General features: G+C 70.1%; 114 protein-coding genes and 2 pseudogenes (2 of these 116 only partly in view). 75 read left to right on the plus strand and 41 right to left on the minus strand.

Features of this window, described 5'->3' with window-relative positions; all coding sequences use genetic code 11:
• The 14 genes from carA to UG56_RS00360 form a co-directional block, all read left to right on the plus strand.
• Positions 1-1,125, plus strand: partial view of a glutamine-hydrolyzing carbamoyl-phosphate synthase small subunit gene (gene carA / locus UG56_RS00295; protein WP_045549732.1) — the 3' portion only. The gene continues 12 nt to the left of window position 1, outside the view; only the last 1,125 of its 1,137 coding nucleotides appear in the window; its start codon lies beyond the left edge, outside the window; its stop codon occupies positions 1,123-1,125.
• A 3-nt stretch (positions 1,126-1,128) separates the two neighbouring features.
• The gene (gene carB / locus UG56_RS00300; RefSeq protein WP_045549733.1) at positions 1,129-4,464 is read left to right on the plus strand and encodes a carbamoyl-phosphate synthase large subunit; all 3,336 of its coding nucleotides are present in this window, start codon (positions 1,129-1,131) and stop codon (positions 4,462-4,464) included.
• A 26-nt stretch (positions 4,465-4,490) separates the two neighbouring features.
• The gene (locus UG56_RS00305) at positions 4,491-5,501 is read left to right on the plus strand and encodes a quinone-dependent dihydroorotate dehydrogenase (RefSeq protein WP_256206359.1); all 1,011 of its coding nucleotides are present in this window, start codon (positions 4,491-4,493) and stop codon (positions 5,499-5,501) included.
• Positions 5,498-6,325: an orotidine-5'-phosphate decarboxylase gene (gene pyrF, locus UG56_RS00310; RefSeq protein ID WP_045549735.1), complete on the plus strand. Its 828-nt coding sequence runs from the start codon at positions 5,498-5,500 to the stop codon at positions 6,323-6,325. The genes UG56_RS00305 and pyrF overlap by 4 nt, the downstream gene beginning before the upstream one ends.
• A gap of 130 nt (positions 6,326-6,455) precedes the next feature.
• A complete protein-coding gene (locus tag UG56_RS00315) occupies positions 6,456-6,905 on the plus strand; it encodes a hypothetical protein (protein WP_143054846.1) in 450 nt (149 codons plus the stop codon).
• A 176-nt stretch (positions 6,906-7,081) separates the two neighbouring features.
• Positions 7,082-7,402, plus strand: coding sequence for an integration host factor, actinobacterial type (mihF, locus tag UG56_RS27740; RefSeq protein ID WP_008356752.1), 321 nt, complete (start codon positions 7,082-7,084; stop codon positions 7,400-7,402).
• Positions 7,399-8,034, plus strand: coding sequence for a guanylate kinase (gmk, locus tag UG56_RS00325; protein WP_045549737.1), 636 nt, complete (start codon positions 7,399-7,401; stop codon positions 8,032-8,034). The genes mihF and gmk overlap by 4 nt, the downstream gene beginning before the upstream one ends.
• A gap of 7 nt (positions 8,035-8,041) precedes the next feature.
• Positions 8,042-8,371 carry a DNA-directed RNA polymerase subunit omega gene (rpoZ, locus tag UG56_RS00330; RefSeq protein WP_045549738.1) on the plus strand — a complete coding sequence of 110 codons (330 nt, stop codon included), beginning with the start codon at positions 8,042-8,044 and terminating at the stop codon, positions 8,369-8,371.
• A 67-nt stretch (positions 8,372-8,438) separates the two neighbouring features.
• Positions 8,439-9,650 carry a bifunctional phosphopantothenoylcysteine decarboxylase/phosphopantothenate--cysteine ligase CoaBC gene (gene coaBC, locus UG56_RS00335; RefSeq protein ID WP_177191389.1) on the plus strand — a complete coding sequence of 404 codons (1,212 nt, stop codon included), beginning with the start codon at positions 8,439-8,441 and terminating at the stop codon, positions 9,648-9,650.
• Between the two features lie 129 nt (positions 9,651-9,779).
• Positions 9,780-10,979, plus strand: coding sequence for a methionine adenosyltransferase (metK, locus tag UG56_RS00340; protein WP_045549740.1), 1,200 nt, complete (start codon positions 9,780-9,782; stop codon positions 10,977-10,979).
• Positions 10,980-11,154: 175 nt separating this feature from the next.
• On the plus strand, positions 11,155-13,224 hold the full coding sequence (locus UG56_RS00345) for a primosomal protein N' (protein ID WP_256206362.1): 2,070 nt from the start codon (positions 11,155-11,157) through the stop codon (positions 13,222-13,224).
• A gap of 55 nt (positions 13,225-13,279) precedes the next feature.
• The gene (def, locus tag UG56_RS00350; RefSeq protein WP_045551231.1) at positions 13,280-13,825 is read left to right on the plus strand and encodes a peptide deformylase; all 546 of its coding nucleotides are present in this window, start codon (positions 13,280-13,282) and stop codon (positions 13,823-13,825) included.
• Positions 13,825-14,745 (plus strand): methionyl-tRNA formyltransferase, encoded by a 921-nt coding sequence (gene fmt / locus UG56_RS00355; protein ID WP_045551230.1) that lies wholly within the window; start codon positions 13,825-13,827, stop codon positions 14,743-14,745. The genes def and fmt overlap by 1 nt, the downstream gene beginning before the upstream one ends.
• Positions 14,729-16,195 (plus strand): RsmB/NOP family class I SAM-dependent RNA methyltransferase, encoded by a 1,467-nt coding sequence (locus UG56_RS00360; RefSeq protein ID WP_045551229.1) that lies wholly within the window; start codon positions 14,729-14,731, stop codon positions 16,193-16,195. The genes fmt and UG56_RS00360 overlap by 17 nt, the downstream gene beginning before the upstream one ends.
• Here the strand turns inward: UG56_RS00360 and UG56_RS00365 are convergent.
• Positions 16,188-16,994: a hypothetical protein gene (locus UG56_RS00365; RefSeq protein ID WP_045551228.1), complete on the minus strand. Its 807-nt coding sequence runs from the start codon at positions 16,992-16,994 to the stop codon at positions 16,188-16,190. The two genes, UG56_RS00360 and UG56_RS00365, sit on opposite strands and share 8 nt — an antisense overlap.
• Positions 16,991-17,506, minus strand: a complete 516-nt coding sequence (locus tag UG56_RS00370) for a SigE family RNA polymerase sigma factor (RefSeq protein WP_045551227.1) — start codon at positions 17,504-17,506, stop codon at positions 16,991-16,993. Before UG56_RS00370 ends, UG56_RS00365 begins: the two co-directional genes overlap by 4 nt.
• A 103-nt stretch (positions 17,507-17,609) precedes the next feature.
• Between UG56_RS00370 and ligD the strand changes: the two genes are divergently transcribed.
• Positions 17,610-18,569 (plus strand): non-homologous end-joining DNA ligase, encoded by a 960-nt coding sequence (ligD, locus tag UG56_RS00375; protein WP_045551226.1) that lies wholly within the window; start codon positions 17,610-17,612, stop codon positions 18,567-18,569.
• A 3-nt stretch (positions 18,570-18,572) separates the two neighbouring features.
• On the opposite strand, the gene UG56_RS00380 is transcribed toward ligD, so the two are convergent.
• Positions 18,573-20,777 (minus strand): acyltransferase family protein, encoded by a 2,205-nt coding sequence (locus tag UG56_RS00380; RefSeq protein WP_045551225.1) that lies wholly within the window; start codon positions 20,775-20,777, stop codon positions 18,573-18,575.
• A gap of 94 nt (positions 20,778-20,871) precedes the next feature.
• Positions 20,872-21,753 (minus strand): RecB family exonuclease, encoded by an 882-nt coding sequence (locus UG56_RS00385; protein ID WP_045551224.1) that lies wholly within the window; start codon positions 21,751-21,753, stop codon positions 20,872-20,874.
• A gap of 156 nt (positions 21,754-21,909) precedes the next feature.
• Here UG56_RS00385 and UG56_RS00390 point away from each other — a divergent pair, with 156 nt between their 5' ends.
• The 3 genes from UG56_RS00390 to arc all read left to right on the plus strand — a co-directional run bounded on the left by UG56_RS00390 (position 21,910) and on the right by arc (position 26,049).
• The gene (locus UG56_RS00390; protein WP_071326803.1) at positions 21,910-23,079 is read left to right on the plus strand and encodes a site-2 protease family protein; all 1,170 of its coding nucleotides are present in this window, start codon (positions 21,910-21,912) and stop codon (positions 23,077-23,079) included.
• Between the two features lie 55 nt (positions 23,080-23,134).
• Complete coding sequence (locus tag UG56_RS00395; protein WP_045550820.1) at positions 23,135-24,136, plus strand: tRNA (adenine-N1)-methyltransferase; 1,002 nt, start codon at positions 23,135-23,137, stop codon at positions 24,134-24,136.
• A gap of 149 nt (positions 24,137-24,285) precedes the next feature.
• Entirely contained in the window at positions 24,286-26,049 is a 1,764-nt protein-coding gene (gene arc / locus UG56_RS00400) for a proteasome ATPase (protein WP_045550819.1), read from the plus strand.
• Between the two features lie 156 nt (positions 26,050-26,205).
• Here arc and UG56_RS00405 read toward each other — a convergent pair whose 3' ends face one another.
• Together UG56_RS00405 and UG56_RS00410 are read right to left on the minus strand one after the other, a co-directional pair.
• Complete coding sequence (locus tag UG56_RS00405; RefSeq protein WP_045550818.1) at positions 26,206-26,667, minus strand: GDYXXLXY domain-containing protein; 462 nt, start codon at positions 26,665-26,667, stop codon at positions 26,206-26,208.
• Positions 26,664-27,833, minus strand: coding sequence for a DUF2157 domain-containing protein (locus tag UG56_RS00410; RefSeq protein WP_045550817.1), 1,170 nt, complete (start codon positions 27,831-27,833; stop codon positions 26,664-26,666). Before UG56_RS00410 ends, UG56_RS00405 begins: the two co-directional genes overlap by 4 nt.
• Positions 27,834-28,035: 202 nt before the next feature.
• Between UG56_RS00410 and UG56_RS28155 the strand changes: the two genes are divergently transcribed.
• Positions 28,036-28,209 carry a hypothetical protein gene (locus tag UG56_RS28155; protein ID WP_177191390.1) on the plus strand — a complete coding sequence of 58 codons (174 nt, stop codon included), beginning with the start codon at positions 28,036-28,038 and terminating at the stop codon, positions 28,207-28,209.
• 19 nt (positions 28,210-28,228) lie between these two features.
• Complete coding sequence (locus UG56_RS00420) at positions 28,229-28,570, plus strand: hypothetical protein (RefSeq protein ID WP_143054847.1); 342 nt, start codon at positions 28,229-28,231, stop codon at positions 28,568-28,570.
• Positions 28,571-28,609: 39 nt separating this feature from the next.
• Here UG56_RS00420 and UG56_RS00425 read toward each other — a convergent pair whose 3' ends face one another.
• From UG56_RS00425 to UG56_RS00440, 4 genes are all read right to left on the minus strand, one after another.
• Positions 28,610-28,861 carry a hypothetical protein gene (locus UG56_RS00425; RefSeq protein ID WP_052693995.1) on the minus strand — a complete coding sequence of 84 codons (252 nt, stop codon included), beginning with the start codon at positions 28,859-28,861 and terminating at the stop codon, positions 28,610-28,612.
• A gap of 136 nt (positions 28,862-28,997) precedes the next feature.
• A complete protein-coding gene (locus tag UG56_RS00430; RefSeq protein ID WP_045550814.1) occupies positions 28,998-29,618 on the minus strand; it encodes a class I SAM-dependent methyltransferase in 621 nt (206 codons plus the stop codon).
• A 6-nt stretch (positions 29,619-29,624) separates the two neighbouring features.
• Positions 29,625-30,251 carry a GNAT family N-acetyltransferase gene (locus tag UG56_RS00435; protein WP_045550813.1) on the minus strand — a complete coding sequence of 209 codons (627 nt, stop codon included), beginning with the start codon at positions 30,249-30,251 and terminating at the stop codon, positions 29,625-29,627.
• Between the two features lie 9 nt (positions 30,252-30,260).
• A complete protein-coding gene (locus UG56_RS00440) occupies positions 30,261-32,093 on the minus strand; it encodes a DUF2207 domain-containing protein (protein ID WP_177191391.1) in 1,833 nt (610 codons plus the stop codon).
• Between the two features lie 103 nt (positions 32,094-32,196).
• Here UG56_RS00440 and dop point away from each other — a divergent pair, with 103 nt between their 5' ends.
• From dop to prcA, 4 genes are all read left to right on the plus strand, one after another.
• Entirely contained in the window at positions 32,197-33,711 is a 1,515-nt protein-coding gene (gene dop, locus UG56_RS00445; protein ID WP_052693992.1) for a depupylase/deamidase Dop, read from the plus strand.
• Positions 33,712-33,831: 120 nt separating this feature from the next.
• Positions 33,832-34,029 carry a ubiquitin-like protein Pup gene (locus UG56_RS00450; protein ID WP_045550810.1) on the plus strand — a complete coding sequence of 66 codons (198 nt, stop codon included), beginning with the start codon at positions 33,832-33,834 and terminating at the stop codon, positions 34,027-34,029.
• Between the two features lie 3 nt (positions 34,030-34,032).
• Entirely contained in the window at positions 34,033-34,863 is an 831-nt protein-coding gene (gene prcB, locus UG56_RS00455; protein WP_045550809.1) for a proteasome subunit beta, read from the plus strand.
• Between the two features lie 3 nt (positions 34,864-34,866).
• Positions 34,867-35,730, plus strand: coding sequence for a proteasome subunit alpha (gene prcA, locus UG56_RS00460; RefSeq protein WP_071326804.1), 864 nt, complete (start codon positions 34,867-34,869; stop codon positions 35,728-35,730).
• Positions 35,731-35,799: 69 nt separating this feature from the next.
• Here prcA and UG56_RS00465 read toward each other — a convergent pair whose 3' ends face one another.
• Complete coding sequence (locus tag UG56_RS00465; RefSeq protein ID WP_071326805.1) at positions 35,800-36,669, minus strand: DMT family transporter; 870 nt, start codon at positions 36,667-36,669, stop codon at positions 35,800-35,802.
• Between the two features lie 212 nt (positions 36,670-36,881).
• A complete protein-coding gene (locus tag UG56_RS00470) occupies positions 36,882-37,322 on the minus strand; it encodes a VOC family protein (protein WP_045547239.1) in 441 nt (146 codons plus the stop codon).
• Between the two features lie 71 nt (positions 37,323-37,393).
• On the opposite strand from UG56_RS00470, the gene UG56_RS00475 reads away from it, so the two are divergent.
• The 12 genes and pseudogenes from UG56_RS00475 to UG56_RS00530 all read left to right on the plus strand — a co-directional run bounded on the left by UG56_RS00475 (position 37,394) and on the right by UG56_RS00530 (position 50,477).
• Positions 37,394-38,368, plus strand: a complete 975-nt coding sequence (locus UG56_RS00475; protein WP_071326816.1) for an endonuclease/exonuclease/phosphatase family protein — start codon at positions 37,394-37,396, stop codon at positions 38,366-38,368.
• 97 nt (positions 38,369-38,465) lie between these two features.
• Positions 38,466-39,827 carry a Pup--protein ligase gene (gene pafA / locus UG56_RS00480; protein ID WP_045547238.1) on the plus strand — a complete coding sequence of 454 codons (1,362 nt, stop codon included), beginning with the start codon at positions 38,466-38,468 and terminating at the stop codon, positions 39,825-39,827.
• 107 nt (positions 39,828-39,934) lie between these two features.
• On the plus strand, positions 39,935-40,915 hold the full coding sequence (locus UG56_RS00485) for an FKBP-type peptidyl-prolyl cis-trans isomerase (RefSeq protein ID WP_052693183.1): 981 nt from the start codon (positions 39,935-39,937) through the stop codon (positions 40,913-40,915).
• A gap of 52 nt (positions 40,916-40,967) precedes the next feature.
• Positions 40,968-41,921 (plus strand): helix-turn-helix transcriptional regulator, encoded by a 954-nt coding sequence (locus tag UG56_RS00490; RefSeq protein WP_256206364.1) that lies wholly within the window; start codon positions 40,968-40,970, stop codon positions 41,919-41,921.
• Positions 41,921-42,955: a helix-turn-helix transcriptional regulator gene (locus tag UG56_RS00495; RefSeq protein ID WP_045547236.1), complete on the plus strand. Its 1,035-nt coding sequence runs from the start codon at positions 41,921-41,923 to the stop codon at positions 42,953-42,955. Before UG56_RS00490 ends, UG56_RS00495 begins: the two co-directional genes overlap by 1 nt.
• Before the next feature lie 38 nt (positions 42,956-42,993).
• Complete coding sequence (gene tatA, locus UG56_RS00500; RefSeq protein WP_045547235.1) at positions 42,994-43,287, plus strand: twin-arginine translocase TatA/TatE family subunit; 294 nt, start codon at positions 42,994-42,996, stop codon at positions 43,285-43,287.
• Between the two features lie 8 nt (positions 43,288-43,295).
• A complete protein-coding gene (gene tatC, locus UG56_RS00505) occupies positions 43,296-44,141 on the plus strand; it encodes a twin-arginine translocase subunit TatC (RefSeq protein WP_052693181.1) in 846 nt (281 codons plus the stop codon).
• Positions 44,142-44,158: 17 nt separating this feature from the next.
• Entirely contained in the window at positions 44,159-45,073 is a 915-nt protein-coding gene (locus tag UG56_RS00510) for a diacylglycerol/lipid kinase family protein (RefSeq protein WP_045547248.1), read from the plus strand.
• A 30-nt stretch (positions 45,074-45,103) separates the two neighbouring features.
• Positions 45,104-47,882, plus strand: a pseudogene (locus tag UG56_RS00515) (DEAD/DEAH box helicase).
• 74 nt (positions 47,883-47,956) lie between these two features.
• Positions 47,957-49,036 (plus strand): annotated as a pseudogene (locus tag UG56_RS28600) (ferrochelatase); the annotation flags it as partial.
• Between the two features lie 25 nt (positions 49,037-49,061).
• A complete protein-coding gene (locus UG56_RS00525; protein ID WP_045547232.1) occupies positions 49,062-49,922 on the plus strand; it encodes an inositol monophosphatase family protein in 861 nt (286 codons plus the stop codon).
• A gap of 264 nt (positions 49,923-50,186) precedes the next feature.
• Positions 50,187-50,477, plus strand: coding sequence for a DUF4193 domain-containing protein (locus tag UG56_RS00530; RefSeq protein WP_040755057.1), 291 nt, complete (start codon positions 50,187-50,189; stop codon positions 50,475-50,477).
• 155 nt (positions 50,478-50,632) lie between these two features.
• Here UG56_RS00530 and UG56_RS00535 read toward each other — a convergent pair whose 3' ends face one another.
• Positions 50,633-50,953 (minus strand): DUF4235 domain-containing protein, encoded by a 321-nt coding sequence (locus UG56_RS00535; RefSeq protein WP_045547231.1) that lies wholly within the window; start codon positions 50,951-50,953, stop codon positions 50,633-50,635.
• 35 nt (positions 50,954-50,988) lie between these two features.
• A complete protein-coding gene (locus UG56_RS00540) occupies positions 50,989-51,447 on the minus strand; it encodes a DUF3093 domain-containing protein (protein WP_045547230.1) in 459 nt (152 codons plus the stop codon).
• A gap of 73 nt (positions 51,448-51,520) precedes the next feature.
• On the opposite strand from UG56_RS00540, the gene dut reads away from it, so the two are divergent.
• The 6 genes from dut to UG56_RS00570 all read left to right on the plus strand — a co-directional run bounded on the left by dut (position 51,521) and on the right by UG56_RS00570 (position 55,927).
• The gene (gene dut, locus UG56_RS00545; RefSeq protein ID WP_045547229.1) at positions 51,521-51,973 is read left to right on the plus strand and encodes a dUTP diphosphatase; all 453 of its coding nucleotides are present in this window, start codon (positions 51,521-51,523) and stop codon (positions 51,971-51,973) included.
• A gap of 53 nt (positions 51,974-52,026) precedes the next feature.
• Complete coding sequence (locus UG56_RS00550; protein WP_045547228.1) at positions 52,027-52,689, plus strand: DUF3710 domain-containing protein; 663 nt, start codon at positions 52,027-52,029, stop codon at positions 52,687-52,689.
• Positions 52,690-52,699: 10 nt separating this feature from the next.
• Positions 52,700-53,071 (plus strand): OB-fold nucleic acid binding domain-containing protein, encoded by a 372-nt coding sequence (locus UG56_RS00555; RefSeq protein WP_045547227.1) that lies wholly within the window; start codon positions 52,700-52,702, stop codon positions 53,069-53,071.
• A gap of 11 nt (positions 53,072-53,082) precedes the next feature.
• Positions 53,083-53,826: a DUF3159 domain-containing protein gene (locus UG56_RS00560; RefSeq protein ID WP_045547226.1), complete on the plus strand. Its 744-nt coding sequence runs from the start codon at positions 53,083-53,085 to the stop codon at positions 53,824-53,826.
• 43 nt (positions 53,827-53,869) lie between these two features.
• Positions 53,870-54,409 (plus strand): cell division protein FtsQ, encoded by a 540-nt coding sequence (locus UG56_RS00565; RefSeq protein WP_084100249.1) that lies wholly within the window; start codon positions 53,870-53,872, stop codon positions 54,407-54,409.
• 78 nt (positions 54,410-54,487) lie between these two features.
• Positions 54,488-55,927 carry a PepSY-associated TM helix domain-containing protein gene (locus tag UG56_RS00570; RefSeq protein WP_084100252.1) on the plus strand — a complete coding sequence of 480 codons (1,440 nt, stop codon included), beginning with the start codon at positions 54,488-54,490 and terminating at the stop codon, positions 55,925-55,927.
• 11 nt (positions 55,928-55,938) lie between these two features.
• On the opposite strand, the gene UG56_RS00575 is transcribed toward UG56_RS00570, so the two are convergent.
• On the minus strand, positions 55,939-56,349 hold the full coding sequence (locus tag UG56_RS00575; RefSeq protein ID WP_045547246.1) for a Fur family transcriptional regulator: 411 nt from the start codon (positions 56,347-56,349) through the stop codon (positions 55,939-55,941).
• A 103-nt stretch (positions 56,350-56,452) separates the two neighbouring features.
• Between UG56_RS00575 and rpmB the strand changes: the two genes are divergently transcribed.
• From rpmB to UG56_RS00600, 5 genes are all read left to right on the plus strand, one after another.
• A complete protein-coding gene (gene rpmB, locus UG56_RS00580; protein ID WP_045547224.1) occupies positions 56,453-56,689 on the plus strand; it encodes a 50S ribosomal protein L28 in 237 nt (78 codons plus the stop codon).
• A complete protein-coding gene (gene rpsN, locus UG56_RS00585; RefSeq protein ID WP_045547223.1) occupies positions 56,689-56,994 on the plus strand; it encodes a 30S ribosomal protein S14 in 306 nt (101 codons plus the stop codon). Before rpmB ends, rpsN begins: the two co-directional genes overlap by 1 nt.
• 74 nt (positions 56,995-57,068) lie before the next feature.
• A complete protein-coding gene (locus UG56_RS00590; protein WP_045547222.1) occupies positions 57,069-58,061 on the plus strand; it encodes a permease in 993 nt (330 codons plus the stop codon).
• Positions 58,062-58,140: 79 nt separating this feature from the next.
• Positions 58,141-58,842 (plus strand): TIGR03943 family putative permease subunit, encoded by a 702-nt coding sequence (locus UG56_RS00595; protein ID WP_052693179.1) that lies wholly within the window; start codon positions 58,141-58,143, stop codon positions 58,840-58,842.
• Positions 58,843-58,848: 6 nt separating this feature from the next.
• Positions 58,849-59,376 carry a hypothetical protein gene (locus UG56_RS00600; protein WP_045547221.1) on the plus strand — a complete coding sequence of 176 codons (528 nt, stop codon included), beginning with the start codon at positions 58,849-58,851 and terminating at the stop codon, positions 59,374-59,376.
• A 111-nt stretch (positions 59,377-59,487) separates the two neighbouring features.
• Here the strand turns inward: UG56_RS00600 and UG56_RS00605 are convergent, their stop codons facing one another.
• On the minus strand, positions 59,488-61,047 hold the full coding sequence (locus UG56_RS00605; RefSeq protein ID WP_045547220.1) for an SAM-dependent methyltransferase: 1,560 nt from the start codon (positions 61,045-61,047) through the stop codon (positions 59,488-59,490).
• A gap of 73 nt (positions 61,048-61,120) precedes the next feature.
• Between UG56_RS00605 and UG56_RS00610 the strand changes: the two genes are divergently transcribed.
• The 6 genes from UG56_RS00610 (at position 61,121) to ykgO (ending at position 63,709) form a co-directional block, all read left to right on the plus strand.
• A complete protein-coding gene (locus UG56_RS00610) occupies positions 61,121-61,678 on the plus strand; it encodes a helix-turn-helix domain-containing protein (protein WP_045547219.1) in 558 nt (185 codons plus the stop codon).
• Between the two features lie 78 nt (positions 61,679-61,756).
• Positions 61,757-62,017, plus strand: coding sequence for a type B 50S ribosomal protein L31 (locus UG56_RS00615; protein ID WP_045547218.1), 261 nt, complete (start codon positions 61,757-61,759; stop codon positions 62,015-62,017).
• On the plus strand, positions 62,017-63,120 hold the full coding sequence (locus UG56_RS00620; protein ID WP_045547217.1) for a CobW family GTP-binding protein: 1,104 nt from the start codon (positions 62,017-62,019) through the stop codon (positions 63,118-63,120). The genes UG56_RS00615 and UG56_RS00620 overlap by 1 nt, the downstream gene beginning before the upstream one ends.
• 34 nt (positions 63,121-63,154) lie before the next feature.
• Positions 63,155-63,331: a 50S ribosomal protein L32 gene (rpmF, locus tag UG56_RS00625; RefSeq protein ID WP_045547216.1), complete on the plus strand. Its 177-nt coding sequence runs from the start codon at positions 63,155-63,157 to the stop codon at positions 63,329-63,331.
• Between the two features lie 13 nt (positions 63,332-63,344).
• Positions 63,345-63,581: a 30S ribosomal protein S18 gene (rpsR, locus tag UG56_RS00630; protein WP_045547215.1), complete on the plus strand. Its 237-nt coding sequence runs from the start codon at positions 63,345-63,347 to the stop codon at positions 63,579-63,581.
• Positions 63,582-63,586: 5 nt separating this feature from the next.
• Complete coding sequence (ykgO, locus tag UG56_RS00635; protein WP_045547214.1) at positions 63,587-63,709, plus strand: type B 50S ribosomal protein L36; 123 nt, start codon at positions 63,587-63,589, stop codon at positions 63,707-63,709.
• Positions 63,710-63,797: 88 nt separating this feature from the next.
• Here ykgO and rpmG read toward each other — a convergent pair whose 3' ends face one another.
• From rpmG to UG56_RS00665, 6 genes are all read right to left on the minus strand, one after another.
• Positions 63,798-63,968: a 50S ribosomal protein L33 gene (gene rpmG / locus UG56_RS00640; protein WP_045547213.1), complete on the minus strand. Its 171-nt coding sequence runs from the start codon at positions 63,966-63,968 to the stop codon at positions 63,798-63,800.
• Positions 63,969-64,089: 121 nt separating this feature from the next.
• On the minus strand, positions 64,090-64,455 hold the full coding sequence (locus tag UG56_RS00645) for an HU family DNA-binding protein (RefSeq protein WP_371264369.1): 366 nt from the start codon (positions 64,453-64,455) through the stop codon (positions 64,090-64,092).
• Between the two features lie 27 nt (positions 64,456-64,482).
• Entirely contained in the window at positions 64,483-66,243 is a 1,761-nt protein-coding gene (locus UG56_RS00650; protein ID WP_045547211.1) for an ABC transporter ATP-binding protein, read from the minus strand.
• Positions 66,244-66,319: 76 nt separating this feature from the next.
• Entirely contained in the window at positions 66,320-68,089 is a 1,770-nt protein-coding gene (locus UG56_RS00655) for an ABC transporter ATP-binding protein (protein WP_143054848.1), read from the minus strand.
• 42 nt (positions 68,090-68,131) lie between these two features.
• Positions 68,132-68,803, minus strand: a complete 672-nt coding sequence (locus UG56_RS00660; protein WP_008360320.1) for a potassium channel family protein — start codon at positions 68,801-68,803, stop codon at positions 68,132-68,134.
• A gap of 2 nt (positions 68,804-68,805) precedes the next feature.
• Complete coding sequence (locus UG56_RS00665; RefSeq protein ID WP_045547209.1) at positions 68,806-69,468, minus strand: potassium channel family protein; 663 nt, start codon at positions 69,466-69,468, stop codon at positions 68,806-68,808.
• A 121-nt stretch (positions 69,469-69,589) separates the two neighbouring features.
• Between UG56_RS00665 and UG56_RS00670 the strand changes: the two genes are divergently transcribed.
• From UG56_RS00670 to UG56_RS00695, 6 genes are all read left to right on the plus strand, one after another.
• Entirely contained in the window at positions 69,590-71,602 is a 2,013-nt protein-coding gene (locus UG56_RS00670) for an APC family permease (RefSeq protein ID WP_045547208.1), read from the plus strand.
• Positions 71,599-72,801, plus strand: coding sequence for a class I SAM-dependent RNA methyltransferase (locus UG56_RS00675; RefSeq protein ID WP_071326807.1), 1,203 nt, complete (start codon positions 71,599-71,601; stop codon positions 72,799-72,801). Before UG56_RS00670 ends, UG56_RS00675 begins: the two co-directional genes overlap by 4 nt.
• Before the next feature lie 85 nt (positions 72,802-72,886).
• Complete coding sequence (locus tag UG56_RS00680; RefSeq protein ID WP_143054849.1) at positions 72,887-73,351, plus strand: hypothetical protein; 465 nt, start codon at positions 72,887-72,889, stop codon at positions 73,349-73,351.
• Positions 73,348-74,577 (plus strand): NRAMP family divalent metal transporter, encoded by a 1,230-nt coding sequence (locus UG56_RS00685; protein ID WP_045547205.1) that lies wholly within the window; start codon positions 73,348-73,350, stop codon positions 74,575-74,577. The genes UG56_RS00680 and UG56_RS00685 overlap by 4 nt, the downstream gene beginning before the upstream one ends.
• Positions 74,577-75,278: a hypothetical protein gene (locus UG56_RS00690; protein WP_052693175.1), complete on the plus strand. Its 702-nt coding sequence runs from the start codon at positions 74,577-74,579 to the stop codon at positions 75,276-75,278. Before UG56_RS00685 ends, UG56_RS00690 begins: the two co-directional genes overlap by 1 nt.
• 103 nt (positions 75,279-75,381) lie before the next feature.
• Positions 75,382-76,200, plus strand: a complete 819-nt coding sequence (locus tag UG56_RS00695) for an arylamine N-acetyltransferase family protein (protein ID WP_045547204.1) — start codon at positions 75,382-75,384, stop codon at positions 76,198-76,200.
• On the opposite strand, the gene UG56_RS00700 is transcribed toward UG56_RS00695, so the two are convergent.
• Positions 76,197-76,622: a hypothetical protein gene (locus tag UG56_RS00700; RefSeq protein ID WP_045547203.1), complete on the minus strand. Its 426-nt coding sequence runs from the start codon at positions 76,620-76,622 to the stop codon at positions 76,197-76,199. The genes UG56_RS00695 and UG56_RS00700 overlap by 4 nt on opposite strands.
• The gene (locus UG56_RS00705; protein WP_045547202.1) at positions 76,609-76,980 is read right to left on the minus strand and encodes a hypothetical protein; all 372 of its coding nucleotides are present in this window, start codon (positions 76,978-76,980) and stop codon (positions 76,609-76,611) included. The genes UG56_RS00700 and UG56_RS00705 overlap by 14 nt, the downstream gene beginning before the upstream one ends.
• Positions 76,981-77,260: 280 nt before the next feature.
• Here UG56_RS00705 and acnA point away from each other — a divergent pair, with 280 nt between their 5' ends.
• Positions 77,261-79,948 carry an aconitate hydratase AcnA gene (gene acnA / locus UG56_RS00710; protein WP_045547243.1) on the plus strand — a complete coding sequence of 896 codons (2,688 nt, stop codon included), beginning with the start codon at positions 77,261-77,263 and terminating at the stop codon, positions 79,946-79,948.
• 236 nt (positions 79,949-80,184) lie between these two features.
• On the opposite strand, the gene UG56_RS00715 is transcribed toward acnA, so the two are convergent.
• Positions 80,185-80,871 (minus strand): hypothetical protein, encoded by a 687-nt coding sequence (locus UG56_RS00715; protein WP_045547201.1) that lies wholly within the window; start codon positions 80,869-80,871, stop codon positions 80,185-80,187.
• A complete protein-coding gene (locus UG56_RS00720; RefSeq protein WP_045547200.1) occupies positions 80,868-81,095 on the minus strand; it encodes a hypothetical protein in 228 nt (75 codons plus the stop codon). The genes UG56_RS00715 and UG56_RS00720 overlap by 4 nt, the downstream gene beginning before the upstream one ends.
• 176 nt (positions 81,096-81,271) lie before the next feature.
• Between UG56_RS00720 and UG56_RS00725 the strand changes: the two genes are divergently transcribed.
• Positions 81,272-81,574 (plus strand): thiamine-binding protein, encoded by a 303-nt coding sequence (locus UG56_RS00725; RefSeq protein ID WP_045547199.1) that lies wholly within the window; start codon positions 81,272-81,274, stop codon positions 81,572-81,574.
• 54 nt (positions 81,575-81,628) lie between these two features.
• The gene (locus tag UG56_RS00730; protein WP_045547198.1) at positions 81,629-81,922 is read left to right on the plus strand and encodes a hypothetical protein; all 294 of its coding nucleotides are present in this window, start codon (positions 81,629-81,631) and stop codon (positions 81,920-81,922) included.
• 77 nt (positions 81,923-81,999) lie between these two features.
• Here the strand turns inward: UG56_RS00730 and UG56_RS00735 are convergent, their stop codons facing one another.
• Together UG56_RS00735 and UG56_RS00740 are read right to left on the minus strand one after the other, a co-directional pair.
• Positions 82,000-82,491 carry a (2Fe-2S)-binding protein gene (locus UG56_RS00735; RefSeq protein WP_045547197.1) on the minus strand — a complete coding sequence of 164 codons (492 nt, stop codon included), beginning with the start codon at positions 82,489-82,491 and terminating at the stop codon, positions 82,000-82,002.
• 9 nt (positions 82,492-82,500) lie between these two features.
• Entirely contained in the window at positions 82,501-84,822 is a 2,322-nt protein-coding gene (locus tag UG56_RS00740; protein WP_045547196.1) for a molybdopterin cofactor-binding domain-containing protein, read from the minus strand.
• A gap of 224 nt (positions 84,823-85,046) precedes the next feature.
• On the opposite strand from UG56_RS00740, the gene UG56_RS00745 reads away from it, so the two are divergent.
• On the plus strand, positions 85,047-86,282 hold the full coding sequence (locus tag UG56_RS00745; RefSeq protein ID WP_256206367.1) for a PucR family transcriptional regulator: 1,236 nt from the start codon (positions 85,047-85,049) through the stop codon (positions 86,280-86,282).
• Here UG56_RS00745 and UG56_RS00750 read toward each other — a convergent pair.
• Positions 86,279-86,491, minus strand: a complete 213-nt coding sequence (locus tag UG56_RS00750; RefSeq protein WP_045547195.1) for a hypothetical protein — start codon at positions 86,489-86,491, stop codon at positions 86,279-86,281. The genes UG56_RS00745 and UG56_RS00750 overlap by 4 nt on opposite strands.
• Positions 86,492-86,618: 127 nt before the next feature.
• Here UG56_RS00750 and UG56_RS00755 point away from each other — a divergent pair, with 127 nt between their 5' ends.
• The 3 genes from UG56_RS00755 (at position 86,619) to UG56_RS00765 (ending at position 89,347) form a co-directional block, all read left to right on the plus strand.
• On the plus strand, positions 86,619-87,071 hold the full coding sequence (locus tag UG56_RS00755; protein WP_045547194.1) for an NUDIX hydrolase: 453 nt from the start codon (positions 86,619-86,621) through the stop codon (positions 87,069-87,071).
• An 11-nt stretch (positions 87,072-87,082) separates the two neighbouring features.
• Positions 87,083-88,981 carry a 1-deoxy-D-xylulose-5-phosphate synthase gene (dxs, locus tag UG56_RS00760; protein WP_045547193.1) on the plus strand — a complete coding sequence of 633 codons (1,899 nt, stop codon included), beginning with the start codon at positions 87,083-87,085 and terminating at the stop codon, positions 88,979-88,981.
• Positions 88,982-89,125: 144 nt separating this feature from the next.
• Positions 89,126-89,347, plus strand: coding sequence for a hypothetical protein (locus tag UG56_RS00765; RefSeq protein ID WP_143054850.1), 222 nt, complete (start codon positions 89,126-89,128; stop codon positions 89,345-89,347).
• Between the two features lie 96 nt (positions 89,348-89,443).
• Here UG56_RS00765 and UG56_RS00770 read toward each other — a convergent pair whose 3' ends face one another.
• Both UG56_RS00770 and UG56_RS00775 read right to left on the minus strand, forming a co-directional pair.
• A complete protein-coding gene (locus tag UG56_RS00770) occupies positions 89,444-91,537 on the minus strand; it encodes a 3-hydroxyacyl-CoA dehydrogenase NAD-binding domain-containing protein (RefSeq protein WP_045547191.1) in 2,094 nt (697 codons plus the stop codon).
• A 1-nt stretch (position 91,538) separates the two neighbouring features.
• Positions 91,539-92,738: a thiolase family protein gene (locus UG56_RS00775; RefSeq protein WP_045547190.1), complete on the minus strand. Its 1,200-nt coding sequence runs from the start codon at positions 92,736-92,738 to the stop codon at positions 91,539-91,541.
• Between the two features lie 279 nt (positions 92,739-93,017).
• Here UG56_RS00775 and UG56_RS00780 point away from each other — a divergent pair, with 279 nt between their 5' ends.
• The 3 genes from UG56_RS00780 (at position 93,018) to UG56_RS00790 (ending at position 95,422) form a co-directional block, all read left to right on the plus strand.
• The gene (locus UG56_RS00780) at positions 93,018-93,977 is read left to right on the plus strand and encodes a proteasome assembly chaperone family protein (protein WP_045547189.1); all 960 of its coding nucleotides are present in this window, start codon (positions 93,018-93,020) and stop codon (positions 93,975-93,977) included.
• Positions 93,978-93,992: 15 nt separating this feature from the next.
• Positions 93,993-94,871 (plus strand): acyl-CoA thioesterase, encoded by an 879-nt coding sequence (locus UG56_RS00785; RefSeq protein ID WP_045547188.1) that lies wholly within the window; start codon positions 93,993-93,995, stop codon positions 94,869-94,871.
• A 200-nt stretch (positions 94,872-95,071) separates the two neighbouring features.
• A complete protein-coding gene (locus UG56_RS00790) occupies positions 95,072-95,422 on the plus strand; it encodes an ArsC/Spx/MgsR family protein (protein ID WP_045547187.1) in 351 nt (116 codons plus the stop codon).
• A 6-nt stretch (positions 95,423-95,428) separates the two neighbouring features.
• On the opposite strand, the gene UG56_RS00795 is transcribed toward UG56_RS00790, so the two are convergent.
• Genes UG56_RS00795 through UG56_RS00815 form a run of 5 tightly spaced genes read right to left on the minus strand, consistent with a single transcriptional unit; the run spans position 95,429 to position 99,265 of the window.
• Positions 95,429-95,842 carry a PIN domain-containing protein gene (locus UG56_RS00795; RefSeq protein WP_045547186.1) on the minus strand — a complete coding sequence of 138 codons (414 nt, stop codon included), beginning with the start codon at positions 95,840-95,842 and terminating at the stop codon, positions 95,429-95,431.
• Positions 95,833-96,051 (minus strand): type II toxin-antitoxin system VapB family antitoxin, encoded by a 219-nt coding sequence (gene vapB, locus UG56_RS29020; protein ID WP_045547185.1) that lies wholly within the window; start codon positions 96,049-96,051, stop codon positions 95,833-95,835. Before vapB ends, UG56_RS00795 begins: the two co-directional genes overlap by 10 nt.
• Before the next feature lie 56 nt (positions 96,052-96,107).
• The gene (locus UG56_RS00805) at positions 96,108-97,022 is read right to left on the minus strand and encodes a GNAT family N-acetyltransferase (RefSeq protein ID WP_045547184.1); all 915 of its coding nucleotides are present in this window, start codon (positions 97,020-97,022) and stop codon (positions 96,108-96,110) included.
• A 54-nt stretch (positions 97,023-97,076) separates the two neighbouring features.
• Positions 97,077-97,943: a MaoC/PaaZ C-terminal domain-containing protein gene (locus UG56_RS00810; RefSeq protein ID WP_045547183.1), complete on the minus strand. Its 867-nt coding sequence runs from the start codon at positions 97,941-97,943 to the stop codon at positions 97,077-97,079.
• A complete protein-coding gene (locus UG56_RS00815) occupies positions 97,943-99,265 on the minus strand; it encodes a 3-oxoacyl-ACP reductase (protein WP_045547182.1) in 1,323 nt (440 codons plus the stop codon). The genes UG56_RS00810 and UG56_RS00815 overlap by 1 nt, the downstream gene beginning before the upstream one ends.
• A gap of 152 nt (positions 99,266-99,417) precedes the next feature.
• Here UG56_RS00815 and UG56_RS00820 point away from each other — a divergent pair, with 152 nt between their 5' ends.
• Positions 99,418-100,707, plus strand: coding sequence for an acetyl-CoA C-acetyltransferase (locus UG56_RS00820; protein WP_045547181.1), 1,290 nt, complete (start codon positions 99,418-99,420; stop codon positions 100,705-100,707).
• Positions 100,708-101,049: 342 nt separating this feature from the next.
• On the opposite strand, the gene UG56_RS00825 is transcribed toward UG56_RS00820, so the two are convergent.
• The 4 genes from UG56_RS00825 to UG56_RS00840 form a co-directional block, all read right to left on the minus strand.
• Entirely contained in the window at positions 101,050-101,745 is a 696-nt protein-coding gene (locus tag UG56_RS00825) for a TetR/AcrR family transcriptional regulator (protein ID WP_256206368.1), read from the minus strand.
• 61 nt (positions 101,746-101,806) lie between these two features.
• Positions 101,807-103,267, minus strand: a complete 1,461-nt coding sequence (locus UG56_RS00830) for a glycerophosphodiester phosphodiesterase (protein WP_052693642.1) — start codon at positions 103,265-103,267, stop codon at positions 101,807-101,809.
• A 56-nt stretch (positions 103,268-103,323) separates the two neighbouring features.
• Positions 103,324-104,829 (minus strand): ATP-dependent DNA ligase, encoded by a 1,506-nt coding sequence (locus tag UG56_RS00835; protein ID WP_045549362.1) that lies wholly within the window; start codon positions 104,827-104,829, stop codon positions 103,324-103,326.
• A gap of 43 nt (positions 104,830-104,872) precedes the next feature.
• Complete coding sequence (locus UG56_RS00840) at positions 104,873-105,463, minus strand: TIGR03086 family metal-binding protein (RefSeq protein WP_045549363.1); 591 nt, start codon at positions 105,461-105,463, stop codon at positions 104,873-104,875.
• Positions 105,464-105,515: 52 nt separating this feature from the next.
• Here UG56_RS00840 and UG56_RS00845 point away from each other — a divergent pair, with 52 nt between their 5' ends.
• From UG56_RS00845 to UG56_RS00855, 3 genes are all read left to right on the plus strand, one after another.
• Positions 105,516-105,932 (plus strand): MarR family winged helix-turn-helix transcriptional regulator, encoded by a 417-nt coding sequence (locus UG56_RS00845; protein ID WP_045549364.1) that lies wholly within the window; start codon positions 105,516-105,518, stop codon positions 105,930-105,932.
• A gap of 23 nt (positions 105,933-105,955) precedes the next feature.
• Positions 105,956-107,344 (plus strand): serine hydrolase domain-containing protein, encoded by a 1,389-nt coding sequence (locus tag UG56_RS00850; protein WP_045549365.1) that lies wholly within the window; start codon positions 105,956-105,958, stop codon positions 107,342-107,344.
• A gap of 76 nt (positions 107,345-107,420) precedes the next feature.
• Positions 107,421-108,326: a DNA-3-methyladenine glycosylase family protein gene (locus tag UG56_RS00855; protein WP_045549366.1), complete on the plus strand. Its 906-nt coding sequence runs from the start codon at positions 107,421-107,423 to the stop codon at positions 108,324-108,326.
• A 105-nt stretch (positions 108,327-108,431) separates the two neighbouring features.
• Here the strand turns inward: UG56_RS00855 and UG56_RS00860 are convergent, their stop codons facing one another.
• The gene (locus tag UG56_RS00860; RefSeq protein WP_045549367.1) at positions 108,432-109,673 is read right to left on the minus strand and encodes a phospholipase D-like domain-containing protein; all 1,242 of its coding nucleotides are present in this window, start codon (positions 109,671-109,673) and stop codon (positions 108,432-108,434) included.
• A gap of 345 nt (positions 109,674-110,018) precedes the next feature.
• Here UG56_RS00860 and UG56_RS00865 point away from each other — a divergent pair, with 345 nt between their 5' ends.
• Together UG56_RS00865 and UG56_RS00870 are read left to right on the plus strand one after the other, a co-directional pair.
• A complete protein-coding gene (locus UG56_RS00865) occupies positions 110,019-110,792 on the plus strand; it encodes an MlaE family ABC transporter permease (RefSeq protein WP_045549368.1) in 774 nt (257 codons plus the stop codon).
• Between the two features lie 7 nt (positions 110,793-110,799).
• Positions 110,800-111,634: the 5' portion of an MlaE family ABC transporter permease gene (locus UG56_RS00870; protein ID WP_045549369.1), read on the plus strand. The gene runs 8 nt beyond the window's last position; only the first 835 of its 843 coding nucleotides appear in the window; the start codon lies at positions 110,800-110,802; its stop codon lies off the right edge, out of view.

Raw genomic sequence — 111,634 nt, forward strand, 5'->3', positions numbered from 1 at the left:
GCCCACAAAGAAGCACTCCTCGTACTCGAGGATGGTCGATCGTTCCGGGGGGAGTCGTTCGGCGCCGAGGGTGAGACCTTCGGCGAGGCGGTCTTCTCCACCGGCATGACGGGCTACCAGGAGACGCTGACCGACCCGAGCTACCACCAGCAGGTGGTCGTGATGACCGCGCCCCACGTCGGCAACACCGGCGTGAACGACGAGGACCCCGAGTCCCGTCGGATCTGGGTCGCCGGCTACGTCGTCCGCGACCCTGCCCGGGTCTCCTCGAACTGGCGCGCCCAGCGCACCCTCGACGACGACCTCCGCGACCAGTCCGTGGTCGGCATCAGCGGGATCGACACCCGCGCCCTGACCCGCCACCTGCGTGAGCGCGGCGCGATGCGCGTCGGGATCTCCACGATCGAGACCGACCCCGAGGCCCTGCTGAAGAAGGTGCTCGCCTCCGCCGAGATGAGCGGTGCGAACCTCTCCGACGCGGTCAGCACCGAGGAGGCGTACGTCGTCCCCGCCAAGGGCGAGAAGCGGTTCACCGTCGCGGCCCTCGACCTGGGCATCAAGGAGATGACCCCGGAGCGGATGGCCGAGCGCGGCATCGAGGTGCACGTGCTCCCGGCGACCGCGACCCTCGAGGACGTCCTCGCGACCAACCCCGACGGGCTCTTCTACTCCAACGGCCCCGGCGACCCGGCCGCGACCACCGGCCAGGTGGAGCTGCTCAAGGCGGCGCTGGCCGAGAACATCCCCTACTTCGGCATCTGCTTCGGCAACCAGCTCTTCGGCCGCGCGCTCGGCTTCGGGACGTACAAGCTCAAGTACGGGCACCGCGGGATCAACCAGCCGGTCATGGACCTCACCACCCGCAAGGTCGAGGTGACCGCCCACAACCACGGCTTCGCGGTGGACGCCCCGATCGGGGAGGAGACGAAGACGGACTACGGCATCGCGACCGTCTCCCACGTCAACCTCAACGACGACTGCGTCGAGGGTCTCGAGCTCAAGGACGCCGAGACGGGGAAGCTCAAGGGCTTCTCGGTCCAGTACCACCCGGAGGCAGCGGCCGGCCCGCACGATGCCGCCTACCTCTTCGACCGGTTCATCTCTCTCATGGCGAAGGAGGTCTGAGCGATGCCCAAGCGCGAAGACATCAAGTCCGTGCTCGTGATCGGCTCCGGCCCGATCGTCATCGGCCAGGCCTGCGAGTTCGACTACTCCGGCACCCAGGCCTGTCGCGTGCTGCGCGAGGAGGGGATCCGGGTCGTCCTGGTCAACTCCAACCCGGCCACGATCATGACCGACCCGGAGTTCGCCGACGCGACCTACGTCGAGCCGATCACCCCGGAGTTCGTCGAGAAGGTCATCGCCAAGGAGCGCCCCGACGCGCTCCTGGCCACCCTCGGCGGCCAGACCGCGCTGAACTGCGCGGTGGCGCTCGACGAGCGCGGGATCCTGGAGAAGTACGACGTCGAGCTGATCGGCGCGTCCATCGAGGCGATCCAGCGCGGTGAGAACCGCGAGGAGTTCAAGAAGATCGTCGCCGAGCTCGGCGGCGAGAGCGCCAAGTCGGTCATCTGCCACAGCATCGACGACCTGATCGCCGGCGCCGAGGTGCTCGGCTACCCGCTGGTCATCCGGCCCAGCTTCACCATGGGCGGTTCTGGCTCCGGCTTCGCCTTCAACGAGGCCGAGTTGCGCCGTCTGGGCGGCGCCGGCCTCGCTGCCAGCCCGACCACCGAGGTGCTCCTGGAGGAGTCGATCCTCGGCTGGAAGGAGTACGAGCTCGAGGTCATGCGGGACCGCAAGGACAACTCGGTCATCGTCTGCTCCATCGAGAACCTCGACCCGATGGGCGTCCACACCGGCGACTCGATCACCGTCGCCCCGGCGATGACGCTGACCGACCGCGAGTACCAGAAGCTCCGCGACCTGGCGATCGGCATCATCCGCGCCGTCGGCGTGGACACCGGCGGCTGCAACATCCAGTACGCCGTCAACCCGGTCGACGGCCGGATCATCGTCATCGAGATGAACCCGCGCGTCTCCCGCTCGAGCGCCCTGGCCTCCAAGGCGACCGGCTACCCGATCGCCAAGATCGCCGCCAAGGTCGCGATCGGCTACACCCTCGACGAGATCGAGAACGACATCACCGCCGGGCCGAACGGTTCCACCGCGGCGAGCTTCGAGCCGGCTCTCGACTATGTCGTGGTCAAGGTCCCGCGCTTCGCCTTCGAGAAGTTCCCGGGCGCCGACACCACCCTGACCACCCACATGAAGAGCGTGGGTGAGGCGATGGCGATCGGCCGCAACTTCACCGAGGCGCTCCAGAAGGCCCTGCGGTCCCTGGAGAAGCCCGAGGCGGTCTTCGACTGGACCCAGGAGGTCGTCGAGCTCGACAAGCCCGCGCTGCTCGAGGAGATCAAGACCCCGACCGACGGCCGGCTCAAGCGCGTCATGGACGCGATCCGTGCCGGTGCGACGCCGGAGGAGATCTTCGAGTCGACCAAGATCGACCCCTGGTTCATCGACCAGCTCTTCCTGATCAACGAGATCGCCCAGGAGATCATCGCGGCGCCGGAGCTGACCGCCGACGTGCTGCGCTACGCCAAGCGCCACGGCTTCTCCGACTTCCAGCTCGGCAAGATGCGCGGCATGACGGCCGACGTCGTCCGCGGCGTACGCCACGCGCTGAACATCCGCCCGGTCTACAAGACGGTCGACACCTGCGCGGCCGAGTTCGCGGCACGTACGCCCTACCACTACTCCTCCTACGACGAGGAGACCGAGGTCGCGCCGCGGGAGAAGGAGGCCGTGATCATCCTGGGCTCCGGTCCCAACCGGATCGGCCAGGGGATCGAGTTCGACTACTCCTGCGTGCACGCCTCCCTCGCGCTGAGCGAGGCCGGCTACGAGACCGTCATGGTCAACTGCAACCCGGAGACCGTGTCGACCGACTACGACACCTCCGACCGGCTCTACTTCGAGCCGCTCACCCTGGAGGACGTGCTCGAGATCGTCCACGCCGAGCAGCAGGCCGGACCGGTCGTCGGCGTGATCTGCCAGCTCGGTGGCCAGACCCCGCTCGGTCTCGCGCAGGCGCTCAAGGACAACGGCGTGCCGATCGTGGGGACCAGCCCCGAGGCGATCCACCTGGCCGAGGAGCGCGGCGCCTTCGGCCGGGTGCTCCACAAGGCCGGCCTGGTCGCGCCGAAGCACGGCATGGCCACCACGTTCAACGAGGCCCGTGAGATCGCCGCCGAGATCGGCTACCCGGTCCTGGTGCGTCCCTCCTACGTCCTCGGTGGCCGTGGCATGCAGATCGTCTACGACGACGAGGCACTGCGCTCCTACATCGAGGCCGCGACCGAGGTCACCCCGGACAAGCCGGTGATGGTCGACAAGTTCGTCGACGACGCGGTCGAGATCGACGTCGACGCCCTCTACGACGGCACCGACCTGTTCCTGGGCGGCGTCATGGAGCACATCGAGGAGGCCGGGATCCACTCCGGCGACTCCTCCTGCGCGCTGCCGCCGATCACCCTCGGTGCCGCCGAGGTCGAGCGGATCCGCACGGCCACCCGGGCGATCGCCGAAGGCGTGGGCGTACGCGGCCTGCTCAACATCCAGTACGCCCTCGGCTCCGACGTGCTCTACGTCATCGAGGCCAACCCGCGTGCCTCCCGCACCGTCCCGTTCGTCTCCAAGGCGACCGCGACCCCGCTGGCCAAGGCCGCCGCGCGGGTGATGCTCGGCGAGTCGATCGCGGAGCTGCGTACGGCCGGGGTGCTGCCGACGACCGGCGACGGGGGAGCGCTGCCGCCCAACCAGCCGATCGCGGTCAAGGAAGCGGTCATGCCGTTCAACCGGTTCCGCACGCCGGAGGGCCAGCAGGTCGACACCGTCCTCGGCCCGGAGATGAAGTCGACCGGCGAGGTCATGGGGCTCGACTCCGACTTCGGCCGCGCCTTCGCCAAGAGCCAGGCCGGCGCCTTCGGCCCGCTGCCGACCTCCGGACGGATCTTCGTCTCCATGGCCAACCGCGACAAGCGCACCATGATCTTCCCGATCAAGGTGCTCGCCGACCACGGCTTCGAGATCTTCGCGACCGAGGGCACCGCCGAGGTGCTGCGCCGCAACGGCGTCGCCACCCGGCAGATGCGCAAGCACTCCGAGGGTGTCGGTCCCGACGGCGAGAAGACCACCGTGCAGCGGATCCTCGGCGGCGAGGTCGACCTGGTCATCAACACGCCCAACGGCACCTCCAACGCCAAGTCGGCCCGGATGGACGGCTACGAGATCCGCACCGCCGCGGTGATGGCTAACATCGCCTGCATCACCACGGTCCAGGGCCTCGGCGCCGCCGTGCAGGGCATCGAGGCGCTGCGGCGCGGTGAGATCGACGTACGCAGCCTGCAGGAGTGGCGCGACGTCGTCGGCCACCACGACGGCGGGGTGTCGGCCAAGTGAGGGCCTATCGCGCCTTGTTCGACAAGGTGCTGACGAAGACGGATCCGGAGCGGGCCCACCAGCAGGCCTTCGCCGCGATCCGGGCCGCCGGCCCGGCGCTGTCGAGGACCCGTACGCCGGGTTCCCCCGTGCACGCGATGGGGCTCACCTTCCCGAACGTGATCGGGCTGGCCGCGGGCTTCGACAAGAACGCGGTCGGCATCGACGCGCTGGGCGGGCTCGGCTTCGGCCACGTCGAGATCGGCACGGTCACCGGTGAGGGCCAGCCGGGCAACCCGGCGCCGCGGCTCTTCCGGCTGCCCGCCGACCGCGCGGTGATCAACCGGATGGGCTTCAACAACGACGGCGCCGAGGCGGTCGCCGCCCGGCTGGCCAGCCGCCTGGAGCGGCGTGGCACGGCCGGCGGCGGGCCGATCCTGGGCATCAACATCGGCAAGACGAAGCTCGTGCCCGAGGACGACCAGGCGGCCGTCGAGGCCGACTACGCCAAGTCGGCGCGCCTGCTGGCGCCCTACGCCGACTACCTGGTCGTCAACGTCTCCTCGCCCAACACGCCGGGGCTGCGCAGCCTGCAGTCGGTCGAGAAGCTGCAGCCGCTGCTGGAGCACGTCCGCTCCATCGCCGACCAGGTCACCAAGCACCGGGTCCCGCTGCTGGTCAAGATCGCTCCCGACCTCGCCGACTCCGACGTGGTCGAGGTCGCCGACCTGGCCACCGCGATCGGTCTGGACGGGATCATCGCGACCAACACCACCATCGGTCGCGAGCACCTCGTCTCCTCGCCCGCCGAGATCAGCGCGGCGGGTGCCGGTGGCCTCTCGGGCGCCCCGCTCAAGTCGCGTGCGCTCGACGTCCTGCGGCTGCTCCGCAGCCGGGTCAGCCCCGAGATGACCCTCGTCGGCGTCGGCGGCATCACCACCGTCGAGGACGCCCGCGAGCGCCTCGCGGCCGGTGCCGACCTGCTCCAGGGCTACACCGGGTTCATCTACGAGGGTCCCCTCTACGCCCGCCGGATCGCGAACGGGGTGGCTCGATGACGTTCGGTGCTCGCTACACCGCCGCCCTCGCCGAGCGGGGGAGGCTCTGTGCCGGAATCGACCCGCACGCCTCGCTGCTCCTCGACTGGGGGCTCGACGACGACCTCGCCGGCCTGGAGAGGTTCGCGCTGACAGCGGTCGAGGGCCTGGCGCCCCACGTCTCGGTCATCAAGCCGCAGAGCGCGTTCTACGAGCGCTTCGGCTCGCGCGGCGTCGCCGTCCTGGAGCGGGTCATCGCCGAGTCGAAGGCCGCCGGTGCGCTGGTGCTGCTCGACATCAAGCGTGGTGACATCGGCTCGACCAGCCAGGCGTACGCCGACGCCTACCTCGATCCCGCCAGCCCGCTCGGCTCCGACGCGGTGACGGTGAGCCCCTACCTGGGGTTCGGGTCGCTGACGCCGTTCGTGGAGACGGCGACGAAGTTCGACGCCGGGCTGTTCGTGCTCGCCCTGACCTCCAACAAGGAGGGCCCCGAGGTGCAGCACGCGACCGTGGAGGACGGCCGCAGCGTCGGCCGGGTCATGCTCGACCACCTCCGCCGGCTCAACGACGGCGAGACGCCGCTGGGCTCCTTCGGTGCGGTCGTCGGTGCGACGATCGACGGCGCGGACGGTGCCGGGGTGGCGTACGACTTCGGGTTCAACGGCCCCATCCTGGCGCCGGGCTTCGGTGAGCAGGGCGGCACCCCGGGCGACCTCGCCCGGATCTTCGGTCCCGCCAACGCCAACGTGGTCGCCAGCACCAGCCGTGGTCTGCTGCGCAAGGGTCCCGACGTGGCCGCGCTGCGCGACGAGGCGCTGCGGCTGCGCGACGAGCTCGGCTGAGGTTGTGGGTTACCCGGTCGACCGGGAAAACCTGGACTGGACGGGCACTGAAACACCCGTCCAGTCCAGGCCTGAGAAATAGGTGCGGGCCGGCCGACCGGGTATCCCACATCGCTGGCACACTGGCCCGATGACCAGTCTCCGGATGGCCGCCCAGCTCCTCGTCCTGCCGGTCCTCGCCACGGGCCTGACCTCGTGCGGTGACCCGATCGACGACTACTGCCAGTCCCTGAAGGGGCACCAGGCGGAGCTGACGAAGACGCTGGGGGAGGGCGACACCGGTGGGCTGATCGCGGCCCTGCCGGTTTTCGAGGATCTCGAGCGCAACGCGCCCGACGACATCGCCAAGGACTGGAAGACGCTCACGACCGCGATCTCGGGGCTCGACACGGCTCTGCAGGACGCCGGTGTCTCGCCCGACGACTTCGAGAACGGAAAGCCGCCCGAGGGGGTCGGCGCCGCCGAGGCGAAGAAGATCGCCGACGCGGCGACGAAGGTGAGCAGCACGAAGACCCAGGAGGCGTCCGTACGCGTCCAGCAGCAGGCCCGGGACGTCTGTCACACGTCGCTGACCCTGTGAGCCTGGAAGCGAACCTGATGGACACCAGATAGGCGACCCCGATTGCCGCCCCGGCAACGTAATGGCTAGATTGGCGCGAGCGCTTACTTTCAGCGCTCAGCCGGGGGGCACGATCCCTGTACCGCGCGACCCGGTTGCCCTGTTGACTACACATTTGATCGTGAAAGGGAGTCTTCGTGGCTCTGCCTCCGGACATCACCCCTGAACAGCGCGCTGCCGCGCTGGCGAAAGCCGCGGCCTCGCGCCAGGAGCGGGCTGCTGTCAAGAACAAGGTCCGCACTGGCGGCATGTCCGTCATCGAGGTCATCGAGGAGGGGAAGAAGAACGAGGTCGTCGGCAAGATGAAGGTCATCGACCTGCTCACCTCCCACCCCGGCCTCGGCGAGGTGCGGGCAACCCAGATGATGGAGCGTCTCGGCATCGCGATGAGCCGCCGTGTGCAGGGCCTCGGCCCCAAGCAGGTGGCCGCGCTGGTCGAGGAGTTCGCTCGCCGATGAGTCTGATGGCGGACGAGAAGACCACGACCGGCGCCGGCGATGGCCACGAGAAGCGACTGGTCGTCCTGGCCGGTCCGACCGCGGTCGGCAAGGGCACCGTCTCCGCGGCGGTCCGCGACGACCACCCCGAGGTCTTCTTGTCCGTCTCGGCGACGACCCGGAAGCCTCGCGAGGGCGAGGTCCACGGGGTGCACTACCTCTTCGTCTCCGACGAGGAGTTCGACGCGATGATCGCCGGTGGCGAGCTGCTGGAGTGGGCCACCGTCCACAACATGGCCCGCTACGGCACCCCGCGTGGTCCCGTGGAGAGGGCGCTGGCCGAGGGCCGCCCGGCGATGCTCGAGATCGACCTCCAGGGCGCCCGGCTCGTGCGCGAGACCATGCCCGAGGCGATCTTCGTGTTCCTGGCCCCGCCGAGCTGGGAAGAGCTCGTACGCCGCCTGGTCGGTCGAGGCACCGAGACCGAGGCCGAGCGCGAGCGACGCCTGGAGACCGCACGGGTCGAGCTGGCGGCGGAGAAGGAGTTCGACGTCACCATCGTCAACCATGAAGTTCATCAGGCAGCCGATGAGTTGGTAACCTTGATGACGCTCGGGCTTCCGAGCAAGAAATCCGACCAAGCCGACAAGTGAGGCTCACGTGGCTGCCCCTCAGATCGACGCCCAGGGCGTGACCAACCCCTCGATCGACGACCTGCTGACGAAGACCGACAGCAAGTACAAGCTGGTTCTCTACAGCGCCCAGCGGGCTCGCCAGATCAACGCCTACTACTCGCAGCTCGGCGAGGGCCTTCTGGAGTACGTCGGCCCCCTCGTCGACACCCACGTCCAGGAGAAGCCCCTCTCGATCGCGCTGCGCGAGATCAACGAGGACCTGCTGACCTGCGAGGACATCGACCCGGCCGAGCTGGCCGCCCAGGCTGCCGCCGCTCAGGCCGCTGCTGCCGACGCGCCTGCTGCCGACGTCTGATCCAGGTCTTCCGCTGTCCACCAACAGCACCACCCCGGCCGCCGCTCTCGACGAGCGGCGGCCGAAAGTGGTCTTAGGGGTCGCCGGCGGCATCGCCGCCTACAAGGCGGCCGAGCTGCTGCGCCGGTTCACCGAGTCCGGCCATGACGTGACCGTGGTCCCCACGGCCGCCGCCCTCGAGTTCGTCGGTGCGCCCACCTGGGCCGCGCTGTCGGGCAAGGAGATCGCCACCGGCGTCTTCGAGAACATCACCGAGGTCCCGCACGTACGCATCGGGCAGCAGGCCGACCTCGTCGTGGTCGCGCCCGCGACCGCCAACACGCTCGCCCGCGCGGCCCACGGCCTCGCGGAAGACCTGCTGAGCAACGTACTGCTCACCGCGCGCTGCCCGGTCGTGTTCGCCCCGGCGATGCACACCGAGATGTGGGAGCACCCGGCCACCCAGGCCAACGTGGCGACCCTGCGCGAGCGCGGCAACATCGTCATCGAGCCCGCCGAGGGCCGGCTGACCGGCAAGGACACCGGCAAGGGCCGGCTGCCCGAGCCGGCCGAGATCTTCGAGCTCGCCCGCGCCGTGCTCGCCCACGGCGGACGCGCCGACCTCGTCGGTCGTCGCGTCGTCGTCTCCGCCGGCGGCACCCGGGAGTACCTGGACCCGGTCCGCTACCTCGGCAACCGCTCCTCGGGTCTCCAGGGCTATGCCATCGCCCGGGCCGCCGCCGCCCGCGGCGCCGAGGTGACCCTGGTCGCGGCCAACGTGACCCTGCCCGACCCGGCCGGCCTGAAGGTCGTACGTGTCGGCACCACCGCCGAGCTGCGCGACGCCGTCGTCTCCGCGGCCGAGGGTGCCGACGCGGTGGTCATGGCCGCGGCTCCCGCGGACTTCCGTCCGACCGGGGTGAGCGAGGCCAAGATCAAGAAGGCCGCCGACGGCTCGGCGCCGACGATCGAGCTGATGCAGAACCCCGACATCCTGGCCGAGATCTCCCACCACCGGACCAAGCCCGGTCAGGTGGTGGTGGGCTTCGCGGCCGAGACCGGCGACGAGACCGGGTCGGTGATCGAGCTCGCCACGGCCAAGCTGAAGCGGAAGGGCTGCGACCTGCTCGTCGTCAACGACGTCAGCGGGGGAGCGGTCTTCGGCAGCGAGGTCAACAAGGCGGTCATCCTGGGTGCCGACGGAGGCCACGTCGACGTGGCCGAAGGGGCGAAATCCGCCCTCGCAGAGGTCATCTGGGACCAGATCTCCTTACGCCTGGATGAACAACCCGCAAACTGACGACACGCCACGCGCCACGATGAGGACCGGGCCTGCGGTCTTGGGGTTCGGGGTCTATGTTTGTCGACCAGAACGATTGACGTTTATCCACCTGATCAACCCACACGAACCTGTGAAACGGAGCTACACGTGACCGGACGTCTCTTCACGTCGGAGTCGGTGACCGAGGGGCACCCGGACAAGATCGCCGACCAGATCAGCGACACCGTGCTCGACTACCTGCTCGAGCACGACCCCAAGAGCCGGGTGGCCGTCGAGACCCTGCTCACCACCGGCCTGGTCGTCGTCGCCGGCGAGGTGACCACCGACGCCTACGCGCCGGTCGCCCAGCTCGTGCGCCAGAAGATCCTCGACATCGGCTACGACTCCTCCCTCAAGGGCTTCGACGGCCACTCCTGCGGTGTCCAGGTCGCCATCGGCGCCCAGAGCCAGGACATCGCCCAGGGCGTCGACACCGCCGAGGAGCACCGCCTGGCCAGCTCGGTCGACGAGCTCGACCTGCAGGGTGCCGGTGACCAGGGCCTGATGTTCGGCTACGCCTGCGACGACACCCCCGAGCTGTTCCCGCTGCCCATCAAGATGGCGCAGACGCTCGCCGAGAAGCTGACCGCCGTCCGCAAGGAGGGCACGCTGGACTACCTGCGTCCCGACGGCAAGACCCAGGTCACCATCGAGTACGACGACGAGAACAAGGCCGTCCGGGTCGACACCGTCGTCCTCTCGACCCAGCACTCCGAGGACACCACCCAGGAGCAGCTGCACGCCGACATCAAGAAGTACGTCATCGAGCCGGTGCTCGAGCAGTTCAAGTCGTCGGTTCCCTTCGACGGCTACAAGCTCCACATCAACCCGACCGGCCGCTTCGTCGTCGGTGGCCCGATGGGTGACGCCGGCCTGACCGGCCGCAAGATCATCGTCGACACCTACGGCGGCATGGCCCGCCACGGCGGCGGCGCCTTCTCGGGCAAGGACCCCTCGAAGGTCGACCGGTCGGCTGCGTACGCCATGCGCTGGGTGGCCAAGAACATCGTCGCCGCGGGCCTGGCCCGTCGCGCCGAGGTCCAGGTCGCCTACGCCATCGGCAAGGCCCAGCCCGTCGGTGTCTTCGTGGAGACCTTCGGCACCCACACCGTGCCCGAGGCCAACATCCAGAAGGCTGTCCTGGAGGTCTTCGACCTCCGCCCGGCCGCGATCGTGCGCGACCTCGACCTGCTCCGCCCGATCTACGCCAAGACCGCTGCCTACGGTCACTTCGGCCGCGAGCTCCCCGAGTTCACCTGGGAGCGCACCGACCGTGCCGACGCGCTCAAGGCTGCTGCCGGCGCCTGAGGTCGGAATACCCGGTTAACCGGGTATTCCTGCACTTCTCGGGCATTGCAACACCCGAGAAGTGCAGGAATTGCCTGAGAAGTCTGGCGCCTGTCCCGTGGGACGGGCGCCAGACTACGTTTTCGCGAGGCCGCTGCCACTTGCCTGTCGGCGGCTGCTGGTAGAAATGACCTCTGTGAGCCGGGGACCGCAGGAGGCAGCCGGGGCAGCCGAGCTGGAGCTGCCCGGGCTGGTTCGCGACCGGGTCAAGGAGGGGCGGGCGAAGGCCGCGGCCACGCGTGCCCGCAAGGCAGCGGAGGCCGAGACCGCCGAGGTCGATCCGGTCGCCAAGGTGCTGGTCGACCTGCCGATGGCCCATCTGGACCGGCCCTTCGACTACGCGGTCCCGGCCTCGATGGCGCAGGAGGCGCGGCCCGGGGTGCGGGTGAAGGTGCGGTTCGGGCCCAAGGACGTCGACGGGTTCGTCGTCGCCCGGGCGGAGGCCTCCGAGCACACCAAGCTGCAGCCGCTCAAGCGGGTCGTCAGCCCCGAGGTGGTGCTGACGCCGCAGGTGGCGGCGTTGAGCGAGTCGGTCGCCCGGCGCTACGCCGGTCCCCGGGCCGACGTGCTCCGGCTCGCGATCCCTCCCCGGCACGCCTCGACCGAGAAGGAGCCCTCGCCGGCCTCCCCGGCCGCCCCGGCGTTCGATCCGGCTGCCGCTGCCGCTGCGTGGGCCGGTCACGAGCCGGCGACCGCGTTCCTGCGCCATCTGGCCTCCGGCGGTGCGCCGCGCGCGGTCTGGCACGCCGCGGCCGGCACCGACCACGCCGACCTGATCGCCCACGCCACCGCCGCGACGCTGGCCTCCGGACGCGGCGCGCTGGTCGTGGTGCCCGACTGGAAGGACCTCGCCCGGCTCGACACCGCGATGACGAAGGTGCTGGGGGAGGGGCAGCATGCCGTGCTGGCCGCCGACGCTGGGCCGGCGCCGCGCTACCGGGAGTTCCTGCGCGTCGCCCGGGGCGCGGTGAAGGTGGCGATCGGAACCCGCGCGGCCGCCTTCGCGCCGGTGCGCGATCTCGGGCTCGTGGTCGTCTGGGACGACGGCGACGACCTGCTCGCCGAGCAGCGCTCGCCCTACCCGCACGCGCGCGACGTACTGCTGCTGCGCGCCGAGCAGGAGCAGGCGGCCGCGCTCATGGGCGGCTTCGCGCGGACCGTGGAGGCCGGGTTCCTGGCCGAGACCGGCTGGGCGCAGGAGATCCGCCCGACCCGGGCGCTGGCCCGCGAGCGGGTGAGCATCGAGATCACCGGCGACACCGACTTCGACCTCGAGAAGGACCCGCTCACCCGCGCCTCCCGGGTGCCCCGTGAGGCCCACGAGATCGTCCGGGCCGCGCTCACCGCCGGCCCCGTCCTGCTGCAGACCCCGCGGCGCGGCTACGCGGCCTCGCTGGCCTGCGACCGGTGCCGTACGCCGGCCAGGTGCTCGGCCTGCCAAGGACCCCTGCAGCTCGGCGGACCGGCCGCGCCACCGACGTGCGGCTGGTGCGGCCACGTCGAGACCGCCTGGGCGTGCACAGCATGCGGAGGCTTCGGGCTGCGTGCGCCGATCATCGGCGAGGCGCGTACGGCCGAGGAGATGGGACGCTCCTTCGCCGGCGTGCGGGTGGTGACCTCGTCGGCGGGGGCGGTCAAGCAGACCGTGCCGGGGAGCCCTGCCATCGTCGTCGCGACGATCGGCGCCGAGCCGGTCGCCGACGGAGGCTACGCCGCGGTGCTGCTGCTCGACACCTGGCTGCTGCTGGGGCGGCCGGATCTGCGTACGGACGAGGAGGCGCTGCGACGCTGGAGCAACGCCTCCGGGCTGGTGCGGCCCGGTGGGCGGGTGCTGGTCGTCGGCGATCCGGCGTTGCCGGTGCTGCAGGCGCTGGTGCGCTGGGACCAGCCGGGTTTCGCCCGGCGGGAGGCGGCCGCGCGGCAGGAGGCCCATCTCCCGCCGGCGTCGCGGTTGGCCACCATCACCGGCACACCCGGGGCACTCGACGACGCGCTCACCCTGCTGGCGCTCCCGCCGGGCGCCGAGGTGCTGGGGCCGGTCCCCGCCGATCCGACCTCCACCGGAGAGCCCCGGCTGCGCGCCGTGGTGCGGGTGCCGCGATCCCTCGGGACACAGCTCACCGAGGCGCTCGGGGAGCTGCAGCGCGTACGGTCGGCGCGCAAGCTCGACCCGGTGCGGGTCCAGGTCGATCCGCCGACGCTCTGAGCCGGCGCCGCGCCGCGTAAAGTGGTCCTGACACGCTCGACCACCTAGGAGAACAGTGGCAGTCCAGCCCATCCGACTCTTCGGCGACCCCGTGCTGCGCAAGCCAGCGATCGAGGTCGTCGACTTCGACAAGGAGCTGCACAAGCTCGTTGCCGACCTGACCGACACCATGCTCGACGCGCCCGGCGCCGGACTGGCCGCTCCCCAGATCGGGGTGAGCCTGCGGGTCTTCACCTGGTACGTCGACGGCCAGGTGGGTCACCTGATCAACCCCGACCTGACCCTGTCGGAGGAGACGCAGGACGGGGGCGAGGGCTGTCTGTCGCTGCCCGACATCACCTTCGACTGCCGCCGTGCGCTGTCGGTGGTCGCGAAGGGCTTCAACATGCACGGTGAACCGGTGACCATCGAGGGCTCCGAGCTGCTGGCCCGGGCGATCCAGCACGAGACCGATCACCTCGACGGCATCCTGTTCATCGACCGGCTCGACGAGGCCGCCCGCAAGGCGGCGATGAAGGAGATCCGGGAGTCGGAGTGGTTCGGCCTGGAGAAGCCGACCGTGAAGATCTCGCCGCACGCGACGAACGGGTTCGGGTTCTGATGCGGGTCGTCTTCGCGGGCACGCCCGAGGTCGCCGTCCCCTCCCTGGACGCGATCGCCGCCTCCCGCCACGAGCTGGTCGGTGTCGTCACCCGTCCGGATGCCGCCCAGGGGCGCAGCAAGCGGCTGGTGCCCTCGCCGGTGGCGCAGCGGGCCGAGGAGCTCGGGGTTCCGGTCCTCAAGCCTGAGCACCCCCGCGAGCCTGAGTTCCAGGCCGCGCTGAAGGAGCTGGAGCCCGACTGCTGCCCGGTGGTCGCCTACGGCGCGATGCTGCCGCAGTCGGCGCTGGACATCCCGCCGCACGGCTGGGTGAACCTCCACTTCTCGCTCCTGCCCGCCTACCGTGGCGCCGCCCCGGTGCAGCGTGCGGTCTGGGCCGGTGAGGAGATCTCCGGTGCCACCACCTTCCGGATCGTGAAGGCGATGGACGCCGGGCCCGTCTTCGGCACCATGACCCAGGCGCTGGCGCCCGACGAGACCTCCGGGTCGCTCTTCGAGAAGCTCACCGCCGGTGGCGCGACGCTGCTGGTCTCCACCCTCGACGGGATCGAGGACGGCTCCCTGGAGGCGCGTGAGCAGCCGGCCGACGGCGTCTCCTACGCCGACAAGATCACCGTCGAGGACGCCCAGGTCGACTGGACCCAGAACGCGGTGGCGATCGACCGGCAGGTCCGCGCCTGCACCCCGGCGCCGGGTGCCTGGACGCTGCTCGACGGCGAGCGGTTCAAGCTCGGCCCGATCACGATGACCGAGGACGAGGCAGCTCCCGGCGAGCTGGTCGTCCGCAAGAACGAGGTGCTCGTCGGCACCGGCACCACCGCCGTGCGCCTGGGCCGGGTGAAGGCCTTCGGCAAGAAGGAGATGTCGGCGGCCGACTGGGCCCGCGGCGTACGTCTGGAGTCCGGTGTCGCCTTCGAATAGGGCGCAGCCGGGTAGGCGTCCGGGCCGCAGGCCTCAGGGACCACGCCGACCGGGCGAGCGGGGCGGCACCAGACCCGCCGATCCGGCTCGGCTGGCGGCGTTCGAGGTGCTCAAGGCGGTGCGGGTCGATGAGGCGTACGCCAACCTGGTGCTGCCCCACGTCCTCGGCCGCCTCGGGCTGGAGGGCCGCGACGCGGCCTTCGCCACCGAGCTGGCTTCGGGGACGCTGCGGCAGCAGGGCACCTACGACGCGGTGCTGGCCGCCTGCATCGACCGGCCGCTGGCCAAGGTCGAGGCGAAGGTGCTCGACGTGCTGCGCCTGGGTGCCCACCAGGTGCTGTCCATGCGGGTGCCCGACCATGCCGCGATCTCGACCAGCGTCGATCTGACCCGGTCGAAGGTCGGGCAGGGGCCGGCGGGCTTCGTCAACGCCGTGCTGCGCAAGGTCACCCGCAAGCCTCTCGAGGAGTGGGTCGCCGAGGTGGCGCCCGCCCGCGAGAAGGATCACGACGGCTGGGCCACGGTCGCCTTCAGCCACCCGCGCTGGGTGGTCGAGCGGCTCGCCGAGGCGGTCGGACGCGACCAGGTCGACGCGCTGCTCGAGGCCGACAACGTACCGCCGTCGGTCACGCTGGTCGCCCGCCCCGGGCGGGCCACGGTCGCCGAGCTCGGCGGCACGCCGACGCCGTACTCGCCCTTCGGGGTCACGATGGACTCCGGCTCACCGGCCGGGATCGCCGCCGTCGCCGAGGGCCGCGCGGGAGTGCAGGACGAGGGGTCGCAGCTCGTGGCCATCGCCCTTGCCGAGGCAGCCCTCGACCAGCCCCAGGACCGGCCGGAGACCTGGCTGGACCTGTGCGCCGGACCGGGCGGCAAGTCGGCCCTGCTGGCCGCCCTCGCCGCCCAGCAGGGGGCGCTGCTGGTCGCCAACGAACGTCAGCCGCACCGCGCCGGACTCGTCCTCGCCAACCTGACCGACCGGTCGGCCGGATCGCAGGTCGAGGGTGTTGCCGGGGTCGTGGCGGGCGATGGGACCAGGCCACCGTTCAAGGACGCGACCTTCGACCGGATCCTCGTGGATGCTCCCTGCACCGGACTGGGAGCGCTGCGCCGCCGTCCGGAGGCGCGGTGGCGGCGGGCGAAAGCCGACCTCGACGTACTCGTCGGCCTCCAGCGCTCCCTCCTCGACCGGGCCATCGACCTGACCCGGCCGGGAGGAGTGGTGCTCTACGCCACCTGCTCGCCGGTGCTCGCCGAGACCAAGGGCGTGGTGGAAGGTGTGCTCGAGGGCCGGTCCGACGTCACCCTCGAGCCCATCTTAGGAACGGTCGGCGAGGTGCCCGACAGCGCCGGGCCGCTCGACGGCACCGTTCAGCTGTGGCCCCACCGCCACGGCACGGATGCGATGTTCCTGGCGCTGCTGCGCCGCGTCCCGGAGGGGATCAGCTGATCCAGGTCAGCGATTTGGCGAGTGCCTCGAGCTCGGCGTCGGTGGTGCCCTCCCCGCTCTGGACACTGATGAAGATGTCGCCGTGGACCGGGGTGATGTAGGAACCCGTGCCGGGGCCGGCCTTGTCCGGGCTCGTGCTCCAGTCCGGGTAGTCCTCCGCCGGGCGGATCGCCAAACCGGCGACGCCACCGTCCTCAGCGGTGCAGGAGGCCTTGTTGTCGATCAGGAACCACTCGCAAGTCCAGCCCTCCGGCTGTTCGACGGGAGCCGTCTCGGCGAGCCCCTGCTGCAGGCCATCGGTGGCGAGCGTGACCCCGGGGTAGTCGTCAAGCAGCGTGCCGTTGCTCCACACCTGCTCGACCGCGCCGACCTGCCCGGTCAGGACGATGGTGAGGCCGGTCCCGGCGCCCGAGCGAGCGCTGGCCGCCCGGATCGTGATGTCCATCGTCTTCGCCTCGTCGTTGGTGACCACCTGGCCGGTGACGCCGTCGCCGAGATCGAGGCTCTGCCCGGCGGCCAGCGTGGCCGCCGACGGAGAGGCCGACGCGCTCGGAGCAGACGCGGCGCCCAGAGGGGCGTCATCGACCGCAGTCGTCCCCAGGAGCTGGGAGAGCCCGACCCCGCCCGCTGCGAAGGTGCCGACGGCCGCCGCGACCCCGACGGTCACGGCCACCCGCCGGCGCCGCCGGATACGTGATCCCGCGCTGATGGCGCCTGCCGAGAGCCGGGCGTAGTCCGGGTGCTGGTCGGCGACACGGTCGTGCAGTGCCGTACGGAAGCTGGTCTCTGAGTCGTTCATCGGATGGTCCTCTCCGGGAAGATGTCCGCCACCAGCGGGCGCAGCCGTTCCAGGGCACGCTTCGAGCGGGTGCGGACCGCCGTCTCGGTCAGTCCGAGGTCGGCAGCTGTCTGGGACACGGATCGGTCCTCCCAATAGCGTGCGACGAGCACGGCCCGGTCGGTCGGCGACAGCCGCTGCAGGGCGGCAAGCAGGTCGATCCGGGCACTGGGGTCGGCATCGCTGCCCGGATCGTCCGGCAGCGTCGAGGTCGGCGTCTCGGCGTTGCGCCGGAGCCGTCGGTGGGAGATGAATCCGTTGAGGAGCACACGTCGCGCGTAGGCCGCCGGGCTGTCCGCCCTGCTGACCCGGCGCCAGGACGCGAAGACCCGGGCGTACGTCGTCTGGGTCAGGTCCTCGGCCAGATGATGGTCACCGGTCAGCAGCAGTGCGGTGCGGTAGAGCGCGCCGCCCGTCGCATGGACGAAGTCGGCGAACTCCTCGGCGGAGGTCCTCGCGGTCGATGTGCTCACATCCCTTCGACGCCTCGGCCTGAGGTCCACGTGACACTCCTTGTGGGATCCGGATGAGCGAGTTTCGGTTCACCGCATCATCGCAGCGCCTACGCTGGCGAGCATGGCCAAGGCATCGCCGTCGGTGGAGATCGAGGTGGACAACCGCGTCGTCAGGATCTCCAACCCCGATCGGGTCTACTTCCCGGAGACCGGTGCGACCAAGCTGGACGTGGCGCAGTACTACCTCGCCGTCGGCCCGGGGATCGTCAACGCGCTCTGGGAGCGCCCGTGCATGCTGCACCGGTTCCCCAAGGGCCTGGCGGGGCCGAAGGTGCATCAGAAGCGGCTGCCGCAGGGAGCTCCCGACTGGATCGAGACCGTACGTCTCTACTTCCCGCGCTGGGGACGGACCGCGGACGAGCTCTGCGTGACCGAGCTCGGCGCGGTGATCTGGGCGGTCCAGATGTCGACGGTCGAGTTCCACCCCTGGAACAGCCGCCGCGAGGACACCGAGAAGCCCGACGAGTGGCGCATCGACCTCGATCCGGGCCCGGACTGCCCGTTCTCGACCGTGCAGACCGTCGCCGGCGTCGTCCGGGAGATCCTCGACGAGCTCGGTGCCGTCGGCTACCCGAAGACGAGCGGTGGCTCCGGGATGCACGTCTACGTGCGGATCCCGGCGGAGCACGGATTCGCCGACGTACGCCGCGCCGCGCACGCCTTCGCCCGCGAGGTCGAGCGGCGGGCACCGAAGCTGGTCACCACCGCGTGGTGGCGCAAGGACCGCGACCCGGCGCAGCTGTTCGTGGACTTCAACCAGAACACCCGGGACCACACCATCGCGTGTGCCTACTCGATCCGCGGCGTCGCGGACGGGCGGGTCTCCACCCCGATCACCTGGGAGGAGACCAAGGATGTCGACCCGCGCGACTTCACGATGCGTACGGTGCCGGCACGGTTCGCGGAGATCGGCGACCTGCACGCCGACATCGACGACCATCCGTTCTCGATCGAGCCGCTGCTCGAGTGGGCCGCCCGTGACGAGCGCGACGGGGCGGAGACGCCTCCCGACGAGGAGTGACGGTCACCAGACCTTGAGCCGCTCCCCGAGGGTGCGGGCGAGCTCCTTGGAGTAGGTCGCGGTGAGGTGGTGGCTGTCGCGGTGGGTGATCGTGTCGCCGACGACGGTGGTGCAGATGCCGACGGAGTCGCAGAACATGTCGTCGAGGTCGACGGTCTCGACCCGCGCCGCCTTGGCCGCCTGCATCTGCAGGTCGGCGCCGTCCTGCTGGCTCTCGAGCGGCTTGTAGGTGCAGGGCGAGAGCGTCTTGTTGCTGCTCAGGCAGGTGGCCGGGTCGAACTCGAGCGCGGGTACGTCGCGCAGCCACACTGTGCGCTTGGCGACGGGCTTCACCTGGGCCAGCAGCCGCTGATAGCCGCGGTAGACGGCCCGGCGTACGACCTCGCGGTCGGTGTGGCGGCCCGAGGAGTCGTGGTAGGCGGCGCCGATCGGCCGTGAGGAGATCAGCAGCAGGTCGGGGCGGAGCTTCTTGACCGAGGAGAGCATGAAGTCGTGGAAGTCGTCGCACGAGGTCATCGGGTCGGTGCTGTCGATCTTGTCGGGCGTGACCAGGGAGACCGTGCACTGCGGCATCGCCAGCACGTAGGCGCGGTAGCCGGACCGCTCGGCGATCTCCTCGAGTGCCGGCGTCCAGTGGCGGGCGTGGGAGTCGCCGATGATCACGATCGTCTTATCGGCGTCGGCGTCACCGCGCGGGCACAGCGTGCGGACGTTGGTCGAGTAGTAGTTGCACTCGCCGACCTCCTCCACGTCGTCGGAGAGGTTGGTCAGGCCCGGCTTCAGGTTGGTCGGGATCGCCTGGTTCTTGCGCGCGGCCAGCACCGAGGCCTTCACCAGCGCCGGGAGCGGGTCGGGCTCCTGCACCTCGGCGGACGGCGAGGCGCTCGGCGCGGGCCGTTCGGGCTGCTTGGACTTCTCGGGCGTCCCGGAGGCATCGGACTCGGCCAGAGTGATGGCCGGCTGGTAGCCGTCGCGGGCCGAGCCGGTGGCGTAGGCGTTGGCTCCGAAGCAGGTCACCGCGACCAGGGTGAGGCTCAGCGGGTAGAGCGCCACCGGGCCGAGCGTGGCCGCTCGACCGAACGCAGGACGGTGCCACAGGGCGCCGCGCCGGAACGGCTCCTCGACGTAGTGGTAGGAGAGACCGGCCAGGACGAACGCCAGCGCCACCAGGAGGGCCTGCTCCCACCAGTGCAGCTCGCGGCCGAGCTGCAGCTCGGCCAGGACCAGCACGGGGAAGTGCCACAGGTAGAGCGAGTAGGACCAGTTGCCGATCACCTGCAGCGGCGGCACCGACAGCAGCCGGCCGACCACCGTCGGGCCGTGCCACAGGGTGCCGGCGACGATGATGAAGACGCTGCCGAGCACCGGCACGAGCGCCGGGGTGCCCGGGAACGGGGTCGCGTCGTTGAACTGCAGGCAGGCGCAGACGATGAAGAACATCCCGAACGCCGAGAGCACCTGCGCGCGCCAACGCGCAGTCGCGTCCTGGGGCCCGTCGTCACGGAACGCGATCGCCGCGATCGCACCCAGGCCGAGCTCCCAGGCGCGGGTGAACGGCGAGAAGTACGCCGCTTCCGGGCTGGTCCGGGTCAGCACCGCCGAGACCAGCAGGGAGGCCACGATGCCGACGCCGAGCGCGACGACCAGCACTCGTCGGCGCCCGCGATGGTCGGGCTCGGCGTTCGCGCTGCGCCGCCGCATCGCCCACAGGCACCCCAGGATCACCAGCGGCCAGACCAGGTAGAACTGCTCCTCCACCGCGAGCGACCAGAAGTGCTGCAGCGGCGAGGGCGGCAGAGCAGCCGAGAAGTAGTCGGTCTCCAGCGCCGCGAACCGGAAGTTGGCGGCGAACGCCGCCGACCACAGCGCGTCGACGGCGATGACGCGGGTGCGTACGAAGCCGAGGAAGAGCGATGCGTAGACCACCGTCGCGAGCAGCACCAGCGTCGCCGCGGGCAGGATCCGGCGGGCCCGGCGCGCGTAGAAGCCGAGCAGGCTCACCCGGCCCTCGGTGCGTACTTGCCGCATCAGCTGCTGGGTGATCAGGAAGCCCGAGATCGCGAAGAAGACGTCGACGCCGACGAATCCACCGGTCAACGAGCCGAACCCGACGTGCAGAGCGACGACCGCGAGCACCGCGATCGCGCGAAGCCCCTGGATGTCGAGACGTTGCCGAGACGAGGTCGCGCTCCCGGTGGTCGAGCTCACGGGCGCCGCACCTCCCTCAGCCAAGCGCATCCGTCACATTCGTCGCGACGATAACTCTCGTAACCTGCCGATCCTGGTAGACGCGCCTAGGGTCCTAGTCGAGATCGAGGTCGTCGCCCGCCGTGACGGGGCCCGGAGTGGGCGGGAGCGGGGGAGGAGTGCCCCCGAAGGCGGGGCACAGCGGCTTGTGGGCGCACCAGCCGCACAGCTTCCCCGGGTTCGGCAGCCACTCGCCGGTCTCCTGGGCGGTGCGGATGGCCCGCCAGATCGCCTCGGCCTTGCGCTCGGTCGCCAGCAGGTCGGCCTCGTCGGGTACGTAGCGCAGGATGTCGCCCGAGCCGAGGTAGATCAGCTGCAGCATCGCCGGCACGACGCCCCGGGTGCGCCAGATGACCAGGGCGTAGAACCTGAGCTGGAAGAGGGCCTTCGCCTCGTAGGCCTCGCTCGGGATCCTCGAGGTCTTGTAGTCGACCACGCGGATCCGGCCGTCGGCGGCGACGTCGACCCGGTCGATGAACCCTCGCAGCAGCAGCTTGGAGTCCAGCAGAGCCTCGACGTAGTGCTCGCGCTCGGCGGGCTCCAGACGCCGCGGGTCCTCCAGGTCGAAGTAGCGCCGCAGCACCTGCCGGCACGACTCCAGCCAGGCGACCTCCGCCTCGTCGGCCGCCGAGGTGAACAGCGTCGCCAGGGCCGGGTCGAGGCTGCGTACGTCCTCCCACGCCTGCTCCACCATCGACCTCGCCTGCCGGGGCGTGCGCTCGGGTGCGGGCAGGTCGAAGAGGTCCTCGAGCACCTTGTGGACCACGGTCCCGCGCGCGGCCGCCTCCGAGGGCGGCTCCGGGAGCTGGTCGATGGTGCGGAAGCGGTAGAGCAGCGGGCACGCGGTGAAGTCGCTCGCGCGGCTCGGCGAGAGCGATCCGAGCACGTTGACGCCGTCGACCGGTGTCGACCGCGCTTCCGCTGGTGAGGTGCTCATGCCGCCGGCTCCGTCGAGGAGGGGCGAGGATACGGAACCGGCGGCCTGAGGCCCATTGCCGCTCGCTGGCGCTCGCTCATGCCGCCGACACTATGCGCAAGCACCGACAGTCGGGTCGAACCGGCCAGGCAACCGTCTTTACAGTACGCTCGGGATGTGGCTGACCCTGACCCACGCCCCGGCGGCGACAAGCCGGTCGAAGAGGCGCCCAGCTCCCGAGTCCCGGGCACGATCAAGGTCGGCTCCATCGCGGGCAGCGACGTCCTGGTGACGCCGTCCTGGTTCCTCATCGCGGCGCTGATCGCCTGGCTGATGGCCCCCCAGATCGAAGCCGTGGAGCCGGGTCTGGGCTGGTTGACCTACGTCGCCGGCTTCGCGTTCGCGATCGTCCTCTACGGTGCCGTGCTGCTCCACGAGGCGGCGCACGCGATCGTCGCCAAGCGACTGGGCTACCCCGTCGGGGTGATCATGCTGCACTTCCTCGGCGGCGCGACCGCCGTCGAGAAGGAGGCGAGGCGCCCGCGTGACGAGTTCTGGATCGCAGTGGTGGGACCGCTGGTCTCGCTGGCCGTCGCGGCGGCCGGCTTCGGCGTCTCCTTCCTCACCCCCGACGGCCTGATCGGGCTGATCGTCGCCGGCCTCTGGGTCACCAACCTCTTCGTCGGCGTGCTCAACCTCGTCCCCGGCCTCCCGCTCGACGGCGGCCGGGTGCTCAAGGCGGGCGTGTGGGGCGTGAGCGGCAACATCAACCGCGGCAGCATCGTCGCCGGCTGGGCCGGCCGGGTGGTTGCGATCATCGTGCTGCTGTGGCCCTTCATCCAGGGCCAGATCATCGGCGTCCAGCCCGATCTCACCCGCTACGTCGTCGCCGTCATCATCGGGATCTTCCTCTGGAGCGGTGCCTCCGCGGCGATCAACTCCGCGAAGGTACGCCTCCGCCTCCCGCTCCTCGTCGCCCGCGACCTCGCCCGCCGCACCCTGGCGGTGCCCGCCGACCTCCCCCTCGCCGAGGCCGTACGCCGCGCCCAGGAGGCCGAGGCCGGCAGCATCGTCACCGTGACCAGCGGCGGCGAGCCGATCGGCCTCGTCCACGAGGGCGCGCTGCTGGCGACTCCGGAGGACCGCCGCCCGTGGATGGCCACCTCGACGGTCACCCGCCGGCTCGAGGACGGCCTCACCCTGCCGGCCGACATCGACGGCGAGGCGCTGATCCAGGCCATCTCGAAGACCCCGGCCCCCGAATACCTCCTGGTCGAGCCCGACGGCTCGATCTACGGGGTCCTGGTCACCTCCGACGTCGACGCCGCCTTCCGCGCGGGAGCCTGAGCCAGGCGGAGCCGCGGTTTGCCGGGTTGACCGGGAGAACGGGTAGCCTCAGCGGGTGTCAAGCGCTGAGATCCCAGACATTCCGGCCGAGGCCCGAGCAGGCGTACACCGCGGGCCGCTTCGTGAGGGCGAGTGGGTGCGGCTGACCGACACCAAGGGTCGCCGCCACAACTTCGAGCTCGTCGCGGGCAAGCGCTTCTTCTCCAACAAGGGCCACATCGACCACGACGAGCTGATCGGCCGCGAGGAGGGCTTCACGGTCACCGCCTCCACCGGCGGTGAATACCTGGTCTTCCGCCCGCTGCTGTCGGAGTTCGTCGTCTCCATGCCCCGCGGCGCCGCCGTCGTCTACCCCAAGGACGCCGCCCAGATCGTCGCCATGGCCGACATCTTCCCGGGTGCCTCCGTGGTGGAGGCCGGGGTCGGCTCCGGCGCCCTGACCTGCTCGCTGCTGCGCGCGGTCGGCCCGTTCGGCAAGGTCACCTCCTTCGAGCGCCGCGAGGAGTTCGCCGAGGTCGCCCGCAAGAACGTCGACCAGTTCTTCGGCACCCCGGCCGGGGAGTCCCACCCCAACTGGTCGCTCAACCTCGGCGACCTCCAGGAGGAGCTCCCGCGCCAGCAGATCCGCTGCGACCGGCTGATCCTCGACATGCTCGCCCCGTGGGAGTGCGTCGACGCGGCCGCCGAGTCGCTCTACCCCGGCGGCATGGTCTGCGCCTACGTCGCCACCACCACCCAACTGTCCCGCTTCGTCGAGACGGTCCGTGCCCACGGCGGGTTCACCGAGCCGCAGGCGTGGGAGTCGCTGGTGCGCGACTGGCACGTCGAGGGGCTCGCGGTCCGGCCGGGTCACAAGATGATCGGCCACACCGCCTTCCTCGTCACGGCCAGGAAGCTGGCACCGGGCGAGCGCGCGCCTCGCAAGACGCGGCGACCTGCACCCGGGGCGTACGGGGTCGACTACACGGGTCCGCGGCCGGCCGACATGCCTGCTCCCGAGCCCGTCGCGGAGGTCGTTGTGGACGCCACGCCGGAGGATGTCGCCGAGCTGGACTGAGTCTGCTCCGGGGTCGTCCGTGTTTCCGACGTTCCGCGGGTCGACACGAAGTCGGTCGAAGTCGACCGAATAGTGTCCAACACCGGTAAATCCTTCTCCTCTCCTACCCCTCCGCCTTGTAGGGTCGAAGAAGTAGAGGAGGTGTGCTGATGTCGACATCCGATGGATTCCATTCCGAGGGGCGCAGCCCCGAGGAGCTCGAGAGTCATGTCCGTTTCCTCGAAGCTGAGGTGACCGACCTGCGGCACAGACTGACCGAGATGCCCGGATCTTCGCGTGGCCTGGAGGCGCGGCTCGCAGACGCGCAGCGCTCCCTGGCCGCCGTGACGTCGCAGAACGAGCGACTCACCGTGACGCTTCGGGATGCCCGAGACCAGATCATCAAGCTCAAGGAGGAGGTCGACCGGCTGGCACAGCCGCCAGCAGGCTTCGGCACCTTCATCGAGCGCAACGAGGACGACTCGATCGACGTGTTCACCGGCGGGCGCAAGCTCCGGGTGACCGCGTCGCCCAACGTCGACCTCGACGAGCTGCGCTATGGCCAGGAGGTCATGCTCAACGAGGCGCTGAACGTCGTGGCCGCGATGGAGTTCGAGAAGGTCGGCGAGGTGGTGATGTTCAAGGAGCTGCTCGCCGACGGTGAGCGCGCGCTGGTCATCGCCAACGCCGACGAGGAACGCGTCGTGCGGCTCGCCGAGCCGCTCCTGAACGACGCCATCCGCGCCGGTGACTCCCTGCTCCTCGAACCTCGCTCGGGGTATGTCTACGAGAAGGTGCCCAAGTCCGAGGTCGAGGAGCTCGTCCTGGAGGAGGTGCCCGACATCTCCTACGAGTCGATCGGTGGCCTCAGCGGCCAGATCGAGCAGATCCAGGACGCCGTCGAGCTGCCCTACCTCTACCCGGAGCTCTTCATCGAGCACCAGCTCAAGCCGCCCAAGGGCGTGCTGCTCTACGGCCCTCCGGGATGTGGCAAGACCCTGATCGCGAAGGCCGTCGCCAACTCGTTGGCGAAGAAGGTCGCCGCGAAGACGGGGGCGGACGGCAAGTCCTACTTCCTCAACATCAAGGGCCCCGAGCTCCTCAACAAGTACGTCGGCGAGACCGAGCGTCACATCCGTCTGGTCTTCCAGCGGGCTCGCGAGAAGGCCGCGGCCGGCACCCCGGTCATTGTCTTCTTCGACGAGATGGACTCGCTGTTCCGTACGCGTGGCACCGGTGTCTCCTCCGACGTGGAGAACACCATCGTCCCGCAGCTGCTCTCCGAGATCGACGGTGTCGAGGCGCTGGAGAACGTGCTGGTCATCGGTGCCTCCAACCGTGAGGACATGATCGACCCGGCGATCCTGCGTCCGGGCCGTCTGGACGTGAAGATCAAGATCGAGCGTCCCGACGCGGAGGGTGCTCGAGACATCTTCTCGAAGTACCTGGTCCCCGACCTGCCGCTGCACCCGACCGACGTGGGCGAGTTCAACGGCGACAAGCAGGCCACCGTCGACGAACTGATCCGCACGGTCGTCGAGCGGATGTACACCGAGTCCGAGGAGAACCGCTTCCTGGAGGTCACCTACGCCAACGGTGACAAGGAGATCCTCTACTTCAAGGACTTCAACTCCGGCGCGATGATCCAGAACATCGTCGACCGAGCCAAGAAGATGGCCATCAAGTCCTTCCTGGACTCTGGTGAGGACGCCGCCCAGAAGGGCCTGCGGGTGCAGCACCTGCTCCAGGCCTGCGTGGACGAGTTCAAGGAGAACGAGGACCTCCCCAACACCACCAACCCCGACGACTGGGCCCGCATCTCCGGCAAGAAGGGCGAGCGGATCGTCTTCATCCGCACGCTCATCACCGGCAAGCAGGGCACCGAGCCCGGCCGTTCGATCGAGCAGGTCTCCAACACGGGTCAGTACCTGTAGTCCTCGATATCAACCCAACCGGCCTGTCACCTGCGAGAGCAGGTGACAGGCCGGTTCGGTGTACGTGGCAGTGCAGCAGCTCGTCGTGGCGTACGAGGCATGCCGGGAGCGCATCTGTTCACACAAGCGATTCTGTAGACGAGCCCGTGGCGTCTCTCAGCGCCCCTGGACCGAGACGAGCGCCGCGTTGCCACGCGAGTCGACCTTCACCACCGCGACGGCGTGGCCGCCGTCGACCTCGGTCTCGATCTCCCGGGCCCGGTCCTGGGGGACGAAGAGGCTCTCGATGCCGCAGCTGAGTCGCCAGCCGTCGTCGTGGCACTTCAGGAACGGCCCGGCGGCGGGCCGCTCGGTGGTGACACCGGTGGCCTCCCAGACCGGGCCGCGTCGCGCCAGCGAGACGTACGCATCGCCGGTCTGCTCGGTCGTACGCCTGCTGATGTCGGTGTAGGAGAGGTCCACGTAGGTGCCGCGGAACGGGTCGATGGGATCGACCGGCTCGACGCGGAGGCGGATCTCCTCGCCGGTGACGCGGGCCGAGAGCTGGCCGGCGACGGCGATGCCGACGAGGCCGAGGTTGAGGATGCAGACGAGTGCTACCCGGATGCGAGTGTTCATGAGAGGGCCTCACCGAGGTTGGCGGCCACGCCCCGCCGGGCGCGGTCGAAGACGAAGCCGGTGGCGAGCAGCAGCACGCCCAGCAGCAGGAACAGGGTCGCGCCGGACATGATCGGCGCGAAGACGGCGAAGCTCTGCATGGTCGTGAACACGACCAGCGCGCCGGTGGCGAGCACGACGAGCAGCGTCTGGTCGCGGACGGAGCCGTCGACGGCGACCGCACCGGCGACGACGACGTACACCGCGATGCTGACGAAGGCCGACAGCCATGCCTCACCAGAGACGGAGCCGAGATCGTCGACGTGCGGGTCCCAGGCGACCAGGGCGAGCCCGATCGGCACGATGAGCGCCGAGGCCAGCACCTCCCACCGAGACAGCCCGTCCGTACGGACCATGGCCAGCGCGGCGAGGAGCACGGCGATCACCAGGGCGCCGAGGAGGACCGGGCTCCACCCGAGGTCGCGGTCGCCGATCTGCGGGATGGCGGCGACGAAGAGACCACCGAGGACGAGTACGCCGCCCGCCAGCCGCCACACCTGCGCGAATGCCTCCTGGCGCCGATCGTGCAGCGCGGCCATCGCGGTGGCGACCACGCCGCCGACCAGCACCGCGAAGACGCCGGCGAACGTGCTCTCGCTGCTCGCCACCACCTGCCAGTCGAACCAGATCATCGTGGTCACGATGCCGACGACCAGCGGCGCCAGGCCGGCGCTCGCGTAGGCGTAGAGGAGCGCCCCGAGCCCCCAGAGCCCGACCAGGGAAGGCTCGTACGCCGGCACCTGGAGGCTCTGCGCGGCCTGGAAGACGACACCGCCGAAGCTCATCGCCGCGATGCCGCGGAAGGCGCCGCGCAAGGGCCGGGCGAGCGGGAGCGTCTCCGCGGCGGCGGTGAACGCGAGCCAGACGACGACGATCCCCACGAACCGCATCAGTGGGGAGAGCGCGTCGAGGTTCGTCGCCACCAGCCACAGCAGCCCGACGCCCAGGAACGCGCCACCGAGGTAGGAGATGACCCGCGTCAGCGAGCCGGTGTGGGAGGCGACGTACTGTCCCTTGATCCTCTCCGCGGTCTCCTCGGTGAGGATGCCCTCGCTCACCCAGCGGGCGGTCTCACCGTTCAGCCAGTCGAGCCGCCTCGACGCGACCGGTCGTACTTGTGTGTCCATAGGACCATTGCAGCGGCACGCGCGGGAGCGGCGCGTGAGCCTGCATACTCAACTCGTCGGCCCGAACGGCTCACAGCGGGCCGGCTGGGATGTATTCGGCTGCGCGTGGGCATCCGGCCGGGCTAGGTTTGAGGCATTCGCGGGACGGGCCCGCGGTAGAACGGGGACTCTGATGGCGGCGTGGTTGTTGATCCTGGTCGGCTTGGCGGTCGTTGTGGTCGTGGTCGCCGTCGTCGCGTTGGCGTGGGTGCTGTCCGGTCGCGCCAAGCCGGGCGGGGCGATCAACCCGCCCAACGACGCCGCTGTGCAGCGTGCGCACGGCCAGTCGTCCCACAGCCAGACCATGAACCACGGGAACCCCGGCCCGGGCATCTGATTCTCTAAGGTTGGTCGACGTGGCAGAGGACATGGGGCGCAAGGACATCGAGGCAGGTCTGGAGACCCGCCATGAGCTGGGGGACGCGTTCGACGCGGAGCTGGTCGCCGGCTTCGCCGACCGCATCGAGAGGACCGTCCAGGAGCGGGTCGGCGCCACGGCCGCCGCCCGCACCCTCGCCGAGCGCAACGAGTCGCGGACCTCGGTCTTCCAGTTCGTGCTCGGCGCCGGCTCGGCCGTCGCGGGCATCCCGATCAGCATCACCCTCGGCGTCACCGACAACCTCGGCGCGCTGGTGATCTCCTGGGTCGGGCTCGTCGGCGTCAACGTCGCCCACGCGCTGCGTACGCGCAAGCGCTGAGGCGGGGTCGACGAACAGAGAGCCCGACCGAGCGACCCCTCAGGGCGCCGTGGTGGGGACCGGGGCGCGCTGAGGTCGCTGCTGCTGCCACTCACGTGCACTGGTCACGTAGATGGCGGAGTTGAGGACCACGCCGAGCAGGAATCCGAACTGCCCTGTGACGAGGGCGAAGACGGTCCAGGGGATCTGGGTGATGAGCAGGAAGTGCTGCGCCCACCAGACCTTCCTGCCGACGAGCGCCGTTCCGGCGACTCCGAGAAGGGTCAGGGCATAGGACCAGAGATCGGTCACGAGGGTGCGAAGGCTTTCTCAAACGTGCATGCGGTGGCCCGGGTTCGCTGGTCCCGAGTTGCGGCGAAGATTCGCTTGGTAGAAATCTTGACGGCTGCGGCTGGGTATCGTCAAAGTGACGCGAATGTGCGCCGTATCACGCCGAAGCGCGACCCACGGACACGTATCCCCAGGGCTTGGAGGCGGCCGGTCCAGGCAGGTAGTCCTGCTGGAGGAGCTCGACCTGAAGTCCCTGGTCGGCTAGGAGTTTCGGGATGTCCCGAGTGAGGTGGCAGCCGCCGAAGAGACGCTGCTGGAGGCCGTCGAGGCGGTGCTGCCAGCGAGCGACACCGGCGTCGGGGGACAGGCCGTGCTCGGCGAAGCCGATCGTGCCGCCGGGGCGCAGGACGCGGCGCAGCTCGCCGAGGGCGCCGGCGACATCGGGGATGGTGCACAGCGAGAAGGTGACCAGGGCGGTGTCGACGGAGGCGTCGGCGAGCGGGAGGTGGGCGCCGTCGAGCCCGACGCGGCTCACCGGAACAGGCGACCTCGAGCGGCGCGCGGCCGAGAGCTGCCAGGCCACGTCGGAGGGCTCGACGGCGATGATCTCGGTGACCTCGGGCGGGTAGAGACCGATGTTGCTGCCGCTGCCGAAGCCGATCTCGACGACCTGGCCGCGGAGGCCGTCACAGGCCTTCGCGCGCAGCGGCTCGAGCTGCGGGAGACCGCAGGTGCGGTCCACGATGTGTGGCACCACCCGCGCTTCCCACAGCCCCATGGCAGCTCACTCTTCCATCTCACCGGTCCACTGGACACCGAGGAGCAGCGTGTCATCGGTTTCGGCGATCGTCGTGAATCCCAGTCGCCGGTAGAAGCCGACCGCGCGGGTGTTGGCGGTGCTGACGCCGAGGTGCGCGCCGCGTACGCCGGCGACGTGGAAGGCGCCGAGCATCATGCCGATCAGCTCCTTGCCGACGCCCTGGCCCTGGGCGCGGGGGAGCAGGTTGATGTGCAGGTGCGCCGGGTAGTCGCTCAGCAGCTCGCCGGGCGTACGCACCGGACGATGGATCAGGGAGCGCAGCCGGGCGTTCCAGTCGGTGCGGTCGTGGTCCGGCCCCGGATCGGGGTTGACCACCCGCAGCGCGGGCCACCAGTCCTCCTCGCACTCCTTCTCGAAGGCGCGGGTGAACGGGGTGCCGACGACGTAGCCCACCACGCCCTCGGAGTCGACCGCCACGAACCCCAGCCCCAGGCGGAGCACGATGTAGGGGGCGGCGTAGATGTTCCCCGGCAGCCGCGGGTCGTCGTAGAACTCGGTGGCGTCCTCGCCCGATGCCCCGGTCAGCAGACAGATCGAGAAGAGATCGTCGAGGTCGTCGGCGGTGGCCCGCCGGATCTCAGGAGTGCCCATGCCCCAACCTCACCATGACTCGCCTCCGCCGTCGCCGCCGCCTCCACCACCACCGAATCCTCCGCCCCCGCCGCCCCCGCCGGAGAACGTGGTTGCGTTACCGCCGGACCCCGACAGCCCGTCGCTGCTGAAGGTCGAGGAGATCTCGTAGGAACGGATCGCGGAGCCGAGTGCCTGCTCGAAGTCGTCGGCGAGCGCGGAGACGAGCCCGCCCCCGTCGGCCGCGGCCACTTGGGCGCTCCCGCCCGCCTGGGTATGGCTCAGGTAGGCGGGGACGGCGAGTGCCGCGGCGCCGGTCACGCTGACCCGCCGCGCCCACTCGTCGGTGATCCCGAAGCCGACCGCCCAGGGCAGCTCGGAGTCATAGAGCGCCTGGTCGCCGATGAACCCGTCCGACCGGGCGCGGAGCGTCTGGCTGAAGCCGAGCGCTTCGGCGGCCAGCCGACGGCCGGCCTCGGTGCGCACCAGTCCCGCGCCCTCCGGGAGCACCGGGATGATCAGCACCGCGAACACGCCGGGCACGAGCGTCCACAACGCGGTGCCACCGGGACGTGCGAACGCGAGGAGGACCGTGGCGACCGCGGCCGGCCAGAACAGCAGGTGCCAGATGCCCCGGTCCGTACGCCGCTCGAGGAGCTTTCTCCGGATCGCCCACGACTCCAGGTCCTTGCGCATCGTGACCCGGGCATCGCTCAGCTTCCAGCCGGCGGCCTTCGCCGCCCTCGACTTCCTGCTCGCCCCGATCGCCACGCCGTCGAGGGTCCTGACCTTCCGCGTCACCGTGTCGATCCGGTCCCAGGCCGCCTCCTCGTCGATGCGGACCCGCCACCCGTTCTGCGTCGAGCGGATCGTGGCCAGTCCCCGGGAGGCGGCGTAGAGAACGCCAGCGGCGAGGAGGGTCGGTCTGGCCCGCTTCGAGATGATGTACGCAGCCTGTGCCGGCCCCACTCCGTCAGGAGGCATCGCCCGCGGCTGAGCCGGCGGCAGCGGATCCCGGGTCCTGACCAGCACATACACCGCCGGGATGGCGAAGCCCACCGTCAGCGCCAGCAGAACGGCGGCCATCGAGAGGTCGCTGCCCATGACCGGGTCCCAGGCCTGCGGCCAGGGGAGCACCTCGTCGGAGACCGGTGGCGCGGCCATGTCCAGCCCGGTGCGTACGGTGACCGGGGTGCCGGGCTCGAGCGGCCCGGTGGTGATCTCGAGATCGGTGCCGTCCCGCCCGGGCGTGGTCGAGCATCCCTCGACTGCGCCCTCCCCGACGGCGCAGCGTACGTCCCCGGCCAGCGCGGGCAGAGTGAGGGAGAGGGTCGAGTGCTCGATCGGCAGGCGCCAGCCTGAGGGGATCAGGTTCCAGTAGAAGGTGGACCGGTCGCCGTCGGGCAGCAGGACCGAGGACATCCGATAGCTGATCTCGTAGACGTGCTCTCCGGCGGGTATCTTCTCGCCCGGGCTGCCGATGCGGAGGTCGGTGTAGCGCCCGGCCCACCCCTCGCGGGTGACCTCGGTCTCGGCGGAGGGCCGCTCGGGTGCCCGGCCTCCGTCGACCAGCACGTCGATCCTCTCGGGCACCCGACGCAGGCCGGGTGCGTTGGGGTCGCGCGAGTCGAAGAACCGGAAGATGCCATGGCGGGTGGAGTCCGGGAACTCCACGGTGAGCGTCTCGGTGACGGACATGGTGCCCTCGTCGTCGACGACGAAGGACGCGCGGTAGTCGCTGATCGTCGGGCCCTCGGTGACCTCGTCGCCGGCGGGCGCGTGCCGGGCCGCGGCCAGGGGCCACAGCACCAGGGCGGCGAGGACGAGCCCGCCGATCACGTACCCCCGGACACGGCCTCTCACTGGTCTCCTCCCGGTGCCGCCCAGCCGAACAACCGCGGGCAACCTGAGCGTGGCGTATGGATGCTCACGTGCCTTCGCGCACATGGCCGGTAGCCTTGCAGGCATGAGCGTACGACGGGTGATGGGCACGGAGGTCGAATACGGAATTTCCGTGGCCGGACAGCCCCAGGCCAACCCGATGGTGGCCTCGAGCCAGGTCGTCAATGCGTACGCATCCTCGACCCTGAAGGCGAGGAGAGCGCGCTGGGACTTCGAGGAGGAGTCACCGCTGCGTGACGCGCGCGGCTTCGACATGTCGCGGCAGGTGGCCGACCCCAGCCAGCTCACCGACGAGGATCTCGGGCTGGCCAACGTCATCCTCACCAACGGCGCCCGGCTCTACGTCGACCACGCCCACCCGGAGTTCTCCTGCCCCGAGGTGACCAACCCGCTCGACGCGGTGCGCTGGGACAAGGCCGGGGAGCAGGTGATGCTCGACGCCTCCCGCGCGGCGGCGCGGCTGCCGGGCAACCCGCAGATCCACCTCTACAAGAACAACACCGACAACAAGGGCGTCTCCTACGGCGCGCACGAGAACTACCTCATGCGCCGGAGCACCGCGTTCGCCGACATCGTCAAGCACCTGACCCCGTTCTTCGTCTCCCGGCAGGTCTTCGCCGGCGCCGGGCGGGTCGGGATCGGCCAGGAGCGCCCCAAGCACGGCTTCCAGATCTCCCAGCGCGCCGACTTCTTCGAGGTCGAGGTGGGCCTGGAGACCACGCTCAAGCGGCCGATCATCAACACCCGCGACGAGCCCCACGCCGACCCGGAGAAGTACCGCCGCCTCCACGTGATCCTCGGCGACGCCAACCTGGCCGAGGTCTCGACCTACCTCAAGGTCGGGAGTACGTCGCTGGTGCTCGCCATGATCGAGGACGGCTACATCACCCGCGATCTCAGCGTCGACGGTCCGGTCTCCTCGCTGCGCGCGGTCTCCCACGACCCGACGCTGAAGACCCTGATCACGCTCAAGGACGGACGCAAGCTGACCGCCGTCCAGCTGCAGATGGAGTATCTGGACCTGGCCAAGAAGTTCGTCGAGGAGCGCTACGGCTCCGACGCGGACTACCAGACCAAGGACGTCCTGGAGCGCTGGGAGTCGGTGCTCGACCGGCTCGAGCGCGACCCGATGGAGTGCGCCAAGGAGCTCGACTGGGTCGCGAAGTACAAGCTCCTGCTCGGCTACCGTGACCGCGACGGCCTGGAGTGGGACGACCCCAAGCTCCACCTGATCGACCTGCAGTACGCCGACATCCGCCCCGAGAAGGGCCTCTACCACCGTCTGGTCCGCGCCGGACGGATCGAGCGGCTGCTGACCGACGACCTGGTGGAGAAGGCGATGCACGAGCCGCCGACCGACACCCGGGCCTACTTCCGTGGCCGCTGCCTGGAGAAGTACTCCGAGAACGTCGCCGCGGCCAGCTGGGACTCGGTCATCTTCGACCTGCCCGGACGGGAGTCGCTGCAGCGGGTGCCGACGATCGATCCGCTGCGCGGGACGAAGAAGCATGTCGGTGGGCTGCTCGATGCCTCCGACACCGCGCAGGATCTTTTCGAGCGTCTGACCGGCGGCAGCTGAGCCCCTCGGCGGGGCTCGTCATGCCACAGAGCGGCCCAACGTACGACTTCGCCTTCCTCCCTCAGCGAAATCGTGCAATCTTGCCTCAGGTTTGTCGGTCCTAGTGGATAGGTTGGTGCCATGGCACAGGAGCAGAAGCAGCCGAAGAAGTCCTCCGAGACCGAGGAGGCCGTCGAGACCGCGCCCGAGACCGACGTCAACGAGCGCAAGGAAGCGCTGGACTCCGACGTCGACGACATCCTGGACGAGATCGACGACGTCCTGGAGACCAACGCCGAGGACTTCGTGAAGTCCTTCATCCAGAAGGGCGGTCAGTAGCAGATGTCGGAGTCCCGCATCCCGGCGGCTTACATGACGCCGGGCACCTCGTCCTTTGCCGATTTCCTGACCGCCCAGTCCCCAGAGCTGCTCCCGGGGCACAACCCCGTCCCGGGCAACCTGGGCGACCTCGCCCCGCACGGCACCACGATCGTCGCGGCCACCTTCCCCGGTGGCGTGATCATCGCCGGTGACCGGCGGGCGACCCAGGGCAACCTGATCGCCGAGCGCGACATGCGCAAGGTCTTCCCGGCCGACGAATACTCCGCGGTCGGCATCGCCGGCTCGGCGGGCCTCGCGGTCGAGCTGGTCAAGCTCTTCCAGACCGAGCTGGAGCACTACGAGAAGATCGAGGGCACCACCCTGTCCATCGAGGGCAAGGCCAGCCGGCTCTCCGCCCTCGTCCGCGGCAACCTCGCGATGGCCATGCAGGGCCTGGTCGTGGTGCCGCTCTTCGTCGGGTTCGACCCCGACGCGGGCGTGGGGAAGATCTATGGGTACGACCCGACCGGCGGCCGCTACGAGCAGACCGGATACGCCGGCGTCGGCTCGGGCTCGCTGTTCGCCAAGGGCGCGCTCAAGAAGCTCTACCGGGCCGACCTCGACGAGGACACCCTGGTCGCGGTCCTGGTCCAGGCGCTCTACGACGCGGCCGACGACGACTCGGCCACCGGTGGTCCCGACCTGTCTCGCAAGTTGTTCCCGCTGGTCCACGTGATCACCGCCGACGGCGGGCACACCCTGCCCGACGCCGAGGTCGCCGCGGTCGCGGAGGCTGTCATCGCCGGGAGGCTCCAGCGGCCCGACGGTCCCATCGCCGAGCTGGAGGCCTGAGCCATGAGCACTCCCTTCTACGTCTCCCCAGAGCAGCTGATGCGCGACCGCGCGGACTTCGCGCGCAAGGGCATCTCCCGGGGCCGGGCCCTGGTCTCGCTGCAGTACGCCGACGGCATCGTGTTCGCCTCCGAGAACCCCTCGGCGGCGCTGCACAAGGTCAGCGAGATCTACGACCGGATCGCCTTCGCCGCGGTCGGGCGCTACAACGAGTTCGAGAACCTGCGCATCGCCGGGGTCAGGCTGGCCGACATGCGCGGCTACGCCTACGACCGGCGCGACGTCACCGGCCGCGGCCTGGCCAACGCCTACGCCCAGACGCTCGGCACGATCTTCTCCTCCGGCGGGGAGAAGCCCTACGAGGTCGAGCTGTTCGTCGGCGAGATCGGTGACGCCGCGGAGAGCGACCAGCTCTACCGGCTCACCTACGACGGTCAGGTCGTCGACGAGCACGGGTTCGCCGCCATCGGCGGTGCGGCCGAGGCGGTCGGTGGCTACCTCAAGGAGCGCTACACCGAGGGCGCCACGCTCGAGGACGCGATCAAGCTGGCCGTCGCCGCGCTCGGTCACACCGAGACCGAGGACCGGGAGATCGAGGCGAAGAACCTCGAGGTCGCGGTCCTCGACCGCACCCGGACGCAGCCGCGCAAGTTCCGCCGGATCCGGCCGGCGACGCTGCTCGAGATCCTCGGCTCGGCCGCGGCGCCAACCGCTCCGGCCGAGGTCGAGGCCGCCGCGCCGGCGGCCGTGGAGCCGCCCGCGGAGAAGCCGGCCGACAAGCCCGCGGAGAAGCCCGTCGACGAGGCCCCGCTGGCCCCGCCGGCCGACGACGACGGCGAGCCGCCGATCGCCCCGCCGCTGGACTGAGCTCAGAAGCCGGGGAGTCTCGGGCGCACAGGTGCGCCCGAGACTCCCCGGTTTCGCTCGGTCTGCGGTCTATCCGAGACCGGCGATGGCGACCAGGATCAGCGCGACCCCGGCGATCGCCGGCCCGGCGAGGCGCTCGCCGAGGACCGCCGCGGCGGCGACCGCGGCGGTGACCGGCTCCATCAGGCTGGCCACCGTCGCCGCGCTGCTGCGCGTGGTGCGCAGCCCGGCATAGAGCAGCCCATAGGCCAGTGCCATCGTCGCCAGGCCCAGATAGACCAGCCAGACCCACACCGTCGCCGAGGACGAGACGAGCGGCCCGCCGCCGAGCAGCGCCAACGGAGCGAGGACGAGAGCCCCGACGCCGGTCGCACCGGCCGTCACGAGCAGCGGGCTGCGCTGCTGCGCGAGCGGGCGCCCGACCGCAGTGGTAAGGGCGTAGGCGGATCCGGACGCGATCGCGAGCAGCACCCCGGTCACCGGCCGGCCACCACCCGCGCCGGTTCCGGCGTACGCCGAGGCCAGGACCAGGCCGGTGAGCGCGGTCGCCAGCACCACGAGCTGGCGGCCGGTCGGCCGCCGGCGTGAGGCGACGGCCTCGCCGGCCAGCAGGATCGCCGGAGCGATCCCGAGGCTGACGACGGTGGACACGGTCACTCCGACAGCGACCACGGAGCCGAAGTAGAGCGCTTGGTAGAGGCCGGTCGCGACACCGACGACCACCGTGCGGAGATCGAGACGGAGCTCGCGCAGCCGGCCGATGACGGCAAGGACGGCGAGCAGGGCGACCGAGGCGATCAGCATGCGGTAGGCGCTCACCGTGAGCACCGACATCGGCGTGATCGCGCGGACGATCTGAAGAACGAGGCCGCCGGTGCCCCACAGGACCCCGGCGAGGCAGATCTGAACGAGCCCGAGACGGGCGAGGAGAGAAGACATCGAAGTGGTGCTCCAGGTTCGACGAGACGAGAAGGGCAGCGTCTGGAGCACGCCACAGAGAGCCGATCCGCGCGGTCAGCGAGAGATCGGCGGGGCCGCTCCGGTCAGGCGACCGGCGGCGGAAGCAGGCCGAGGTGCTTCGAAGTCATGGCCCGAAGTGTGCCACACCTCCTGGGCCCGGGTCCGGCGGTTTCAGGGTGCATCGCCAGGCGTCAGCCGATCCGGTCGCAGAGCGAGACGACGATGCCCTCCGGGCCGCGGACGTACGCCATCCGCACGATGTTCTCGTGCACGCCGACGCCTCCGACGAGCCCGTAGCCGTCCTCGGCCAGTCGCGCCAGCTCCGCGTCCAGGTCGTCGACCTCGAAGCAGACGTTGCGAAGGCCCAGCACGTTGGCCATCGCATCGGGCGCGCCGTCGACGTGGTCGGGGCGTACGAAGCGGGCCAGCTCGAGCGCCGTGCCGCCGGCCGGCGGGCGCAGCATGACGACCTCGCAGCGGGCTCCGGGGATCCCGCAGACGGTGTCGAGGAACTCGCCCTCCACGAAGGTACGGCCCTCGATCTCCAGGCCGAGGCCGACGAAGAACTCGGTGGCGGTGTCGATGTCGGCGACGGTGACGCCGATGTGGTCGAAGCGCAGCTGCTGTGTCATGACTCTCATCCTCGTGTCTGTCGGGTGTCTTCGTCAGGGAACGGAGCCGGCACGCCGTTCTCTACATGGTCATGACCGGTTGGCTAGGGTCGCTGAACGTGGACGGGGACAGGTCGCCATGGCGGCGAGGGAGGCTGCTCGCGCTCACCGCAGCGCTGCTCGCGGTGGTGATCGCGCTCCACGACCTGGTGCCGAACCGCTGGGGCAACCTGGGTTCGCTGGTCGCCACGGCCCTGCCGTGGCTCGGTCTCGCCGTGCCGCTGCTCGTCCTGGGGGCGATCGTGCGGCGTTCCGCACTCGCCGCGCTGCTCGCGCTGGCTCCGCTGGCGGCCTGGGTCGGTGTCTTCGGGCCGCAGCTGCTGCCTGCCGGGTCCGCGGCGTACGACCTCACGGTGGTGCAGCACAACGTCGCCGACGACAACCACGACGTCGAGGGCACGGTCGACCTGCTGCTGGCCGAGGATCCTGACATCGTGGCGCTCGAGGAGGTCACCCCCGAGCACCTCCGGCACTACGAGGCGGCGCTGGAGCCGCGGTTCGACCATCACGCGACCCAGGGCACCGTCGGTCTCTGGTCGCGCTACCCGATCACCGAGCACACCCGGGTCGACATCCGCCCTGCGGGGATCCACGCGTCCTGGGACCGCTGCCTGCGCGCCGTCGTCCGCACCCCGGACGGCGACATGGCGGTCTACGTGGCACACCTGCCCTCCGTCCGGCTGGGGCCGCGCGGGCTGGCGGCGAACAGCCGGAACCGGAGTGCGAAGCTGCTGGGTGAGGCGATCGCCGCGGATCCGGCACCGGCGGTGCTGCTGACCGGCGACCTCAACGGCAACCTCCGCGACCCGGGCCTGGAGCCGGTGACCGAGCAGGTCTCGCGCAAGGAGCACGGGTTCCGGCTCACGTTTCCCGCGGCGCTCCCGGTCGTGCAGCTCGATCATGTCCTCGCGCGCGGTGCCGAGGTGAGGGACCTGAAGGTCCTGCCGCGCTCCGGCAGCGACCACCGTCCGGTGGCGGCCCACGTGTCGCTGCGCCGGGTTCGGTGACGTCCGAGCCGATCGGTCGTGCCGGTGGGTGGCGCGGCTCGCCGTGTCGTACCTCCGAACGCCTCCGGAGTGACCGTCGACCGTCTAGGGTTTCAGTATGGAGAGGCGCATCTTCGGCATCGAGAACGAGTACGGCGTGACCTGCACGTTCCGCGGCCAGCGGCGGCTGAGCCCGGACGAGGTGGCCCGCTACCTCTTCCGCAAGGTGGTGAGCTGGGGCCGCAGCTCGAACGTGTTCCTCCGCAACGGCGCGAGGCTCTACCTCGACGTCGGCTCCCACCCCGAGTACGCCACGCCCGAGTGCGACGACGTGATCTCGACCGTCACGCACGACAAGGCGGGGGAGCGGATCCTGGAGGGCCTGCTCCTCGACGCCGAGCAGCGGCTGCACGACGAGGGCATCGCCGGCGACATCTACCTGTTCAAGAACAACACCGACTCGGCCGGCAACTCCTACGGCTGCCACGAGAACTACATGGTCAGCCGCGCCGGTGAGTTCAGCAAGCTCGCCGACGTGCTCATCCCGTTCCTGGTCACCCGCCAGCTGATCGTCGGCGCCGGCAAGGTCACCCACACGCCGCGGGGCGCGGGGTTCGCGGTCTCCCAGCGCGCCGAGCACATCTGGGAGGGCGTCTCGTCCGCGACGACCCGGTCGCGCCCGATCATCAACACCCGCGACGAGCCGCACGCGGACGCCGAGAAGTACCGGCGACTCCACGTCATCGTCGGCGACTCGAACATGTCCGAGACCACCACGATGCTCAAGATCGCCAGCTGCCACCTGGTGCTGCGGATGATCGAGGAGGGCGTCGTCATGCGGGACATGACGATGGAGAACCCGATCCGCGCCATCCGCGAGATCGCCCACGACCTCACCGGCCGCCGCAAGGTGCGGCTGGCCAACGGCCGCGAGGCCAGCGCCCTGGACATCCAGAACGAATACCTGTCCAAGGCGCGCGAGTTCGTCGACCGCCGCGAGATCACCGACCCGACCATGATGGCGGCGCTCGACCTGTGGGAGCGGGGCCTGAAGGCGATCGACTCCGACGACCTCGACCTGGTCGACCGGGAGATCGACTGGGTGATCAAGTGGAAGCTGATCGAGCGCTACCGCGCCAAGCACGGCCTTCCGCTGGGCCACGCACGCGTCGCGCAGCTCGACCTCGCCTACCACGACATCCACCGCAACCGCGGCCTCTACTACCTGCTGGAGAAGAAGGGCGCGGTCAAGCGGGCCACCACCGACCTGAAGATCTTCGAGGCCAAGTCGGTGCCGCCTCAGACCACCCGGGCACGGCTGCGCGGTGAGTTCATCAAGAAGGCGCAGGAGCGCCGCCGCGACTTCACCGTCGACTGGGTCCACCTCAAGCTCAACGACCAGGCCCAGCGCACCGTGCTCTGCAAGGACCCGTTGCGGGCGTACGACGAGCGGGTCCAGCGGCTGATCGACGGCATGTAGATCGCCACGTGGACGGCTAGCCGGGGTGGCTTCGCTGCGGGGCAACCACCGGGCGGATATGGTGTGCTCCGCTGTCGTCTATTTCCTTGACCATGAAGGTTTGCACTGTGCCCACTGCTCCTCGGCTTCGTCTGCGTCACGCGCTGAGCGCGCTGGCCGTCACCCTGCTCATCCCGGCTCTGGTCGCCTGTGGCGGCGAGGAGAAGACGGGGTACGGCGACGAGACCGTCTCCGGCTTCGACGGTGTCACGGTCTCGACCTCGGTCGACAAGGCGCCCACGCTGAAGTGGAAGTCCGCCATCTCCTACCCCAAGGACCCCAAGGTCAAGACCCTGACCGAGGGCGACGGCGAGGCGATCCCGAAGGACCGCGGCGTGTTCGCCAAGATCTACATCGGCAACGCCACCACCCTGGACAAGAAGTGGGCCTACGAGAGCCAGGCACCCGAGGGTGAGGAGCTCCCGACGGAGAAGCCGTGGAGCACCATCTTGAAGGGCGCGAAGGTCGGCGACCGGATCGAGGCGATCATCGGCTCGGGCGACCTGCTCGGTGAGGGCGGCAACCCGCAGATGGGCATCGGCAACCACGACACGCTGGTGGTCGTCGTCGACGTGGTCAAGGCCGCTGCCGACAAGACGCCGCACGACGTCGACGCCAGCGAGCTCCCGAAGCTCGTCGAGAAGGACGGCAAGCCGACCGGCTTCGACTTCTCCGGCATCGCCAAGCCGAAGGCCGACGACGTCCTCAAGCGGGTCATCCTCACCGAGGGTGACGGCGAGGAGATCACCACCGACCAGACGGTCACCGCCAACTACCTCGGCATGACCTACGGCGCCAAGAAGCCCTTCGACGAGAGCTTTAGCAAGAAGGCCGTCCCGTTCGCCCTCAACCAGGTGGTCGCGGGCTGGACCAACGGTCTGGAGGGCGTCAAGGTCGGCAGTCGCGTTCTGCTGCAGATCCCGCCGGAGCTGGGCTACGGTGCAGAGGAGAAGCCGGGCCAGGGCGGCAAGCCGGGGATCCCGGCCAACAGCACGCTCTACTTCGTCATCGACGTCGTCAAGGCCGAAGCCACCCCGGCGCCGCAGTAGAAAGTCTCTAGGGGGAGAACACACCGTGGCGGCGGGTAAGACCGAGCGGTTGATGAACCTGCTCATCATGCTGCTCGTGCAGCGTGACAACGTGTCGAAGGAGCGGATCCGCGAGGTCCTCTACCCGTCGTCCCACGGTGAGGCGTTCGAGAAGATGTTCGAGCGCGACAAGGAGGAGCTGCGCAGCCTCGGTGTCCCGATCGAGACCGGGGTGATCGACTCCTTCTTCGAGGACGAGATCGGCTACCGGGTCAGTCCCGAGCAGTTCGCGCTGCCGCCGATCACCCTCGAGGCGGACGAGCTCGCCGTGGTCGCGCTGGCCACCAAGGTCTGGGAGAACGCCTCGATGGCAGAGGCGACCACCGAGGCCGTGCGCAAGCTCAACGCCGCCGGGCTCGAGACCGACGTCTCGGCGCTGGAGATCGTGCAGCCGCGCCTGGCCGCGGAGGAGGGCTCCTTCGACGTGTTCGTGGCCGCGACCCAGGACCGCCAGGTCGTGGAGTTCGACTACCGCGGGTCGCGGGCGGCAGAGCCGTCCCGCCGGCGGCTGCAGCCGTGGGGCGTGGTGCGCTACTCGGGCCGTTGGTACGCGGTCGGGCATGACGTCGACCGCGACGACACCCGCATCTTCCGGCTCTCCCGCGTCCTGGGGGAGGCCCGGGCGGTCGGCGAGTTCGATGCCTTCGAGGTGCCGGCCGAGGTCGACGTACGCGATATTGCACGGACGCTGGCGCCGGCGCCGCCCACCGGCAAGGCCGTCCTGCTGCTGCGGCAGGGGAGCGGTTACATGCTCCGGCGGGCCGCCGACTCGATCGAGCCCGGGGTGACCGGTCCCGACGGCTCCGACGGCTGGGACCGGGTCGTGCTGACCCGGGTGCCCGCCGACCTGGTCGGGGCGGTGCTGGGCCACGGCCCCGACGCCTACGTCGAGGAGCCCGAGGACCTGCGCCGCGAGGTCGCGGCCCGGCTGGAGCGGCTGGTCGCGCGCCTGAACGGAGCACTGTGATGAGCACGAACACCGGTGCCAAGGGGCAGGTCGGGCGGCTGCTGACGCTGGTGCCCTACCTCTACTCCCAGCCCGAGGACGTACGCCTCGACAAGGCCGCCGCCGACCTCGGTGTCGAGGAGAAGCAGCTGGTCAAGGACCTGCAGGTGCTCTTCATGTGCGGTCTGCCGGGCGGCTACCCCGACGACCTGATCGACGTCGACATCGACGCGCTGACCGAGCCCGACGGCGACCGGGTCATCCGGATCTCCAACGCCGACTACCTCGACCGGCAGCTGCGGCTGACCCCGATCGAGGCCACCGCCGTGATCGTCGCGCTGCGCGCGCTGCGGGGTGGCGCGGTGAGCGCGGAGACCAAGGAGGTCGTCGACCGCACCCTGGCCAAGCTCGAGCAGGCGGCCGCCGAGGGTGCCGCCGGCAGCGTCGACCCCGGCGAGGAGCCGATCGACACCTCGCTCGTCCAGATCCATGCCGCGATCGCGACCGCGATCGACCAGGGCCGCCAGGTACGCATCGACTACTGGGTCCCGGCACGCGACGAGGAGTCGTCCCGCGTCGTCGACCCGCGTGCGCTGGTCTCGATCCGCGACATCGAGTATCTCGACGCCTGGTGCCACCAGGCCGAGGCGCCGCGCAGCTTCCGCCTCGACCGGATCCGGGGCGCTGAGGTGCTCGACACGCCGATCGTGGTCGCGCCGGAGACCGGCGACGGTGCCGACCTCGACGGCGGGGGCGAGTCGCTGCTGCGTACGGATTCCGGCACCGTCGTGCGGGTGCGACTGGCGCCGGAGGCGCGCTGGGTCGGCGAATACTATGCGGTCCTCGACCCCGCGGAGCTGCCGGGCGGCGGGCTCGAGGTGGGCCTGCGGGTCTATGACCAGCGCTGGCTCACCCGGTTGCTGCTGCGGTTGGCTCCCTATGCTGAAATCGTCGAGACCGAGGACAGCCCCATGGCGCAGACAGACACAGAGTTCACTGAATCGTTTGCCGCGACTGCACGGCAGGCCCTCGGCCTGTACCGTTCGGGCGCGTAGACTTCTGACGTTCCCCCTAGACGTAGATGAGGTAGTTCATGTTCACTCCAATGATCGGTATGCCGCAGGGCGCCGAGTGGCTCATCATCCTGGCGATCGTGATCCTCGTCTTCGGGGCCGCCAAGCTGCCCGAGCTCGCGCGAGGCACCGGCCAGGCGCTGCGCATCTTCAAGACCGAGACCAAGGGTCTGCGCGATGAGGACGAGAAGGCGAAGGGCGAGAAGGCCGAGAAGCCGGCCGAGCTGACCGCCGCCGAGCAGGACCGCATCGCCGAGCTCGACCGTCGTGAGGCCGAGATCAAGGCCGAGCGCGAGCGCCTCTCCGGCAACTGAGGCCCACCTTGTCCATCGCCGGTGTTGTCGCGCTCCTGCGCGGCACCCCCAAGCATCCCATCGGCGACGACGGCCGGATGGCGCTCTCCGACCACCTGCGTGAGCTCCGTGCGCGGGTGATCAAGGCGTCTCTGGCCCTGATCGTCGGTTTCATCGTCTCGCTGTTCTTCTTCGAGCAGCTCTTCGACCTCGTCATGGACCCTTACACCGAGGCCGTCAAGATGATGGACAAGGACAGCGGAGCCGCGTCGCTGAGCTCGGTGAACGGCGCCGCCGGCGGGTTCATGCTCTACCTCAAGCTGTGTGGCCTGGCCGCGTTCATCGGCACCAGCCCGATCTGGCTCTACCAGATCTGGGCGTTCCTGATGCCCGGCCTGCACGCGCACGAGAAGCGGATGTCCCGGATCTTCGTGGCGGTCGCCGGGCCGCTCTTCCTGGTCGGTGTCGTGCTGGGCTACGTCACCTTGCCCAAGGGCCTGGAGATCCTGTTCGCCTTCGTCCCCGACGGCCTGACCAACATCGTCGAGTTCAGCGAATACCTCAGCTTCCTGAGCCGCACGCTCCTGGTCTTCGGCATCGCCTTCGAGATCCCGGTCTTCTGCATCCTGCTCAACCGGATCGGGGTCCTGCCCGGTGCCGCTCTCGGAAAGTACCGAGCCTGGATCATCGTCGGCTCCTTCGTCTTCGCCGCGGTGGCGACGCCGTCGGGTGACCCCTTCACGATGAGCATCATGGCCATCCCGATGGTCCTGCTCTTCGGGATCTCCGAGGTCATCACCCGGTCCCACGACAAGCGCAAGGCGGCCAGACGCGAGGACAGGATCGGGGATCCTGACGTCCCGTCCGTGATCTGACCACTACGATGCGGCAGGTGACGCGCCAGATCGCCCTGCTCGCCAACCCCACCGCCGGCCGCGGCAACGCCGACCAGATCCTCGATGCGGTCACTGCGAGGCTCGCGGCCTCGGGGGCCGTGGTCGAGCACCTGATCGGCGACGACGCCGACCATGCTCTCGAGTTGGCCCGGAAGGCGGCCGCCGACGGCGTCGACACGGTGGTGACCCTCGGCGGAGACGGCATGGTGCACGTCGCGGTCCAGGCGCTGGCCGAGACCGAGGTGAGCCTCGGCGTCGTGCCGCTCGGCACCGGCAACGACTTCGCGCGGGCGCTCGGGATCCCGACCGGCGATCCGCTGGCCGCGGCCGACGTCGTCGTACGCGACCAGCCCCGCCGCATCGACCTCGGGCGTGCCCTGGCGCCGGCCTCGGGCTCCGCTTCCGCCACGCAGACCTGGTTCGCGACGGTGCTGGCCGCCGGGTTCGACGCCGCCGTCAACGAGCGGGCCAACGCGATGCGCTGGCCGCACGGCGACCTCCGCTACACGCTCGCCGCGCTGTCGGTGATCCGCAGCTGGAAGCCGGTGCCCTACCGGCTCGAGATCGACGGCGTCGTGCGCGAGCAGGAGGCGATGCTGCTGGCGATCGCCAACACCGAGTCCTACGGCGGCGGCCTGCGGATCGCGGCGGAGTGCGACCCCGCCGACGGCCTGCTCGACGCCATCCTCATCAAGCCGGTCTCCCGGCTGGAGTTCCTGCGGGTCTTTCCGGGCGTACGTCAGGCCAAGCACCTCACCCACCCGGCCTTCGAGCGCATCCGGGCCCGCCGGATCACCGCCTCGGCCCCCGGCGTGGTCGCCTACAGCGACGGGGAGCGCCTGGGGTCGCTGCCGCTCGAGGTCGAGTGCGTGCCTTCCGCTCTCGGCGTACTGGTGCCGCCGACCGCCTGAGTGTCGGTGTCGCTCGATAGGCTCGGGACCATGGACGCCTCGCCAGCGGAGAAGTACGCCGCTTTCCAGCGTGACAAGGGCTACCCCGTCTTCCGGGACTTTGCCGCGCTCTACGATTTCGGGCTCGACGACTTCCAGGTCGAGGCGTGCAGGGAGATCGAGGACGGCAAGGGCGTCCTGGTCGCCGCGCCGACCGGTTCCGGCAAGACGATCGTCGGCGAGTTCGCCATCCACCTGGCGCTCGCCACCGGCCGCAAGGCGTTCTACACCACGCCGATCAAGGCGCTCTCCAACCAGAAGTACAACGACCTGGTCAAGCGCTACGGCCCCGACAAGGTCGGCCTGCTGACCGGCGACAACGTCGTCAACGGCGAGGCGCCGGTCGTGGTGATGACCACCGAGGTGCTGCGCAACATGCTCTACGCGGGGTCACACACCCTGATGGGGCTCGGGTTCGTGGTCATGGACGAGGTCCACTACCTCGCCGACCGCTCCCGCGGCGCGGTCTGGGAGGAGGTCATCATCCACCTGCCCGAGTCGGTGTCCGTGGTGTCCCTGTCGGCGACCGTGTCCAACGCCGAGGAGTTCGGCGAGTGGCTCACCACCGTCCGGGGCGAGACGACCACGATCATCGAGGAGAAGCGGCCGGTCCCGCTCTACCAGCACGTGATGGCCGGGCGCCGGATCATGGACCTGTTCGCCTCCTCCGACGTCGACGCCGCGGCCGGGTTCGTCAAGGAGGGCGCCCCCGTCAACGGCGAGCTGATGAAGCTGGCGCGCGACGACTGGGCGGCCGGACGGATGACGGACCGGCGTACGCCCAAGGACAGGCGCAAGGGCAACGGCAACCGGCGGGTGGGCAACGGGCGACGCGTCTGGATCCCGAGCCGCGTCGAGGTGATCAACGCACTGCAGCGCGACAACCTGCTGCCCGCGATCAACTTCGTCTTCTCCCGGGTCGGCTGCGACGCCGCGGTGCAGCAGTGCATCCAGGCCAACCTGCGGCTGACCACGCCCGAGGAGCGCGACGAGATCTTCGCCTACGTCGAGGAGGCTTGCGCCGACCTGCCCGACGAGGACCGCCACGTGCTCGGCTACCACGACTGGGTCGACGGGCTCACCCGTGGCGTCGCGGCCCACCACGCCGGCCTCCTGCCGGCGTTCAAGCAGGTCGTCGAGGAGCTGTTCCTGCGCGGCCTGGTGAAGGCCGTCTTCGCCACCGAGACGCTCGCGCTCGGCATCAACATGCCCGCCCGCACGGTGGTCATCGAGAAGCTGTCGAAGTGGAACGGCGAGGCCCACGTCAATCTCTCGCCCGGTGAATACACCCAGCTGGTCGGCCGCGCCGGCCGCCGCGGCCTCGATGTCGAGGGCCACGGTGTCGTGCTCTGGCAGCAGGGGCTCAACCCGCGCGAGCTCGCCGGCCTCGCCTCGACGCGTACGTACCCGCTGCGGTCGAGCTTCAAGCCGTCCTACAACATGGCGGTCAACCTGGTGCACCAGTTCGGCCGGGCGCGCTCGCGCGAGCTGCTGGAGCAGTCCTTCGCGCAGTTCCAGGCCGACAAGGCGGTCGTCGGACTGGCCCGCCAGGTGCGCAAGGCCGAGGATGCCCTGGAGGGCTACCAGGAGGCGGCGACCTGCGACCGCGGCGACTTCATGGAGTACGCCGGGATCCGCCGCAAGATCTCCGACATCGAGAAGTCCTCCTCCCGGGAGCGGCGCGCCGACCGTCGCGAGGAGATCATCGAGTCGCTCTCCAAGCTGAAGATCGGTGACGTGATCGACGTGCCGACGGGCAAGTTCGCCGGCTATGCCGTCATCGTCGACCCGGGGTTCGACCCCGACGGGCCGCGCCCCTACGTGGTCACCCAGGACCGGCAGGCCCGCCGCCTGGCGATGATGGACTTCAACGTGCCGATCGCCGCCCAGACCCGGCTGCGGGTGCCGAAGTCGTTCAACGGCCGCAACCCGCAGATGCGCCGCGACATGGCCTCCCGGCTGCGGGAGAAGACCCGCGACCTGCGTCCGGTGCCCTACGAGGCCTCGCCGACCGCCCGCAAGGAGCGCAAGAGCTCGGTGGAGACCCAGATCTCCGAGCTGCGCCGCGAGCTGAAGATGCATCCCTGCCACGACTGCCCCGACCGCGAGGACCACGCCCGCTGGGCCGAGCGCTGGTTCAAGCTGTCGCGCGACACCGACACGCTGCGGCGCCGGGTGGAGGCGCGCACCAACACGGTCGCGCGCACCTTCGACCGGGTCTGCGACGTACTCGTCGCGCTCGACTACCTCGAGGGCGAGACCGTCACCGAGCGTGGCACCCACCTGATGCGGCTCTACTCCGAGATGGACCTGGTCGCCGCCGAGGCGCTCCGCGAGGGCCTGTGGGACGACCTGACCCCCTCCGAGCTCGCCGCCGCCCTCTCGGTGCTGGTCTACGAGGCCCGCCGCGCCGACGACGCCTCCCCGCCCCGCCTCCCCGGCGGCCGGGTCAAGGACGTCATCGCCGAGACCGTACGCCTCTGGGGCCAGCTCGACGCCCTCGAGCGCGACCACAAGCTCGACTTCCTCCGCCAGCCCGACCTGGGCTTCGCCTGGGCCGCCTACCGCTGGGCCGAGGGCGACGAGCTCGACGACGTGCTCGGTGAGGTCGAGCTCGCCGCCGGCGACTTCGTCCGCTGGGTCAAGCAGCTCATCGATCTCTGCGGCCAGGTCGCCGACGCGGCCGGCGACGTCCCGCTGCGGCGTACGGCCCGGCAGACCATGGATCTGCTCAAGCGGGGTCGTGGCGTACTCCTCGGTGGTCGAGTAGGAGGAGCCGCTCAGCGGCGTCTCAGCCCGGTGAAATACGATGGAGCGGTGGACGTGACTCCCTACGATGCCTTGCTGTTCGTCTCTTTCGGGGGGCCGGAGAAGACCGAGGACGTGGTGCCGTTCCTGGAGAACGTGACCCGGGGGCGGGGGATCCCGCGGGAGCGGCTGGTCGAGGTCGGGCAGCACTACTTCGACCGCGGCGGGAAGTCGCCGATCAACGACCAGAACCGGGCCTTCCTGGCTGCGTTGCGCAGCGACCTGGCCGAGCACGGGATCGATCTGCCGGTCTACTGGGGCAACCGCAACTGGGACCCCTACCTGAGCGACACGGTCGCCCAGATGCGGGCCGACGGGATCAGGCGGGCCGCGGTCTTCGCGACCAGCGCGTACTCCTCGTACTCCTCGTGCCGGCAGTACCGCGAGAACCTCTTCGAGGCGTGCGACACGACCGGTGGCGTCGAGAGCGCCCCGGTGCTGGACAAGCTGCGGCGCTACTACAACCACCCGGGCTTCGTGGCCCCGGTCGTCGACGGCGTGATCGCCTCGATCGAGGACCTTCCCGAGGCGGAGCGCGACGGTGCGCGGATCCTGTTCGTGACCCACTCGATCCCGACCTCGATGAACGACAACGCCGGCCCCGACGGCAACGCGTACGTCGCCCAGCACCTCGACGTCGCCGCGGTGATCGCCGAGCAGGTGGCCGAGAGGCGCGGGGTCACCCACGAGTGGGACCTCGTCTACTGCAGCCGCTCCGGCGCCCCGCACATCCCGTGGCTCGAGCCGGACGTGAACGATCACCTCGAGGAACTGGCGGGCAAGGACGTCAGAGCCGTGGTGATGTGCCCGGTCGGCTTCGTCTCCGACCACATGGAGGTCGTCTACGACCTCGACACCGAGGCCCTGGCGACCGCGGAGAAGCTCGGGATCCACGCACGACGCAGCCCGACGGCGGGGGAGGACCCGCGCTTCGTGGCCGCCGTACGCGACCTGCTCCTCGAGCGCGCCGCCGTGGAGCGCGGAGAGGCCCCTGAGCGGCCGACGGTCGGTGACCTGGGGCCCGGCCCCGACCGCTGCCCCGCGGGCTGCTGCTTCAACCAGCGTTCCCAGCTGCCGACTCTCTCCGGAGAGGACTCGCCCCAGTACTCGGGGTGATCACCGGCGGCATAGGGTCGGCTCCATGACAGACCACCCAGCGTCGGCCCCGCCCGCCCCCAAGTCCGGAGACCTGCTCGCGCTCGCCGTGGCGACCGCCCGCGCGGCCGCCGATCTCGTCCGCGAGCGGTCGGCCGGCGTCGTCGAGGTGGCGGCCACCAAGTCCACCGCGACCGACGTCGTCACCGAGGCCGACCGGGACACCGAGGCGCTGATCCGACAGCTGATCACCCGGGAGCGTCCCGAGGACGCCTTCTTCGGTGAGGAGGGCGAGGAGACGACGGGCACCAGCGGCGTCCGCTGGATCGTCGACCCGATCGACGGCACCGTGAACTTCCTCTACGGCCTGCCGCGCTACGCCGTCTCGATCGCCGCCGAGTATGCCGGTGAGGTCGTCGCCGGAGCGGTCATCGACGTGCCCGCCGGCACCCTCTACGCCGCCTTCCGGCAGCCCGACGGGTCGGTCGCCGCCGTCAGGGACGGCGAGCCCATCGCGGTGCGCCCGCCGACCGAGCTCGCCCAGCGGCTCATCGCGACCGGCTTCTCCTATGACGCCGGTCTGCGCCGGGTCCAGGCCGAAGCGCTGGTCCGGCTGCTCCCGGTCGTGCGTGACGTTCGTCGCATCGGCTCGGCGGCCCTGGATATCTGCGGTGTCGCGGAGGGGACCCTCGACGGCTACCTCGAGGAGGGGCTGCACCTGTGGGACCACGCGGCGGCCGGTCTGGTGGCCGAGGCGGCCGGTGCGCGATGGGAGGCGACGACCGGCATCGGCGGTCGCCGGTTCGTCATCGTCGCGCCCGCCCACGGCTACGACGAACTGCGGAAAGCGGCTGTTCAGGCCGGTTTTCTGCCAGTTGACTCGCTCCCGGGTGTCGTACCCGACTGAAAGCCGCCGGTTGATGTAGATCTATGACCGGCCGACGGCCGGGACGGTCCCGGAGTCCCGTCGGCCAGCCGCGTTCACCCACCCGAAACTCGCTGCTCATCCATACCCGTGATAGGGAATACCGCCAGATGACAGAACGTTTCGGCGACGCGGATCCGGTTGAGTGTGCGAAATGCACGTGAATAGTGCACAATCACGGGCCGTGCCGCTGCCCTCGGGGGCGCGCGGGGGGACTGAAGATGAGTGAGAAGGGGAGTGGCGCATATGGCGACGGACTACGACGCACCGCGTAAAAATGAAGAAGACCAGTCCGAGGAGAGCATCGAAGAGCTCAAGGCTCGTCGTCATGACAAGAACTCGGGCAAGGTTGACGAGGACGAGGCCGAGGCGGCCGAGTCGTTCGAGCTCCCGGGAGCCGACCTCAGCCATGAGGAGCTCGCGGTCGAGGTCAAGCCGAAGCAGGAGGACGAGTTCACCTGTATGAGCTGCTTCCTGGTCCACCACCGCAGCCAGCTGGCTGACGAGAAGAAGATGATTTGCTTTGACTGCGCGTAAGCGCAGTCAAAAACGCCGAGTCGGCGCGTTTGTATGGCTTGCGCTAGCAAGCGCTTTGTACAAACGCGCCGACTCGGCGAAAACCCGGCGCAAGCCAGGTTGAGAAGAAGAAGGCCGCACGGATCCCGTACGGCCTTCTTGCTTTTCTCAGGCGATCAGCGTTCGTCCTTCTCCAGCTGCTTCGGCAACCGACCGACCGACTTCACGTAGTAGTTGGCCGCACGACGCTGGGCGAACATCCGCGCGAGCGCGACGGTGGCCCCGGTCGCGGCCGACCAGAGCACGGCCTCCACGAGGCGTACGTCGGGGTCGGCGGGGTTGGCCGGTGGTTTGCGTCCGGTGGACGCCTTCCAGCCGGAGGAGAGGACCTTGTTGGTGACCTTGGCGGCCCCGATTCCGCTGACGAGGGCCATGATCGCCCAGACCTTGTCGCCCTTCGCTCCAGAATCAGACCCAGCCTTTGTGGACTTGGACATGCATCGAGCCTAGGCCATCGGCTCGAGGATGCCCCTCAGAGACTCGCTCGGAGCGCGTTGACCGTCTTGGCGAGCGCCACCGGGTGCCGGGTGAAGAGCAGCCAGTAGGGCGTCGGGTCGGCCGGGTCGTCGATGGCGACCCGGACCGCGCGCTTGAGGTAGGGACGAAGGAGCAGGTACGCCCGGGCGTCGGCGTCACGCCCCGCCAGGTGGTGTGCCTCGGTCTCGTCGAGAGCGATCGCCTCGCCGAGGTAGCGAGCCTCGATCCGGGCGGGGCCGGCGCGCAGGATGCCGTCGGAGATCGTGATCCTGGCGTTGCCGTAGACGATCATCGCCAGCGCGAACAGGCTGACGGTCGCCGCGGTGATGCCCCAGGCGAGCGCGGCCGGAACCCAGAGAATGACGGCGATCCACAGGGTCGCCAGGAACATGACGCCCTGGACCCACCACCTCAGCGGCACGGTCAGTCGCTCGTCGTACGCCGGGGTGCTCACGATTCGTGAGTTTTTCACGCCGGTCAAGGGAGTCACGAATCGGGCGAGGCTCGAAGCATCTAAGGTGCGGGTTGTGTCTGATCTCGAAGTAGCCCTGGTGCGTCTCGACGCGGAGCTGCCGCCCCCTGCGTACGCCCACCCGGGAGATGCCGGTGCCGACCTGCGCACGACCGTCGACGTGACCCTGAAGCCGGGGGAGCGCGCCCTGGTGCCGACCGGCATCGCGATGGCCCTGCCTCAGGGTTACGTCGGCCTGGTCCACCCCCGCTCCGGGCTGGCCGCCAAGCACGGCCTCTCCATCGTCAACGCCCCCGGCACGGTCGACGCCGGCTACCGCGGTGAGGTGAAGGTAGCGCTGATCAACCTCGACCCCGTCGAGGCCATCGAGCTGCGCCGCGGCGACCGCATCGCCCAGCTGGTGATCCAGCGGGTCGAGCAGGCCCGTTTCGTGGAGGTCTCCGAATTGCCGGAGTCGGTCCGTGGCGCGGGGGGATACGGTTCTACAGGGGGCTTCTCCGACCGCTGAGGGATCAGTGTTAGATAAGTCTCCTCTCAAGTCTCACCGCAACCTGAAAGCAGATGGTCGTGAAGTTCCGTCGCAAGTCCACGCCCTCCCACCGGGGAGAGCCGTCTGCATCCGTCGGCGATCGGCCCGTGGCCGACGAGCGGCCGGTGCCGGCCGCTCCCGAGATCGGGCCGTTCGACATCGACTCGGCCCCCGACGGTCTGATCACCGGTGACTGGGTCGACCTCGGCTCGATGATGCTCGCCCCGGCGCCCGGCAAGGAGCTGCGTCTCCAGGTCGACGAGAAGTCCGGCCAGATCGCGGCCGTGATGCTGACCGCCGAGGACGGCGCCATGGAGCTGCGCGCCTTCGCCGCTCCCCGAAACGGCGACCTGTGGACCGAGTCGCTGCCGATGCTGCGCGACGACGTCCAGCAGCGTGGTGGAGCCACCGCTGACCTGCAGGGTCCGTGGGGCACCGAGCTGATCACCCAGATGAAGGTGAAGCTGCCCGACGGCCAGCCGGCGGTCCAGCAGACCCGCATCATCGGCGTCAACGGCCCGCGCTGGATGCTCCGCGCCACCATGCTCGGCCGCCCGGCGATGGAGCCGACCGCCGGCAAGGAGTGGGAGAAGCTCCTGGAGCAGGTCGTGGTGCGCCGTGGCGTCGAGGCCAAGCCGAAGGGCGAGGCGCTCGAGGTCAAGCTGCCGCCCAACGCACGCCGCGTCGAGAAGTGAGCACCTAGCGATGTCCAAGGGACGGCTGCGCGCCAAGCTCAGCGAGTGGGCCAACACCGCCTCGATCGACGCGAGCGAGATCCGGGCCGCCTACGTCGCCAAGGATGTCGCCTCCATCTCCGACGCGCCGGACCGTGAGCCGGTGCGGTTGCGGGGGACGTTGCGTACGATCACGCTGCGGCCCCGCGGTGGTGTCCCGGCGCTGGAGGCCGAGCTGTTCGACGGGTCCGGCACCTTGACGATCATCTGGCTGGGTCGCCGGCACATCGCCGGGATCAGCCCGGGCCGGTCGCTGCAGGTGCAGGGCCGGATCGGCCGCACCGATGGCCAGCGCATCATGTTCAATCCACGCTACGAGCTGATTCCGGACCCCAACGAGTGAGCCAACCACACGTGAGCCCCGCCTCTGAGACGCCCGCCGACGGCGAGGGCGACCAGCACCACGACCACAACCATCCGACGGTCGACACCGTCGAGGCGGTCGTACGCCGCCAGATGTCGGCCGGGCTGGGCGGTGTGCGCGGGATGCTCGAGGCCGGTGTGCCCGGCCTCGTCTTCACCATCGCCTGGCTGGTCGTCAAGGACCTCAAGGTCGCGCTGATCGCCTCGGCGGCGACTGCGGCGGTCTTCTTGGTGGTCCGGCTGGTGCAGCGCTCGAGCCTGCAGTACGTCGGCAACGCCATCTTCGGCATCCTCATCGGCTTCGCCGTGGTGCGGCTGGCCCAGTCGATGGGCGGCACGGCCGAGGAGCAGGCGCTCGCCTACTTCCTGCCCGGCATCCTGATCAGCATCGGCTACACCGTCGTGGTGGGCGGCCTGTGCCTGATCGGGTGGCCGATCTTCGGCTTCTTCATCGGCGTCGCCAGCGGCGACCCGCTCGAGTGGCACCAGGACAAGCAGATCGTGAAGCTGTGTACGCGGCTGACCTGGCTCTTCCTGGCTCCCGGCGCGATCGGCGCGGCCATCCAGGGCCCGATCTGGTTCCTGGCCTGGAGCGGCGCGATCGACCGCGACTGGGCGATCCTCGCCCTCGGCATCCTCCGCACCGGCCTCGGCTGGGCGCTGCGGATCGCCTGCTACGGCACCATGATCTGGCTCCTCGCGCGCAACCACACCCCGGTGCAGCAGGCGAAGTGACCACCGGGCTCTGAGAGCCCCTTCTCGGGATACGGTGCTGCGGGTGGAACTGCGAGTGGTGAGGCCGACGCGCGGAAGCGTGTGGCTCGCCCTGCTCGCCACGGTCGAGATCCTGACCGGCGCGACCCTGGCCCACCTCGCCGCCGGCGGCACCCTGCCAAGCGCAGGCTGGCTGGCCGCGGCGGCTCTCGCCGTCTTCGGTGCCGGCGTCGTGGTGCTGCAGCGGCGGGTCGGACTCCTCGGCGGCGCGCTCCTCGCCGGACTGTCCCAGCTGGGTCTCCACGAGGTCTTCACCGCGCTCTCCGCGGCCCCCGGCGCCGGGCACCAGCACGCGGTCGGCACCTCGCTCGGCACCGGCGACGGCGCCGCGATGCTGCTGGCCCACGCCAGTGCCGCGGTGCTCTGCGTGGTCGTCTGGGTGCTGCACCGCAGAGCCCTCGCCGTTGCCGTACGCAGCCTCCCGATGCCCCGGGCCACGCCAGCCGGTCGCCTGCTCGCCGAGACCGGCGAGCTGGTCCCGCGACCGGCCCTGTGGGCCGATGTCTCTCCGCGAAGGGGACCGCCGAGGCCGGCCGGCCTCTGAGATCCCTCTGCGAGCACCACCGGGCGGGTCCCGGTGGCTGTCTTGCGTACCCCGAAATCGCGAGAAGAGACACCTCGAATGACCGTTCCCACCCATCTCCGGACCGCACCACCGACCGAGCCAGAGACCACCGACCCGGGCCGCCGGCCCGGCTGGTGGCCGATGCTCCGACCGCTCGTGCTGCGGCTGCACTTCTACGCGGGCGTGCTGGTCGCCCCGTTCATCCTGGTCGCCACGGTGACCGGGCTGCTCTACACGATCGCCCCGCAGGTCGAGCAGATCGCCTACCGCGAGCTGACCCACGTCACCCCGGCCGGCGAACCGGTCCCGCTCGCCGAGCAGGTCGCCGCCGCTCGGGCCGCCCACCCCGACGGCACCGTGATCCGGGTCGACGTCCCGGAGGCGGCCGACCGCAGCACCCGGGTCGTCTTCACCGACGAGACCGTCCCGGCCGACTACGCCATGTCCGTGTTCGTGAACCCCTACACCGGCCAGGTCCAGGGCCAGGTACGCAGCTACGGGCAGTGGCTCGGCTTCCGGGCCTGGCTCGACGAGCTCCACCGCAACCTGCACCTGGGTGCCGTCGGGCGTCAATACAGCGAGCTCGCGGCCAGCTGGCTGTGGGTGGTCGCCCTGGGCGGTCTGATGCTGTGGCTCGGGCGGTGGCGCCGTGACCGGCAGGACCGGCGGATCCGGCGGATGCTGGCGCCCGATCTCAGGGCCACCGGGCGTTCCCGGGTGATGTCGTGGCACGCCGTCGTCGGGGTGTGGCTCCTGCTGGGTGTGCTGGCGCTGTCCGTCTCCGGGCTGACCTGGTCACGCTTCGCCGGTGCGAACATCGGCGAGGTGCGTACGGCGCTGTCGTGGACCGAGCCCACGCCGGCCACGTCGCTGCACGGCGGTGGGACGGCCGCCGAGCACGCCCACCACGGCTCGTCGGCCGCCACGACGGACGATCCGGACGCGGTCTTCTCCGCAGGGGCGGGCATCGACGGCGTACTCGCGACCGCGCGGGACGCCGGTCTGGGAGACCCCCTCTATCTGGTGCCTCCGGCCGACTCGAGCAGCGCCTGGACCGCGGCCGAGAACAAGCGTGACTGGCCCACCCGCTACGACGCCATCAGCGTCGATCCGGCGAGCGGTGAGCTGCTGGACCGGGTCGACTTCGCCGACTGGCCGCTGATGGCCAAGCTGACCGACTGGGTGATCGGCGCGCACATGGGGATCCTGTTCGGCGTCGTCAACCAGCTGGCGCTGGCGGCGCTCGCGATCGGCCTGATCGCGGCGACGCTGCTCGGCTACCGGATGTGGTGGCTGCGGCGCCCCCGCGGTGCACGCGGCCTGCGGTTCGGCCGACCTGTGCCGCGGGGTGCCTGGCGGCTTCTGCCGTGGCCGGTGATGGTGGCCGTCGTCGTGGTCACCGTGGTGGTCGGGTGGTTCGTGCCGATGCTGGGGGTGACGCTCGTCGGGTTCCTCGTGGTCGACGCCGCGATCGGCGCGGTGCGCGGCCGCGGCTGAACCGCTCTGGGTCAGGCGGCGCAGGCGGCGCAGAGACCGAAGATCTCCACGGTGTGGTTGACGTCGGTGAAGCCGTTCTGCGCCGCCACCTTGTCGGCCCACGTCTCCACGGCCGGCCCCTCGATCTCCACGGCCTTGCCGCAGCTGCGGCAGACCAGGTGGTGGTGATGGGTCGTGGAGGCGTCGCCACACAGCCGGTAGGTGGACTCGCCGTCGGGCTTGTGGATCACATCGGCGAGGCCGTCGTCGACGAAGATCTGCAGGTGGCGGTAGACCGTGGAGAGGCCGATCTTCTCGCCGTTGGCTCGCAGCGTGGCGTAGACGTCCTGAGCGCTGCGGAAGGTGTCCTCGGCGGCGAGAGCCTCCTTCACCGCGGCGCCCTGGTTGGTTGCGCGCCGCTTGACCTGCTGGGTTGCTGCCATGAGCGACATGTTAGTCGGTAGCGGTATGGATTCCGTGGCCGGTGCGGCGCGAGAACACGGTGTGTCATAATGGGAACGATTCCGAATAAGACGAAAGGCTGCCATGTCACGCACGTGTCAGGTCACCGGTGCCCGCCCGGGCTTCGGCAACAACCGCCCCTGGTCCAAGAAGGCGACCCGGCGACGCTGGGAGGTGAACCTGCAGAGGAAGACCTACTACGTCCCCACCCTGGGCCGGAAGGTCACCCTGCGGCTCAGCACCAACGCGATCAAGCAGATCGACGTACGCGGCATCGACGCCGTCGTCGCCGAGATGCGCGCCCGGGGGGAGAGGCTCTGATGGCCAAGAAGTCGAAGATCGCGGCCGAGGCCAAGCGCCGCGAGATCGTGGAGAGGTACGCCGAGCGCCGGGCCGCGCTCAAGGAGGAGATCCGTGCTGCCGAGCCGGGCTCGGCCGAGCAGGCCGAGGCGGTCCGTGCCCTGTCCCGCCTGCCGCGCGACTCCTCGCCCGTACGCCTGCGCAACCGTGACCAGGTCGACGGCCGGCCGCGGGGCTATCTGCGCAAGGCCGGGGTGTCCCGGATCAGGTTCCGCGAGCTCGCGCACCAGGGACATCTGCCCGGGATCACCAAGTCCAGCTGGTGAGTTCCTAACGAGAACCATTCCGGGTCGGCGAGGCGCAACCCGGCCGTCGTCCGGCTGTGCTAAAAACACCGCCCATGAGCACGAAGACCCCCGAGCGGGACACGACCGCCGACAAGCCCGGGTTCAGGCTGGGGCAGACCGAGGTCGTCGCGGTCGTCCTGCTGGTCATCCTGCTCTCCCAGCGGTGGCTGCTGCCGCTGCTGGACCACGACCTGTTCAACACCTGGGGCACGATCTTCGTCGCCATCGTGGTGCAGTCGGCGCCGTTCCTGCTCGGTGGCGTGCTGCTCAGCGCCGTCATCTCGACGTTCCTCTCCGAGAAGGCGCTGAGCAGGATCGTGCCCAAGCGCCCGGCGCTCGGTGTCCCGGTCGCCGGCCTGGCCGGGATCGGGCTGCCGGGTTGCGAGTGCGCCGCGGTGCCGGTGACCAACTCGCTGATCCGCCGCGGCGTCACTCCCGCGGTCGCGCTGACGTTCCTGCTGGCCGCGCCGGCGGTCAACCCGGCCGTGCTCGTCTCGACCGCGGTCGCCTTCCCGGGCCAGCCGATGATGGTGCTGGCCCGGTTCCTGGCCTCGCTGATCACCGCGGTGGGGGTCGGTTGGATCATGCTCGCCCGCGGCAAGCTGCTGCTCGAGCGGCTGACCGACCTGGGGCGTGACGAGCACGCCCACGAGAGGTCCTTCCTCGGCAACGTCAGCCACGACTTCCTGCACGCCTCCGGCTTCCTGGTGCTGGGGGCCATGCTGGCCGCGGCGGTCAACACCTTCGTACCCCGCTCGGTGGTCAACACCGTCGCGGGCCAGGCCGTGCTGGGGATCGCGACGCTGGCGCTGTTTGCGTTCATCGTGGCGCTCTGCTCGGAGTCCGACGCGTTCGTGGCGGCCTCGTTCACCGCCTTCTCCGACACCGCGAGGCTGGTCTTCCTCGTGGTCGGCCCGGCGATGGACATCAAGCTCGCCTCCATGGAGGCCGGCCAGTTCGGCATGGGCTTCGCCCTGCGCTTCGTCCCCTTGGTGATCATCACGGCGGTCGCCTCCGCCGTCGGCGTCGGATGGTGGCTGCTGTGAGCGAGCGCCAGCGAGTGAACCAGTCGATCAACGCGCGGCCGCGTCCGTACCATGGCGCTCGCGCAACGGAGGTGGCCGCGTGACTCGTACGACCCAGGCTCTGGTGGTCGGCTTCCTCGGTGCCGTCCTGCTGCGGCTCTCGCTCGGCGACGGCTATCTGAGGTACGTCACCAGCTGGATGAAGTGGCCCCTGGTCGCCACCGGCGTGGTGCTGCTCGGGCTGACCGTGTGGATGCTGCTGCGTCCGGCGCCCGCGGAGGACGGCGACGACCATGACGACCACGGCCACAAGGTGCCGGCGATGACCTGGCTGGCGATCGTGCCAGGCGTGATCGTCTTCGTGGCCAGCCCGCCGTCCCTGGGCGCCTACCTGGCCGAGCGGCGTGCCGACGACCCGGTCGCGGCCGCTCCCGACGCGAAGATCCTGCCGCTGCCCGCCTCGGACGGGCCGGTCGACGTCGAGGTCGCCGAGTTCATGTGGCGTGCCGGCGTCGAGGACGGCTCGACGATCAAGGACCGCGACGTACGCCTGACCGGCTTCGTCAGCACCGACGACAACGGCAACTGGTACGTCACCCGCATCGCCATCGCCTGCTGTGCTGCCGACGCGACCGCCTCCCGGGTGCGGGTGGAGGACTACGACGACGCTCCCGAGCGCGACTCCTGGGTCGCGGTCACCGGCCGCTGGGTCGAGGGCACCGCTCCGGGCGGCAAGTCGGAGACGGCCATCGAGGCGTCCTCCGTCGAGCCGCGCGAGGCGCCGGCCAACACCTATCAGTGAGCGACGATGGGTGATCCGAGACGCTCCGGCAACCCTGCCCGGCGGGCCGCGGCGCAGCGGGAGACGACCTGGCTCGACCGCCTCCCGCACCCGCCACGCGCGCTCATCGTCGGTGCGCTGATCGCGGTCGCGATCGGCGTCGTCGTGCTCACCCGGGACCTCGGTGGTTCCGAGGATCCGGCGGCCGCTCCGCGCGGGGCCGAATCGTCCGCCGCCGCGGTCCCCGCGGGGCCGGTGGCGTCCCTGGAGGAGTTCTGTGGCGCCGTACAGACCATGGCGAACGCCCACGCGACCCAGATGTCCACCCCGAACGACGGGAACGAGACGGCGCTGGGTCTGGCAGCGACAGGGCTGCAGTCGATGGGCGTCCCGGAAGGTACGCCGGCAGCTGCTGTCGAAGGCGTGCGGATGATGATCGAGGACGCCCTGCGCACCGGCCGCGGCCAGGACCCGCTCGAGCGCAGCGACGCCCAGAACCTGGCCTACGAGCGGCTCGGCGAGTTCCTCACCGAGAGCTGCGGCGCGAGGGACTAGGGATACCCGGTCGACCGGGTATCCCTGGACCTGTCGGGTGTTTCAGTGCCCGTCAAGTCCAAGTTTTCCCGGTCAACCGGGTATCCATGGGACTGCTGTGACGAGCCACCGTCACGGCCTCCGCCGGTGGAGCAGCACGACCGAGTCCTCGAGGGTGGCCGGCTCGCCGGACGGGGCGGTCACGGCCCGGTGGCGGTGCTCGAGGACGACGGTCTCCCAGGCGTCCTCGGGCAGGTCGAGCGCCTCGAGCTCCTCCTTGGCGTCGAGGAAGCGGTGCACGTGGGCGGAAGGGTCGGCCCACGGCGGCGCCGCGGCGTGCGAGGTGATGAGCAGGTGGCCACCCGGGTTCACCATCTCGGCCGCGCGGCGCAGGATGTCGGTGCGGGGCAGCTCGACGGGGGAGTGGAAGAAGCTCGCGGTGACCAGGTCGTAGCCCTCACCGAGGTCGGTCAGCGAGGAGAGGTCGGAGACGATGAACCGGGCCTGCTCCTCGGCGAGACCGGCGGCCGCGGCGGCCTCCCGACCACGTGCGACGGCGTTCTCGGAGATGTCGATGCCGGTGGCTCGCCAGCCCTGATGCGCCAGCCAGATGACGTCGGCGCCCTCGCCGGAACCCAGGTCGAGGGCCGTCCCGGGCTCGAGGCCGGCGGCGATGTCGCCGAGCACGGCGTTGACCTTGCCGGACCAGATCCGGTCGCTGCCGGCGTACTTGTCCTGCCAGAAGTCCACCGCAGTCGGCCCGGCCACGGCACGGTCGAAGTCGTCGGTGACCAGGGTCATGTTCACGACGATGCCGGCCATGGTGCCGGCGCTCATGCTGATCGGGACGTTGGCCATCGGGTTGGAGACATTGCCGACCGCCCAGATCCGGTCGCTGCTGGTCTTGCCGGTCGCGTCGACGGCGAGGAAGCTGCCGACCGGGGTGTCGGTGCGCTCGAGGCCGAGGTGGGTCAGGAAGTCGTCGTGCGGGCGCAGGGTGCCGGCGGTGAAGAGGGCGCCGACCTCGGTGGTCGACCCGTCGGCGGTACGCACCGCGGTGACCTGGTCGCCCTCGCCGAGCACCTCGACGACCGGAGCCGGGACGAGCGTGATCCCGCGTGCCTGCAGCCGCTGCTCGTCGGCCTCCTCGAGCTCGCCGAGCCCGGCGGTGAACACGACGACGTCGTCGCTCCACTGCCGGATCAGCTGCGCCTGGTGCATCCCGAGCGGTGAGGTGGTCAGGACGCCGAGGCGCCGGTCGCGCACCTCCCAGCCGTGGCAGTAGGGGCAGTGCAGCACGGTCGCGCCCCAGCGCTCGGCCAGGCCGGGGATGTCGGGGAGGTCGTCGGTGACGCCCGTCGCGACGATCGCGACGCGGGCGGTGAGCCGCTCGCCGTCCTCGAGGAGCACGCTCACGCCGTCGTCGGTCTCGTCGAGGCGGGCGACGCGGCCCGGCCGGATCCCCACGTCGTACGCCGCCAGCTCCTCGCGCCCCGTGCGCAGCAGCTCGGCGGGGTCGATGCCCTCGTGGCCGAGGACGCCGTGCATGTGGGTCGTGAAGCGGTTGCGGGGGAGGCCGGAGTCGATCACCAGCGTCCGGCGGCGGGAGCGGCCCAGCATGAGGGCCGCGGAGAGTCCGGCGGCACCGCCGCCGATGACGATGACGTCAAGGTGTTCTGGGTGTGTGTTCATGTCATCCAGTTCAGTGGCACAATGAAAGAACGGCAAGGGTTCTTGCTGAATTGGCAAATGCGAGGTGGAGCACATGATCGACGAGCTCAAGCAGGTCGGCCCACGGATCAGGGCGATCCGGCACAGCAGGGGATGGACTCTGGAGCAGCTGGCCGCGATGGCCGAGATGTCGCCGAGCACCCTGTCGCGACTCGAGTCGGGCAAGCGGCAGGCGAGCCTGGAGCTGCTGATCCCGCTGACCCGCCACCTCGGCGTCGGCCTCGACAGCCTGGTGACGCCGTCGGTCCCGGACCCGCGGGTGCGCCGGCCGGTGATCCGCCGCGACGGCATGGAGATCGCGCCGCTGACTCCCGAAGGGTCGCCGGTGAGCACCTTCAAGATCACCTACGAGCCGGTGACCGAGGTGCCGGAGCCGCGCGTCCACGACGGCTACGAGTGGCTCTACGTCCTCTCCGGCAAGCTGCGGCTCCTGCTGGGCGATCGTGACCTGGTCCTCACCCGTGGCGAGGCCGCCGAGTTCGACACCCGGGTGCCGCACGCGATGTTCGCCACCGGGTCGCGCCCGGCGCAGGTGCTGAGCATCTTCAACAGCGACGGCGTACGCATGCACACCCACACCGCCGAGGAGTGAGTCCCGCCTCGATGTGAGCCGGCGACCTCCAGGGTGTAAGATGAGAATCGTTATCATTAACCACAGCGGGAGGTCCCCATGAAGCAAGGCATCCACCCCGTCTCCGGGCCGGTCGTCTTCCGCGACCGCTCGGCGGACAAGCTCTTTCTGATGCGGTCGACGCTCGTCGAGCGTCTCGCCGACGACCACGAGCGGGTCACCTGGGAGAACGGGGAGACCTATCCGGTCGTCGACGTCGACGTCTCCAGCGCCAGCCACCCGTTCTGGACCGGCCGCGGCCGCGTGGTCGACACCGAGGGACGGGTCGAGCGGTTCAAGCGCCGCTACGGGCGCGGCTGATGGGCGCGCCGCTGAACCTCTCCCGACCCAAGGTTCCGGTGATCCTGGTGAGCGGGGTCGAGGAGGGCGCGATGCTCTCGGCGACCATCTCGCTCCAGTTCGGTCTCCCCGACGCGGTCACGGTCCGCCACGTCATCGACCCCGCGCGCCAGCTCCTCACCCGCGTCGTCAGCGACGTCACCGGCGTGATCGAGCACGAGGAGATCGACCTCGCCCACGCCTGCGTCGCCTGCGCGATCCGCGAGGACATCGTGCCGACGCTCGAGCGGCTCGCCGCCCAGGGTCGCTGGGGGAGCATCGTGGCCTGTCTGCCGGTCGCCGCCGAGGCGGTCCAGGTCTGCCGGGTGCTGGCCTGGGCGCCGCGGATGGCGCCGCACATCGGCATCTCCGCCGTGGTGGCGGCGCTCGAGGGGGCCGCGGTCGCCGAGGATCTGCTCGGTCCCGACCTCCTCGACGAGCGCGGCCTGGCCACCTCCGAGGACGACCGCCGCGGCGTCGCCGAGGTCGCCAGCGCGATCGTGGAGTACGCCGACGTCGTCTGCCTCACCCAGGCCCCCGAGCCCGAGGAGGAGTCGCTGGTCGCGACCCTCGCCCGGCCGCGTACGCCGGTGGTGACCGATCCCTCGCTCCTGGACGCCGCGGGTCTGGTCGCCGGTGTGCACCGCCACCACGCGGTGGAGGCCTGGGTCGCGGAGGTACGCCGCAACCCGCTGCCGCCGCTGCCCGAGGGCGGAGCCTGGCGGCTCGACCTGCGCTCGGAGCGCCCGATCCACCCGGTCCGCTTCCAGGAGGAGCTGGAGATCCTGGGTGGCGGCCCGCGCCGCTCGCGCGGCTGCTTCTGGGTGCCGACCCGGCCCGACGACATCTGCGTCTGGGACGGGGCCGGCGGCCAGGCGAGCGTGGGCTCCACCCAGAAGTGGGGCCGCACCGACCGGCTCACCCGGATCGTCGTGGTCGGCATCGACGACGAGGCCGACCAGATCTCGGCCGCCTTCGAGCGCGCCCTGCTCACCGACCAGGAGATCGCCCAGCGCGGTCAGATCTGGGAGGAGTCCTGGGACGGGCTCGAGGACTGGCTCGGCCCCATCGGCCGCGCCGCCTGACCCGAATCCGCATCAACCACCGAAGGAGGCCGTCATGGCCGTACCCAAGCGCAAGATGTCGCGCAGCAACACCCGCCACCGCCGCTCGAGCTGGAAGGCGACCCCGGTCGCGCTCGTGCCCGTGACGGTCGACGGGCAGACCTACGGCGTACCCCGCCGACTGGTCCGCGCGGTCCAGCGTGGCTACGTCGACCCCGCCGAGCTCGGCTGAGAGGAAGCACCAGATGCCCAGACGACCACCGTCTCCCGTCCGCAAGCGGCGCAAGCCGCTGCTGGCTCCTGACGTGACCTACGTCGACTACAAGGACGTGCAGCTGCTGCGTACGTTCATCTCCGACCGGGGCAAGATCCGCTCCCGCCGCGTCACCGGAATCACCCCGCAGCAGCAGCGCGCCGTCACCAAGGCGATCAAGAACGCCCGCGAGGTCGCGCTGCTGCCCTACACGAGCACGAAGGGATAGCCCCCATGAAGGTCGTCAACTCCATCCGGTCGCTGAAGAATCAGCCCGGCTCCCAGGTCGTACGCCGCCGCGGCCGGGTCTACGTCATCAACAAGTTGAACCCGCGGCTGAAGGCCCGGCAGGGCTGAGCCAACACGCCGACGGCGCCGAGTCCCTGGTCGGGGCTCGGCGCCGTCGTGCGTCGGGAGCCGTGATCACCGGATGGCGGAGTGAGTCTCAGCGTTCCTCGCGGAACTCGACGTGGCGCCGCACCACCGGGTCGTACTTGCGCAGCACGATCCGGTCGGGAGTGTTCCGGCGGTTCTTCATGCTGATGTAGGTGTGGCCCGTGCCTGCGGTGGAACGGAGCTTGATCTTGGGGCGTACGTCCGACGACCTGCTTGCCATGCTCGACCTCTAACTCTAATGAGAATGGTTATCAAGAACAGGATAGCGTGAGACTCCGGGGTCGGAAAACGCGTGAAGGGCCGGATCGCATCGATCCGGCCCTTCACAGGTGTCCAGGGGCTCAGCCCTTGGCGACCCGCTCCTTGAAAGCGGAGCCGGCCTTGAACGCCGGGCCCTTCGAGGCCGGGATCTTGATCTCGGCGCCGGTCTGCGGGTTGCGGCCGGTGCGAGCCGAGCGCTCGCGCGACTCGAACGTACCGAAGCCGGGCAGCGTGACCTTGTCGCCGTCAGCGACGGCCGCGCTGATCGCCTCGATGGCGGCACCCAGGGCGGCGGAGGCCTGCGTCTGGGTGATCTCGGCCTGCTTGGCGATTTCGCTCACCAGGTCGGTGCGGTTCATGCGATCTCCTTTAATCGTTGATCCGAGCCGCAAAGGTTGACGAGTTGCGGCTCGTCGCCAGCGTAGGCCAGACCTGCGAATGTTCAACGTTCACGCGCCGCGTGTCCCGCGTGGTTACGGGCTCTGCGGGGTCTGCGGGGCCTCGAGGAGCCGCCATCCCTCGGCTTGCGTACGTTCGCGCCAGAAGTCGAGGTAGCGGCCGCCGTGGACCAGGAGCTCGGAGTGGGAGCCGCGCTCGACGATCAGGCCGCCGTCGAGGACGACGATCTGGTCGGCGGCCACCACCGTCTGGAGGCGGTGGGCGATGACGATGACCGTACGGTCGGCCGACAGCGCGGTGAGTGCCTCCTGGACCGCGGCCTCGTTCTCGGCGTCGAGGGCGGCGGTCGCCTCGTCGAGGAGGACGACGGGAGCGTCCTTCAGCAGAGCCCGGGCGATCGAGACCCGCTGCTTCTCGCCGCCCGAGAGGGTGGAGCCGGCCTCGCCGATCCGGGTCTGCCAGCCGTGGGGGAGCCGCTCGACGATGTCGTCGACGCGGGCCAGCCGGGCGGCCTCCTCGAGCTCCTCCTCGGTGGCGTCGGGCCGCGACATCATCACGTTGTCGCGCAGGGTGCCCTCGAAGAGGTAGACGTCCTGGAAGACGATCGAGACGCGCCGCATCAGCGCCTCGGTCCCCAGATCGCGTACGTCGACCCCGCCGAGCCTCACCGAGCCCGCCGTCACGTCGTGGAACCGGGCGACCAGGCGCAGCAGGGTGCTCTTTCCCGAGCCCGAGGGCCCGACCACGGCGGTGAGCGAGCGAGGCGGAACCGTGAGGGACACCTGGTCGAGCACCTGGGCGGCGCCGTCGTAGGAGAAGGCGACCTCGCGCAGCTCGATGCCGCTGTCGGCAGGCTCGGCGGGCGTGGCCGGCTCGGGGAGCGGCTCGAGCGCGAGCACGTCGAGGACACGTCGCAACGACCCCTCGGCGATCCGCAGCGCGCTGGAGAGCTCGCCGTAGTCGATGAGCGACTCCACGAACCGCACCGTCAGGACGAGGAGCCCGATCGCGATGGCCGGGGCGAGCGTGCCGCCGAGGCTGAGGTGGACGGCCAGCGCGATCACCAGGGTGAGCAGCGCCTGGATGGAGAGCAGCTGGATCCCCAGGCCGCCGAACCCGGTGACCAGCAGCCGACGGGAGGCCCGCTTCTGGTCGCGCAGCGCGGTCTCGACCAGCTCGTTGCCGTGGACGGTGCGCCCGAAGACCCGTAGGGCGGGCTGGTTGAGCGCGAACTCGACCACCCGCGCCGAGCCCTCCGCCATCGCGGCGTCGTAGGCGCCCTCGCCACGGCCCACGATCACCGCCAGCAGCCGGGTGGTGGCCAGCACCGCGACGACGCCGACGAGGAGCGCGAGCGCGAGGCGCCACTCCAGGAACGCCATCGCGACGACCACGGTGACCGGGCTGACGACGGCGGCGATCAGCGGTCGCAGCAGATGCCCGGGCACGGAGGCGATGTCGGTGGCGCCCTTGGAGGCCATCCGGGAGAGCTGTCCGGTGCGGTCCTGGTCGTACCAGCCCAGCGGCAGCCGCACGGTGTGGTCGCCGAGGCGGCTCAGGGTGATGTCGAGCAGGTCGCAGGCCAGGTCGTAGCCGTCCAGGTTGCCGACGGTCAGGGCGATGTGATGGGCCACGAAGAGGCCGGCGAGCACCCCGAGCCAGGTGGTCGCGGCGTCCCAGTCCTGGCGCAGCGCGGCGTCCAGAACGGGCACGACACAGGCGAACGCGAGGCCCTGGAGCACCCCGGTCGTGACGAACATCGCGACGACCCGGGTGAGCTGGCGCCGGTGCGGGCGGTCCACGAGCGCGGCGAGCAGACGGACGATGGTGATCATGCCGCCGCCTCCGTAGCGCAAGCGCGAGTGTGCGGAAGCGGCGGCCTGATGCCCGTTGTCGCTCGCTGACGCTCGCTCATGCCGACTCCTCCTCCGCCCAGCCGCCCGCCGGGTGGGCGCGCTGGTCGGCGGCCCAGAGCCGGGCGTAGCGCCCGCCCCGGGCGAGGAGCTCCTCGTGGGTGCCCCGCTCCGCGACCCGGCCCTCGTCGAGGACGACGATCTGATCGGCCGCGGTGACCGTGGAGAGGCGGTGGGCGATCACCAGCAGCGTACGTCCGGCGACGAGGCGGGACAGCGCCCGCTGGACGAGCGCCTCCGACTCGGGGTCCGCCGCTGCGGTGGCCTCGTCGAGGACCAGGATCGGGGTGTCGGAGAGGAGGGCGCGGGCGATCGCGACGCGCTGCCGCTCGCCGCCGGAGAGCTGGCCGTCCTCACCGACCACCGAGTCGTAGCCGCGCGGGAGCTCCTCGATGCGGCTCGCGATCTGCGCAGCCTCCGCCACGCGCCGGACCTCCGGATCGGGCGCCTCCGGGTGGGCGAGGCGGATGTTGTCCCGGATCGAGGTACGCAGCAGCCCGGTGTCCTGGAAGACGAAGGAGACCTGCTCGTAGAGCTGAGCGCTGGTCATCTCCCGCAGGTCGACCCCCGCGATGGTGATCCGGCCCGCGGTGGGATCGGCGAAGCGCGGCAGCAGCTTGGCGAGCGTCGACTTGCCCGAGCCGGAGTGGCCGACGAGCGCCGTCACGGTGCCCGGCTCGAGGACCAGGTCGATGTCGTGGAGGACGGGCGGCGCGCCGGGGGAGTAGGCGAAGGAGACGCCGTGCAGCTCGACGCGGGACGAGGCCGGGACCGGCGCCGGGGAGGACGGCTCGGGGAGCTCTGGCTCGGCCAGCAGCCGCTGGATCCGCCGGGCGGCCTGGGTCGCCTCGCGCAGCTCGCGGGCGGCGTAGCCGGCGACGGTGACCGGCGCGGTCATCGCCAGCCCGAGGACGAGGAACGGCACCAGGTCAGGCCCGGTGATCCACGAAGCCCGAAGCATCCAGACCCCGCCGCCGAGCACGAGGACCAGGGTCAGGGCCGGCGTCAGCGCGAGCTCCATGAGCAGCATCCCGAAGGCGGAGTGACGCATCCAGGCCCGGTTGAACCCGCCGAACCGGGTCGTGACCTCGGCCAGCCGCCGGTGGGCCTGACCGGTCGCGCCGAACGTCTTGATCTCGGCGATCCCGCCGGTGTTCTCGACCGTCGCCGCGGCCAGCTCGGCCAGGCCGGCGTCGTAGTCGCGGTAGAGCGCGCCCGCGCCCCGCATCGAGATCCGGAACCCGACCAGCCCGAGCGCGAGCGGCACCAGGGTCACCAGGGCGAGCGGCGGGGAGACCACGAAGAGATAGACGGCGACGACCGAGGGCAGCGTGATCGCCGCGGTGAGCTCCATGACCGAGTGGGCGACCAGATGGTGCAGCGCGGCGACGTCGTCCTGCACCGCCTTCTTCACGGTGCCGGAGTTGCGCTCGGTGAACCAGGCCAGCGGGACTCGGCCCAGGCGGGCGACCAGCCGCCGCCGCAGGTGGATGGAGAGGTCGAGGTCGGCGACGTGGGAGAGCCACGAGGATCCCAGCACCGTCGTCAGCCGCACCAGCAAGGCAGCCACGCTCACCCACACGACGACCCAGGCGCGGCCGCCGTCCACAGGGGTCCCCGACAGAGCGGGCAGCAGGATCCGGGCGAGCTCGACGATCCCGACGAGCGGCACCAGCCCGGCGACGGTCGAGACGACCATCAGCAGCAGGCTGCCGACCAGCCTTCCCCGGACAGGACGAAGCGTCTGGAGGAGGGGGGAGCGAGCCAACGGGTGTCCTGCCGAGATCGAGGGGGTTGCTGCGTACGGAACCTAGCCGCCGTGGCTGGTCGGCGCGAGGAGACGCTCGAGCTCGTCCTCCTTCTCGGTGGGTACGACGAAGAGGAGCTCGTCGCCCTGCTCGAGAGGCTGCTCGGGGGTGGGTACGTAGACCTGGCCGTCGCGCAGGAGCGTGACCAGTGCGCAGTTCTCCGGGAACGGCACCAGGCCGGTGGGCTGGCCGACGTAGGGCGAGTCGGCGGGCAGGGTGATCTCGACCAGGTTGGCCTGGCCCTGCCGGAAGGTGAACAGTCGCACCAGGTCGCCGACGGTGACGGCCTCCTCGACCAGCGCGGACATGATCCGCGGGGTGGAGACGTTGACGTCGACGCCCCAGGCCTCGGTGAACAGCCACTCGTTGTTGGGGTGGTTGACCCGGCCCACGGTGCGCGGCACGCCGAACTCGGTCTTGGCCAGCAGCGAGCAGACCAGGTTGGCCTTGTCGTCACCGGTCGCGGCGATGACCACGTCGCAGTTGTCGAGCCTGGCCTCCTCGAGGGAGGAGAGCTCGCACGCGTCGGCGAGCAGCCACTCCGCGTCGGCGACCCGCTCGGGCTTGATCGAGCCCGGGTTCTTGTCGATGAGGAGCACCTCGTGGCCGTTGGTGATCAGCTCACGGGCGATGGACCTGCCGACGGCCCCGGCTCCGGCGATAGCAACTCTCATCGTCAGTCTTCCTCGGGGCCGTTCTTGATGGTCTTGTACGCCTGCGCGGTGTTCTCCTCGCGCATCACGATGTGGAGCACGTCGCCCTCCTGGATCACGCTCTCGCGGACCGGGATGATCCCTTCGCCGAGCCGGTCGATCCACGCGATCCGCGCACCGGACTGGCGCTGGAACTTGATGGTGCGCTCGCCGACCCAGGAGTCGGGCATGATCACCTGGTCGATGCGGATGTTGCCCGACATGTCGCGGAAGTCGGGCTCGGCGCCGGCCGGGAGGAGCCGGCGGAGCACCTGGTCGGCGGTCCACTTCACGGTGGCGACCGTGCTGATCCCGAGGCGCTGGTAGACCTCGGCGCGGCCGGGGTCGTAGATCCGGGCCACGACCTGCTCGATGCCGAACTCCTCGCGCGCCACCCGGGCCGCGATGATGTTGGAGTTGTCACCGCTGGAGACCGCCGCGAAGGCCTCGGCGCGCTTGATGCCGGCCTTGAGCAGCACCTCGCGGTCGAAACCCATCCCCGCGACCTTGTCGCCGTTGAAGCTCGGACCGAGACGCCGGAACGCCTCCGGGTTCTGGTCGATGATCGAGACCGTGTGGTTGCGGTCCTCGAGACTTCTCGCCAGGGTCGAGCCGACGCGGCCACAGCCCATGATCACTACGTGCACCGTGTCATGATTGCATTCGCCGGGCCCGTGCGTCGCCTACGCCCTCCGAAGTGGCGTGTTCGGACGCGCGTGGTGATCCGGAAGCGCGTGGATCCCGCGATGTGCCGTAGCGTCTGCGGTTGTGGGTGTTGGTGATGTCTCCAAGCGAATCCTGATCGGTCGCAAGCTTCGAAGCTCTCAGCTGGGCGAGACGCTGCTGCCGAAGCGCATCGCGCTACCGGTTTTCGCCAGCGACGCGCTCTCCTCGGTGGCCTACGCGCCCGACGAGGTCTTCATCATGCTCTCGGTCGCCGGGGCCTCGGCGTACGTGTGGTCCTGGAAGATCGCGCTGGTCGTCGTCTGCGTGATGATCGCGGTGATCGCCTCCTACCGGCAGACGGTGCACGCCTACCCCTCGGGCGGCGGCGACTACGAGGTGGCGACGGTCAACCTCGGCGCCAAGGCCGGTACGACGGTGGCCAGCGCGCTGCTGGTGGACTATGTCCTGACGGTGGCCGTGTCCATCTCCTCGGGTGCCAACTACGCCGCGAGCGCGATCCCCGTCCTGCGCGGGCACGAGGTCGTCATCGCCGTCACGCTCGTCGTCCTGCTCGCCGCCATGAACCTGCGCGGGATCCGGGAGGCCGGCTCCGCCTTCGCGGTGCCGACCTATCTGTTCATGCTCGCCATCGGGGCCATGGCCGTCACCGGCTTCATCCGGCTCGCGATGGGCGACCTGCCCCAGGTGGAGAGCGCGAAGTACGAGATCGCCCCCGAACCCGGGATGGCCGAGCCGCTCGGCGCGCTCGCGCTGGCCTTCCTGCTCGCCCGGGCCTTCTCCTCCGGCTCCGCGGCGCTGACCGGTGTGGAGGCGATCTCCAACGGCGTACCTGCCTTCCGCAAGCCCAAGTCGAAGAACGCCGCCACGACGCTCGGCCTCCTCGGGCTGATCGCGATCACGATGATGCTGAGCGTGATCGTGCTGGCCAACCTGATGGGGATCAAGCTGGTCGACCCGGGGGAGCAGCACCGGCTGCTGCTCGACGGGGTGCCGCTGAACGACGCCCACGACCAGGACGCGGCCATCGCCCAGGTCGCCCACGCCGTCTTCGACTTCTTCCCGCCGATGTTCTACGTCGTCGTCGCGGTGACCGGGCTGATCCTGGTCCTGGCCGCGAACACGGCCTTCAACGGGTTCCCGGTGCTCGGCTCGATCCTGGCCAAGGACGGCTACGCACCGCGGGCGCTGGGCGCGCGCGGCGACCGGCTGGCCTACTCCAACGGCATCGGCTTCCTCGCGATCATGGCGATCGTGCTGATCGTCGTCTTCGAGGCGGAGACGACGCGGCTGATCCAGCTCTACATCGTCGGCGTCTTCGTCTCCTTCAACCTCAGCCAGCTCGGGATGATCCGCCACTGGACCAGGGAGCTGTCGACCGAGCACGACCCGCTGGTGCGGCGCCGGATGGTCCGCTCGCGGGTGATCAACACGGTCGGGCTCTGCTTCACCGCCGCGGTGCTGGTCATCGTGCTGATCACGAAGTTCCTCTCCGGCGCCTGGATCACCATCCTGGCGATGCTGGTCTTCTACCTGGGGATGCGCGGCATCCGGCGCCACTACGACAACGTGGCCCGCGAGCTGGCCGCCGACGAGCAGGACAAGGTCATGCCGACCCGCGTCCACGCGATCGTCCTGGTCTCCAAGCTCCACAAGCCGACCTTGCGCGCGCTCGCCTTCGCCCAGGCGACCCGCCCCAACGCGCTCGAGGCGGTGACCGTCTCGACCACCGACTCCGACACCGCCGAGCTGCTCAAGCAGTGGGACGAGCGCAACCTGCCGATGCCGCTGAAGGTGCTCCACTCGCCCTACCGCGAGCTGATCCGGCCCGTCGTCGAGTACGCCTCGGCGATCCGCGACGCCAATCCGCGCGGCGTCGTGGCCGTCTACATCCCCGAGTACGTCGTGGGCCGCTGGTGGGAGCAGTTCCTCCACAACCAGACCGCGCTGCGGCTCAAGGGCCGGCTCCTGTTCACCCCGGGCGTCATGGTCATCTCGGTGCCCTACCAGCTCGCCTCCGGCAAGGAGCGCGCCGAGGAGATGCGCGAGGAGTACTGGCTCGCTCCGGGTCTGCGCCGCGGAAGCGGCCGTCGATGAGCCGTCCCCGGCGCTCCGCGCCGCCGCGCGGGCGACGGCCCCGTCCGAAGGCGTCCAAGGGCGAGTCGTACGTCGGCCGGCGATTCGAGGTCGAGGTCGGCCCGGTCGCGCACGGCGGCCACTTCGTGGCACGGGTGCCGCTCGAGGACGGGGCCTCCCGCGTGGTCTTCGTACGCCACGCCCTGCCCGGGGAGCGGGTGGTCGTCGAGATCACCGAGGGAACCGCCGGTGACCGGTTCTGGCGCGGCGACGCCGTCTCGGTCCTCTCGGCCGCGGCGGAACGGGTCGTTCCGCCGTGCCCCTACGCGGGCCCCGGGCTCTGCGGTGGCTGCGACTTCCAGCATGTCTCCCTGTCGGCCCAGCGCGAGCTGAAGGCCACGGTGCTGCGCGAGCAGCTGGTCCGGCTCGGCGGGCTCTCTGCCGAGGACCCGCTGGTCGCCGACCTGGTCGTCGAGGCCGTTCCCGGCGACGAGGCGGGGCTGCGCTGGCGCACCCGTCAGCGCTACGCGACCGCGCAGGGTGGCGGCCGCGGGATGCGGCGCTACCGCTCCCACGACGTGATCCCGGTCGATGACTGCCTGATCGCCTCGAGCGACGCCCGCGAGCCGGGTGCCGGGACGGTCGTGGAGTCGGTCGATGCCGGGGGAGCGACGCACTCCTTCGAGGTCGCCGCCGACGGCTTCTGGCAGGTCCACCCCGGGGCACCCGCCACCCTGGTCTCCGCCGTCCTCTCCGCGCTCGCACCTGCTCCGGGCGACACCGTCCTGGACCTCTACGCCGGCGTCGGCCTCTTCTCCGCGTTCCTCGCCGACGAGGTCGGTCCGACCGGACGTGTCGTCGCCGTCGAGGGCGACCGGACCGCCTCCGCGCTCTCGGTCGGCAACGTCCCCTCCGCCGAGGTCACCGCGGGTGACGTGGCCACCGTGCTGGGCGGTCTCGAGGAGGGTCCGTTCGACCTCGTCGTGCTCGACCCGCCGCGTGAGGGCGCCCGCCGCCCGGTCGTCGAGGCCGTGGCCGCGCGGTCGCCTCGCGCGGTCGCCTACGTCGCCTGCGACCCCGCCGCGCTGGCCCGTGACGTCGCCATCTTCGCCGAGCACGGCTACCGGCTGCGGTCGCTGCGTGGCTTCGACCTGTTCCCGATGACGCACCACGTCGAGGCCGTCGCGCTGCTGACGAAAACCGGCTCCGACCAGCAGTGATGGAGAAACGGTGGGGCGGGGCCGGCTGATCGCCGGACGTCGCGGGTACCGGTAGAGCGCTCGGTCGGCTGCGGAAGGGGAGCAGATGGGCGGACGAGTGAGGTTGATCGCCGTGGTCGTCGCCGTGCTCCTGCTCGGCGGGTGCGGCGTCCGGTCGGGAGCGGCCGAGTCCGAGTCCGGCTGGAGGACGAAGGTCGACCAGACGCTCGGCACCGCGGTGAGCAGCCTGGGTACGACGGCGTTGCTGCTGGAGAACCGGGCCGACGGGCACCTCACCACGAACTACGTCGTGGTCGCGGTTCGTGACGCCCTGCGTACGTTGAACACCGAGGCGCAGGCTTTCGAGTCGCTGCAGCCACCCGCCTCCGAGGCGGCCGCCAACCGCCGCGCGGTCGAGGCGCTCGGCCGGGCCGTGACTGCGGTGAACGCGGCCAGCACCGCGGTCTCCGCGGGCGACCGCGGGGCTGTGCATGACGCGCTGCGCGACGTACGCCGGACCTATGCCGCCCTGCAGGACCTGAGGGACCGGCTGACCAAGGCGGCCCGATGAAGAGGCTGCTCTCGGTCGCCCTGGGCATCCTCACCGCGATCGGCGGCTTCGTCGACATCGGTGACATGGTCGTGAACGCGCAGGTCGGCGCCCGCTTCGACCTCTCGCTCGGGCTGGTGGTCGCCGTCGGCGTGATCGGTATCTGCGTCTTCGCCGAGATGTCCGGCCGGGTGGCTGTCTGCAGCAAGCGGGCGACCTTCGACCTGGTCCGCGAACGCCTGGGCCCGCGCATCGGGCTGCTCAACCTGGTCGCGTCCCTGATCGTCACCGCACTGACCTTCGTCGCCGAGATCGGCGGCGTCGCGCTGGCACTGGCACTGGTCAGCTCGGTCAACGAGCTGCTGATCATCCCGCTGGTCGGGCTGCTGGTCTGGCTGGTGCTCTGGCGGGCCAAGTTTTCGCTGATGGAGAACGTCCTCGGGCTGCTCGGCCTGGCGCTCGTCGTGTTCGCGGTCGCGCTGTGGAAGCTCGGCCCCGACTGGAGCGAGCTCGGCCATCAGCTGCTCACGGCCGACAAGCCTGCCGATGAGACCTGGACGACCTACGCCTACTACTCGGTGGCCCTGTTCGGCGCCGCCATGACGCCGTACGAGGTGTTCTTCTTCTCCTCCGGCGGCGTCGAGGAGCATTGGACCGAGAAGGACCTGGGCACGATGCGGGCCAACGTCTTCGTGGGGTTCCCGCTCGGCGGCCTGCTCTCGCTCGCGATCGCCGGCTGCGCGTCGGTCGCGCTCGGCCCGCTGGCGATCGACGTCGCCTCGCTCAGCCAGGTGGCTCTCCCGGTCGGCATCGCGCTGGGCAAGGTCGGCCTGGCGGTGGCTCTGATCGGGTTCGTCGCGGCCACCTTCGGGGCGGCGTGCGAGACCGGGCTGTCGACCGGGTACACCCTGGCGCAGTACTTCGGGTTCCAGTGGGGCAAGTACGTCCGGCCGGGTGAGGCCACCCGCTTCCATCTCGTCCTCGTGGTGGCCACGTTCCTGGCCGTCGGCGTGCTCATGACGGGGGTGGACCCGATCCTGGTGACCGAGGCGTCGGTGGTCGGGTCCGCGGTCGCGCTGCCGCTGACGTACTTCCCGATCCTCGTCGTCGCGAACGACAAGGACTACATGGGGGCGCACCGCAACGGGTTGGTCGCGAACCTCCTCGGGACGATCTACCTGGTGCTGGTGTGCGTCGCGGCGGTGGCGGCGATCCCGCTGCTGGTGATCACCGGGATGGGGGCGTGATGGACAACCGGCTCGACAGCAGGGCCTTCGACGCGGCGCTGCACCTGCTCGACCGACAGGTCACCGACAAGGACGGGCTGTTGGTGTGCAAGGTCGACGACCTGGAGATCTCCTTCTACGCCGACGGCTCGCGACCCGCCGTCACCCGGATCCTCACCGGGCCGGCGGCCCTGGTGCCGCGGATGTCCAGCCGCACCGGTCATCTGTTGCGCGAGCGCTGGATCAGCCTCGGCACCCAGTACGCCGACCGCGACGTCCCGCTCGCCATCGACCTGCACCAGGTCGGCCACGTCGGCTCGGACATCCGGTTGAAGGTGGGGCGCGACGGACTGCTCGACCGTCAGCCGCCGGCGACGGAAGGGACGACGCTGCGGCGGATGGGCGAGCTGCTCAGGATGCGGGTCTCCTCCGAGCATCCCCAGCTGCGCGGCGTGGTCCTCGACGTGCGGCTCGAGCCCGCCGGCGACCGGTTCGTGTTCCGGCACCTCGTGGTGGGCCCGCGTCGCCCCGGCTCGCTGCTCGGGTACGACCGCGGCGACTTCAAGGGACCCTGGCTGGTGGGCGCGACCGTCAAGCGGCTGCACCGGCACGTCCGGCTGGCCTCCTGCGCGGCCATCGAGGAGGCCGACATCGACTGGGACCGGGGCATCGTCCGGCTCGGCGAGGACACCGAGGTCGGCCCGGCGGCGTTCGATGCATGACGGCGCCGTTCGTGGGCACCGGGGCCGTCGCGCTCCTCGCCGCCGACGCCGTCCCGGGCGGATATCGGTTGCGCGTCTCGGTCGGCGGCGTTGAGATGCTCTCGTGAGCGACGACCTGTGGGGAACCGACCGGCTCGACCTGAGCGCCTACCTGGAGCGGATCGGTGTGACCGAGCCGCCCGGTCCGTCGCGTGAGGCGCTCGAGGAGATCTACGACGCGCACCTCCGCACCTTCACCTTCGACAACATCGACGTGCTGCTCGAGCAGCATCCCGGCGTCGACCTGCTCGACGTCCAGGCGAAGTTCGCCGGCCGGGGGAGGGGCGGCTACTGCTTCGAGCACGGCACGCTCCTCGCTGCGGTGCTGGACCGGCTCGGCTTCGCGGTCGAACGGCGGCTCGCGCGGGTCGGTCCCGACCCGACCGCGGCGGGGCGTACGCATCTGGTCGTCGTCATCGACCTCGACGGCGAGCGGCTGCTGGTCGACCCCGGTTTCGGGCTGAGCCTGTGGCGGCCGATCCCGCTGGTCGACGGAGCGGTCGACGAGGTCCGCGGCATCGGCTATCGGGTGCGGCGCGGCGAGCACGGCTGGGCGCTGGAGCGGGCCAAGGACGACGGCTGGGAGCTGATGCACACCCACGACGAGGCGCTGGTCGTGCCCAGCGACGTCGCGCTCGGTCATCACTACACCAGCACCCACCCGACGGTGCACTTCCGTCACCGTCTGATCACGACGAAGCTCCTCGGCGACCGGCACGTCAGCCTCACCCACAACACCGTCACCATCCGCCGCGAGGGCGAGGAGACCGAGCACCGGGAGATCGGGATCGACGAGGCGATGGGCTACCTCGAGGAGCTCGCGGTGCCGCTCACCGACGACGAGCGGGCACGTCTCCGTGCTCGCCTCGAGAGTCTGGACTAGCGCTCGTCCACGATGATCTGCAGCGCCATGGTCGGGTCCTCGGAGAGGTCGGTGATCAGCTGGCGGCGGTCCAGCACGGCCTCGTCGAGGTGAGGACCGAGGCTGCCCAGCAGCTCACCGGTGGTCGTGGCCGGCATCGTGTTGAGCACGCGCGGACCGCGCCGGCCGGTGTAGGGCACCACCCGCGCCAGGGCGCCGGCCACCGACCGGGTCGCCTCCGCGAACGGTGCCGTGATCGGGTCGGTGATCGGACCGAGCCAGTCGGCGGCACGTTCCGCCTCGGCACGGGAGGTGCGCGCCTTGAGGTCCCCGAGGCGTACGTCCTCGAGGGCCTGCTCCAGGCGACGCTGCTCGGCGAAGGCGAGGCCGACGACGACCGCGGCCCCGAGAACCGCGACCAGGGCGAGGCTAGCGACCAGCATGGACCTTGACCTCCGCCACGACGCCCTCGTCGGCGAGCCGCTCGCGCAGCGACTCGGCGGCCTGGTCGTAGACCATCTTCGAGAGCAGCGCCGGCCGCACCTTGTGCAGCATCGTGGCCGCCTTGGTCTGGGCCGAGGCCAGCTCGAGCGGGTTGAGGATGCGGATGCTCAGCAGCCGGTCCTCGGGCGGGAGCTCGGCGTAGGTGGCGCGCGGGGCCGAGAGGTCGGCCTGCTCCAGGCGCCACAGCAGACCGATGGTCTCGGCACGCAGCGCCTTGTTGGCGCGCCGCAGGCGCCAGGCGACAGCGGCGGCGGCCAGGGCGATCACCAACGCCACGACGGCGATCAGGGTGCTCAAGGCTCTCCTCGCATCACTGGTCCCGACGAGCAGCGGCCCGACGGGTGGGACGGACCCATCATGGAGCATCCGAGAATCGCTGTCAGCGGCGGTGGTCACAACACGGCGCGCCGGGGTGATTCGAAATGTCGTTCGACATCATGTATCTTGATATCAAGACATCGACGGCACGTCCGTCGCAAAAGGTTAGGTGAGCCTTTGTTTTCCCGGCGCAGGTAGCCGGGGCAGGATGGGCCTCAAAGACTTGAGAACGTACGTCACTGTGGACGCGAGCAAGGAGATGAACGCGTTGGCCAGCAAGGACAGCTTCGGTGCCAAGAGCACCCTGGACGTGGACGGTAAGTCCTACGAGATCTTCCGCCTGGATGCGGTCAAGGGTGAGGGCCTCGACGTCGCGTCGCTGCCCTTCTCGCTGAAGGTGCTGCTGGAGAACCTCCTGCGCACCGAGGACGGCGCGAACATCACCGCCGACGACATCAAGGCGCTGGCGGGCTGGGACGAGACCGCCGAGCCCGACAAGGAGATCCAGTACACGCCGGCGCGCGTGATCATGCAGGACTTCACCGGCGTGCCGTGCATCGTCGACCTGGCGACCCTGCGTGAGGCCGCGGCCGAGCTCGGCGGCGACCCGACCAAGATCAACCCGCTCTCGCCCGCCGAGATGGTCATCGACCACTCCGTGATCGCCGAGGTCTTCGGCACGCCCGAGGCCTTCGAGCGCAACGTCGAGATCGAGTACGAGCGCAACCGCGAGCGCTACCAGTTCCTGCGCTGGGGCCAGACCGCCTTCGAGGACTTCAAGGTCGTCCCGCCGGGCACCGGCATCGTCCACCAGGTCAACATCGAGCACCTGGCCCGCACCGTCTTCACCCGTGAGGTCGACGGCGAGCTGCAGGCCTACCCCGACACCTGCGTCGGCACCGACTCCCACACCACCATGGTCAACGGCCTGGGCGTCCTCGGCTTCGGCGTCGGCGGCATCGAGGCCGAGGCCGCGCTGCTCGGCCAGCCGGTCTCCATGCTGATCCCGCGCGTGGTCGGCTTCAAGCTCCACGGCGACCTGCCCGAGGGCTCGACCGCTACCGACCTGGTGCTCACCATCACCGAGATGCTGCGCAAGCACGGCGTGGTCGGCAAGTTCGTGGAGTTCTACGGCGCCGGCGTGACCGCGCTGCCGCTGGCCAACCGCGCCACCATCGGCAACATGTCGCCCGAGTTCGGCTCCACCATCGCGATCTTCCCGGTCGACGAGGAGACCATCAACTACCTCAAGCTCACCGGCCGCTCCGAGGAGCAGCTGGCGCTGGTGGAGAAGTACGCCAAGGAGCAGGGCCTCTGGCACGACCCGGCCGCCGAGCCGCGCTTCTCCGAGAAGCTCGAGCTCGACCTCTCCACGGTCGTCCCCTCGATCGCCGGCCCGAAGCGCCCGCAGGACCGCGTCTCGCTCACCGACGCCAAGACCTCCTTCGAGGGTCACCTGCCGAGCTACACCTCGGCGACCGACGCGAGGATCCCGGTCAAGCTGGCCGACGGCACCGAGTTCGAGCTGGAGAACGGTGCGGTCACGATCGCCTCGATCACCTCCTGCACCAACACCTCCAACCCGTCGGTCATGATCGGCGCCGCGCTGCTGGCGAAGAAGGCGGTCGAGAAGGGCCTGACCCGCAAGCCGTGGGTCAAGACCACCCTGGCGCCGGGCTCCAAGGTCGTCACCGACTACTACGACAAGGCCGGGCTGACCCCCTACCTGGAGAAGGTCGGCTTCAACCTGGTCGGCTACGGCTGCGTGACCTGCATCGGCAACTCGGGCCCGATCATCCCCGAGGTCTCCGCCGCGGTGAACGACAACGACCTCGCCGTCGTCTCGGTGCTCTCCGGCAACCGCAACTTCGAGGGCCGGATCAACCCCGACGTGAAGATGAACTACCTCGCCTCGCCGCCGCTGGTCATCGCCTACGCCCTGGCCGGCAACATGAACATGAACCTGTTCGAGGACGCGCTGGGCCAGGACCAGGACGGCAACGACGTCTTCCTCAAGGACATCTGGCCGACCCCGGCCGAGGTCGAGGAGACCATCGCCACCGCGATCTCCTCCGACATGTTCACGAAGGACTACGCCGACGTGTTCGCGGGCGACGAGCGCTGGCAGAACCTGCCGACCCCGACCGGTGACACCTTCACCTGGGACGAGGAGTCGACCTACGTCCGCAAGGCTCCCTACTTCGAGGGCATGGCCAAGACCCCGGCCCCGGTCACCGACATCGAGGGTGCCCGCGTCCTGCTGAAGCTGGGCGACTCGGTCACCACCGACCACATCAGCCCCGCGGGCAACATCAAGAAGGACTCGCCCGCCGGCAAGTACCTCATCGAGCACGGTGTCGAGCAGCGGGACTTCAACTCCTACGGCTCGCGCCGAGGCAACCACGAGATCATGATCCGCGGCACCTTCGCCAACATCCGGATCAAGAACCAGGTCGCCCCGGGCACCGAGGGTGGTTACACCCGCGACTTCACCCAGCCCGACGCTCCGGTCAGCTTCATCTACGACGCAGCGCAGAACTACGCCGCGGCCGGCACCCCGCTGGTCGTCCTCGGCGGCAAGGAGTACGGTTCCGGCTCCTCGCGCGACTGGGCCGCCAAGGGCACCTCGCTGCTGGGCGTCAAGGCTGTCATCACCGAGTCGTTCGAGCGCATCCACCGCTCCAACCTCATCGGTATGGGCGTCATCCCGCTCCAGTTCCCCGCGGGCCAGAACGCCGACAGCCTCGGTCTGACCGGTGAGGAGACCTTCTCGATCACCGGCATCACCGCGCTCAACGAGGGTGTCACCCCGAAGACGGTCAAGGTCACCACCGACACCGGTGTCGAGTTCGACGCGGTCGTCCGCATCGACACCCCCGGTGAGGCCAACTACTACCGCAACGGCGGCATCCTGCAGTACGTCCTGCGCAGCCTGGTCAACGCCTGAGTCCGACCACCTGCCGAAACGGCCCGTCACCCGCGAGGGTGGCGGGCCGTTCCGCACCTGCCGAGGCGTCACCTACGTCGGCCGAGGCGTCGCGTACGTCGGCCGAGGCGTCGCGCGGGTCGGCCGAGATGGCAGGGCGTGACGTCTCGACCGTCCGGAGTGACGTCTCGGCCGACTGGGGTGACGTGTCGGCCGACGCAGGTGACTTCTCGGCCGACGGGGGTGACGCCTCGGCGTCAGGTGAGTGAGGCGATCCGGGCTCGGCTGTCCTCGGTGAGGGTCGCCAGGAGGGCTTCGGCTGCCTCGTCGTGCTCGTCGGTGGCGGCGGCGAGCTCGGTGACCGTCTCGTCGGGGAGACCGGCGAGGATGGGGTCGATCACCGACAGCTCGTCGATGAAGAGCGCGAGCTGGAGGATGTCGCTGCCGGAGGCACCGTCGACGACCTTCAGGGAGGTCTCGGCGCCTACGACGCCGGTGAACCTGGCCAGCGTCAGCAGATGGCCCTGAGCCATCAGGCGGCGCCCGACGTCGACGACGAGCGCGTCGTCGAGCTTGGCGATGATGCCCTCGACCCGGCTCGGGTCGAGGTGTACGGAGAGCTCGGCGAGGAACTCCGGGTTCAGGTGGCCGGCAAGCTTCGCCGCGTCGGCCGGCTCCATCACCGCGGCCACCCGGGCGCTGAGCATCGGCCCCATCGCGATCTCGGCGATCTTCGCGGTGACGGCCGCGGGGAGCTTCTTGCTGACCGCGGCCAGCCCCTTCACGCGCGACTCGTGACGGCTGAACATCGCGTGCGACACGATCCCGCGCAGGTCGCGGAGGTCGTCGGGCGAGGTGGTGGCGAGGAAGGCGAGCTCGGCCTCGTCCACGTGCATCTCGTGGGCGAGCTTGGTGATCTCCAGGGCGCTGGTCAGGGCGGTCATCGGCCACCTCCGAGCATCTTCTGGACGACCCCGCGCAGCATCCTCGGCACCAGCTTCAGCGCCTCGTCGAGGGAGGCCTCGAACGCCTTGTCCTCCGCGGTCATCGCGCTGCGGATCAGGTCGTCGAACCTGCCCAGCTGCTGGTCGTCGTACGCCTCCAGCGGCGCGAGCCGCGTGGCCGGCACGCCCAGGGTGGCGGCGAGCCGGTCGAGTCCCTCGCTCATCGGTTCCTTCCTGCCGACGGTGGCACCTTCGGCCCGCGGCGCCGCCACTATAGGCAGGCCGCCCGAGTGTTTGGATAGTGTTTCGACATGCACGCAGCGTTCTCGATCGGCCCGGCGACGGGCGACGACCGCGATGGCACGGTGGCCGTCCGCGTGGCGAACTGGAAGGAGCCCCGATGCTGGTAGCGTTCTCCGTCGCGCCGAGCGGCACCGGTCGCGCCGACGGGTCCGTGTCGGACGCCGTGGCGGCGGCGGTTCGCGTGGTGAGGGAGTCAGGGCTCCCGAACCGGACCGACGCGATGTTCACGACGATCGAAGGCGACTGGGACGCGTGCCTCGACGTCGTGAAGCGGGCGACCGAGGCGGTCGCTCCGTACGGGTCACGCGTGTCCCTGGTCCTGAAGGCTGACATCCGGCCCGGCTACGAGGGCGAGCTCGACGCAAAGCTCGAGCGGCTCGAAGAAGCGCTCGGGGACTGACGCCCCGCCCGCGGCGATTCCGGGTGGCCGCGAAGATCCAGGACAATCGATCCCATGGTCGAACTTCTCCTCGCCGTCACCTTCGCGTGCGGGCTGGTCGTGGCTGTCGCCCACGTCATCAACAGTCGTTTCATCGCACCCGTCTACGACGTCGTGGCGAACCTGACCGGCTTCGTGTGCGCCGTCGCTGCCTCGACGCTGCTCCACCACTGGATCCCCGCGCTCCTCGCGGCGCTCGCCGTGGGCTGCTGGCTGGTGCTGGCGGTGCGAACGCTGCGCGCCGTTCGTCGTCGGCAACCGCTGCTGGGACAGTCACCCCACGAGGACCCCTACCTCAGCGGCCGCTGACCGACGCCCCTCCGCCGGTCTGACCGGTGCTCGGGGCCGGCATCCGGCCCGCTCGCACCAGCCAGCTCAGCGGAGGGTCACAGACCGCGGGCCATCGCGTCCTGTCCGGTCTTGATGGCCTCCCGGATCCGGGAGTAGGTGCCGCAGCGGCAGACGTTGCGGATCGTGTCGAGGTCGGCCTCGTTGATGGCCCGGCCCTCGGCCCGGACCTTGTGGACGAGGGCGACCGCGGCCATGATCTGGCCGGGCTGGCAGTAGCCGCACTGGGCGACGTCGTGCTCGAGCCAGGCCTCCTGCATCGGGTGCAGCCCGTCGCCGGGGGCGGTGTCGGCGAGACCCTCGATCGTGGTGATCTCGTCGTCGGGGCCGATGTCGGCGACCCGCACCGAGCACGGGTTGAACGCCTTGCCGTTGATGTGCGACGTACAGGCCTTGCAGACATTGATGCCGCACCCGTACTTCGGGCCGGTGACACCGAGGATGTCCCGCAGGACCCACAGGATGCGTACGTCGTCCTCGACGTCGACGGTGACGGTCTCGCCGTTGAGCTGGAAGGTGTGTGAAGGCATCGCAGGTCCTCAGTACGTGTGGGCGAGGCCGTCGGTCGGCGACTCGGGAACGGACGGGATGAAGGGCTTGGTCTCGAAGTGGAGCGGCTTGTGGAAGTTGATCGGGAACTCCGTGGGCATCTCACCGGTCGCGCGTGCGTACGCACAGGCGACGGCGGCCATCGACGCGGCCACACCGGCCTCGCCGACACCGCCCGGCTGGCTGCCGTGCGACTCCATCACCTCGCACTCGAACTCGAACGGCGTGTTCCACTGCCGGGTGTAGGCCGAGTTGTCCCAGCTGGCCTCCAGGAAGTGACCGTCGACCAGGTGGTTGCTGTAGGTCAGGGCCTGGCACATGCCGTCGGAGAAGCCGCCCATCATCTGGGCCTTCACACCGGCCGGGTTGATCACCAGGCCGACGTCGGCGACCACGACGGCCTTGGTGACCCTGGGGCCGGTGACCGCGTTGCGCACCTCGCGGTTGACCGTCTCGGGACGGCAGTCGATCTCGACGAGGACGGCGGTGGCGCCCTTGTACTCCTTGTGGATGGCGATGCCCTGCGCGGTGCCGGCGGGCATCGAGCGACCCCAGTCGCCGAGCTCGGCGGCCCGGTCGAGGACCCGCTTGACGACGTCGCTCTTGAGGTAGCTGCGGCGGAAGGCGACCGGGTCCTGCTTGAGCTTCTTGGCCAGCTGGTCGACCATCAGCTCGCTGGCGGTGGCGACGTCGGGGGAGTAGATGTTGCGCACCGAGCTGGTGTTGAACCGGTCGACCGCGGGCTTCGGCTCGTTGAGCAGCTGGGTGACGACCCCGAAGTTGTAGGGCATCTCGGTGGCGAGCATGAAGATCGACTCTGAGAAGCTCAGGTTCGACAGGCCGGTCGGCAGCGCCGCCACCTCGGCGGTCAGCCGCTCCCCGAGACCGTGGGTGAAGTCGCAGGCCACGCTGGCGTGACGCTGCTCGAAGGTGAGGACGCTGCCGGCCAGCACCGTCGCCCGGACCTGGGAGACCGCCATCGGGTGCACCCGGCCCTGGCGCGGCTCGTCGGCGCGGTGCCACATCAGCTTGACCGGTGCCCCGAACGCCTTGGACGCGTGCGCGGCCTCGAGAGCGGCGTCGAAGAACAGCTTGCGGCCGAAGGAGCCGCCGCCCTGGACGACGTTGACCGTCACGTCGGTGGGCAGCAGGCCGAGGGCGTCGGCGATCTTCTCCTGGGCGGTGATCGGCGACTTGAGCCCGCCCCAGATCGTGGCCTTCCCGTCGCGTACGTCGGCGATGGCGCAGTTGGGCTCGAGGGCCGAGCCGCTGCGGAAGTGGAAGGTGAACTCGCCGTCGACCGAGGTCGCGCCGACCTTCGGCACCGCGAGCGGGATCTGCCCGGCCTTGAGCTCGGCCTTGATGTCCTTGGCCGACATGGTGGTCACGGTGCCGGAGTTCCAGGTGACCTCGAGCGCGCGGACGGCGTCGATGCACTGCCCGAAGGTCTTGGCCCGGACGGCGACGCCGGTGGGGATCATCGCGACGTGGGTGACGCCCGGCATCTTCTCGACGTCGCCCTTGTTGTCGATCGAGACGGGGGTGCCGTTGAGCTCGGGTGCCCGGCAGACCATCGTGGGCAGCGCGTCGGGGACGTCGAGGTCCATCGCGAACTTCTTCTTGCCGGTGACCGCCGCGCGTGCGTCGACGCGCCGGTGCGGCTTGCCGACGACGGCGTGCTCGGAGGTCTCCTTCAGCTTGACCTCGACCTTCTCGGTCGTCGGCTTCGCGGCCTTGGCGGCGGCCTCGCCGTACGTCACCGAGGAGCCACCGGGGGCGCTGATCACGCCGCCCTTGGCGACCAGCTGTGCCGCGGTGGTCCCGAGCAGGATCGCGGCCGCATCGAGCAGCGCCTTGCGGGCGATGGCGGCGGCGACGCGCACCGGGGTGTACATCGAGATGATCGTGTTCGAGCCGCCGGTCAGCTGGTTGAAGAGCAGCTCGGGGCGGGCCGGCGCCAGGGTGACGTGCACGTCGTCGACCGGGAGGTCGAGCTCCTCGGCGATCAGCATGGACACCGCCGTGGTGATGCCCTGACCGACCTCCATCCGTGGCAGCGCGAAGTGGGCGTGACCCTTCTCGTCGACCTCGATGGCGATCAGGTTCGAGGTCGGCATCGCGCAGTGGGTCAGGAAGTCGTTGAGATCGTAGAGCTCAGGGACCTGGGGCACCGACGGGATCGGCGCCGCCTGGGCTGCCGACGGTGTCAGGCCCAGATCGGCGGCCGCGATCAGCGTGGTGCCGCCGATGACATATCCGACGAACGAGCGTCTGGAGACCCGAGCAGGGCTCTCCGAGTTGTGCGTCCCCATGTGTAATCACTCCTGGCGTGGGCAGGGTCCGAGTTTTGTGACCCCCGACACATAGCACCATTCACCAGGCAGATCTCGATTGGGAAGGGCGCGTCGGGAAATGTGTGAGGGCACGACATCGCGCATGGAGACAGATCACATGCCGCCTCGGGCGTGACCGTCGCCACACTCGCGCGTTGGTCTGGTTGACGCCGCAACCGCCAGCGAGACACCGAGGGAGCGCGATGAGCACGGAGCCGATCCAACGCATCGTCGCGGGCATCAGGGAGGACCTCCCGCACATCGTCGAGCTGTTCGTGAAGAACAACTGGGACCAGGTCGCCGCCTACTCCGTCAGCCCTGATCCCGCTCTGCGCAAGGAGGTCGGCGACCACGCCGAGGCGGTCTTCCTGGCGGTGCTCACCACGCTGGAGGAGGGACGCCCCGCCGTACGCGAGGACTTCGGGTTCACCGTGGACCAGGCGACCCGCCGGGTCCGCCAGGGCGTCGCGCTGGCGGACTTCCTGCAGGCCTTCCGCATCGGTCAGGTCGCGTTGTGGGAGCGCATCGCCGAGATCGCCGCGGCGGACCCGGAGACCAGCCGCGCGGCGCTCCCGGTGGCAGCCCACGTGATGCAGGTGATCGAGGTCGGCAGCACGGTCGCCGCCGAGGCCTACCTCGCTGCCCATCAGGTCGAGCTCGCCGAGGGCGACCGGATCCGCCGGGACCTCGTCGAGGACCTGCTCGCCGGGCGAGCGGTCCGGCCCGGCCCGATGCTCGAGGTGGCCCGCAGGTGCGGCCTGGAACCAGACGATCGGATCATCGTCCTGGTCGCGGTGCCGGTGCGGCCGCTGCGCCCCGGACGGAGCCTGCGCGAGGCGCTGCGGCACGTACGCTCCGTGCTGGGCCCCTCACGCGAAGGGGTCACGGTGATCCGCCAGGAGCAGCTCGTCGGGGTCCTGCCCGTCGCCACCGACGACGTCCGGACGATCGTGCCCGACATGCGACGCATCTACCGTCAGCTCGCCCGGGAGGGCTTCGAGCTGGCCGTCGGCGCCAGCACCGTGCACACCGGCCTGGACGCCGTGCCCGCTGCGTACGCCGAGGCGGGCATCGCTCGCGAGGTCCTCGGGTCGGATCCCGGCGTGATGGCGCTGCCGATGATCTCGACGATCGACTACCTGGTGCTGCGCGAGGACCCGACCGCTCGCCGCCTGGTGCGTCCCGCGCTGCGCCAGTTCGTCGAGGAGGACCTTGCGCGTGACCGCGTGATGATCGAGACGATGCTGGCGTACGTCGCCTGCGACCTCAACGCCAAGCTGGCCGCGGAGCGCCTGCACGTCCACGTCAACACCGCCTATCACCGGCTCGAGCGGATCGCCGAGCGCACCGGGTGCGACCTGCGCCGCTTCGCCGACGTCGAGGAGCTGGTCTTCGCGATCCGGCTCCTCACCGAGCCTCGTGGTGTGGCGAGGACCTAGACCGCGGCAGGCTTGCGACCGTAGAACCAGTAGACCGCCGCGCCGAGCAGGTTGGTGCTGCCCCACAGGCGCCAGAGCAGCCGCGGTCCGCGGATCTCGTCGTCGGAGCGCTTCTGCAGGTCGCGCAGGATGACCGGCGCCACCGCCGCCTGGGCGGCAAGCGCGCCGGTGGTCAAGATCGCCTTCTTCTGCTTCTTGGTCAGTGCCATGACGCCAGTCTTTGCCTTGGTTTGTGCCCAGTCAAGCAACGGATGTCTCCAGGAGTGTCGGCACGTCGGTAGCGAGCGAGAGGCCGCGCGCTGCGGTCCGCCCGCGGGCCAACTAGGCTCGCTCCTCATGACCGAGTTCGCCGCCGTGATCCTTGTCGACCGTCGTGGGTGGGTGATGCTCCAGGAACGTGACGAGCACCCGCGGATCGCGCCGGAGAAATGGGCGTTCAGCGGTGGCCACCTGGAGCCGGGGGAGGACCCGCTGACCGGTGCCGTCCGCGAGCTCGAGGAGGAGACCGAGGTCCGGCTGCGCCCGCAGGACCTCCACCTGGTCGCCGTCCACGACGTGCACCATCCCGAGACCGACTCCGACGACAAGCTCCACCTGTACGCAGCCGCCGTCGACCTCACCGACGACGACATCGTGTGCCACGAAGGCCGCCAGATCGTCTTCGTCGACCCCGCCACCGTCCCTGACCTGGACCTCAGCGACTCCGCCCGGATCGGGCTGACGCCCTTCCTCGGATCGCCCCAGCATGCCGCCCTATCCGGGTCGGCGGCGCTCAGGGTCGAGACGTAGAATCCCCTCCTATGGGTCTCCTCGAACGCATCGCCGCGCCGCAGGATCTTCGTGATCTCTCCGACGACCAGCTCGAGCTCCTCGCGAGCGAGATCCGGGACCTGATGATCCGGACCGTGGCCACCAACACCGGCCACCTCGGTCCCAACCTGGGCGTGGTCGAGCTGACCCTGGCCCTGCACCGGGTCTTCGACAGCCCGAGCGACAAGATCGTCTTCGACACCGGCCACCAGTCCTACGTCCACAAGCTCGTCACCGGCCGGGCCGGCGACTTCGGCACGCTGCGCCGCGAGGGCGGGATGAGCGGCTACCCGAGCCAGTCCGAGTCCGACCACGACATCGTCGAGAACTCCCACGCCTCCACCGCGCTCTCCTACGCCGACGGGCTGGCCAAGGCCTTCACGATCCGGGGCGAGGACCGCCACGTGGTCGCCGTCATCGGCGACGGCGCGCTGACCGGCGGGATGGCCTGGGAGGCGCTCAACAACATCGCGATCCAGCACGACTCCAAGCTGGTCATCGTGGTCAACGACAACGGCCGCTCCTACACCCCGACCATCGGTGGACTGGCCACGGCGCTGACCTCGCTGCGCACCAACCCCCGCTATGAGGTCCTGCTCGACATGGTCAAGCGGCGCCTCAACGCGGTGCCGGGGATCGGCGCGCTGGCCTACGACGCGCTCCACGCGGTCAAGAAGGGGCTCAAGGACGCGGTCGCGCCCCAGGGGCTCTTCGAGGACCTCGGCCTGAAGTACGTCGGCCCCGTCGACGGCCACGACCGGCACGCCGTCGAGCAGGCGCTGTCCTCGGCCAAGAAGTTCGGCGGCCCGGTGATCGTGCACGCGATCACCCGCAAGGGCTACGGCTACGACCCGGCCGAGCGCCACGAGGCCGACCAGTTCCACTCGCCGGGCCCGTTCGACGTCCAGACCGGCGCCGAGAAGCCGAAGGGCCGGATCTGGACCGACCACTTCTCCGATGCCATCGTGCGACTGGGGGAGAGCCGCCAGGACATCGTCGCGATCACCGCCGCGATGATGCACCCGGTCGGTCTCGACCGGTTCCAGGCACGCTTCCCGGAGCGCACCTTCGACGTCGGCATCGCCGAGCAGCACGCGGCCACCTCGGCCGCGGGCCTGGCCATGGGCGGGCTCCACCCGGTCTTCGCCGTCTACGCCACCTTCCTCAACCGCGCCTTCGACCAGGTGCTGATGGACTGCGCGCTCCACCGGGCCGGGGTGACGTTCGTCCTCGACCGTTCCGGGGTCACCGGCGACGACGGCGCCTCCCACAACGGGATGTGGGACATGTCGCTCCTCCAGGTCGTTCCCGGCCTCCGCCTGGCCGCCCCGCGCGACATCGCCCGCCTCAACGAACTGCTCGACGAGGCCGTCGACGTCGACGATGCGCCCACCGTCGTACGTTTCCCGAAGGGCCCGCCGCCCGAGGACATCCCCGCGATCGCCAAGCTCGGTGAGGCGGACGTGCTGGTCCGCAACGGCACCAAGGACGTCCTGGTGATCGGCGTCGGCTCCATGGCGGAGGTCGCCGTCGGCGTCGCGGACCGGCTGATCGCCCAGGGCATCGGTGTCACCGTCGTCGACCCGCGCTGGGTCAAGCCGGTCGACCCGGCCCTCGTCGAGGCGGCCGCCGACCACAGCCTCGTCGTCACCATCGAGGACAACGGCGTCACCGGCGGTGTCGGCGCCACCTTCCTGCAGGCCATGACTGCTGCCGACGTACGCACGCCGGTGAAGATCCACGGCATCCCGCAGGAGTTCCTCGACCACGCCAAGCGGCCCAAGATCCTGGAGAGCATCGGCCTGACCTCCCAGTCGATCGCTCTGGACACGATCGAACGCCTCGGTGCCCTGACCTCCACCCCGCTGCCCCGAGACGTCAGTCTCTGACGCCGAGTGGTCGAATTTTGACCCTCGGGGTCGGTCTCTCCGGTCGAGCCTGTGGCGGAGTCCGGACGGTTTTGGCTTAGAGTGGGCTCCGTCGAGGGCGACGAGGGCCCTCGGTACGTCACCGCAAACACTCGGGGGATTCAAATGCTCTATGACGACATCGTGGCCGAGTTCCGTTGGTCACCTGAGCAGATGTCTGCGCCGTTCGATCTCCGGGCGGCGGATGAAGTGATCCGCAAGCGGATCGAGGGTCGGCGCAGCTCAGCGCAGGCAGCAGGTCGCCAGCAGGCCGCTCGGGTGCGGCAGTCCACGGGTGCCTCGGCGACGGGCGCCACGGGTGGCAAGGTCGCCACCGACAAGGCCTGATCCCGTCCAGGACCGACCTCTCGCCGCCGGGCTCTCGGCAGCGGAGACGAGACCGCCCCCGACCGATTCGATCGGTCGGGGGCGGTCTGTCGTCGGTCAGTGGAACTTCTTGCCGGTGACCTTCTCGGAGATGCCCTCGCGGTCGAGGAGCTGGGTGATGCCGCCGTTCCAGAACTGGAAGCCGGCACCGGTGATCATGCCGAGGTCGATGTCCTCGGCGGCCTGCGCGACGCCCTCGTCGAGCATCCGGCCGATCTCGTCGGCGATCGCCTCGAGGGTCTGCTGGCGCACCTCGTCGGCGGTCTTGACGACGTCACCGACGGTGAGCAGCGCCTCGACCTCCGGGTCGAGCGTACGGCCGTCGGCGCCGAAGAAGGACGCCTTCTTGGCCTCGACGACCTTGTGGAGGTTCTCCGAGAGGTAGAACCGCTCGGGGAAGGCCTTCGCCAGGGTCTCGTTGTTGTGGTAGGCGATCGCCGGCCCGACCAGCCCGATCAGCTGGTAGGGCGACATCGGCGTGACGCCCGCGAAGGCGGACTCGACGACGTCGATCGGGGTGCCCTCGTCCGCGATCTTGGCGATCTCGCCCATGAAGCGGCCCAGGAGCCGGTTCACGATGAAGGACGGGCTGTCCTTGACCAGGATCGAGGTCTTCTTCAGCGCCTTCGAGGTGGCGAAGGCCGTGGCCAGCGCGGCGTCCGAGGTCTTCTCGCCGCTGATGATCTCCAGCAGCGGCATGACCGCGACCGGGTTGAAGAAGTGGAAGCCCACGACCCGCTCGGGGTTCTTCAGGTCGGCCGCCATCTCGGTGATCGAGAGGCTCGAGGTGTTCGTGGCGAAGACCGCGGTCTCCGGCGCGACGGCCTCGGCGTTGGCGAAGACGGTCTTCTTGACGCCCATCTCCTCGAAGACGGCCTCGATGATGAAGTCTGCGTCGGAGAAGGCCTCCTCGTAGTCGACCGAAGCGGTCACGAGCGCCTTGAGACGGTTGGTCGCGTCCTGCGAGGCGCGGCCCTTGGCGAGCTTCTTGTCGAGCTCGGCGTGGACGTACGCCACGCCCTTGTCGGCGCGCTCCTGGTCGAGGTCGACCATGACGACCGGCACCTTGAGGCGCTGGACGAAGAGCAGCGCGAACTGCGAGGCCATCAGACCGGCACCGATGATGCCGACCTTGGTGACCTTCTGCGCGAGCGCCTTGTCGGGCGCACCGGCGGGACGCTTGGCGCGCTTCTGCACCAGGTCGAAGGAGTAGAGCGAGGCGAGCAGCTGCGGCGTCTTCGACATCGCCACGAGAGCGTCGTCCTCGGCCGCGAAGCCCTCGTCGCGGCTCGCCGTCTTGGCCAGGGTGAGCAGCTCGACGGCCTTCTTGGCGGCCGGGGAGGCGTCGCCGGTCTTGGCCCAGGCGAAGAAGCCCGCGTTCTTGGCGGCCTCGTCCCAGGCCTCGCCGCGGTCGATCTCCTCACGGGAGACCTCGACGGTCCCGGAGAGGACGCCGTCCGCCCACAGGAGCGACTGCTCGAGGTAGTCGGCGCCGCCGAAGATCGCGTCCGCGATGCCCAGGTCGAAGGCCTCGGTGCCCTTGAGCACCTTGCCGTTGTTGAGCGGGTTCTCGATGAAGACCTTGGCGGCCTTCGCCGGACCGATCAGGTTCGGCAGCAGGTAGCCGCCGCCCCAGCCCGGGATCAGGCCGAGCATGACCTCGGGCAGGCCGACGGCCGGCACCGAGTCCTGGATCGTGCGGTAGTCGGCGTGCAGCGCGACCTCGAGGCCGCCGCCGAGCGCGAGACCGTTGATGAAGCCGAACGACGGCTTCTTCGTGGTGCCGTCGCCGTCGCCCAGCTTGCGGAAGACGGCGTGACCGAGCTCCGCGATCGTACGGATCCCGTCGGGGCCGCCGGCCTGCAGCGAGGTCAGGTCGGCACCGGCCGCGAGGATGAACGGCTTGCCGGTGACGGCGATCGCGTCGATCTCCGGGTCGGCCAGCGCCGCGTCGTACGCCGTGTTGAGCTCGACCAGCGACTTCGGTCCGAAGGTGTTCGGACGGGTGTGGTCGTGCCCGTTGTCGAGGGTGACCAGGCCGAGGACCTTGCCGGAGGGCAGGTTGACCTTCTGCAGCTTGGCCGCAGTGACGACCTCGTCGTCGGTGAACAGCTTCTCCACGTCGGCGAGGAGCGTGTTGATGTCCGTCATGTCAGGCCTCCTTGCCGTTCCAGTTCGGGTTCTCCCAGATGACCGTGCCGCCCATACCCAGGCCGATGCACATGGTGGTGAGGCCGTAGCGGACCTCGGGGCGCTCCTCGAACTGGCGGGCGAGCTGGATCATCAGCCGCACACCGGAGGAGGCCAGCGGGTGACCGAACGCGATCGCGCCGCCGTAGGGGTTGACCCGAGAGTCGTCCTCGGCGATGCCGAAGTGGTCCAGGAACGCGAGCACCTGGATCGCGAACGCCTCGTTGATCTCGAAGGCCTCGATGTCGTCGATCGTGAGACCGGCCTTGGCCAGCGCCTTCTCGGTCGACGGGATCGGACCGACGGCCATGACCTCGGGAGCGACACCGGCGAAGGCGTACGACACCAGCCGCATCTTGATCGGCAGCCCGAGCTCGCGTGCGACCTCCTCGGAGGCCAGCAGCGAGGCGGTGGCGCCGTCGTTGATGCCCGCCGCGTTGCCCGCGGTCACGCGGCCGTGCGGGCGGAACGGGGTCTTCAGCTTGGCCAGGTCCTCGGTGGTGGTGCCGGGACGCATCGGCTCGTCGGTGGTGGCCAGGCCCCATCCGTTCTCCGCGCTCCGCGTGGCGACGGGGACGAGGTCGGGCTGGATCTTGCCGTCGGCGTACGCCTTGGCAGCCAGCTCCTGGGAGCGGACGGCGAAGGCGTCGGTGCGCTCCTTGGTGATCGCCGGGTAGCGGTCGTGGACGTTCTCGGCGGTGTTGCCCATGACGAGCGCGCTCGGGTCGACCAGCTTCTCGGAGATGATCCGCGGGTTGGGGTCGACGCCCTCGCCCATGGGGTGGCGGCCCATGTGCTCGACACCGCCGGCGATGGCGACGTCGTAGGCACCGAACGCGATGCCGCCGGCGGTCGTGGTGACCGCGGTCATCGCGCCGGCGCACATCCGGTCGATCGCGTAGCCGGGCACGGACTGGGGGAGTCCGGCCAGGAGGCCCGCGGTGCGACCGATGGTCAGGCCCTGGTCACCGATCTGCGTGGTCGCGGCGATGGCGACCTCGTCGATCCGCTCGGGGGGAAGCTCGGGGTTGCGGCGCGTGAGCTCACGGATGAGCTTGACGACCAGGTCGTCGGCGCGGGTCTCGGCGTACTGGCCCTTGGCCTTGCCGAAAGGTGTGCGTACGCCGTCGACGAAGACGACTTCTCGCAGCTGTCGGGTCACCGTGTCACTCCATGTCGGTTGATGCGGGCACGGATGGTGCCCGGGACTTACATTACCCGCTGGTAACAACGGCTGCATCGAGGGGGAGGTCACATCGGCGGGTCGGGGGTGGTCGCCGCTCTCCGCGCGTCGGCTTGGGAATATCGTGGACGTCCAGAATGCTGCGCTGTCGTCATGTGGAAGCGTGTATTGAGAAGGTTGAGCCCCAGGGTCGAGATCCCGGGCGAGGCAATTGACGGCGGGGCCCCTGAGGTCCGTACGCAACGGGAGGAGGCACCGATGGCCGGATCACGACTGGTGCACATCGTGGACGACCTGCCCGAGGAGATCATCATGGCCGGTGGCGACCGGCTGCCGCTGGTGGTGGTCCTGGACGGATTCCTCGATGCGGGCAAGGCCTCCGAGCGGGCCGCGGCCCACCTGATCCAGACCTCGAGGCGAGCGCCCGTGGTGGCGACCTTCGACGTCGACGAGCTCCATGACTACCGGGCCCGCCGTCCGGCGATCTCGTTCGTCAGCGACCACTACGAGTCCTTCGACGCGCCGCGGCTGGTCGTCCGGCTGCTCAAGGACACCGGCGACACGCCCTACCTGCTGCTGCACGGCCCCGAGCCCGACAACCGCTGGGAGGCCTTCGCCGGTGCCGTACGCGAGGTCATCGAGCGCCTCGGCGTGACCGAGGTCATCTCGCTCACCTCGGTGCCGATGGCGGTGCCGCACACCCGGCCGCTGACCACGACCCGGCACGCCAACGACGCGGCGCAGGAGCTCTCCGGCCAGGTCTGGGAGAGCCCGTGGAAGGGCGAGATCCGGATCCCGGCCTCCGCCCAGGCGATGCTGGAGGTCCGGCTGGGGGAGTGGGGTCTGCCGGCCGGCGGCTACGTGGTGCACATGCCGCACTACCTCGCCCAGAGCGACTACCCGGCCGCCGCGGTCGTCCTCGTCGAGGAGCTCGAGCGTGCGGCCCGGCTGACGATCCCGGTCTCCGACCTGGAGGCCGAGGCGCAGCGCCGCGAGGAGGAGATCGCCTCCTACATCGAGGACAACGCCGAGGTGCGGGAGGTCGTGGCCGCTCTCGAGCAGCAGTACGACACCTTCCAGCGCGGCGAGGAGTCCGGGCGCTCTCTGCTGGCGCCCGACGAGCCGCTGCCGACCGGTGACGAGCTCGGCGAGCAGTTCGAGCAGTTCCTGGCCGGGCTCAACGGTCCCGACCCCGATGACGACCCTGAGAAGGATTGAGAGACACTCACTCCCATGACGACCGACGCCGTAGCGGCGGATCAGGCAGTGGCCGAGCTGGTGGGCGTGCTCGACCTGGTCGAGATCGACAAGGACCTCTTCCACGGTGCCACCACGACCCGCAACTCGCGCGGGCGCGCCTACGGCGGCCAGGTGGCCGCCCAGGCGCTGATGGCCGCGATCCGCTCAGCCGACCCGGCCTTCACCGTGCACTCGATGCACTCCTACTTCCTGCTGCCGGGTGATCCGTCCTACCCGATCGTCTACGAGGTCGAGCGGATACGCGACGGACGCTCCTTCGAGACCCGGCGCGTCCGCGCGCGGCAGAAGGGCCGCGACATCTACTACCTCACCGCCAACTTCCAGCGTGAGGAGACCGGCTTCGAGCACCAGGACGCGATGCCGGCCGTGCCGCCGCCCGAGAAGTGCATCGACTTCCTGAAGATGATGGCGGACTCGGGTTCACCCGAGGCGGTGTCGTTGGCTCGTGAGTGGGAGGCCGTCGAGGTGCGCGCCGTCGGCAACTCGCTGCTCGGCATCGAGCCCGACCCGGCCCGGCCCGCACAGCAGCGCCTGTGGATCCGGCTCGGCGCCTCGCTCCCCGACGATCCCGACATCCAGCGGGGCGCCTTCACCTGGGCCTCCGACATCTCGCTGCTCGGTGCCTCCCTGGCCGCCCACTCGCTGGACCACAAGGGCATCCAGATGGCCTCCCTGGATCACACGATCTGGTTCCACCGGCCGTTCCGCGCCGACGAGTGGTGGCTCTACGACCAGGAGAGCCCCTCGGCCTACGGCGGCCGCGGCCTCTCCATCGGGCGCGTCTTCACCGCCGACGGCATCCTGGCCGCCACGGTGGCCCAGGAGGGCCTCATCCGCCCGCCCCGCGCCTGATCCCTCGTCGAGTCGGCTGAATCTGACGGGATCCGGCGTCGAGTCGGCTCGTCATGACGAGCCGACTCGACGCGATTTTCGGTGAGGACGAGCCGATTCGGCGTACCTGTCTGATCGCATCTCGCAGTAGGCCAGCGCGCTATCGCACACCCTGGTTGCCTGCCGCGATAGCGCACCGAGGCGGCCGCTAGGGTGGCGGCGTGGATCAGATCACGGTGTACGAGAAGCCGACCTGCACGACGTGTCGGAACCTGTTCGTCCTGCTCAAGGAGGAGGGCATCGACTTCGAGAAGGTCGACTACCACGTGCTCGGCCTGCGGGCCGAGGAGGTCAAGGACATCCTGGCGAAGACCGGCCTGAGCGCTCGGGACGTGCTGCGCAAGCGCGAGCCGGTCTACAAGGAGCTGGACCTGGGCAACCGCGACCTCTCCGAGGACGAGCTGGTCGACCTGATGGTGAAGCACCCTGAGCTGATGCAGCGCCCGATCGTGCTCAAGGGCGACCGCGGCGTGCTGGCTCGGCCGATCGAGAAGGTGCGCGAGCTGTTCTGAGCCGCGTCAGGCGCGGAGCCGCTCGGCCGGCTGACCGGTGGTGCGGGTGATGAGGTCGACGTCGTTGTCGGCGTGGAGCACGGTGAGGTCGGCCTCCTCCGCGACCGCCGCGACGAGCAGGTCGGGCACCGACGGTGCCCGGTGACGGCCCTCGCGCAGCACGATGCGCTGGATCTCCAGCGCCCGCGCCTCCGTACGCGGCGTGAGGGTCGCCAGCGGCATGTGGATCACCGGGACGTCCTCGACGAGCTCGGACCATTCCCGCTCCGAGCGGGCCAGGTGGCCGATCTCGAGCAGGGTCGTGGTGGTGATGCGTACCTGTCCCAGCTCGATCAGCCGGGACCACTTATCGGCGTCGGGGCTGGAGGACATCCGGGCGAGCGCCGAGCGGTGCACCAGCCAGGGTCGAACTACGACCATGCGTCACGCATCAGACCCCGGTCGGCGAGCGGCGCGAACTTCGCGAAGTCGGCACCGGCCACGGGTCGCGCCGGGGGCAGCGGACGCAGCGCGTCGGGTGTGAACCACCGGCGGAGATACTCGTTGCGGGTGAGTCCGAGCCGCGTCGCCTCGGTGTCGATGCGCGCGAGCTCGTCATCCGAGAGGCCTCGGATCAGTACGTCGGACATGTCTGTCCACCTCCTGGTCGGGAGATGCTAGCCCAGAGCGGGCCGTCGAGGTGGGATCAGGGGCGGGTCGCGCGGTGGATCCAGGTGGACTCGACCTCCATGCCGACGTGGCGGTAGAGGTCGAGGGCGCCGGTGCGGGAGTCCGTCGACAACGTCGCGCGCGTCGCTCCATGGGCCCGGGCGGCGCCGAACGCGTCGGCGAGGAGAGCCTGGGCCAGACCCCGGTTGCGCTGGTCCTTGCGGGTGGCGAGCTTGCTGACGTACCCCTCCCGGCCGTCCTCGGTCATCACCAGCACCGCGGCGGCGACCACGGCGCCGTCCGGGCCGGTGACGACGCGGATGTTCCACGGCTCGGCGCCGGGACGCTCGACGACGGTGGCGACCCAGTCGGCGAAGGGTTCCCGCTCCCGCTCGGACCACTCCAGGAACGCGTCCTCGATCACGGTCCACACCTGCTCGTGGTCCTGCGCGGTGGCAGCCCTGATCGCGTACGCATCGGGCAGATCTCGCACCGGGATCACCGCGTCCTCGGGCAGCGCCAGGACCCAGGACTCCCAGCGTGGGAACCAGCCCAGCGACTCCAGCAGCCGGTCGCCGGGCGAGCCCTGGGGGACCGGCATGCCGATGACCGGCTCGCCGAGCTCGGCCGCGCGGGCGCTGATCCAGGCGGCCAGGGCGGTGCCGATCCCGCGGCCCCAGTGGTCGGGGTGGACGGCTGCGTCGGCCCGGGCGCCGCCGGAGCACTCGGCGTAGCCGACGAGCTCACCGGTCGGTGCGAGGACACCGACGGTGGTCGCGCCGACGTCGAAGGAGGGCCGCTGCCAGTCGGCGACGATGTCGGCCTCCTCGATGTGGACCTCGCCGATGGTGGCCAGCTCGTTCGCCGCCATCACGCGGGTCACGGCGCCGGCGTCGGCGAGTGTCAGCGGGCGCTCCGAGAAACCCGTGGAGAGCGGAAGCGGGGCAGGCATGCGAGCACCGTCTCACCTGCGAGACCTCGCTCGCCACGGGTTAAATCGGCTGGATCACAGCGCGGTCGTACGCCCCACCAGGTGCAGCGTGTCCGAGCCGCGCTTGTGGAGCGAGAAGTCGTAGCCGTCCAGGTGCTTCAGCGACCCGAACGCGACCGAGGAGGGCAGGAAGACAGGCTTCTTGAACGCCACGTCCACGCGCACCGCGCCCGGGAGCCGGTTCTCCAGTGCGGCGATGCAGCGTGCCTTCGTCCACATCCCGTGAGCGATCTGCCGCTTGAACCCGAGGGCCTTCGCGGTCAGCGGGTAGAGGTGGATCGGGTTGTAGTCGCCGGCGACCTTGGCGTAGCGCCGCCCGAGGTCGGCCTTCAGCGGGAAGACCGGACCGGACGGATCGACCTCGATGAGGTCGGACTTCCACGAGACGTCGGGGTTGCGCTCGCCGCGTACGAGGTACGTCGAGGTGGACTCCCACACGACCTCGCCCTCGACGGTGGCGACGGTGAGGAACCGGTAGGCCTTGCCGACGGGGTGCGGCTCGGGCTGCCCCACGGTGGCGGTGACCGCGACGGCCTCGCCGACGGAGATCGGGCGGTAGCCGCTGATCGAGTTCTCGATGTGGACCATGCCCATCGCGGGCGAGGGGAAGTCCGGCGAGGACATCAGCGCCATGTGCAGCGGGAAGGCCAGCATGTGCGGGTAGGGGAGCGGCACGGTGTCCTTGATCGGGAAGCCGCACAGCTCGGCGTAGGCGTCGACCGCGGCGCGGTCGAGCTCGACCGGCTCGCGGGTGAGGCTGAGCTCCTCGTAGGCGACGCCCGTCTTCTTGATCCCCGGGAGCGCGTTGATGCCCGGGATGGCGGGAAGGGCCGCCCGGACGAGCAGGCCAGGACCGGACTTACCGGTGAAGATGTCGCTCATCACGCGCCCAGCATCATCTGGCCGCAGACCCGCACGACGTTGCCGTTGACAGCGGTGGAGGCGGGCGAGGCGTACCAGGCGATGGTCTCGGCGACGTCGACCGGCAGGCCGCCCTGGGCCATCGCGTTGAGCCGCTGGCCGACCTCACGCGTCGCGAACGGGACCGCGGCGGTCATCTGGGTGATGATGAAGCCCGGGGCGACGGCGTTGATGGTGATGCCGTCGGGGAGCTCCTCGGCCAGCGAGTCGACGAAGCCGATGACCGCGGCCTTCGAGGCGCCGTAGGAGGTCTGGCCGACGTTGCCGGCGATGCCGGCGATCGAGGAGACGCCGATGATGCGGCCGTTGGGGCGGATCAGCTTCTGCTCGAGCAGCTCGGCGGTGATCCGCTCGGGGGCGCTGATGTTGATCTCCAGCACCGTGCCGAAGCGGTCGGGCTTCTGGTTGGCGAGCTTCTTGTCGAGGGTGACGCCGGCGTTGTGGACGACGATGTCGACGCCGCCGAACTTCTCCTGGAGGTAGGAGGCGATCGTGGCGGGAGCGTCCTCGGCGGTGATGTCGGTGGTGATGTAGTCGGGGGTGACCTTCTTCAGGTCCTCCTCGGCCGGCGGGATGTCGAGGCCGACGACGGTCGCGCCGTCGCGCTGCAGGACCTTGGCGATCTCCTCGCCGATGCCGCGCGCGGCGCCGGTGACGAGCGCTACCTTGCCGGTGAGCGGCTTCTTCGGGTCGACCTGCTCTGCGGCGGGGGAGGCGTTCTTGGTGCCGATCCGCACGACCTGGCCGGAGACGTAGGCGCTCTTCGGGGAGAGCAGGAAGGCCAGCGTCGAGAGCAGCGAGCCCTCGAAGCCCTCGGCGACGTAGACCAGCTGCACGGTGCCGCCCTTGCCGATCTCCTTGCCGAGGCTGCGGGTGAACCCCTCCAGCGCACGCTGGGCGACCCGCTCGGCGCCCTTGACCTGCTCGGGCGGGGTGCCGATCACGACCACGCGGGGGTTGTTCTCCAGGCTGCGCAGCACCGGGGTGAAGAACTCCTGCAGGGCGACCAGCTCGGTCGTCGAGGTGAGGCCGGTGGCGTCGAAGACGAGGCCCTTGAAGCGGGCGCCCGCCGCTGCGGTGTCGGTCGAGGCGATGTCCAGCTCGCCGAGGAGGCCGCCCAGGGACTCGGCCAGACGACCACGGCCGCCGGTGAGGACGGTGCCCTTCGCGAGCGGGGCGCCGGCTGCGTACCGCTCGAGCTTGGCGGGGCTCGGCAGCCCGAGGTTCTTGACGAGGACCTTGCCGATCGCCGACTGGGTGAAGCTCTGGTACTTGTCGCTCATGGTCTGCTCTGATCCTTCTGGACGTGGTCTCTGAGGCGTACGTTGGTATGTTACTGGCCAGTTGTAACTACAGGTGTAACTCGGTGTCCACTTTTCGTGATCTCCCTGACATACCCTTCTCCAAAGAGCTTCATCAGACAAGGATGAACACTATGACCACTGCTCAGGCAAAGCGCCGTGTCGCCATCGTCGGCGGCAACCGCATTCCTTTCGCGCGTTCCAACGGTGCGTACGCGACCGCCTCCAACCAGGAGATGTTCACCGCCGTCCTCGACGGCCTCGCCGCCCGCTTCGGCCTGGAGGGCGAGCGCATCGGCGAGGTCGCCTCCGGTGCGGTGCTCAAGCACTCGCGTGACTTCAACCTGACCCGCGAGTCGGTGCTCGGGTCGAAGCTGGCTCCCGAGACGCCCGCCGTCGACCTGCAGCAGGCCTGCGGCACCGGCCTCCAGGCGGCGACCTACATCGCCAACAAGATCGCCCTCGGTCAGCTCGACTCCGGCATCGCCGGCGGCACCGACACCACCTCGGACGCGCCGATCGCGCTGGGCGAGAAGCTCCGCAAGGTCCTGCTCGAGGCCAACCGCGCCAAGACCAACGTCGACCGGATCAAGGCCTTCGCCAAGCTCCGCCCGGCCGACATCATCCCCAACATCCCGGCCAACGTCGAGCCGCGCACCAAGCTCTCCATGGGTGAGCACGCCGCGCTGACCGCGCTCGAGTGGGGGATCACGCGTGAGGCCCAGGACGAGCTGGCCGCGGCGTCCCACCAGAAGCTGGGCGCCGCGTACGACGCCGGCTGGTTCGAGGACCAGATCACTCCGTACCGCGGCCTGGAGAAGGACAACAACCTCCGTCCGGGCTCGACCGTCGAGAAGCTCGCGACCCTCAAGCCGGTCTTCGGCGTGAAGGGCGAGAACCCGACCATGACGGCCGGCAACTCCACCCCGCTGACCGACGGCGCCTCGGCGGTGCTGTTCGCGAGCGAGGAGTGGGCCGCTGCCAAGAACCTTCCGGTCCTGGCCTACTTCGTCGACGCCGAGGTCGCCGCTGTCGACTACGTCGCCGGAGGCGAGGGCCTCCTGATGGCCCCCGCCTACGCCGTCCCGCGCCTCCTCGCCCGCAACGGCCTCACCTTCGACGACTTCGACTTCTTCGAGATCCACGAGGCGTTCGCGTCGCAGGTCCTCTCCACCCTGGCGGCCTGGGAGTCCCCGGACTTCTGCAAGGACAAGCTCGGCCTCGACGCCCCGCTCGGCACCGTCCCGCGCGAGAAGCTCAACGTCAAGGGCTCCTCGCTCGCCGCCGGCCACCCCTTCGCCGCCACCGGCGGCCGGATCATCAACAACCTCGCCAAGCTGCTCGACGAGAAGGGCTCCGGCCGCGGCCTGATCTCCGTCTGCGCCGCCGGCGGCCAGGGCGTCGTCGCCATCCTGGAGAAGTAGACCCCCTGCCGAGGCGTCACTCCCGTCGGCCGAGTTGGCACCTGGTTGCCAACTCGGCCGACGTATGTGACGGCTCGGCCGACGTACCTGACCCTGTGGGACGCCGCATCGCCGAGGCGTCGCTCCGGTCGCTCGAGGTGTCGCCGCCGCCGGCCGAGATGGCATCTCGCTGCCACCTCGGCCGACGTACGTGAGGTTTCGGCCGACGTACGTGACCTTTCCGTCGAGACGTCGCTTCGGTCGGCCGAGTTGGCACCCGACTGCCAAGTCGGCCGGCGTGGGCGACGCTTCGACCGGCGTACGTGACGCCTCGGCCGACGGGAGTGACGCCTCGGCGATGGGCTACTTGGACGTGAGGGCCAGGGCAGAGGTGACGAGGAAGTCGCGGACCTGGTCGGGGGAGACGGAGCCGACGGTGGGTACGCCGGGGGCGGACTCGGAGACGAGGATGCCGACGCGGGCGAGCTGGAGGGCGCCGAGGCCGGAGGCGTAGAGGGTGTTGGCGAGCAGGTTGGCGTCCTTGACGTGGAGCTCGCCGGAGGCGGCGCCGTCCTCGAAGACGGTGGTGAGGATGGTGAGGCAGCCGTTCATGGCGCGGCCGAGGCGGAACAGGGCGCTCTCGGAGAGCTCGTCGAACAGGTCGGAACCGCTGCGGCGCATCAGGGTCTGGGCGCAGTCGACGAAGGCGGGATGCTCGATCCCGTAGTCGACGAAGGTGCCGACGACGTCGCGGACCACGTCCGTGGGCGCGCTGTCGCCCTCGGTCGCGATCAGCATCCGCTCGCGGAGCTCGTCGAGGTAGCCGACCAGGGTCAGCGCGAAGATCTCGTCCTTGCCGGTGAAGTGCCGGTAGACGATCGCGCGGTTGATCCCGACCGCCTTGGCGATGTCCTCGATCTGGGCGTCGCTCACCCCGCGCTCGTCGAAGAGCTTGCGGGTGGCCGCGACGATGTCGGCCTCGCGGGCGCGGCGCCGGGCGGCGGCGGCCGAGCGGCGGCCGTCCGAGGCGGATCCGGAGGTGCTTGGTCGGGTGCTCACAGGCACACTGTACGCGGTGTGCAACTCGGAGTTGCACCATGAGTGTCTGTCCTCACACGTCTCAGCGGAGCAAGGCGCTCCGCGCGCCGGCGACATCGTCGGTCGTGACGTAGTCGACCCCGGCCACCGCGGCGCGGAGAACGGCCGCGGTGCCCACCGCAGGCCAGGTCCCGACCTTGGCGCCCTGACGGTGATAGCGGTCGACGAGGGCGGCGTCGAGCACCCTGGTGTGGAGGTGCACCTGGGCGAAGCCGGGGCCGTAGAGGTCCGCGGGGTCGGGCTCGTCCTTGACGGCGACCTTCTCCATCCCGGTCCTCTCGACCCCGGGGAAGTCGAAGTAGCTCGCCTCGAAGCTCATGAAGATCGCCTTGTCGCCGTGGCCCTTCCGGGAGACCCAGCCGGGACGTAGCGAGACGACCGTGCGGTAGAGCGCGCGCATCTCGGCGGCGCTCTCGCCCTTGAGCTCGACCACGAGCCGCACGCGGTGCCCGTCGAGCCGCTCGGCCGCCTCGATGGCATCGAAGGTCTCCTCGATGGTCGGCACCCGGACCCCGCGGAACTGCGGACCCATCCACGAGCCCGCGTCGAGCGACTTCACCTCGGCGAGCGTGAACTCGCGGGGGCTCGCGTCCTGCCGGTCGGGGAAGCGGGTCTCGACGTCGGTGGTGCGCCGGAAGTCGCCGTCGTGAAGCAGTACCCACCGGCCGTCCGCGGTGGGCTGGAAGTCCATCTCGATGAAGTCGGCCCGCTGTCGCACCGCGCTGCGGAACGCGTCGAGGGTGTTCTCCGGATAGTTGAGCGAGTCGCCGCGCCACGCCATCACGCCGACCGGTCCGCTCCCGATGGCGTAGACGGCCGCCGACGGCCCCGCGACCGCTGGTGCGCCGTGATGCGCGTGGGCGACCGCCCGGAACCGCGTCTTCCCCACGGCCCGGGTCCTGAAGACGTACGTCGCGTGGCCGGTCGCGTCGGTGGTGAGCCGGGTGAGGTTCCTCCAGCCCTTGCCGCTGTCGCCCTGCAGGGTGAGCACCCTGCCGGGGCGGGCCGGAGCGGCGAAGACGGTGAGCCGCACCGCGCTGCCGGCGCGTACGGACCTCGGCACGCTGGTCGTGACGGTCTGCGGCTGCCCGAAGAGCGTACGCGGCGCGGTGACCCGCGCCCGCCAGCCGCGCCCCTCGCGCTTGATGCCGTAGGCCAGGACGCGCCACCGCGTCCGCACCGACGACGACTGGGTCACCTCGAAGGAGTAGTCGCCCGACCTCTCGACGGTCTGCTTCTGGACGACCCGCCATCCGTCCTCGCCATAGCTCTGCAGGCGCACCACCCGCCGCACGCTCGGGCCCAGCGAGCCGCTCAGCGTGAAGGTCTCCCGCTGGATCGGCCGCGCGACGCTCGAGGTCGGGGCCGCCGCAGTGACCGGCTCGGCAGCTGCGGCGGCTTCAGGCGCAGGGGAGGACGCGGCCAGACCGAGGACCATCACCAGCGCTGCGAGCAGCGTGGCGAACCGGGCATGAGGGGGCATGCGCAGTGAGGTTAGGGGATTGCTGAACCGAGCCATAAACCGGTATCCCGATAGTGTTAATCGAGAAAGCGTTGCACGGTCTCGATCGTGTCTGCCTCGGCAGCTGTCTTGTCGTCGCGATAGCGCACCACGCGGGCGAACCGGAGCGCGACACCGCCGGGATAGCGGGTCGAGCGCTGCACCCCGTCGAAGGCGATCTCGACCACCTGCTCGGGCCTGACCTGGACCGCCCAGTCGCTGTGCGGGTCGGTCAGGGCGAGCTCGGTGAACCGCTCGGTCTGCCAGGCCAGCATCTGGTCGGTCATCCCCTTGAACGTCTTGCCGATCATCACGAACCCGTCCGGCCCGCGCGCGCCGAGGTGGATGTTGGAGAGCCAGCCCTTACGGCGGCCCGAGCCCCACTCGATGCCGATGACGACCAGGTCGAGGGTGTGGACCGGCTTGACCTTGATCCAGCCCGAGCCGCGCCGCCCCGCCTCCCAGGGCAGGCCGACTCCCTTGACGACGACGCCCTCGTGGCCGGCGGAGAGCACATCGGTCGCGAACTGCTCGGCTGCCTCGGTGTCCACGGTGACCAGCCGTGGGGAGCGATGCCGCTCGGGGACGATCCGGTCGAGCTCGGCGAGGCGCTGGTCGAGCGCTACGTCGATGAGATCGCGACCGTCGACGTGGAGGATATCGAAGAAGTAGGGCGACACGACCGCGTCGGCGGCCGACCGGGTCGCGGTGCGCGAGGCGGTCTCCTGGAACGGCCGGGGACGCCCGTCCGGGCCCACCGTCATGGCCTCGCCGTCCAGCACGAGCGTGTCGGCGGGGAAGGAGGCGACGATCTCCGCCACCTCGGGCAGCCGGGCGGTGATGTCCTCGAGGGTGCGGGTCGCGATGCGTACCTCCGAGCCGGACTTGTGAGCCTGGATCCTGATCCCGTCGAGCTTGGTGTCGACCACGACCGGCTCGCCGAGCTTGGCCATGGCCTCCTCGACCGAGCCGGCCGAGGAGGCGAGCATCGGCAGCACGGGCCGGCCGACCACCAGCCCGACGTCGGCGAGCGCCTCCTCGCCGTCGAAGGCGAGCCCCGCGACCACCACGGTCGAGCCGGCGAGCATCGCGGCGCGGCGTACGGCCGGCAACGGCACCCCGGCGGCGACGGCCAGCGCCTCCTGGACCAGCGAGTCGAGCGCCCCCTGGCGCACCTCTCCGGTGACCACGGCTCGGAGCCACACCTGCTCGGCGGTGGTCGCGGCGCCGAAGAGCGCGTCGGCCTCGGCCGCCCGGGCGACCTGCGAGCCCGATCCCGACAGCCGCGACATCCTCTCGAACGCCTCGTGCACCTCGCTCACCGTCAGCGACGCCTCGGCGGCAGGGGGCGGGAGCGCGGTGAGGGAACGCCATCCCAGTCCCGTACGCCGCTGCAGCAGCGATCCGCTGAGATAGGCCGTCACCACCGGCAGCTCGTTGCGCGTGGCCGCGCCGAGGCACTCGGCCAGCGCGGCGACCTTGGCCTTCCGTGACCGGGTCGCTGCGACGGCGTTCGAGGTGGAGACGATGTCGGCGAGCAGCATGTCTCCAGTGAACATCACTCCGCCGACATTTCCCCGGGACCAGTCAGTGCGATGGCTCCACGTGCCTCTCCGGGTCCCGCCCGAGGAGGCGTAGCGCGTCGCCCCAGGAGTCCTCGCCGTTCTCGGCGAGCGGTGCGGCGAAGACCGGCGTACCGCCCGGCCTGGCCGCGATCTGCCGGGCCATCTCGAGGACCACGATGACCGTGGCCTCCGAAGGCCGGTAGTCGCGCCCGAGCGCCGTCGCGACGTCCCAGGCATGTATGGCGGCATCGAGCAGCTGCATCCCGAGCGCGACCTTCACCGTCGGCCGGAAGCCGAACTCCGCGAGATGGATCGTCGCCTCCGGGGCGGCGGCGCCGAACGCCTCGCGCACCCGGGTGGCCGACTCCTGCCACCGGTCGGCGAGGTCCTCGGCCGTCACCGGCACGGACGCGTACGCAGCGACCGGCGCGTCGCCCTCGGCGACCGCGGCCGCGAAGCCGAGGTTCTGGCCGACCATGTGGCCGAACAGATCCGCGAGGTCCCAGCCGGCACATGGGGTGGAAAGGCTCAGATCACCGGCCCGGGAGGCGAGCGAGCCGGTCTCGTCGAGGGCCAGGTCGTACTCCGCGAGCATCTCGAAAAAAGTAAGCATACGTTGATCGTAAGCAGAGGTAGATCATATGTCGAACGGTTAAGATCCTGCGGTGGATCGACCCGAGCTCGGCTTCCTGCTGTCCCGACTGCTGCGTGAGGTGATGGCCCGCGAGAAGCCGATCCTCGACGCCGCGGGGCTGGAGATGTGGGACTACGCGGTGCTGACCGCGCTGGCCGAGTCGGACGCTCCCACGCAGGCACAGCTCGCCGCGACCACCGGTCGTGACAAGACCCGGCTGATCGGCAACCTGGACCGCCTCGAGGCCGAGGGACTGGTCCGGCGAGCGCCCGACCCGGCCGACCGCCGCAACCGGATCGTGTCCCTGACCCCGGCAGGCTCTGACGTCCTCCGCCGCTGCCGCGACGCCATCGGAGCGATGGAGACCGAGCTGCTGGCCGATCTCGACGCGACCGACCGGACCGGGTTCGAACGGGCGCTGACCGCTCTCGTCGAGAACGACCGCTGAGGCGCCCGGCCTATCCTCGCCCCATGTCGCCTGTCGCCGCCCGCACCTGGATCGAGTCCGAGCTGCCTGCCCTGCTGGCCCGTCATCGCGTGCCCGCGGCGGCCGTCGGGGTGCTCCAGGACGGCCAGGTCGTCGACCACGCGAGCGGCATCCTCAACCTCGACACCGGCGTGGAGGCGACCACCGACTCGCTCTTCCAGGTCGGCTCGATCACCAAGCTGTGGACCACCGACCTGGTGATGCAGCTCGTCGACGACGGCTCGATCGACCTCGATGATGCGATCACGCGCCATCTGCCGGACTTCACGGTCGCCGACGAGGAGGCGACCCGGACGATCACCGTCCGCCAGCTGCTCTCCCACACCGCAGGCTTCGAGGGTGACGTCTTCACCGACCACGGACCCGGCGACGACGCGGTCGAGCGGTTCGTCGCCTCGATGGGCGACCTGCCGCAGATCTTCGCGCCGGGGGAGCGGTTCTCCTACTCCAACGCGGGCTTCGCCGTGCTCGGCCGCCTCGTCGAGGTCGTCCGCGGGATCACCTGGGACCGTGCCCTCTACGAGCACCTCGCCGCCCCGCTGGGCCTCGCCCACATCGCCACCACGGCCTATGACGCGATCAGGTTCCGCACCGCGATGGGCCACATCGACCCCGGTCCCGACCACATCCTGCGCCCGGGACCGGCCTGGGGGATGGCCCGCGCCAGCGGCCCGGTCGGCGCGATGCTCTCGATGCGCGTACGCGACCTGCTCGGCTTCGCCGCCATGCACCTGGCCGGGGGCGTGGCCGCCGATGGCACCCGCGTCGTCTCGGCGGCCTCCTGCGCCGACGTCCTCACCCGGCAGGTCGACCATCCCGCCTCCACCCGTTCCGACGGCCGCGGTCTGGGCTGGTCCCTCGACGACACCCGACAGGGGATCGTGGGTCACGACGGTCAGACGATCGGGCAGTCGGCGTTCTTCCGGATGGTGCCCGAGCACGGCCTGGCGGTCGCGCTGCTCACCAACGGCGGCGACACCTACGGCCTCTACCACGACGTCGTCGGCCATCTGCTCCACGAGCTCGCCGGCGTACGCATCACCCCGGACCCGGTGCCACCCGAGCAGCCGCCGGCCGGTTTCGACGCCGACCGCCTGCTGGGCACCTACCGGGCCCGGATCGTCGACTGGACGCTCCGCAAGGAACCCGACGGCCGGCTGTGGGTCGAGGAGATCCCCGGTCCCGAGGCGGCCGCCGTCGGCGACGAGCCGCAGACCTACGAGGTCCTCCCGTACGCCGTCGACCAGGTCGTCACCGCCGACGCCCTGCACGGCGCCCACCACGTCTTCGGGTTCACCGGCAGCGACTCGGCAGGACGTGCGACGCATCTGACGACGAGCCGGGTCTTTCCGCGGGCTAACCTCGACTCATGAGCGAGCGCCAGCGAGCGGCCATGGGCCTCAGGCCGCCGCCTCCGTACTCTTCGCTCTGCCCTACGGAGGCGGCGGCATGAGCGCTCAGCGGACGGTCCGTCCCGGCTATGCGGTGGGACTGGCCTCCATGCTGCGGCCGCTTCGGCGCGGGCTCGGGGACCCGACGTACAAGATCCTCGGCGACGACCACTGGCGAGCCGTCCGTACGCCACACGGCCCCGCCACGCTGAGGCTGCGCCAGCGCGACACCGAGGTCGAGTCCGAGGCGTGGGGCGAGGGCGCCGAGTGGGCCCTGGAGCAGCTTCCCGCTCTGCTGGGGGCCGAGGACCGCCCCGAGGAGTTCCGCACCGACGACCCGCTGCTCGCGACGCTGCTGGAGCGCTTCGAGGTGCCGCGCTTCGGGCGCACCGGGCTGATGATGGAGGCGCTGGTGCCCTCGATCATCGAGCAGAAGGTGACCAACAACGAGGCGTTCCGCGGCTTCGGCAACCTGGTCAGGCGCTTCGGCGAGGTCGCGCCCGGCCCGGGCGCGGACCACGGGCTGCGCCTGCAGCCGTCACCGGAGACGCTCCGTACGATCCCCAGCTGGGACTGGCTGCGCCTGCCCGTCGACCCGGCCCGCTCCAAGGCGGTCCTGCACGCGGCCCGGGTCGCGACCGCGGTCGAGCGGACCGCGAGCCTGCCCGGCGACGAGGTCGAACGACGGCTCACCACCATCCCCGGCGTCGGCGAGTGGACCGTCGCCGAGGTGCGGCAGCGCGCGCTCGGCGACCCGGACGCGGTCAGCTTCGGCGACTATCACCTCGCCAAGGACGTCGGGTGGGCGTTGACCAATGCGGCTTGGGACGACGAGCGGCTGCGGGAGTATCTGGAGAGGTTCCGGCCGCATCGGGCTCGCGTCGTGGCGTTGATCTATCGGGGGGCCGGGAAGAGGCCTCGGCGCGGTCCGAAGATGTCGCCTCGGACGCACTTGCCTTCTTGAGCTGCTGATTTACTGCCGAGTCGGCGCATCTGTCCCCTCTCGCTCGCTTCGCTTCGCGAGACACGGGGACAGATCCGCCGACTCGGCAGGCCTCGGGGTTGGTCCTCAGAGCAGGGGGCGGAGCGGGGTGAGGACCAGCTCGGTGAACTTGCGGTGGATGTCGCGGGCGGCCCACTCGTCGGAGGTCAGCTCGAGGGCGTTGGACTCGTCGCGGGAGAAGATCTCCTCCATCTGCTTGGCGACGTCGCGGTCGAAGATCTCCAGGTTGATCTCGTAGTTGCCGGTCAGCGAGAGCCGGTCGATGTTGGCGGTGCCGACGGTCGACCAGAAGCCGTCGACGGTGGCCGTCTTGGCGTGGATCATCGCGTCCTTGAACCGCAGGATCCGCACGCCGGAGTCGAGCAGCTGGGAGAAGTAGCCGCGCGAGATCCAGTCGACCACGACGTGGTTCGACTTCAGCGGCAGCAGGATGCGTACGTCGACCCCGCGCTGCGCCGCGGCCTTGAGTGCGGCGACGAAGTCCTCGTCGGGGACGAAGTAGGCGGTGGTCAGATAGATGTTGCGGGAGGCCCGGTTGATCGCCTCGAGGTACATCGAGCGGATCGGGAACATCCACAGCCGGGGTACGTTGCGGTGGAACCGGAGATCGGGGTCCCATGACGGCGCGGTCTCGATGAGCAGCGGGCCCTCGGTGCCGGTCCGGTGGGTCAACGGGTGCGGCCGTCGCCGGTTGAGGTTCCAGAAGTCGGCGAACGCGCGACGCAGGTCCCACACACCGGGCCCGGTGATCCGGACGTGGGTGTCGCGCCACTCGGTGGCGTACGCGGTGCCGATGTTGTAGCCGCCGACGAAGCCGACCGTGTCGTCGACGACCAGGATCTTGCGGTGGTCGCGGCCGTAGCGGGAGAGGTCGAAGAAGCGCCAGCCCGCCGCGTAGGTGGGGTAGCGCAGCACGTGCATGCCTTCGGGGAAGCGCTTGAAGCGGGCCGGCACCACGAGGTTGGCGAGCTCGTCGAAGATGCAGTAGACCTCGACGCCGCGCTCGGTCGCCTCGGCCAGCGCCTGCTTGAACCGGTTGCCGACCTCGTCGCCCTTCCAGATGTAGGTCTCGAGGAAGATCTGCTTCTTGGCGCCGTCGATGGCGGCGATCATGTCCTCGTAGAGGTCGTTGCCGAAGGTGTAGGTCGTCACCGTGCCGTCGCCGACGCTGTTGGTGCGCGGCGGGGTGACCGGGAACGGCTTGGCGCGCTTCCCGCGGCTGCGGTAAGCGTCGACGAGGCTCATCACGACGGCGAGCGCGATCGGCACGCCGAAGACGGCGAGGAGCAGGCGGCGTAGGAACCTCATGACGCCCCCCGGCGACAGTCTCATCACAGTTCCCAATCTAACCGGCTGATCGCGCCGAGACACACCGGTGCTGCGCGCCGCTCGACACCGATACCCGATGCCGATGATCCCAGCCGCTCCGAAGACCCTCGGACCAGCATGCGAGAACGCCCTTCACAGGCCTCGTCATCGTGTGGAGGATCCTGTGATCCCCGTCACCTACTGGCTGGTAAGTCGTTGGACCGAAATACCTCCCACCCTGTTCGCGGACATGTCCGGGGCGGGTCGTTGCCCTCGGAACTGAAACGTGTTCTACTACAGGCTTGAAACGTGAGCCGAGTCACAAGACGTCGCGGAAGGTCAAGGATGGCAGTGCAGTTCGCCTCGCTCGTCCGAGGTGTCGGCGGGATGGGTTTGATGACCGGAGAAGTCGTCAAGGGCACGTTCACGACCAAGTTCCAGACGAGGGAGTTCCTGGAGCAGGCCTGGTTCATCACCAGCGTCACGATGATGCCCGCGGTCCTCGTCTCGATCCCGTTCGGAGCGGTCATCTCCCTCCAGGTCGGCAATCTCGCCGGCCAGCTCGGCGCGCAGTCGTTCGCCGGTGCGACGGCCGTGCTCGCGGTGGTCAGGGAGGCGGCGCCGATGGCGGCGGCGCTGATCATCGCCGGGGCGGCCGGGTCGGCGATTTGCTCGGACATGGGTTCGAGAAAGATCCGTGAGGAGATCGACGCGATGGAGGTGCTGGGCATCGACCCGGTGATCCGGCTGGTGATCCCGCGAGTTCTCGCCTGTCTGTTCGTCTCGGTGATGATCAACGGCATCGTGATCGCGACCGGGATCGGTGGCGGCTACTTCTTCACCGTGATCGTCCAAGGTGGTTCGGCCGGTGCGTTCCTGTCGAGCTTCACCGCGCTGGCGAGCCTGCCGGACCTCTACATCTCGATGGTCAAGTCGGCGGTCTTCGGCTTCCTGGCGGCGATCATCGGCGCCTACAACGGCCTCAACGCGCAGGGCGGTCCCAGCGGCGTCGGCCGAGCGGTCAACGAGGCCGTGATCATCGCGTTCATGATGCTGTTCGTCCTCAACTCCATCATGACCGCGGTCTACTTCCAGATCGTTCCTCAGGACGGGTTGTGATCCCCCGGTGTCCAACACGCTCGCCCAGGTGGGCAACCAGATCGTCAAGGAGCAGCGCCAGGCCGTCGAGGGCTATGGCGACCAGCTGCTCTTCTACGCCAAGGCCCTGGCCTGGGCGCCCCGCACCATCCGCCGCTACAAGCGGGAGGTGCTCAACATCCTGGCCGAGGTCGCGTTCGGCGCCGGTGGCCTGACGATGATCGCCGGCACCGTCGGCGTGATCGCGTTCATGGCCTTCTTCGCCGGCTCCGAGGTCGGCATCCAGGGCTACGCCAGCCTGAGCCAGATCGGTGTCGCCAAGTTCTCCGCGTTCATCTCGGCCTTCTTCAACACCCGCGAGGTCGCGCCGCTGATCTCCTCGATCGCGCTGGCCGCGACCGTCGGCTGCGGCTACACCGCGCGCCTCGGCGCGATGCGCATCAGCGAGGAGATCGACGCGCTCGAGGCGATGGGCGTGCCGAGCCTGCCCTACCTGGTCACCACCCGGATGATCGCGGGCTTCCTGGCCGTCATCCCGCTCTACATCGTCGCCCTGTGCGCCTCCTACCTCAGCCCGCGGCTGATCACGACGCTGATGTACGGGCAGTCGGGCGGGACGTACGACCACTACTTCCTGGCGTTCCTGCCGCCGATCGACATCCTCTACAGCTTCCTCAAGCTGATCATCCTCGCGGTCGCGATCATCCTGATCCACTGCTACTACGGCTACACCGCCTCCGGCGGCCCGGCCGGCGTCGGCATCGCGGTCGGCAAGGCGATCCGTACGTCCATCGTCACCGTCGTCGTCGCCGACTTCTTCCTGAGCTTCGCGATCTGGGGCTCCACGACCACCGTCCGGATCA

The sequence above is a fragment of the Nocardioides luteus genome, from assembly GCF_000960475.2.
Taxonomy (GTDB): domain Bacteria; phylum Actinomycetota; class Actinomycetes; order Propionibacteriales; family Nocardioidaceae; genus Nocardioides; species Nocardioides luteus_A.

What these genes read in the sequence shown, in the direction of transcription:
- carB (WP_045549733.1), top strand. Translation starts at nt 1,129, where the DNA reads ATGCCCAAGCGCGAAGACATCAAGTCCGTGCTCGTGATCGGCTCCGGC.
- pyrF (WP_045549735.1), top strand. Translation starts at nt 5,498, where the DNA reads ATGACGTTCGGTGCTCGCTACACCGCCGCCCTCGCCGAGCGGGGGAGG.
- UG56_RS00315 (WP_143054846.1), top strand. Translation starts at nt 6,456, where the DNA reads ATGACCAGTCTCCGGATGGCCGCCCAGCTCCTCGTCCTGCCGGTCCTC.
- gmk (WP_045549737.1), top strand. Translation starts at nt 7,399, where the DNA reads ATGAGTCTGATGGCGGACGAGAAGACCACGACCGGCGCCGGCGATGGC.
- fmt (WP_045551230.1), top strand. Translation starts at nt 13,825, where the DNA reads ATGCGGGTCGTCTTCGCGGGCACGCCCGAGGTCGCCGTCCCCTCCCTG.
- UG56_RS00365 (WP_045551228.1), bottom strand. Translation starts at nt 16,994, where the DNA reads ATGAACGACTCAGAGACCAGCTTCCGTACGGCACTGCACGACCGTGTC.
- ligD (WP_045551226.1), top strand. Translation starts at nt 17,610, where the DNA reads ATGGCCAAGGCATCGCCGTCGGTGGAGATCGAGGTGGACAACCGCGTC.
- UG56_RS00385 (WP_045551224.1), bottom strand. Translation starts at nt 21,753, where the DNA reads ATGAGCACCTCACCAGCGGAAGCGCGGTCGACACCGGTCGACGGCGTC.
- arc (WP_045550819.1), top strand. Translation starts at nt 24,286, where the DNA reads ATGTCGACATCCGATGGATTCCATTCCGAGGGGCGCAGCCCCGAGGAG.
- UG56_RS00405 (WP_045550818.1), bottom strand. Translation starts at nt 26,667, where the DNA reads ATGAACACTCGCATCCGGGTAGCACTCGTCTGCATCCTCAACCTCGGC.
- UG56_RS00410 (WP_045550817.1), bottom strand. Translation starts at nt 27,833, where the DNA reads ATGGACACACAAGTACGACCGGTCGCGTCGAGGCGGCTCGACTGGCTG.
- UG56_RS00430 (WP_045550814.1), bottom strand. Translation starts at nt 29,618, where the DNA reads ATGGGGCTGTGGGAAGCGCGGGTGGTGCCACACATCGTGGACCGCACC.
- UG56_RS00435 (WP_045550813.1), bottom strand. Translation starts at nt 30,251, where the DNA reads ATGGGCACTCCTGAGATCCGGCGGGCCACCGCCGACGACCTCGACGAT.
- dop (WP_052693992.1), top strand. Translation starts at nt 32,197, where the DNA reads ATGAGCGTACGACGGGTGATGGGCACGGAGGTCGAATACGGAATTTCC.
- UG56_RS00450 (WP_045550810.1), top strand. Translation starts at nt 33,832, where the DNA reads ATGGCACAGGAGCAGAAGCAGCCGAAGAAGTCCTCCGAGACCGAGGAG.
- prcB (WP_045550809.1), top strand. Translation starts at nt 34,033, where the DNA reads ATGTCGGAGTCCCGCATCCCGGCGGCTTACATGACGCCGGGCACCTCG.
- prcA (WP_071326804.1), top strand. Translation starts at nt 34,867, where the DNA reads ATGAGCACTCCCTTCTACGTCTCCCCAGAGCAGCTGATGCGCGACCGC.
- UG56_RS00465 (WP_071326805.1), bottom strand. Translation starts at nt 36,669, where the DNA reads ATGTCTTCTCTCCTCGCCCGTCTCGGGCTCGTTCAGATCTGCCTCGCC.
- UG56_RS00470 (WP_045547239.1), bottom strand. Translation starts at nt 37,322, where the DNA reads ATGACACAGCAGCTGCGCTTCGACCACATCGGCGTCACCGTCGCCGAC.
- UG56_RS00475 (WP_071326816.1), top strand. Translation starts at nt 37,394, where the DNA reads ATGACCGGTTGGCTAGGGTCGCTGAACGTGGACGGGGACAGGTCGCCA.
- pafA (WP_045547238.1), top strand. Translation starts at nt 38,466, where the DNA reads ATGGAGAGGCGCATCTTCGGCATCGAGAACGAGTACGGCGTGACCTGC.
- UG56_RS00490 (WP_256206364.1), top strand. Translation starts at nt 40,968, where the DNA reads ATGAACCTGCTCATCATGCTGCTCGTGCAGCGTGACAACGTGTCGAAG.
- UG56_RS00495 (WP_045547236.1), top strand. Translation starts at nt 41,921, where the DNA reads ATGAGCACGAACACCGGTGCCAAGGGGCAGGTCGGGCGGCTGCTGACG.
- tatA (WP_045547235.1), top strand. Translation starts at nt 42,994, where the DNA reads ATGTTCACTCCAATGATCGGTATGCCGCAGGGCGCCGAGTGGCTCATC.
- UG56_RS00525 (WP_045547232.1), top strand. Translation starts at nt 49,062, where the DNA reads ATGACAGACCACCCAGCGTCGGCCCCGCCCGCCCCCAAGTCCGGAGAC.
- UG56_RS00530 (WP_040755057.1), top strand. Translation starts at nt 50,187, where the DNA reads ATGGCGACGGACTACGACGCACCGCGTAAAAATGAAGAAGACCAGTCC.
- UG56_RS00535 (WP_045547231.1), bottom strand. Translation starts at nt 50,953, where the DNA reads ATGTCCAAGTCCACAAAGGCTGGGTCTGATTCTGGAGCGAAGGGCGAC.
- UG56_RS00550 (WP_045547228.1), top strand. Translation starts at nt 52,027, where the DNA reads ATGGTCGTGAAGTTCCGTCGCAAGTCCACGCCCTCCCACCGGGGAGAG.
- UG56_RS00555 (WP_045547227.1), top strand. Translation starts at nt 52,700, where the DNA reads ATGTCCAAGGGACGGCTGCGCGCCAAGCTCAGCGAGTGGGCCAACACC.
- UG56_RS00570 (WP_084100252.1), top strand. Translation starts at nt 54,488, where the DNA reads ATGACCGTTCCCACCCATCTCCGGACCGCACCACCGACCGAGCCAGAG.
- UG56_RS00575 (WP_045547246.1), bottom strand. Translation starts at nt 56,349, where the DNA reads ATGGCAGCAACCCAGCAGGTCAAGCGGCGCGCAACCAACCAGGGCGCC.
- rpmB (WP_045547224.1), top strand. Translation starts at nt 56,453, where the DNA reads ATGTCACGCACGTGTCAGGTCACCGGTGCCCGCCCGGGCTTCGGCAAC.
- rpsN (WP_045547223.1), top strand. Translation starts at nt 56,689, where the DNA reads ATGGCCAAGAAGTCGAAGATCGCGGCCGAGGCCAAGCGCCGCGAGATC.
- UG56_RS00590 (WP_045547222.1), top strand. Translation starts at nt 57,069, where the DNA reads ATGAGCACGAAGACCCCCGAGCGGGACACGACCGCCGACAAGCCCGGG.
- UG56_RS00600 (WP_045547221.1), top strand. Translation starts at nt 58,849, where the DNA reads ATGGGTGATCCGAGACGCTCCGGCAACCCTGCCCGGCGGGCCGCGGCG.
- UG56_RS00605 (WP_045547220.1), bottom strand. Translation starts at nt 61,047, where the DNA reads ATGAACACACACCCAGAACACCTTGACGTCATCGTCATCGGCGGCGGT.
- UG56_RS00610 (WP_045547219.1), top strand. Translation starts at nt 61,121, where the DNA reads ATGATCGACGAGCTCAAGCAGGTCGGCCCACGGATCAGGGCGATCCGG.
- UG56_RS00615 (WP_045547218.1), top strand. Translation starts at nt 61,757, where the DNA reads ATGAAGCAAGGCATCCACCCCGTCTCCGGGCCGGTCGTCTTCCGCGAC.
- UG56_RS00620 (WP_045547217.1), top strand. Translation starts at nt 62,017, where the DNA reads ATGGGCGCGCCGCTGAACCTCTCCCGACCCAAGGTTCCGGTGATCCTG.
- rpmF (WP_045547216.1), top strand. Translation starts at nt 63,155, where the DNA reads ATGGCCGTACCCAAGCGCAAGATGTCGCGCAGCAACACCCGCCACCGC.
- rpsR (WP_045547215.1), top strand. Translation starts at nt 63,345, where the DNA reads ATGCCCAGACGACCACCGTCTCCCGTCCGCAAGCGGCGCAAGCCGCTG.
- ykgO (WP_045547214.1), top strand. Translation starts at nt 63,587, where the DNA reads ATGAAGGTCGTCAACTCCATCCGGTCGCTGAAGAATCAGCCCGGCTCC.
- rpmG (WP_045547213.1), bottom strand. Translation starts at nt 63,968, where the DNA reads ATGGCAAGCAGGTCGTCGGACGTACGCCCCAAGATCAAGCTCCGTTCC.
- UG56_RS00650 (WP_045547211.1), bottom strand. Translation starts at nt 66,243, where the DNA reads ATGATCACCATCGTCCGTCTGCTCGCCGCGCTCGTGGACCGCCCGCAC.
- UG56_RS00660 (WP_008360320.1), bottom strand. Translation starts at nt 68,803, where the DNA reads ATGAGAGTTGCTATCGCCGGAGCCGGGGCCGTCGGCAGGTCCATCGCC.
- UG56_RS00675 (WP_071326807.1), top strand. Translation starts at nt 71,599, where the DNA reads ATGAGCCGTCCCCGGCGCTCCGCGCCGCCGCGCGGGCGACGGCCCCGT.
- UG56_RS00680 (WP_143054849.1), top strand. Translation starts at nt 72,887, where the DNA reads ATGGGCGGACGAGTGAGGTTGATCGCCGTGGTCGTCGCCGTGCTCCTG.
- UG56_RS00685 (WP_045547205.1), top strand. Translation starts at nt 73,348, where the DNA reads ATGAAGAGGCTGCTCTCGGTCGCCCTGGGCATCCTCACCGCGATCGGC.
- UG56_RS00690 (WP_052693175.1), top strand. Translation starts at nt 74,577, where the DNA reads ATGGACAACCGGCTCGACAGCAGGGCCTTCGACGCGGCGCTGCACCTG.
- UG56_RS00700 (WP_045547203.1), bottom strand. Translation starts at nt 76,622, where the DNA reads ATGCTGGTCGCTAGCCTCGCCCTGGTCGCGGTTCTCGGGGCCGCGGTC.
- acnA (WP_045547243.1), top strand. Translation starts at nt 77,261, where the DNA reads ATGAACGCGTTGGCCAGCAAGGACAGCTTCGGTGCCAAGAGCACCCTG.
- UG56_RS00715 (WP_045547201.1), bottom strand. Translation starts at nt 80,871, where the DNA reads ATGACCGCCCTGACCAGCGCCCTGGAGATCACCAAGCTCGCCCACGAG.
- UG56_RS00720 (WP_045547200.1), bottom strand. Translation starts at nt 81,095, where the DNA reads ATGAGCGAGGGACTCGACCGGCTCGCCGCCACCCTGGGCGTGCCGGCC.
- UG56_RS00725 (WP_045547199.1), top strand. Translation starts at nt 81,272, where the DNA reads ATGCTGGTAGCGTTCTCCGTCGCGCCGAGCGGCACCGGTCGCGCCGAC.
- UG56_RS00730 (WP_045547198.1), top strand. Translation starts at nt 81,629, where the DNA reads ATGGTCGAACTTCTCCTCGCCGTCACCTTCGCGTGCGGGCTGGTCGTG.
- UG56_RS00735 (WP_045547197.1), bottom strand. Translation starts at nt 82,491, where the DNA reads ATGCCTTCACACACCTTCCAGCTCAACGGCGAGACCGTCACCGTCGAC.
- UG56_RS00740 (WP_045547196.1), bottom strand. Translation starts at nt 84,822, where the DNA reads ATGGGGACGCACAACTCGGAGAGCCCTGCTCGGGTCTCCAGACGCTCG.
- UG56_RS00745 (WP_256206367.1), top strand. Translation starts at nt 85,047, where the DNA reads ATGAGCACGGAGCCGATCCAACGCATCGTCGCGGGCATCAGGGAGGAC.
- UG56_RS00750 (WP_045547195.1), bottom strand. Translation starts at nt 86,491, where the DNA reads ATGGCACTGACCAAGAAGCAGAAGAAGGCGATCTTGACCACCGGCGCG.
- UG56_RS00755 (WP_045547194.1), top strand. Translation starts at nt 86,619, where the DNA reads ATGACCGAGTTCGCCGCCGTGATCCTTGTCGACCGTCGTGGGTGGGTG.
- dxs (WP_045547193.1), top strand. Translation starts at nt 87,083, where the DNA reads ATGGGTCTCCTCGAACGCATCGCCGCGCCGCAGGATCTTCGTGATCTC.
- UG56_RS00765 (WP_143054850.1), top strand. Translation starts at nt 89,126, where the DNA reads ATGCTCTATGACGACATCGTGGCCGAGTTCCGTTGGTCACCTGAGCAG.
- UG56_RS00770 (WP_045547191.1), bottom strand. Translation starts at nt 91,537, where the DNA reads ATGACGGACATCAACACGCTCCTCGCCGACGTGGAGAAGCTGTTCACC.
- UG56_RS00780 (WP_045547189.1), top strand. Translation starts at nt 93,018, where the DNA reads ATGGCCGGATCACGACTGGTGCACATCGTGGACGACCTGCCCGAGGAG.
- UG56_RS00785 (WP_045547188.1), top strand. Translation starts at nt 93,993, where the DNA reads ATGACGACCGACGCCGTAGCGGCGGATCAGGCAGTGGCCGAGCTGGTG.
- UG56_RS00795 (WP_045547186.1), bottom strand. Translation starts at nt 95,842, where the DNA reads ATGGTCGTAGTTCGACCCTGGCTGGTGCACCGCTCGGCGCTCGCCCGG.
- vapB (WP_045547185.1), bottom strand. Translation starts at nt 96,051, where the DNA reads ATGTCCGACGTACTGATCCGAGGCCTCTCGGATGACGAGCTCGCGCGC.
- UG56_RS00805 (WP_045547184.1), bottom strand. Translation starts at nt 97,022, where the DNA reads ATGCCTGCCCCGCTTCCGCTCTCCACGGGTTTCTCGGAGCGCCCGCTG.
- UG56_RS00810 (WP_045547183.1), bottom strand. Translation starts at nt 97,943, where the DNA reads ATGAGCGACATCTTCACCGGTAAGTCCGGTCCTGGCCTGCTCGTCCGG.
- UG56_RS00815 (WP_045547182.1), bottom strand. Translation starts at nt 99,265, where the DNA reads ATGAGCGACAAGTACCAGAGCTTCACCCAGTCGGCGATCGGCAAGGTC.
- UG56_RS00820 (WP_045547181.1), top strand. Translation starts at nt 99,418, where the DNA reads ATGACCACTGCTCAGGCAAAGCGCCGTGTCGCCATCGTCGGCGGCAAC.
- UG56_RS00830 (WP_052693642.1), bottom strand. Translation starts at nt 103,267, where the DNA reads ATGCCCCCTCATGCCCGGTTCGCCACGCTGCTCGCAGCGCTGGTGATG.
- UG56_RS00835 (WP_045549362.1), bottom strand. Translation starts at nt 104,829, where the DNA reads ATGCTGCTCGCCGACATCGTCTCCACCTCGAACGCCGTCGCAGCGACC.
- UG56_RS00840 (WP_045549363.1), bottom strand. Translation starts at nt 105,463, where the DNA reads ATGCTTACTTTTTTCGAGATGCTCGCGGAGTACGACCTGGCCCTCGAC.
- UG56_RS00850 (WP_045549365.1), top strand. Translation starts at nt 105,956, where the DNA reads ATGTCGCCTGTCGCCGCCCGCACCTGGATCGAGTCCGAGCTGCCTGCC.
- UG56_RS00855 (WP_045549366.1), top strand. Translation starts at nt 107,421, where the DNA reads ATGAGCGCTCAGCGGACGGTCCGTCCCGGCTATGCGGTGGGACTGGCC.
- UG56_RS00860 (WP_045549367.1), bottom strand. Translation starts at nt 109,673, where the DNA reads ATGAGGTTCCTACGCCGCCTGCTCCTCGCCGTCTTCGGCGTGCCGATC.
- UG56_RS00865 (WP_045549368.1), top strand. Translation starts at nt 110,019, where the DNA reads ATGGCAGTGCAGTTCGCCTCGCTCGTCCGAGGTGTCGGCGGGATGGGT.